The 83926-nt window shown below is 58.8% G+C and carries 76 protein-coding genes, 4 tRNA genes and 1 pseudogene (1 of these 81 running past the window's edge); 46 read left to right on the top strand and 35 right to left on the bottom strand.

Annotated features, from left to right (window positions below; all coding sequences use genetic code 11):
- The first annotated feature begins 411 nt into the window (after window positions 1-411).
- Window positions 412-1347, top strand: a complete 936-nt coding sequence (locus tag KGB18_RS26400; RefSeq protein WP_123721363.1) for a DMT family transporter — start codon at window positions 412-414, stop codon at window positions 1345-1347.
- On the opposite strand, the gene KGB18_RS26395 is transcribed toward KGB18_RS26400, so the two are convergent.
- The gene (locus tag KGB18_RS26395; RefSeq protein ID WP_411736927.1) at window positions 1337-2674 is read right to left on the bottom strand and encodes an MFS transporter; all 1338 of its coding nucleotides are present in this window, start codon (window positions 2672-2674) and stop codon (window positions 1337-1339) included. The genes KGB18_RS26400 and KGB18_RS26395 overlap by 11 nt on opposite strands.
- A 489-nt stretch (window positions 2675-3163) precedes the next feature.
- Between KGB18_RS26395 and quiC the strand changes: the two genes are divergently transcribed.
- A complete protein-coding gene (gene quiC / locus KGB18_RS26390; RefSeq protein WP_223570730.1) occupies window positions 3164-5065 on the top strand; it encodes a 3-dehydroshikimate dehydratase QuiC in 1902 nt (633 codons plus the stop codon).
- Between the two features lie 103 nt (window positions 5066-5168).
- Window positions 5169-5846: a TetR family transcriptional regulator gene (locus KGB18_RS26385; protein ID WP_123721366.1), complete on the top strand. Its 678-nt coding sequence runs from the start codon at window positions 5169-5171 to the stop codon at window positions 5844-5846.
- Window positions 5847-5949: 103 nt separating this feature from the next.
- Here the strand turns inward: KGB18_RS26385 and KGB18_RS26380 are convergent, their stop codons facing one another.
- From KGB18_RS26380 to KGB18_RS26360, 5 genes are all read right to left on the bottom strand, one after another.
- Window positions 5950-6804 (bottom strand): shikimate dehydrogenase, encoded by an 855-nt coding sequence (locus tag KGB18_RS26380; RefSeq protein ID WP_123721367.1) that lies wholly within the window; start codon window positions 6802-6804, stop codon window positions 5950-5952.
- Window positions 6805-6809: 5 nt separating this feature from the next.
- A complete protein-coding gene (aroQ, locus tag KGB18_RS26375; protein ID WP_030129491.1) occupies window positions 6810-7250 on the bottom strand; it encodes a type II 3-dehydroquinate dehydratase in 441 nt (146 codons plus the stop codon).
- 176 nt (window positions 7251-7426) lie between these two features.
- Window positions 7427-8338, bottom strand: coding sequence for a LysR family transcriptional regulator (locus tag KGB18_RS26370; protein WP_123721368.1), 912 nt, complete (start codon window positions 8336-8338; stop codon window positions 7427-7429).
- Between the two features lie 134 nt (window positions 8339-8472).
- On the bottom strand, window positions 8473-9552 hold the full coding sequence (gene trmA, locus KGB18_RS26365; protein ID WP_201062094.1) for a tRNA (uridine(54)-C5)-methyltransferase TrmA: 1080 nt from the start codon (window positions 9550-9552) through the stop codon (window positions 8473-8475).
- On the bottom strand, window positions 9549-10844 hold the full coding sequence (locus KGB18_RS26360; protein WP_223570729.1) for an NCS2 family permease: 1296 nt from the start codon (window positions 10842-10844) through the stop codon (window positions 9549-9551). Before KGB18_RS26360 ends, trmA begins: the two co-directional genes overlap by 4 nt.
- A gap of 226 nt (window positions 10845-11070) precedes the next feature.
- Here KGB18_RS26360 and KGB18_RS26355 point away from each other — a divergent pair, with 226 nt between their 5' ends.
- Window positions 11071-11526: a DUF4879 domain-containing protein gene (locus KGB18_RS26355; protein WP_123721370.1), complete on the top strand. Its 456-nt coding sequence runs from the start codon at window positions 11071-11073 to the stop codon at window positions 11524-11526.
- A gap of 67 nt (window positions 11527-11593) precedes the next feature.
- The gene (locus KGB18_RS26350) at window positions 11594-12145 is read left to right on the top strand and encodes a DJ-1 family glyoxalase III (protein ID WP_123721371.1); all 552 of its coding nucleotides are present in this window, start codon (window positions 11594-11596) and stop codon (window positions 12143-12145) included.
- Between the two features lie 20 nt (window positions 12146-12165).
- Here KGB18_RS26350 and KGB18_RS26345 read toward each other — a convergent pair whose 3' ends face one another.
- Window positions 12166-13404 (bottom strand): MFS transporter, encoded by a 1239-nt coding sequence (locus KGB18_RS26345; protein ID WP_201062095.1) that lies wholly within the window; start codon window positions 13402-13404, stop codon window positions 12166-12168.
- Window positions 13405-13930: 526 nt separating this feature from the next.
- Here KGB18_RS26345 and KGB18_RS26340 point away from each other — a divergent pair.
- From KGB18_RS26340 to KGB18_RS26330, 3 genes are read left to right on the top strand one after another with little or no spacing between them, the layout of a single operon-like run.
- Window positions 13931-15373, top strand: coding sequence for a cytochrome ubiquinol oxidase subunit I (locus KGB18_RS26340; protein WP_123721373.1), 1443 nt, complete (start codon window positions 13931-13933; stop codon window positions 15371-15373).
- Window positions 15374-15376: 3 nt separating this feature from the next.
- A complete protein-coding gene (cydB, locus tag KGB18_RS26335) occupies window positions 15377-16384 on the top strand; it encodes a cytochrome d ubiquinol oxidase subunit II (RefSeq protein ID WP_123359142.1) in 1008 nt (335 codons plus the stop codon).
- 57 nt (window positions 16385-16441) lie between these two features.
- Entirely contained in the window at window positions 16442-16609 is a 168-nt protein-coding gene (locus KGB18_RS26330) for a DUF2474 domain-containing protein (protein ID WP_082239562.1), read from the top strand.
- A 66-nt stretch (window positions 16610-16675) separates the two neighbouring features.
- On the opposite strand, the gene KGB18_RS26325 is transcribed toward KGB18_RS26330, so the two are convergent.
- Window positions 16676-17800: a methyltransferase gene (locus tag KGB18_RS26325; RefSeq protein ID WP_223570728.1), complete on the bottom strand. Its 1125-nt coding sequence runs from the start codon at window positions 17798-17800 to the stop codon at window positions 16676-16678.
- Window positions 17801-17990: 190 nt separating this feature from the next.
- The gene (locus KGB18_RS26320; RefSeq protein WP_123721375.1) at window positions 17991-18698 is read right to left on the bottom strand and encodes an autoinducer binding domain-containing protein; all 708 of its coding nucleotides are present in this window, start codon (window positions 18696-18698) and stop codon (window positions 17991-17993) included.
- Between the two features lie 272 nt (window positions 18699-18970).
- Between KGB18_RS26320 and KGB18_RS26315 the strand changes: the two genes are divergently transcribed.
- Complete coding sequence (locus tag KGB18_RS26315; RefSeq protein ID WP_123721376.1) at window positions 18971-19747, top strand: ferredoxin--NADP reductase; 777 nt, start codon at window positions 18971-18973, stop codon at window positions 19745-19747.
- Window positions 19748-19789: 42 nt separating this feature from the next.
- Here the strand turns inward: KGB18_RS26315 and mscL are convergent, their stop codons facing one another.
- Complete coding sequence (gene mscL, locus KGB18_RS26310; RefSeq protein WP_123721377.1) at window positions 19790-20203, bottom strand: large-conductance mechanosensitive channel protein MscL; 414 nt, start codon at window positions 20201-20203, stop codon at window positions 19790-19792.
- A 285-nt stretch (window positions 20204-20488) separates the two neighbouring features.
- Here mscL and katB point away from each other — a divergent pair, with 285 nt between their 5' ends.
- Genes katB through radA form a run of 3 tightly spaced genes read left to right on the top strand, consistent with a single transcriptional unit; the run spans window position 20489 to window position 24055 of the window.
- Window positions 20489-22030: a catalase KatB gene (gene katB / locus KGB18_RS26305; protein WP_123721378.1), complete on the top strand. Its 1542-nt coding sequence runs from the start codon at window positions 20489-20491 to the stop codon at window positions 22028-22030.
- A 57-nt stretch (window positions 22031-22087) separates the two neighbouring features.
- Window positions 22088-22642 (top strand): ankyrin repeat domain-containing protein, encoded by a 555-nt coding sequence (locus tag KGB18_RS26300; RefSeq protein ID WP_123721379.1) that lies wholly within the window; start codon window positions 22088-22090, stop codon window positions 22640-22642.
- 45 nt (window positions 22643-22687) lie between these two features.
- Complete coding sequence (radA, locus tag KGB18_RS26295) at window positions 22688-24055, top strand: DNA repair protein RadA (protein ID WP_007937264.1); 1368 nt, start codon at window positions 22688-22690, stop codon at window positions 24053-24055.
- A gap of 129 nt (window positions 24056-24184) precedes the next feature.
- On the opposite strand, the gene KGB18_RS26290 is transcribed toward radA, so the two are convergent.
- Complete coding sequence (locus KGB18_RS26290) at window positions 24185-24553, bottom strand: PilZ domain-containing protein (RefSeq protein WP_123721380.1); 369 nt, start codon at window positions 24551-24553, stop codon at window positions 24185-24187.
- A 158-nt stretch (window positions 24554-24711) separates the two neighbouring features.
- On the opposite strand from KGB18_RS26290, the gene KGB18_RS26285 reads away from it, so the two are divergent.
- The 3 genes from KGB18_RS26285 (at window position 24712) to yjiA (ending at window position 28123) form a co-directional block, all read left to right on the top strand.
- Window positions 24712-26778: a carbon starvation CstA family protein gene (locus tag KGB18_RS26285; RefSeq protein ID WP_201062101.1), complete on the top strand. Its 2067-nt coding sequence runs from the start codon at window positions 24712-24714 to the stop codon at window positions 26776-26778.
- A gap of 14 nt (window positions 26779-26792) precedes the next feature.
- A complete protein-coding gene (locus tag KGB18_RS26280; RefSeq protein WP_007895266.1) occupies window positions 26793-26990 on the top strand; it encodes a YbdD/YjiX family protein in 198 nt (65 codons plus the stop codon).
- 161 nt (window positions 26991-27151) lie between these two features.
- Window positions 27152-28123: a GTPase gene (gene yjiA, locus KGB18_RS26275; RefSeq protein WP_123721381.1), complete on the top strand. Its 972-nt coding sequence runs from the start codon at window positions 27152-27154 to the stop codon at window positions 28121-28123.
- 97 nt (window positions 28124-28220) lie between these two features.
- On the opposite strand, the gene KGB18_RS26270 is transcribed toward yjiA, so the two are convergent.
- The 5 genes from KGB18_RS26270 to KGB18_RS26250 all read right to left on the bottom strand — a co-directional run bounded on the left by KGB18_RS26270 (window position 28221) and on the right by KGB18_RS26250 (window position 36666).
- On the bottom strand, window positions 28221-28931 hold the full coding sequence (locus KGB18_RS26270; protein ID WP_123721382.1) for a GntR family transcriptional regulator: 711 nt from the start codon (window positions 28929-28931) through the stop codon (window positions 28221-28223).
- Window positions 28932-28957: 26 nt separating this feature from the next.
- Complete coding sequence (locus tag KGB18_RS26265; RefSeq protein WP_048396477.1) at window positions 28958-29662, bottom strand: FadR/GntR family transcriptional regulator; 705 nt, start codon at window positions 29660-29662, stop codon at window positions 28958-28960.
- Window positions 29663-29729: 67 nt separating this feature from the next.
- Entirely contained in the window at window positions 29730-31043 is a 1314-nt protein-coding gene (locus KGB18_RS26260; protein WP_123721383.1) for a C4-dicarboxylate transporter DctA, read from the bottom strand.
- A gap of 272 nt (window positions 31044-31315) precedes the next feature.
- Window positions 31316-32569 carry a serine hydroxymethyltransferase gene (gene glyA / locus KGB18_RS26255; RefSeq protein WP_123721384.1) on the bottom strand — a complete coding sequence of 418 codons (1254 nt, stop codon included), beginning with the start codon at window positions 32567-32569 and terminating at the stop codon, window positions 31316-31318.
- A gap of 248 nt (window positions 32570-32817) precedes the next feature.
- Window positions 32818-36666 (bottom strand): bifunctional diguanylate cyclase/phosphodiesterase, encoded by a 3849-nt coding sequence (locus KGB18_RS26250; protein WP_123721385.1) that lies wholly within the window; start codon window positions 36664-36666, stop codon window positions 32818-32820.
- Between the two features lie 286 nt (window positions 36667-36952).
- Here KGB18_RS26250 and ettA point away from each other — a divergent pair, with 286 nt between their 5' ends.
- The gene (gene ettA, locus KGB18_RS26245) at window positions 36953-38617 is read left to right on the top strand and encodes an energy-dependent translational throttle protein EttA (protein ID WP_123721386.1); all 1665 of its coding nucleotides are present in this window, start codon (window positions 36953-36955) and stop codon (window positions 38615-38617) included.
- 186 nt (window positions 38618-38803) lie between these two features.
- On the opposite strand, the gene KGB18_RS26240 is transcribed toward ettA, so the two are convergent.
- From KGB18_RS26240 to KGB18_RS26225, 4 genes are all read right to left on the bottom strand, one after another.
- Complete coding sequence (locus KGB18_RS26240) at window positions 38804-39298, bottom strand: GreA/GreB family elongation factor (protein WP_123721387.1); 495 nt, start codon at window positions 39296-39298, stop codon at window positions 38804-38806.
- Window positions 39299-39368: 70 nt separating this feature from the next.
- Window positions 39369-39725 carry a hypothetical protein gene (locus KGB18_RS26235; protein ID WP_008008678.1) on the bottom strand — a complete coding sequence of 119 codons (357 nt, stop codon included), beginning with the start codon at window positions 39723-39725 and terminating at the stop codon, window positions 39369-39371.
- Between the two features lie 175 nt (window positions 39726-39900).
- The gene (locus tag KGB18_RS26230) at window positions 39901-41754 is read right to left on the bottom strand and encodes a DUF4105 domain-containing protein (RefSeq protein ID WP_223570727.1); all 1854 of its coding nucleotides are present in this window, start codon (window positions 41752-41754) and stop codon (window positions 39901-39903) included.
- Window positions 41755-41859: 105 nt separating this feature from the next.
- Window positions 41860-42348: a DUF3015 domain-containing protein gene (locus tag KGB18_RS26225; protein WP_052963614.1), complete on the bottom strand. Its 489-nt coding sequence runs from the start codon at window positions 42346-42348 to the stop codon at window positions 41860-41862.
- A gap of 265 nt (window positions 42349-42613) precedes the next feature.
- Here KGB18_RS26225 and KGB18_RS26220 point away from each other — a divergent pair, with 265 nt between their 5' ends.
- Window positions 42614-45052 (top strand): Lon protease family protein, encoded by a 2439-nt coding sequence (locus tag KGB18_RS26220; protein ID WP_201062107.1) that lies wholly within the window; start codon window positions 42614-42616, stop codon window positions 45050-45052.
- A 304-nt stretch (window positions 45053-45356) separates the two neighbouring features.
- Complete coding sequence (locus tag KGB18_RS26215) at window positions 45357-45698, top strand: hypothetical protein (RefSeq protein WP_007901845.1); 342 nt, start codon at window positions 45357-45359, stop codon at window positions 45696-45698.
- A gap of 5 nt (window positions 45699-45703) precedes the next feature.
- Here KGB18_RS26215 and KGB18_RS26210 read toward each other — a convergent pair whose 3' ends face one another.
- Window positions 45704-47533, bottom strand: coding sequence for a hypothetical protein (locus KGB18_RS26210; protein ID WP_223570726.1), 1830 nt, complete (start codon window positions 47531-47533; stop codon window positions 45704-45706).
- Between the two features lie 160 nt (window positions 47534-47693).
- On the opposite strand from KGB18_RS26210, the gene KGB18_RS26205 reads away from it, so the two are divergent.
- From KGB18_RS26205 to KGB18_RS26195, 3 genes are all read left to right on the top strand, one after another.
- Window positions 47694-48182, top strand: a complete 489-nt coding sequence (locus KGB18_RS26205; RefSeq protein WP_007901849.1) for a TIGR00645 family protein — start codon at window positions 47694-47696, stop codon at window positions 48180-48182.
- A gap of 209 nt (window positions 48183-48391) precedes the next feature.
- Window positions 48392-48688: a DUF6482 family protein gene (locus KGB18_RS26200; RefSeq protein ID WP_052967582.1), complete on the top strand. Its 297-nt coding sequence runs from the start codon at window positions 48392-48394 to the stop codon at window positions 48686-48688.
- Between the two features lie 130 nt (window positions 48689-48818).
- Complete coding sequence (locus tag KGB18_RS26195) at window positions 48819-49436, top strand: FKBP-type peptidyl-prolyl cis-trans isomerase (RefSeq protein WP_007901858.1); 618 nt, start codon at window positions 48819-48821, stop codon at window positions 49434-49436.
- 130 nt (window positions 49437-49566) lie between these two features.
- Here the strand turns inward: KGB18_RS26195 and KGB18_RS26190 are convergent, their stop codons facing one another.
- From KGB18_RS26190 to KGB18_RS26180, 3 genes are all read right to left on the bottom strand, one after another.
- Window positions 49567-49824 carry a hypothetical protein gene (locus KGB18_RS26190; protein ID WP_123721392.1) on the bottom strand — a complete coding sequence of 86 codons (258 nt, stop codon included), beginning with the start codon at window positions 49822-49824 and terminating at the stop codon, window positions 49567-49569.
- Window positions 49825-50030: 206 nt separating this feature from the next.
- Entirely contained in the window at window positions 50031-50372 is a 342-nt protein-coding gene (locus tag KGB18_RS26185; RefSeq protein WP_007901863.1) for a zinc ribbon domain-containing protein YjdM, read from the bottom strand.
- A gap of 216 nt (window positions 50373-50588) precedes the next feature.
- Window positions 50589-51557 carry a polyprenyl synthetase family protein gene (locus KGB18_RS26180; RefSeq protein ID WP_038981482.1) on the bottom strand — a complete coding sequence of 323 codons (969 nt, stop codon included), beginning with the start codon at window positions 51555-51557 and terminating at the stop codon, window positions 50589-50591.
- A gap of 240 nt (window positions 51558-51797) precedes the next feature.
- Here KGB18_RS26180 and rplU point away from each other — a divergent pair, with 240 nt between their 5' ends.
- The 5 genes from rplU to KGB18_RS26155 all read left to right on the top strand — a co-directional run bounded on the left by rplU (window position 51798) and on the right by KGB18_RS26155 (window position 55559).
- The gene (gene rplU, locus KGB18_RS26175) at window positions 51798-52112 is read left to right on the top strand and encodes a 50S ribosomal protein L21 (protein WP_007901869.1); all 315 of its coding nucleotides are present in this window, start codon (window positions 51798-51800) and stop codon (window positions 52110-52112) included.
- Between the two features lie 35 nt (window positions 52113-52147).
- Complete coding sequence (gene rpmA, locus KGB18_RS26170; protein WP_007901871.1) at window positions 52148-52423, top strand: 50S ribosomal protein L27; 276 nt, start codon at window positions 52148-52150, stop codon at window positions 52421-52423.
- Between the two features lie 193 nt (window positions 52424-52616).
- Window positions 52617-53840: an Obg family GTPase CgtA gene (gene cgtA, locus KGB18_RS26165; RefSeq protein ID WP_123357345.1), complete on the top strand. Its 1224-nt coding sequence runs from the start codon at window positions 52617-52619 to the stop codon at window positions 53838-53840.
- A 123-nt stretch (window positions 53841-53963) separates the two neighbouring features.
- A complete protein-coding gene (gene proB, locus KGB18_RS26160) occupies window positions 53964-55082 on the top strand; it encodes a glutamate 5-kinase (RefSeq protein ID WP_038981484.1) in 1119 nt (372 codons plus the stop codon).
- Window positions 55083-55094: 12 nt separating this feature from the next.
- Complete coding sequence (locus tag KGB18_RS26155; protein ID WP_223570725.1) at window positions 55095-55559, top strand: CreA family protein; 465 nt, start codon at window positions 55095-55097, stop codon at window positions 55557-55559.
- A 186-nt stretch (window positions 55560-55745) separates the two neighbouring features.
- On the opposite strand, the gene rpsT is transcribed toward KGB18_RS26155, so the two are convergent.
- A complete protein-coding gene (gene rpsT, locus KGB18_RS26150; protein ID WP_003185593.1) occupies window positions 55746-56024 on the bottom strand; it encodes a 30S ribosomal protein S20 in 279 nt (92 codons plus the stop codon).
- A 252-nt stretch (window positions 56025-56276) separates the two neighbouring features.
- Here rpsT and murJ point away from each other — a divergent pair, with 252 nt between their 5' ends.
- From murJ to ispH, 6 genes are all read left to right on the top strand, one after another.
- Window positions 56277-57815 carry a murein biosynthesis integral membrane protein MurJ gene (gene murJ, locus KGB18_RS26145; RefSeq protein WP_123721393.1) on the top strand — a complete coding sequence of 513 codons (1539 nt, stop codon included), beginning with the start codon at window positions 56277-56279 and terminating at the stop codon, window positions 57813-57815.
- Window positions 57816-57944: 129 nt separating this feature from the next.
- Window positions 57945-58895 (top strand): bifunctional riboflavin kinase/FAD synthetase, encoded by a 951-nt coding sequence (gene ribF / locus KGB18_RS26140; RefSeq protein WP_223570724.1) that lies wholly within the window; start codon window positions 57945-57947, stop codon window positions 58893-58895.
- Window positions 58896-61727 (top strand): isoleucine--tRNA ligase, encoded by a 2832-nt coding sequence (ileS, locus tag KGB18_RS26135; RefSeq protein WP_123721395.1) that lies wholly within the window; start codon window positions 58896-58898, stop codon window positions 61725-61727.
- Complete coding sequence (gene lspA, locus KGB18_RS26130) at window positions 61720-62232, top strand: signal peptidase II (protein WP_038981489.1); 513 nt, start codon at window positions 61720-61722, stop codon at window positions 62230-62232. Before ileS ends, lspA begins: the two co-directional genes overlap by 8 nt.
- 7 nt (window positions 62233-62239) lie before the next feature.
- Window positions 62240-62677 (top strand): FKBP-type peptidyl-prolyl cis-trans isomerase, encoded by a 438-nt coding sequence (fkpB, locus tag KGB18_RS26125; RefSeq protein WP_187326444.1) that lies wholly within the window; start codon window positions 62240-62242, stop codon window positions 62675-62677.
- A 145-nt stretch (window positions 62678-62822) separates the two neighbouring features.
- Entirely contained in the window at window positions 62823-63770 is a 948-nt protein-coding gene (gene ispH / locus KGB18_RS26120) for a 4-hydroxy-3-methylbut-2-enyl diphosphate reductase (protein ID WP_033054296.1), read from the top strand.
- On the opposite strand, the pseudogene KGB18_RS26115 reads toward ispH, so the two are convergent.
- Window positions 63739-64294: pseudogene (locus KGB18_RS26115) on the bottom strand (GspH/FimT family pseudopilin). The gene ispH and the pseudogene KGB18_RS26115 sit on opposite strands and share 32 nt — an antisense overlap.
- Window positions 64295-64425: 131 nt before the next feature.
- Between KGB18_RS26115 and KGB18_RS26110 the strand changes: the two are divergent.
- From KGB18_RS26110 to thiO, 7 genes are read left to right on the top strand one after another with little or no spacing between them, the layout of a single operon-like run.
- A complete protein-coding gene (locus KGB18_RS26110; protein WP_008008702.1) occupies window positions 64426-64899 on the top strand; it encodes a GspH/FimT family pseudopilin in 474 nt (157 codons plus the stop codon).
- Entirely contained in the window at window positions 64896-65345 is a 450-nt protein-coding gene (pilV, locus tag KGB18_RS26105; protein WP_123721398.1) for a type IV pilus modification protein PilV, read from the top strand. Before KGB18_RS26110 ends, pilV begins: the two co-directional genes overlap by 4 nt.
- Window positions 65342-66055, top strand: coding sequence for a PilW family protein (locus KGB18_RS26100; protein WP_123721399.1), 714 nt, complete (start codon window positions 65342-65344; stop codon window positions 66053-66055). Before pilV ends, KGB18_RS26100 begins: the two co-directional genes overlap by 4 nt.
- Window positions 66056-66066: 11 nt before the next feature.
- Complete coding sequence (locus KGB18_RS26095) at window positions 66067-66546, top strand: PilX N-terminal domain-containing pilus assembly protein (RefSeq protein WP_123721400.1); 480 nt, start codon at window positions 66067-66069, stop codon at window positions 66544-66546.
- Window positions 66533-69652 (top strand): pilus assembly protein, encoded by a 3120-nt coding sequence (locus KGB18_RS26090; protein WP_123721401.1) that lies wholly within the window; start codon window positions 66533-66535, stop codon window positions 69650-69652. The genes KGB18_RS26095 and KGB18_RS26090 overlap by 14 nt, the downstream gene beginning before the upstream one ends.
- A 14-nt stretch (window positions 69653-69666) precedes the next feature.
- Window positions 69667-70068, top strand: coding sequence for a type IV pilin protein (locus KGB18_RS26085; RefSeq protein WP_048396484.1), 402 nt, complete (start codon window positions 69667-69669; stop codon window positions 70066-70068).
- Window positions 70069-70124: 56 nt separating this feature from the next.
- On the top strand, window positions 70125-71225 hold the full coding sequence (gene thiO / locus KGB18_RS26080) for a glycine oxidase ThiO (RefSeq protein ID WP_123721402.1): 1101 nt from the start codon (window positions 70125-70127) through the stop codon (window positions 71223-71225).
- Between the two features lie 19 nt (window positions 71226-71244).
- On the opposite strand, the gene KGB18_RS26075 is transcribed toward thiO, so the two are convergent.
- The 4 genes from KGB18_RS26075 to KGB18_RS26060 all read right to left on the bottom strand — a co-directional run bounded on the left by KGB18_RS26075 (window position 71245) and on the right by KGB18_RS26060 (window position 75560).
- A complete protein-coding gene (locus KGB18_RS26075; RefSeq protein WP_123721403.1) occupies window positions 71245-72585 on the bottom strand; it encodes a sigma-54-dependent transcriptional regulator in 1341 nt (446 codons plus the stop codon).
- 2 nt (window positions 72586-72587) lie between these two features.
- Entirely contained in the window at window positions 72588-74177 is a 1590-nt protein-coding gene (locus KGB18_RS26070; protein ID WP_123721404.1) for a sensor histidine kinase, read from the bottom strand.
- Window positions 74167-74400, bottom strand: coding sequence for a PP0621 family protein (locus tag KGB18_RS26065; RefSeq protein WP_123721405.1), 234 nt, complete (start codon window positions 74398-74400; stop codon window positions 74167-74169). The genes KGB18_RS26070 and KGB18_RS26065 overlap by 11 nt, the downstream gene beginning before the upstream one ends.
- Before the next feature lie 137 nt (window positions 74401-74537).
- Complete coding sequence (locus KGB18_RS26060) at window positions 74538-75560, bottom strand: outer membrane protein assembly factor BamD (protein ID WP_123721406.1); 1023 nt, start codon at window positions 75558-75560, stop codon at window positions 74538-74540.
- Window positions 75561-75711: 151 nt separating this feature from the next.
- On the opposite strand from KGB18_RS26060, the gene rluD reads away from it, so the two are divergent.
- The 7 genes from rluD (at window position 75712) to KGB18_RS26025 (ending at window position 80804) form a co-directional block, all read left to right on the top strand.
- Window positions 75712-76674: a 23S rRNA pseudouridine(1911/1915/1917) synthase RluD gene (gene rluD / locus KGB18_RS26055; protein WP_007901932.1), complete on the top strand. Its 963-nt coding sequence runs from the start codon at window positions 75712-75714 to the stop codon at window positions 76672-76674.
- Entirely contained in the window at window positions 76671-77396 is a 726-nt protein-coding gene (pgeF, locus tag KGB18_RS26050) for a peptidoglycan editing factor PgeF (RefSeq protein ID WP_223570723.1), read from the top strand. The genes rluD and pgeF overlap by 4 nt, the downstream gene beginning before the upstream one ends.
- A 129-nt stretch (window positions 77397-77525) precedes the next feature.
- Complete coding sequence (clpB, locus tag KGB18_RS26045; protein ID WP_123721408.1) at window positions 77526-80090, top strand: ATP-dependent chaperone ClpB; 2565 nt, start codon at window positions 77526-77528, stop codon at window positions 80088-80090.
- Window positions 80091-80389: 299 nt separating this feature from the next.
- Window positions 80390-80465 (top strand) — tRNA-Asn (locus KGB18_RS26040).
- A gap of 9 nt (window positions 80466-80474) precedes the next feature.
- Window positions 80475-80551: transfer RNA gene (locus KGB18_RS26035), tRNA-Pro, on the top strand.
- 5 nt (window positions 80552-80556) lie between these two features.
- Window positions 80557-80632 (top strand) — tRNA-Lys (locus tag KGB18_RS26030).
- A 95-nt stretch (window positions 80633-80727) separates the two neighbouring features.
- A tRNA-Pro gene (locus tag KGB18_RS26025) sits at window positions 80728-80804 on the top strand.
- Window positions 80805-80909: 105 nt separating this feature from the next.
- Here the strand turns inward: KGB18_RS26025 and KGB18_RS26020 are convergent.
- The 5 genes from KGB18_RS26020 to KGB18_RS26000 form a co-directional block, all read right to left on the bottom strand.
- Window positions 80910-81305 carry a hypothetical protein gene (locus tag KGB18_RS26020; RefSeq protein ID WP_052967618.1) on the bottom strand — a complete coding sequence of 132 codons (396 nt, stop codon included), beginning with the start codon at window positions 81303-81305 and terminating at the stop codon, window positions 80910-80912.
- 339 nt (window positions 81306-81644) lie between these two features.
- Window positions 81645-82943: an NAD(P)/FAD-dependent oxidoreductase gene (locus KGB18_RS26015; protein WP_123721409.1), complete on the bottom strand. Its 1299-nt coding sequence runs from the start codon at window positions 82941-82943 to the stop codon at window positions 81645-81647.
- Window positions 82944-83003: 60 nt separating this feature from the next.
- On the bottom strand, window positions 83004-83177 hold the full coding sequence (locus KGB18_RS26010) for a DUF3094 domain-containing protein (protein ID WP_050681443.1): 174 nt from the start codon (window positions 83175-83177) through the stop codon (window positions 83004-83006).
- Window positions 83178-83228: 51 nt separating this feature from the next.
- A complete protein-coding gene (locus KGB18_RS26005; RefSeq protein ID WP_223570722.1) occupies window positions 83229-83756 on the bottom strand; it encodes an MOSC domain-containing protein in 528 nt (175 codons plus the stop codon).
- Window positions 83753-83926, bottom strand: partial view of a DUF1780 domain-containing protein gene (locus KGB18_RS26000; protein WP_052967624.1) — the end only. 453 nt of this gene lie beyond the right edge of the window; the window shows 174 of its 627 coding nt (coding positions 454-627); its start codon lies off the right edge, out of view — the gene reads right to left on this strand; its stop codon occupies window positions 83753-83755. The genes KGB18_RS26005 and KGB18_RS26000 overlap by 4 nt, the downstream gene beginning before the upstream one ends.

Here is an 83926-nt window from a genome sequence, read left to right as displayed (position 1 = left end):
AACCAGAGCGGAGAGGTGAATGGCAGCATGGGCTCCCACACGTGCTTTAAGCACTCCGGGCATTCAGCTTGCCACTCACCGCTCTCACCCTCAGTCTAATTCCTGCCCAAGACACAAGCGGGCTTGCTCGCGAAAGCGGTGCGTCCGGTACGTTGATGTCGACTGACACACCGTCTTCGCGAGCAAGCCCGCTCCCACATTTGATTTGTGTTTGGCGATACGAATCTGTGCGCTGTTCGAACACTATTTGCGTTTACTAATGTGAGAATCTGGAACCAGGTTCTAAATTGTTGGAATCTATCCAGCCAACAACCGCGCCTTGGGCCGACAGCATTACCAGCATCTGCAATCCATGGCTGACGGTGCTGGAGTTATCGCCGCTTTTGATCTCAAGACTCCAAGGGATACCCCATGACCCTCAGCACTCCGCTTTCCGGTGTCAATCAGCCCTTCAAAGGGATTCTGCTGATCGTCGTTGCCACCTTTCTGTTTTCTAGTCACGACGCTTTGTCGAAATACCTCTCGGGGTTCTATCCGGTGATCATGGTGGTCTGGGCCCGCTATGTGGTTCACACGTTACTGATGGCGGGGATTTTTCTGCCGCAGTCCGGGTTGCGTGTCCTACGGACCAAACGGCCATTGCTGCAACTGTTGCGGGCGTTGTGCCTGCTGGGGACCAGTTTGCTGTTCACGACCGGTTTGCTGTTCATCCCGTTGGCCGAAGCCACGGCGGTCAATTTTCTCGCACCGGTATTGGTGACGGCGCTGTCGGTGCCACTGCTCGGTGAACAGGTGACGCGCGGCCAATGGCTGGCGGTGATTTGCGGGTTCATCGGGGTGTTGATCATCGTCCATCCCGGCGGCGAGCTGTTCACGCCTGCGGTGTTGCTGCCGTTCTGCTCGGCCTTGTTTTTCTGCTTCTATCAGCTGCTCACCCGTAAGCTCAGCGAAATCGACAGCCCGACCACCAGCAATTTTTTCGCCGGGCTCTGCAACACGTTAGTGATGAGCGCGCTGGTGCCGTTCTTCTGGCAAGTCCCAAGCTTGGGTCATGGGTTTTTGATGGTGGCGCTGGGGGCGTGCGGAATGACGGCGCATCTGTTTCTGACCCAGGCCTTCCGTCACGCCGCGCCCGCGTTGTTGGCGCCGTTCGGCTATTGCCAGATTGTCTTTGCCGGTTTGCTGGGCTGGTTGCTGTTTTCACACACACCGACCCTGACCACGGTGGTCGGGATCGCGGTGATTTGTTGCAGCGGGTTGGCGGCGGCGTGGCAACAACGGCGTCGACAAGAGGAGGGAGGCAGGCCTGGAATCAGGCCTGCCGGAGGAAGGGAGTTTACTCGGTGACGGTAGGAATCTTGCGCGGTGCCATGAAGTACATCCAGGTCAGCGCGATGAAGTACATCGCCGGAATCATAGTGAACAGCACGGTGTAGTTGTTGTTGGTGACCGTCAGAATGTGGCCGACCAACTGGGTCATGAACATCCCGCCGATTGCCGCGCACATCCCGCCGAAGCCGAACACCGTACTCATCATGTGCTTGGGCGTGTAGTCCATCACCAGGCTCCAGATGTTCGCGGTCCAGGCCTGGTGAGCACCGATGGCCAGGGAGATGGCAAACACCGCGAGCCACAGGCTGCTTGAGCCGGCGGCCATGAGCACGCCGATGATGCAGCAGGCGAACAGGAACATGGACATCAGTCGTGCCTTGATCGGGTTGACCCCGCGACCGATCAGGAACGAGGACAGAATCCCGCCACCGACACTGCCGAAGTCAGCGGTGAGGTAGATGATGATCAGCGGGATACCCATCTGGGTCACGTTGATCCCCAGGTTGTATTGCTGATTGAGAAATGGCGGCAGCCAGTACAGGTAGAACCAGAACACCGGCGCGGTGATTGAGTAGGCCAGGGCGAAGGCCCAGGTGCCACGCATGCGCAGGATTCGCGAGAACGGTACGCGGGATTGTTCCGGCTCGACTTCCTTCTGGATGTAGTCCAGTTCCGATTGTTTAACGCTTGGGTGATCTTCCGGGTTGAAGTACTTCAGGCCCCAGAACAACAACCAGATGCCGCCCAGTGCCGCCATGCACAGGAACGCGGCTTGCCAGCCCCAAGCGTGGAGGATCAGCGGCAACAGCATCGGCGTGAACATCGCCCCGACGTTGGTGCCGGCGTTGAAGATGCCGGTGGCCACGGCACGCTCACCGGCGGGGAACCACAACCGGGTGGTTTTCACGCAGGCCGGGTAATTCGCCGCTTCGGTCAAACCGAGAATGAACCGGCAGACCATGAAGCCCACCGCCGAAGTGGCCAGGCCGTGAGCACCGGTGGCCAGGCTCCAGAGCAGCACCGCGCAGAAGAACACGCGCTTGACGCCGACCCGGTCGATCAACCGGCCCTGCAGCACAAAGCCGATGGCGTAGCCGACCTGAAACCAGAAGTTGATGTTGGCGTAGTCCATCGCCGTCCAGCTCATTTCCTTGGCCAGGATCGGCTGCATGACGCCCAGGGCGGCACGGTCGATGTAGTTCAGAGTGGTGGCGAAAAACACCAGCGCCAGCATCCCCCAACGGGTTTTGCCGACTGCCATGGCGCCGCGGATTTTGTCGCCGATACCGCCAGTGGCGACGCCCATGGCCGGAGCCACGCGAGAGCTTTGAGAAGGAAACATGTATGTGCCATCCGTTCAATGACTGACAAGCGAGGCTTGTCGGGACTTCAAGGGCGCGTGATCAATCGACGGCGCCAGGCGCGGGTGTGATTGATCGACTGAGGTGTTTTCGTCGAACTGACGACAACGGTTATTCAGCGAGCGGCACGGTTCGGCCGAGGGGGCGCAAGGTTCGGATGGATGCCAGGTACGGCGGGAGGGCGATGGAGCAAGCAAACAAGGCGTTGAATGAGCGCATGAGCGTGTACCCGTTTTTTGAAATTTTTATGTGGTGTTCAGGGTCTTTGGTAACCGAGTCCATGGGGTTTGGCCGGACTCAATGTGGTGTCGATGTTGCGCAGTGGACGAAAAATCGTCAATTCGCCAACCGCCATTGTGTTCGATAATCGCCCGCAAAACTAACCGGGTAGTACACTTTGAATTGCTGTGTGGATTCGTCAAGCCAATAATTTGCCCAACAAGAATGTCCCCACCACCGGGAGTCGACACATGCAGCGTTCCATTGCCACCGTTTCCTTGAGCGGCACCCTGCCGGAAAAACTCGAAGCCATCGCCGCCGCCGGTTTTGACGGGGTGGAGATTTTCGAGAATGACCTTCTCTACTACGACGGCAGCCCGCGGGAAATCAGACAGATGTGCGCAGATCTCGGGATCGCGATTACGCTGTTTCAACCCTTTCGGGATTTCGAAGGTTGCCGCCGCGATCGTCTGCCCCGCAATCTGGAGCGGGCCGAGCGCAAGTTCGATTTGATGCAGGAACTGGGCACCGACCTGGTGCTGGTATGCAGTAACGCCTCGGCCGATTCGATCGGTGATGAACAGATTCTGATTGATGATTTGCTCCAGCTCGCAGAGCGGGCCCGCACTCGTGGCCTGCGGATCGGCTATGAAGCGCTGGCCTGGGGCCGGCATGTGAACACGTATCAACAGGTATGGAACATCGTTCGCCAGGCCGATCATCCAAGCCTCGGCGTATTGCTGGACAGTTTTCATTCGCTGTCGCTCAAGGGCGACCCGAGCTCCATCGCCGAGATTCCCGGCGACAAGATCTTCTTCGTGCAAATGGCCGACGCGCCGATCCTGGCCATGGATGTGCTGGAGTGGAGCCGGCACTTCCGCTGTTTCCCGGGCCAGGGCGAATTCGATCTGCCGGGGTTCCTCGCACCCATCATCAAGAGTGGCTACACCGGGCCGCTGTCGCTGGAGATCTTCAACGACGGCTTTCGCGCCGCACCGCCACGGGCCAACGCCGCCGACGGTTTGCGTTCGTTGCTGTATCTGGAAGAGAAAACCCGCCAACGTCTGGAGCAGGAAGCCACGCCCGCGACCAATCGCGACATTCTGTTCGACACCCCTAGCGCCAGCGAATACAACGGCATCGAGTTTCTTGAATTCGCAGTGGACGAAAGCCTTGGTGCCAAGCTGTCCCATTGGCTGGAGCGGCTGGGTTTCGTCAAGGCCGGTCAGCACCGTTCCAAGAGTGTCAGCCTGTTGCGTCAGGGCGATATCAACCTGATCCTCAACTCTGAGCCTTATTCCTTCGCTCACAGTTTTTTCGAGGCTCACGGCCCATCACTGTGCGCCACCGCCGTGCGGGTCAAGGACAGCGCCAGTGCGCTGGCCCGTGCCGTAGCTTATAAAGGCCAGCCGTATCGCGGACTCGTAGGCCCCAATGAGCTTGAACTGGCAGCGGTGCGTGCGCCGGATGGCAGTCTGATTTACCTGGTAGACCAGAACGCCGATGTCTACGGCACCGACTTCAATCTGCAACCGACGGCCGTTGCCAGCGGTGGCCTCAAGCGTATCGACCACATGGCGATGGCGCTGCCGGCCGACAGCCTCGACAGTTGGGTGCTGTTCTATAAAAGCCTGCTGGATTTCGAAGCCGACGATGAAGTGGTGCTGCCCGACCCGTATGGTTTGGTGAAGAGCCGCGCATTGCGCAGCCGTTGCAGTTCGATCCGCCTGCCGCTGAACATTTCCGAGAACCGCAACACCGCCATCTCACACGCACTGTCGAGTTATCGCGGTTCCGGCGTGCATCACATCGCTTTCGATTGCGACGACATTTTCGCCGAAGTCAGCCGCGCCAAGGAGGCGGGCGTACCGCTGCTGGATATCCCGCTCAACTACTACGATGACCTCGCCGCGCGGTTTGATTTCGACGATGAGTTCCTCAGCGAGCTGGCCTATTTCAACGTGCTCTATGACCGCGATGCTCAGGGCGGCGAGCTGTTTCATGTGTACACCGAGCCGTTCGAAGGGCGGTTCTTCTTTGAAATCATCCAGCGCAAAAACGGCTACGCGGGTTACGGCGCGGCCAACGTGGCGGTGCGACTGGCGGCCATGGCTAAATCGCGAAGTGGTGGCGTACGTCAGGCAAAGTTGTAGGAAAATCGTAAACACGGGTACAAAACCGCTGCCTCGCGGCTTCCTTCACCGCGCGCGGCAGCCCATAATCGCCTGCTTGTGCAGTGATGGCCGTGAGCCCGCAATGACAATAATTACAGAACTCTCCGTAGCGCCCGAAAAGCCAATTGCCGAGCCTCGCAAGAGTCGCAAGAACAATCCGGAAAAGACCCGCGAGAACATCCTTCAAGAGGCCATTGTCGAGTTCGTTCAGCAAGGGCTTTCCGGTGCACGCGTCGATGCGATCGCCGAGCGCATCCACACCTCCAAACGCATGATCTATTACTACTTCGGCAGTAAGGAACAGCTCTACGTCGAGGTGCTGGAGAAACTCTACGGGGATATCCGCAGCACCGAAAACCGTCTGCACCTGGCCGAACTGGCGCCGGTGGAAGCGATTCGGCGGTTGGTGGAATTCACTTTCGATCACCATGACCGCAACGTCGATTTCGTGCGTATCGTCAGCATCGAGAACATTCACAACGCCGAGTATGTGAAGCGCTCCGATGCGATCAAGGCGATGAACAACACCATCCTCGATTCACTGGGCGAGATTTTGCGTCGCGGCTCCGAAGAAGGTGTATTCCGCACCGACCTCGATCCATTGGATGTGCATCTGCTGATCAGTTCGTTTTGCTTCTATCGGGTGTCGAACCGTCATACCTTCGGTGAGATCTTTCAGATCGACTTGCCGGACGAAAGCATCAAGCAGCGTCATCGGGAGATGATCTGCGAGTCGGTTTTGCGATACCTGCAGGCCTGATTTGTAGGTCCCTTAAAAGATCGCAGCCTGCGGCAGCTCCTATAAGGTAATCGGCGTTTAACCAATCCTGTAGGAGCTGCCGAAGGCTGCGATCTTTTAATCATCAACCATTCATGCTCTGAAAATGCGCCAGCATCCGCTGAGCATCCGGCACCACGCCGCTGAACAGTTCAAACGCCTTCACCGCCTGAAACACTGCCATGTTGCCGCCATCCAGCGTTCGGCAACCCAACGCACGAGCGTTGCGCAGTAGTTCGGTTTCCAGCGGGAAGTAAACGATCTCCGCGACCCACAACTGCGCCCGAAGCAACTCCACCGGCACTGGCATGCCCGGCAGCTTTTTCATGCCCATCGGCGTGGTATTCACCAAGCCATCAGCCTGACCCAGCGTGCCTGGCAAATCCTGCCCGGCCACGGCGCGACCGAAACCGAAATGCTGATTGAGGTTGTTCGCCAGCGACTGAGCGCGACTTTGATCCACATCGAAAATGCTCAGCAGCTGTACGCCTTCGCTCAATAGCGCGTGGGCCACTGCCGCGCCTGCGCCACCGGCGCCCATTTGCACCACACGCTCACGGGCAACGTCCTTCAAGCCACGGCGAAAGCCTTCGGCAAAACCCAGGCAATCGGTGTTGTGGCCAATGCGTTTACCGTCCTTCAGCACCACCGTATTCACCGCGCCAATACCGCGGGCTTCCGGCGACAATTCGTCAAGCAACGGGATGATCGTCTGCTTGCACGGGAAGGTGATGTTCAGCCCGGTGAAATTCATCCGTTCGGCGGCCATCAGCAGGTCGGGCAGGGCGCTGCTGTCGAGTTTCAATTGATCCAGATCGATCAACCGATACAGGTAACGCAAACCCTGCGCATCGCCTTCATGCTCGTGCAGCGCCGGAGTGCGGGAAGCCTGAATGCCGGCACCGATCAGCCCGGCCAATACCACGGTGTTCTGTGTCATGACGCTTAACCTTCCAAACGTTGGCTGAAATGCTCCAGCGCCAAACGATAGCCGTGGCTGCCGAAACCGCACATGACCGCGGTGGCGATGGACGAAACAAAGGAGTGATGCCGGAAGGGTTCGCGGGCATGGACGTTGGACAGGTGTACTTCGATCACCGGCAGTTCGCTGGCGACCAAGGCATCGCGAATGGCAACCGAGGTGTGAGTCCACGCGGCCGGGTTGATGACGATCCCGGCGCAGCGGCCACGGGCGGCGTGAATCCAGTCAAGCAGTTCGCCTTCATGGTTGGTCTGGCGAAATTCCACTGTCAGGCCGAACTCTTCGGCAGCGCGACCGCACAGCGCTGAAATGTCCGCCAGGGTTTCGTGGCCATAAGTCGCCGGTTCACGGGTGCCCAGCAGGTTCAGGTTCGGGCCGTTGAGCACCAGAACGATAGGGGACATGGGTCTCTCCACATATTATTTTTGGCATTGGCCGAGGTTTTCAGCCTGTGGGGAGAAATTGTACTAACTGGTTAATAAGGTCAATTGAAGAGGGCGTCAGGTCTGGATTATTTGTGCGGTGATCGGACAGATACAAAAAGATCGCAGCCTTCGGCAGCTCCCGCAGATGCGATTTTTCAGCGCGGCAGATGCTCGACCAGAAAATCGATAAACGCTCTTAGCCGCAACGGCACATGGCGGCTTTGCGGATACAGCAGAGTGAAGGGGCGGGAGCGTCCGCCATAGGGCTTGAGCACTTCCACCAGCGAACCGTCCGCCAGTTCGTTTTCGACGATGAAGCGATAGGTTTGAAAGATCCCGGCGCCGCTTTTTGCCAGCGTCACGCCACCCAATACGTCATCGGAACAGCAGTAGTTGCCCTCGGCCAGAATCTCCAGCGGCACACCGTTGTCGTTGAACAGCCAGGCAATCCGTCTGCCGCTGCTGGGCAGTTCGTACTGGATGCATTCGTGCTGAGCCAAGTCATCCAGGGTCTGCGGAGTGCCGGCACGCTTCAGGTAATCAGGGCTGGCAATCATCACCAGCGCGGCGTCTTCCAAGGGCCGGGCAATCAACCCGGAGTCGGGAATGGCCCGCACACGGATTGCCATGTCATAGCCTTCGCCGACGAAATCGATGTTGCGATTGCTGATATGCGCCTCGACCTTCACGGCAGGGAAGCGAGCCCGAAACGCAGGCAGCAAGGGCAGGATTCGATGATGGGCATAGGTCGTGGGAATGCTGATGCGCAAGGTGCCGGAAGGTTCTTGCTGTTGCCCCATCACCTCGCGCTGGGCCTCGACCAATTGTGCGAGAGCCTCACGACACTCCTCGAAATAACGCCGGCCACTATCAGTCAGCTTGACGCTGCGGGTGGTACGCGCAAACAACCGCACACCCAAACGTTCTTCCATGCGCGACACCGAGCGGCTGACGGCGGCCGGGGTCACGCCCGCTACAAGTGCTGCTGCGGTAAAGCTGCCGGCCTCTGCGGCCAGGCAAAACAGTTCGATGCTGCCCAATTGAAGATCGTCGAAATGTCGCTGCATGATTGATTACACCGGGAATCAAATGAAGTGCCAGTGGCTGTATTTATCAAATCAGGACGCACAAATACAGGGCGTTTCAATCGCCCACAAAAAAGCCGTCCTGTGGACGGCTGATTTGTATATGGAGGCTGCAATCAACGACGGGTCAACAACACCCCGGATTCCATGTGATGGGTCCACGGAAACTGGTCGAACATCGCGCATTGGGTAATGCGGTGAGTGTCGTGCAGTTGGGCGATGTTGGCCGCGAGGGTTTCCGGGTTGCAGGAAATGTAGAGGATGTTGTCGAAGCGCCGGGTCAGTTCGCAAGTGTCCGGGTCCATGCCGGCGCGGGGCGGGTCGACGAACACGCTACCGAACTCGTAGCTCTTGAGGTCGATGCCGTGCAGGCGGCGGAACGGGCGAACTTCGTTCAGGGCTTCGGTCAGTTCTTCGGCAGACAAACGCACCAGCGTGACGTTATCCACCGCGTTTTCACTCAGGTTGCTGAGTGCTGCGTTGACCGAGGTCTTGCTGATTTCGGTGGCCAGCACTTTGCGCACGCGGGTCGCGAGCGGCAGGGTGAAGTTGCCGTTGCCGCAATACAGCTCCAGCAAATCATCGGAACGATCGCCGAGGGCGTCGTACGCCCAGTTGAGCATTTTCTGGTTCACCGTGCCGTTGGGTTGGGTGAACGCGCCTTCCGGCTGGCGATAGCTGAAAGTGCGGCCGCCAACTTCGAGTTTCTCGACCACGTAATCGTGACCGATCACTTCGCGTTTGCCCTTCGAGCGACCGATGATGCTGACGTTCAGGTCGGCCGCCAGTTTCGACGCCGCTGCGTGCCAGTGCTCGTCCAGCGGGCGGTGATAGCACAGGGTGATCATCGCATCGCCAGCCAGCGTGGTGAGGAACTCCACCTGAAACAGCTTGTGGCTCAGGGCCGCGCTCGCTTGCCACGCCGCCTTGAGCTGCGGCATCAATTGGTTGATGCGCAGGCTTGCGATCGGGAACTCTTCGATCAGGATTGGCGTGCGTTTGTCTTCCTGGGAAAACATCGCGTAATGGCGCTCGCCGGCTTCGCGCCACAGGCGGAATTCGGCACGCAGGCGGAAGTTTTTCAGCGGCGAATCGAACACCGCAGGTTCGGGCGCACCGAACGGGGCCAGCAGGTCACGCAGGCGCGTGACCTTTTCTTCGAGCTGAACGGCGTAAGCCTGGGAATCAAAAGTCATGCGTTGAACCAACCCAACTTGATCACGAACAGGATCGACAGAATCACCAGCGCCGAATTCAACTCACGGCCGCGACCGGACAACAACTTGATGGCAGTCCAGGAGATGAAACCGAAGGCGATGCCGTTGGCGATGGAATAAGTGAATGGCATGGCCAGGGCAGTGACCACGACCGGTGCGGCGACGGTGATGTCGTCCCAGTCTATTTCCGCCAGGCCGGATGTCATCAGTACGGCGACGAACAGCAAGGCAGGCGCGGTGGCAAAGGCCGGAACACTGGCCGCCAATGGCGAGAAGAACAGCGCCAGCAGGAACAGAATCGCGACCACGATGGCAGTCAAGCCGGTGCGGCCACCGGCACTCACGCCGGCTGCGGATTCGATGTAGCTGGTGGTGGTCGAGGTACCCAGCAAAGAACCGGCCATGGCCGCGGTGCTGTCGGCGATCAGGGCGCGGCCCATTTTCGGCATGTGGCCGTCCTTGCCCATCAGGCCGGCACGCTTGGCGACGCCGATCAGGGTGCCGGAGTTGTCGAACAGATCGACAAACAGGAAGGCGAAGAACACGCTGACCAGACCGATGTCCAGTGCGCCTTTGATGTCCAGTTGCAGGAAGGTCGGTGCCAGCGACGGCGGCATCGACATCACGCCACCGAACGGGGTGAAGCCCATCACGATCGAAGCGATGGTCACCGCGAGAATACCGATCAGCACCGCACCGCGTACTTTCAGGGCCTCTAGGGCGACGATCAGGGCAAAACCGAGGGTCGCGAGAATCGGCGCCGGTTGCTTCAGGTCGCCGAGGCCGACCATGGTCGCCGGGTTGCTGACCACGATGCCGGCGTTGTGCAGGGCGATCAGTGCCAGGAACAGGCCGATACCGGCAGCAATCGCCGAGCGTAGCGCCAGCGGGATGCTGTTGATGATCCATTCGCGGATGCGGAAGATCGACAGCAGGAAAAACATCACCGCCGAGATGAACACCGCGCCCAGCGCCACTTGCCAGGTGTGGCCCATGTGCAGGACCACGGTGTAAGTGAAGAAGGCGTTCAGGCCCATGCCCGGCGCGAGGGCGATCGGGTAGTTGGCGATCAGGCCCATGGTCGCCGAGCCGATGGCGGCTGCCAGACAGGTCGCGACAAACACCGCACCCTTGTCCATGCCGGTCTCGCCGAGGATGCTCGGGTTGACGAACAGAATGTAGGCCATGGCCAAAAAGGTCGTGACGCCCGCCAGAATCTCGGTCCGCACGTTGGTGTTGTGTGCCTTGAGTTGAAACAGCCTTTCCAGCATGTCTGCTCCCCGTGGCGCGCCCGGCGCCGTGAATGTATCGACCTCAACAGCAAAGCACAGACCACTGCAGGCGCCTGGGTATTTTCTGTGGGTCGGAAAAAGCCGCGCATCATACCAGCCGCGTGGGGCTATGGCTGCTTATGGCTGCGATCGTCGTCGATGTTTTGCACAAAAGGGAACTGCGCCATACTGCGCGCTGTTTTTTTTGGGGAGGGAGGGGGTAGATATGTATTGCATTAATAAGCGTGTGATTGCGGCATTTGGATTGCTGTTCACCTGTTTCATCGGAGCGCAAACAGCCATTGCGGCCACGGCGCAACCGTTGAGCCAGGTGAAGGTGCTCAAAGTCGAATCGCCAGGCTGTGGCTTTGAAAATATCGCGGACGGCCAGGCACAAACCCGTTGCGACCACAAAGGGCCAAACATCAAGGTGTACGTGCTGGAAGTCGGCTACGGCCGTGCAGCCCATGTCGCACTGGACGGTTTCGAGGTGAACGGCACCCGCACCCCTGTCTGTGCTTTTGATACCGGCAACCTGACCGAGTGCTCCGCCGGGAAAAAAACCGTCGGCTATCTGTACATCTTCGACTTGGCGGGCAAGCAGGACGGCACCTTCACGTTCAGCAACACCTCGATCAACGCACCCGGCAATACGATGTCGACGCAGCTTTACATCAAGTAACGGCTGGGCTCGAACAAGGGTCAGGAAAGCTGACTACGCTTTAAAGATTATCCTGTGGACCGCGCCCATGACCTTTAGAGCCCTGATTACCCTCGCCGAGGGCATCGACGATCTGCAAACCGTGACCCTGATCGATGTGCTGCGCCGCGCCAAGGTTGAAGTGGTGGTGGCCAGCATCGAGGCACGGCGCATGCTTACCTGCGCTCGCGGCACCCGTTTGACCGCCGATGCGATGTTGGTGGATTTGCTCGCCCAACCCTTCGACCTGATCGTGCTGCCTGGCGGTGCCGTAGGGGCGCAGCATTTGGCGGCCCACCAACCCCTGCAACAATTGATCAAGGACCAGTCCGCCGCCGGACGCCTGTTCGCCGGTATTGCCGAATCTCCGGCACTCGCGCTGCAAACCTTTGGCGTTTTGCGTCAGCGGCGCATGACTTGCCTGCCCACGGTCAGCAATCAACTGTCGGGCTGTAACTTCATCGATCAACCGGTGGTGGTCGATGGCAACTGCATCACTGCTCAGGGTTCAGGCGCCGCGTTGGAGTTTGCGCTGACGCTGGTGGAGCAACTCTGCGGCAAAGCCACGCGGTCGACGGTGGCGGGGGAGTTGGTGGTCTAAGAGTGCCCTGGACAACTACGTCAGACCCTGACCTCTTCCACCGGCACATGCATACGGTCGCGGTTGGCCAGGGTCGGGAACAGTTTGATCCAGGTCCCGGTCACCATCAGCGTGCCAATGCCGCCCATCACCACTGCCGGCACCGTGCCGAACCAGTGGGCCGTCAGGCCGGATTCGAACTCGCCGAGCTGGTTCGAAGCGCCGATGAACAAGCCATTCACAGCGCTGACCCGACCGCGCATTTCGTCGGGGGTTTCCAGTTGCACGAATGAGGCGCGGATCACCATGCTGATCATGTCCGCTGCGCCCAACACCACCAGTACGGCGAGAGAGAACCAGAACGAAGTCGACAGGCCGAAAGCGATGGTCGCCACGCCGAATACACCCACGGCCGTGAACATGACCCGCCCGACGTTGCGCTCCACGGCAAATCGCGCCAGAAACAGCGACATCAGCAGCGCACCGACCGCCGGGGCCGAACGTAGCAGGCCCAGACCCCACGGGCCGGTCAGCAGAATATCTTTGGCGAACACCGGCAGCAGCGCGGTCGCGCCACCCAGCAGGACAGCAAACAGATCCAGGGAAATCGCCCCGAGAATGTCCGGGCGGCTGCGAATGAAGCGGATGCCCGCCAGCAGCGAATCCAGGGTCGCCTTGCCCTTGTTCAGCGGTGTCTGCCGGGCCGGAAGGTTGAGCATCAGCGCACAAGCGATGAGGTAAAGGATCACCGTCGGGCCATACACCCAGACGCTGCCGAAGGCATAGAGCAAACCGCCCAGCGCCGGGGCGACGATGGTTGCTGATTGTTGCGCAGATTGCGCGGCGGCAACGGCACGGGGGAATAACGCGCTGGGCACGATGCTCGGCAGCAATGCCTGAGTCGTCGGCATTTCGAAGGAGCGGGCGGCGCCGAGCAGGAACGCGAGGATGAAGATCATCTCTCGGGTGACATGGTCAGTCGCACTACCGATGGCTAGCGACAGGGCGATCAGCGCTTGCAGGAGCTGACAGATCGCCGCGACCTTGCGCCGGTCATAGCGGTCTGCGACATGCCCGGTGTGCAGCATGAACAACACTCGAGGGGCAAATTCCACCAGACCCACCAGGCCCAGATCGAGCACATTGCCGGTCAGTTGATACAGATTCCAGCCAATGGCCACGGTCAACATCTGAAAACCGCTGGCGGTAAACACCCGAGCCAGCCAGAACGCGATAAACGGGCGGTGATGACGTAACAGCAGGGGCGCTTGGTTGGGCATCTGAAGGCAGGTCTGGGCGAGGGGAAGGGCGAGATTATCACCAACCTGTAACCAGAAGATGCAAGGCTAGGACATTTAGTTAGCTAGACACCGATATCCCTGTGGCGAGAGGGCTTGCCCCCGTTGGGCTGCGAAGCGGCCCCAGACCTAGGCAACTCATTTCTGCCAAGTACACCGCAGTAACCGGATTTACGACTGCTGCGCAGCCGAACGGGGGCAAGCCCCCTCGCCACAGTTAGTCCACCCATAAAAATGTATTGCAGCCCATGACCAAACCCATGAGGCAACCTGTCACGCGGCAAAAGACCACACCGTCCATCGGCAAAAATGCGACTACTCTTTCAACGTTGCTTGATCCAGATCAAGACCCTTCGTGGAGTTGATCCGGCGGCCAGATGGCCAGATTCCCTACGTTGTGATGATGGTAAAAAAAGAACGAATTCGAATTCGCCACACTCCATATCCGTGGGGGCAGTGGGTGTAGGCCGCAAGCCTTCAGCCGGTATTACCTGACAGAGGAAGACTTATGTTCGGTTTGGAGGCACTTGATCTCGCCCGGATTCAGTTCGCATTCACCATTTCGTTTCACATCCTGTTCCCGGCCATCACCATTGGCCTGGCGAGTTACCTGGCGGTGCTCGAAGGCCTGTGGCTGAAGACGCACAACGACACTTACCGCGATCTGTACCATTTCTGGTCGAAGATCTTTGCCGTCAACTTCGGCATGGGCGTGGTTTCTGGCTTGGTCATGGCCTACCAGTTCGGCACCAATTGGAGCCGTTTCTCGGACTTCGCCGGTTCGGTGACCGGGCCGTTGCTGACCTATGAAGTGCTTACTGCCTTCTTCCTCGAGGCCGGTTTCCTCGGCGTCATGCTGTTCGGCTGGAACAAGGTCGGGCGCAAGCTGCACTTCTTCGCTACCGTCATGGTGGCCATCGGCACCCTTATTTCGACCTTCTGGATTCTGGCCTCCAACAGCTGGATGCAGACCCCGCAAGGTTACGAAATCGTCAATGGCCAGGTCATCCCGGTGGACTGGCTGGCGATTATCTTCAACCCGTCGTTCCCCTACCGTCTGATGCACATGGCCACGGCGGCGTTCGTTGCGACGGCCTTCTTCGTCGGTTCGTCGGCGGCCTGGCATTTGTTGCGCGGCAAGGACAACCCGGCGATCCGCACCATGCTTTCGATGGCGATGTGGATGGCACTGATCGTTGCTCCGATTCAGGCGGTTATCGGTGACTTCCATGGCCTCAATACCCTCAAGCATCAGCCGGCGAAAATCGCTGCGATCGAAGGCCACTGGGAAAACCACGGTGATGAACCGACCCCGCTGATCCTGTTCGGCTGGCCGGACATGAAAGCCGAAAAAACCAAATTCGCCGTCGAGATTCCATACTTGGGCAGCCTGATCCTGACCCACTCCCTGGACAAACAGGTGCCGGCGCTCAAGGAGTTCCCGCCTGAAGACCGGCCGAATTCGACCATCGTGTTCTGGTCGTTCCGGATCATGGTCGGTCTGGGCATGCTGATGATCTTCACCGGTTTGTGGAGCCTGTGGCTGCGCAAGCGCGACAAGCTGTATACCTCGCGTCCATTCCTGTACCTGGCGCTGTGGATGGGCCCGTCCGGCCTGATCGCAATCCTCGCCGGCTGGTTCACCACTGAAATCGGCCGTCAGCCATGGGTGGTTTATGGGCTGATGCGCACGGCGGATGCGTCCTCCGGGCACAGCTTCGTGCAGATGAGCATCACCTTGATCATGTTCGTTGTGGTGTATTTCGCGCTGTTCGGTGCCGGTCTTGGCTACATGATGCGCCTGGTGCGCAAAGGGCCGAAGATCGACGAAGGCAAGGAAACCAACGAAGGTGGTCCTGGCCAACAACGCACACCGGCCCGTCCGCTGTCCGCAGCTGACGACGACAATGGTGAAGGCGAGCACAGTCGCAGCCTGAACAAGGAGATTTGAATCATGGGTATTGATCTTCCGCTGATCTGGGCCGTGATCATCATCTTCGGCATCATGATGTACGTGGTCATGGACGGCTTCGACCTGGGGATCGGGATTCTCTTCCCGTTCATCAAGGGCAAGAGTGATCGTGACGTCATGATGAACACCGTCGCCCCGGTCTGGGACGGCAACGAAACCTGGCTGGTATTGGGCGGCGCGGCATTGTTCGGCGCCTTCCCGCTGGCTTATTCGGTGGTGCTATCGGCGCTGTACCTGCCGCTGATTTTTATGCTGATCGGGTTGATTTTCCGCGGTGTGGCCTTCGAGTTCCGCTTCAAGGCCAAGGACGACAAGCGTCACCTCTGGGACAAGGCATTCATCGGTGGCTCGATCGCCGCTACCTTCTTCCAGGGCGTGGCATTGGGTGCGTTCATCGATGGGCTACCGGTAGTCAATCGTCAGTTTGCCGGCGGTTCACTTGACTGGCTGACACCGTTCACGATGTTCTGCGGTGCGGCGCTGGTGGTGGCTTACGCGCTGCTCGGTTGCACCTGGTTGATCATGAAGACCGAAGGCAAGCTGCAGGAACAGATGCATGATTTGGCGCGGCCATTGGCCTTCGTGGTGCTGGCGGTGATTGGCATCGTCAGCATCTGGACACCCTTGGCCCACGCCGAGATCGCCGCACGCTGGTTTACCCTGCCGAACCTGTTCTGGTTCTTGCCAGTGCCGATTCTGGTGCTGGTGACCATGTACGGTCTGATTCGCGCGGTGGCCCGCAATGCGCATTACACGCCATTCCTGCTGACCCTGGTGCTGATCTTCCTCGGCTACAGCGGTCTGGGTATCAGCTTGTGGCCGAACATCGTGCCGCCGTCGATTTCGATCTGGGACGCCGCCGCACCGCCGCAAAGCCAAGGCTTCATGCTGGTGGGCACGCTGTTCATCATCCCGTTCATCCTGGGTTACACCTTCTGGAGCTACTACGTGTTCCGCGGCAAGGTCACCCACGAAGATGGTTACCACTAGCCCACACGACTACGGCGCTGGATTGATACCGGCGCCATTCCAGAGGAGAAAGCGATGATGGCTGGCAAACCTACGTTGCAGGAAATCGAAGCTGCCGAGAAAAAGCCGCTCTGGCAGCGACTCGGCTGGCTGGCGATGATCTGGACCGGCAGCGTCGTGGCACTGTTCATCGTGGCCACGCTGATGCGCATGTTCATGAATGCCGCCGGTTTGAGCACCCACTGAAATTCCCATCCCGTTGCCTTGCGGCACGGATTTATAACCCTCCCGATGGAGGGTTTTTTTTCGCTTTTATTTACGTGCTTTGAGAATGACGAACTTGGGGGTGGCTGCTACTTGCTCTACGCCGCGGAACAACCGCGCCAGCTTGCTGTGATAACCCAAGTGACGGTTGCCGACGATGTACAGCGCGCCCCCCACCACCAACGATTCACGCGCCTGCTGGAACATCCGCCAAGCCAGGAAATCGCCGACCACTTGCTGTTGGTGAAATGGCGGATTGCACAGCACTACGTCCAGGGATTGAGGTTCCTGCTCTGCCAAGCCATCGCCGGCCCGCACGATCACGTCACGATCACCCAGCGCAGCGCGCCAGTTTTCAGCGGCCGATTGCACGGCCATGAACGATTCGTCCACCAGCGTGTAGTGGGCCTCAGGGTTTTGCAGGGCACTGGCAATCGCCAACACGCCGTTGCCACATCCGAGGTCGGCAACTCGCGCTGCGCCGAGGTTCTTCGGCAAGTGCGGCAAAAAGGCCCGCGTACCGATATCCAGCCCTTCGCGGCAGAACACGTTGGCGTGATTGAGCAGTTCGATTGCAGGGGCGTCGAGTCGATAGCGGGTCGGGTAGGGGGAGACAGCAGGGGCTTTGGCTTCGGCTGTGGCGATCAGCAGTCGAGCCTTCTTCACCGCCAGCGAGGCTTGCACCGGGCCGATGTAACGCTCCAGCAGATCGCCCGCAGCGCGTGGCAAATGCTTCACCATCGCAGCCGCAATCACTTGAGCGCCTGGAGCCAGTTGCCCTTGTAGCCGGATCAGTTGCTCTTCCAGCAGGGCCAGGGTTTTTGGTACCCGGATCAATACCCGGTCGAACGGCCCGATGAACGCTTCGCTGGCAGGCACCTTCGGCACTGCATCAAAGGCCTGGCCGTTGCGTATCAGGTTTTTTTCCAGCCCCTGAAAAGCCAGAAACGAATCGCCGCTGCTGATCACCCGAACCTTGCCCACCAGGCTGGCAGCCAAAGCACCGAAGCTGTCGTTGAGCACCAGCACTCGGGTATCGGCTGCCGGTTGTTGCCCGGCCAGATGAGTCAGCAGGTATTCGTCTGCGGCATCAAACGCTTGTAATGGTTCGTTCTGCTGTTCTGGCTGGCGGATCAGATCGAGTTGAGCGAAGGGGGTTTCGAGCAGAGGCATGAGGCGGGGGCTCTGGGTAGTCAACGGAAGATGAACAACGAGTGGCCCGGCGCTCAGGGGCGTTGTAGCGGGCGGAACCATCCGAGCGAACTGCGTCGTGGAACTTCACACGGCATCACTCAGGATGGATCGCAGATGGTACGTTTTTTTGGTCTGGATTACTCGCAGGGATTACCTGATTCGAGCAGTTTCAGATAATGCCCGCTCTCGCTGCTTTGATTACTGCGGACATTTTGTTGTTGGCGCCGAATTTGTGGATGGCGCCCCGTATATGGAACTGTACCGTGCTTTCACTCAGGCTGAGGATGATCGCGATCTCGCCTGCGGTCTTGCCGTCGGCTGAGTATTTCAATACCTCGACTTCTCGGGTTGATAAATGCACTGCGCCCGGTTTCGGGGGGGGAGGCAGATCTTTCGCGATAAGCCCGTGCAGGTGGCGGCTAATGAACAACGCGTAGCCCAGATTTTTGTACAGATCATGCGTAGTAACCGGGCAGTGGCTTCTGGCCAGGCTCAGCATACTGCAAAGCCCATTCTGATCATGAACAGATTGGGACCAGCCATAGCGCAAACCTTGCTGTTTTTGTGCTTGCCACAATATCGGTGTCTTGGAGAAGAGCTCTTCCTGCCAAAGAATCGGCAGTTCGCAATGATTGCAATGGGCTAGTATCGGGTCGACTTCACTGAAATGCTCTTGTTCATATTTCGTGTTCCATTCGATGGGATAATTATTCAGGCTGATCGTATGGCGATGTATCCCTCTTGTTTGGGATGTTATTGAAAATGCACAGAAATTAAAGCCAAGATTCTTAACGAGATTTAGAGAAATCTCGTACGCGGTCTCTATTTTCTGAGCGTAAGAAAGCTGCGTTAACTGTGATTCCTTCCACACTTTCATTGGGTAACTCCATGCGGACTTACTTGCGTTGGTGCTGATTGGATCCAAGATCCGGCACGCCACGAGTGTAGGAGAATTCCTACTTGCATGCTGGATTTTTTTGCTCTTGAAAAAGCTTACAACTGCATAACCGGTTCTTAGGTTTGTTACTAGCGAAGAAACAGTATTGTATGGGTACTGTTAATGATAATGGCAAAAGCCATTACAAATCACCGGTGTTTATGTCATCTGCTTTGCGGGACACTGGGGTTATCTGTTGAATGGAGCGACCCATGACCGCCAGTGCAGAAAAACTCACGCGCCAGACGCTGCTTGACGTCCAGACGTTGACTCCAAACCTGTTCACCCTGCGTACCACCAGGGATCCGGGCTTTCGTTTTCGCGCAGGGCAATTCGCCCGGCTGGGCGTTACCAAGGCGGACGGCAGTACGGTGTGGCGGGCTTATTCGATGGTCTCGTCACCCTATGACGAGTTTCTGGAGTTCTTCTCCATTGTCGTGCCGGGAGGGGAATTCACCAGTGAACTGAGTCGGCTGGAAGTCGGCGATACGCTGCTGGTCGACCGGCAGGCCTTTGGCTATCTGACGCTGGATCGCTTCGTCGATGGCCGTGACCTCTGGTTGTTATCCACAGGCACCGGGCTGGCGCCGTTTCTGTCGATCTTGCAGGACTTCGAGGTTTGGGAAAAATTCGAACGAATTATCCTGGTCTACAGCGTGCGTGAAGCGCGGGAGCTGGCGTATCAGGAGCTGATTGCAGGGCTGGCCCAGCGCGACTATCTGGCCGAGTACGCGCACAAGCTGCAGTTCATCGCCACCGTCACCCGCGAGCAGCATCCGGGTGCCCTGAATGGGCGGATCACGACACTCATGGAGAGTGGCGAGCTAGAGCGGACGGCCGGTGTAGCGCTGACAGCCGAGCATTCGCGGGTGATGCTCTGTGGTAATCCACAGATGATCGATGACACGCGCAAGTTGCTCAAACAACGGGACATGCACCTGAGCCTCAGTCGACGACCCGGCCAGGTGGCAGTGGAAAACTACTGGTAAACAAACGGCGCCAAAGGCGCCGTTTCTTGGGGCAATCAGTTATCAGGGCTGATTGTTCTGAGCCTTGAGCAGATCGCGAATCTCTTCCAGCAGCTCTTCTTCCTTGGTCGGAACCGGCGGCAAGGTTGGCGCAACGGCCTCTTCGCGTTTCAGACGGTTGATGGCCTTGACGCCCATGAAAATCGCGAAAGCGACGATGATGAAATCGATCAAGCTCTGGATGAACTTACCGTACGCCAGCGCCACCGCCGGGACGTCACCGTTGGCGTCCTTGAGCGTAATGGCCAGGTCACTGAAGTCCACCCCACCGATCAGTAAGCCGATTGGCGGCATCACCACGTCGCCGACAAACGACGAAACGATTTTGCCGAAGGCCGCGCCGATGATGATACCCACGGCCATGTCGACCACATTACCTTTGACCGCGAAGGCCTTGAACTCACTTATCACGCCCATAGGTTATTTCCTTGTTACAGATGAGGTTGGTGAACGCAGTGTAAATCAGCAAAACGGCTCATGCTCGAAACACCGTCTTACAATGCTTGCTCTTATCGACACATCTTCCGGCAATTAGTTTACAAAGTGCCACCAGTCGCGCGCGATTACCCGCTCTAGACCGGGCTTTCCAGAACCTTTTCGCTATCGGCTCGGTACGGGATTTCTATTTATGTTTTGGCCTTTGGGTCACTAGCCTCTGAGGGGCGCACCTGGATGCGCCTTATAAAATCAGAGGAAACTTCCATGACAACTCCCCTCGGCCTCGGGGCTTTGCCCCTCCGTCGTACGTTTGGCGTTCTGACCGCCAGCCTGCTGTCCTTCTCCGTCAGCGCGGCGACGTTGACCCGCGATAACGGCGCCGCCGTCGGCGACAACCAGAACTCGCAAACCGCTGGCGCGACCGGGCCGGTGCTGTTGCAAGACGTGCAACTGATCCAGAAACTCCAGCGTTTTGACCGTGAACGCATTCCCGAACGCGTGGTGCATGCCCGTGGCACTGGCGCCCATGGCACGTTCACCGTGACCGATGATCTCAGTGACCTGACCAAAGCCAAGGTATTTGCCAGCGGGCAGAGCACGCCGGTATTTGTGCGTTTCTCCGCTGTGGTCCATGGCAACCATTCGCCGGAAACCTTGCGTGATCCGCGGGGGTTCGCCACCAAGTTCTACACCGCAGACGGCAACTGGGACCTGGTCGGCAACAATTTTCCGACCTTCTTCATCCGTGACGCGATCAAGTTTCCAGACATGGTCCACGCCTTCAAGCCAGACCCGCGCACCAACCTTGACGACGATTCCCGTCGTTTCGACTTTTTCTCCCATGTTCCGGAAGCCACTCGTACCTTGACCGAGTTGTATTCCAACTCCGGCACGCCAGCCAGTTATCGGGAAATGGACGGTAATGGTGTACATGCCTACAAGTTAGTTAATGCCAAAGGCGATGTGCACTATGTAAAGTTTCACTGGAAAAGTTTGCAGGGAATAAAAAATCTCGACCCCAAAGAAGTGACGGGTGTTCAAGGTCAAGACTACAGTCATATGACTAACGACTTGGTTTCACATATTAACAAGGGTGACTTTCCGAAATGGGACTTGTACATCCAGGTTCTAAATCCTCAAGACTTGTCCAAGTTTGATTTCGATCCATTGGACGCGACCAAAATCTGGCCAGGTGTGCCAGAGCGGAAAGTTGGACAAATGGTGTTGAACCGTAATCCAGCGAATGTTTTCCAGGAAACCGAACAAGTGGCCATGGCTCCGGCCAATTTAGTTCCGGGTATCGAACCTTCGGAAGATCGCTTATTGCAAGGACGAGTGTTCTCGTATGCCGATACCCAACTGTATCGTCTGGGGGCCAACGCTCTGCAGTTGCCGATCAACGCACCTAAAGTCGCGGTGAATAACGGTAATCAGGATGGCGCAATGAACATCGGCGCCAGCAGCACAGGCGTGAATTACCAGCCAAGTCGCCTGCTGGCCCGTGAAGAGCCGCAAACCGCGCGTTACAGCCAGTCGACCCTGTCGGGCAGCACGCAGCAGGCGAAGATTCAGCGTGAGCAGAACTTCAAGCAGGCCGGTGATCTTTATCGCTCGTTCAACCAAAAGGAACGTCAGGACCTGATCGACAGCTTTGGTGGCTCACTGGCCACCACCGATGACGAGAGCAAGCACATCATCCTGTCCTTCCTTTACAAGGCCGATCCGGAATACGGGACCGGGGTGGCCAAAGTAGCCAAGGGTGATCTGGCTCGGGTCAAGGCGTTGGCGGCCAAACTGGTCGACTGATCCATATGCCTGAAGCGGGGCCTCATGCGAGGTCCCGTCTGATCAAGGAGTTGCGCCATGCGTTTTTATCTGTCTGTGTTTCTGGCGTGCTGGTCGTTCAGTGTGTTTGCCGGGCCCGACGTGCAAACCTCGAAGAACCCCCAGGCGCTGAAAGCCCAATTACAGGATTACTACTTTGATGCCGCTCGACGCGGTGATGTGCCCATGCTCGATACCTTCATCGAGGCCGGCTATTCCCTCGATACCCGCGACAGCAAGGGTTACACCGCACTGATTCTGGCCGCCTATCACGGCCAGAGCGCCGCTGTGCAGCGTTTACTCGCTGCCGGGGCGGACGCCTGTGCTCAGGATCAACGCGGCAATACGGCGTTGATGGGCGCGATTTTCAAAGGCGAAGTACAAATCGCCAGGACCTTACTGGCCGCCCAGTGCAGCCCCGACCAACGCAACGGCGCGGGGCAGACTGCTGCGATGTACGCCGGCTTGTTCAAGCGCGTTGAGTTGCTGGACGCACTCAAGGCCAAAGGGGCGGACATGAACGCCGAAGATCCGCTGGGCAACAGCGCCGCGCGTCTGGCCAGCGGTGAAATCCGTACGGCGCCGCCGCGCTGATCCGCGCGAGCTGAGCTATCATCGCGGTTTTTGCCGGGAGTTCAGATGGCCAAGGCCAAGCGCATGTACGGCTGCACCGAGTGTGGCTCAACCTTCCCCAAGTGGGCCGGCCAGTGCGGCGAATGCGGGGCCTGGAACACGCTGACCGAAACCATGGTCGAGAGCGGCGGCGCCGCAGCCCCCAGCGGGCGCACCGGTTGGACCGGCCAGCAGGCGCAGATCAAGACCCTGGCCGAAGTCAGCGTTGAAGAGATTCCGCGTTTCTCCACGGCGTCCAGCGAGCTGGATCGCGTTCTGGGCGGCGGCTTGGTGGATGGCTCGGTGGTGTTGATCGGTGGCGATCCCGGCATCGGCAAGTCGACCATTTTGTTGCAAACCTTGTGCAACCTCGCCAAGAGCATGCCGGCGCTGTATGTCACCGGCGAAGAATCCCAGCAACAAGTGGCCATGCGCGCCCGGCGCCTGGGCTTGCCTCAGGATCAGCTACGGGTGATGACCGAAACCTGCATCGAAACCATCATCGCCACGGCCCGGCAGGAAAAGCCCAAGGTGATGGTGATCGACTCGATCCAGACGATCTTCACCGAGCAACTGCAATCGGCACCGGGGGGCGTTTCCCAGGTTCGCGAAAGTGCGGCGTTGCTGGTGCGTTATGCCAAACAAAGCGGCACGGCGATTTTCCTCGTGGGCCATGTCACCAAAGAAGGCGCGCTGGCCGGCCCCCGAGTACTGGAACATATGGTCGACACCGTTCTGTATTTCGAAGGCGAATCCGATGGGCGCCTGCGTTTGTTGCGGGCGGTAAAAAACCGTTTCGGCGCGGTGAATGAATTGGGCGTGTTCGGCATGACCGACAAGGGCCTGAAAGAAGTCTCTAACCCATCGGCGATTTTTCTGACCCGCGCCCAGGAAGAAGTCCCGGGCAGTGTGGTCATGGCGACGTGGGAAGGCACCCGGCCGATGCTGGTGGAAGTCCAGGCGTTGGTGGACGACAGCCATCTGGCCAACCCACGCCGGGTGACGCTCGGTCTGGATCAGAATCGCTTGGCTATGTTGTTGGCGGTTTTGCACCGCCATGGCGGCATTCCGACTCACGATCAGGACGTGTTCCTCAACGTGGTCGGCGGAGTTAAGGTGCTGGAAACCGCTTCCGACCTGGCCTTGATGGCGGCGGTCATGTCCAGTTTGCGCAACCGACCGCTGCCCCATGATCTGCTGGTGTTCGGCGAAGTCGGCTTGTCGGGTGAAGTGCGCCCGGTGCCGAGTGGCCAGGAACGCTTGAAAGAGGCGGCCAAGCACGGCTTCAAGCGCGCCATCGTGCCCAAGGGCAACGCGCCGAAAGAGGCGCCGCCGGGGTTGCAGATTATTGCTGTGACGCGTCTCGAACAGGCGCTCGATGCGTTGTTCGAATAGCTGTAGGCAACACACAATCCTGTGGGAGCCGGGCTTGCCCGCGATAGCGGTAAGTCAGTCGACATTTGTGGTGGGATTAAAATCGCCATCGCGGGCAAGCCCGGTTCCCACAGGTATTGCGTCGTGTCTTCAGATTTCGATGAGTGCGCCCAGTTCACGCTCCAGCTCTTGCGGATCGCCCAGGTTGAACTCGATCAACCGCCGCAGGCGTTCAATCGATTCCAGACTGATGTGTTTGCAGACAAACCCGAGTTGACCATGGTCATCGTGGGTCAACATCACATCCATCTTGATCTCGACGTCTTCGTTAAGATGAATATCAACCAGGAAATGCCAGTCTGGATTACCCAGCCACGGCTCGGGCTTCTCGATAAGCAGCCCCTTGAGCGACAGGTCGATCAACTTCACCGGCCAGATGAATTCCCCTTGGCTCAGCTCGGTTCGGGCATCGAACGCAATACGTTTGAAGCGGCGGCGATCAGCAGGGAGGTCACTCATGGCGCAATCCTCTGAATGTCCGCTGACTATAGACCCGCATCGTTAAAGCCCGCCAGCAAAGACAGGCTCTGGATCAATGTCGGGGTATGGCCTTTGCCGTCAGTAGCGCTAAACTCCGGATGGCTGTCTTTCTTGTCCACTCTGGCTGGAATCATAAAATGAAAAATAATAATAGCCTGCTACGCCACCTACCCTGGCTGCTGCTGGCAATCCTGGGAGCGTGCGCCCTGGGCGTAGTGGCATTGCGCCGAGGCGAGGCGATCAACGCCTTGTGGATTGTGGTCGCCGCCGTGGCCATTTATCTGGTCGCGTACCGCTACTACAGCCTGTTCATCGCTAACAATGTGATGCAACTCGATCCGCGTCGGGCTACACCTGCCGTGCTCAACAATGACGGTCTGGACTACGTGCCGACCAACAAACACATCCTCTTCGGTCACCACTTCGCAGCCATCGCTGGCGCAGGGCCTCTGGTCGGTCCGGTATTGGCGGCGCAGATGGGCTACCTGCCCGGTACGCTGTGGCTGATTGCCGGGGTGGTGCTGGCCGGTGCGGTTCAGGACTTCATGGTCCTGTTCATGTCCACCCGCCGTAACGGCCGCTCTCTGGGCGACATGGTCCGTGAAGAAATGGGCCGCATCCCCGGGACCATCGCGCTGTTTGGCTGCTTCCTGATCATGATCATCATCCTCGCGGTGCTGGCGCTGATCGTGGTCAAGGCCTTGGCCGAAAGCCCGTGGGGCATTTTCACGGTGATGGCGACCATCCCGATCGCGATGTTCATGGGCATTTACATGCGCTACATCCGCCCGGGTCGCATCGGTGAAATCTCGGTGATCGGCGTGGCGTTGCTGCTGGGTTCGATCTGGCTGGGCGGGCAGATTGCCGCCGACCCAGTGTGGGCCAAGGCGTTCAGCTTTACCGGGATCCAGATCACCTGGATGCTGATTGGCTACGGTTTTGTGGCGGCAGTGTTGCCGGTGTGGCTGATTCTGGCGCCACGTGACTACCTGTCCACCTTCCTCAAAATCGGCACCATCGTTGCGCTGGCGATCGGCATTCTGATCACCATGCCCGAGCTGAAAATGCCGGCATTGACTCAGTTCATCGACGGCACCGGGCCGGTGTGGAAGGGCGGTCTGTTCCCGTTCCTGTTCATCACCATTGCCTGTGGCGCGGTGTCGGGTTTCCACGCGCTGATCTCCTCCGGCACCACGCCGAAGTTGCTGGACAACGAGGTTAACGCCCGTTACATCGGTTACGGCGGCATGCTGATGGAGTCCTTCGTGGCGATCATGGCGATGGTGGCCGCTTCGGTGATCGAGCCGGGCGTGTACTTCGCCATGAACAGCCCGGCGGCGGTCGTCGGCGGTGACGTGGTGGCTGTGGCACAAGCTGTCAGCGGCTGGGGTTTCGCAATTACCCCGGAAGCGCTGCAAGCGGTGGCCAAGGACATCGGTGAAACCACCATCCTGGCCCGTGCCGGTGGTGCGCCGACCCTGGCGGTCGGTATCGCGCAGATCCTGCACAGTGTGCTGCCGGGTGAAAACACCATGGCGTTCTGGTACCACTTCGCGATCCTGTTCGAAGCGCTGTTCATCCTGACCGCCGTCGATGCTGGCACCCGAGCCGGCCGTTTCATGCTGCAGGACTTGCTCGGTTCCTTCGTGCCTGCGCTGAAACGCACCGAGTCCTGGACTGCCAACCTGATCGCAACGGCCGGTTGCGTGGCGATGTGGGGGTACCTGCTGTACCAAGGCGTGATCGACCCGCTGGGTGGCATCAACACCTTGTGGCCGCTGTTCGGTATCTCCAACCAGATGCTGGCTGGTATCGCGCTGATGCTGGCGACCGTCGTGCTGATCAAAATGAAACGCCAACGCTACGTCTGGGTGACCATGCTGCCAGCAGTGTGGCTGTTGATTTGCACCACCACCGCAGGCTTCATCAAGCTGTTCGACGCCAACCCGGCAATCGGCTTCCTGTCGCTGGCGAAGAAATACAGCGATGCGTTGGCCAACGGGCAGATTCTGGCCCCGGCCAAGAGCATCGAGCAGATGCAGCATGTAATCTATAACGCCTACACCAACGCAACGCTGACCGCGCTGTTCCTGTTCGTGGTGTTCAGCATCCTGTTCTATGCGCTCAAGGTCGGCATTGCCGCCTGGGGTACCAAAGAACGTACGGATAAAGAATCGCCGTTCCAGGCTCAGCCGGATGCGTAATCGAGGATTGCACCATGTTCAATGACCTGAGTCGCCTCGGTAAATACCTCGGTCAGGCTGCGCGCCTGATGGTCGGCATGCCCGACTACGACAACTACGTCGAGCATATGCAAACCAAGCACCCGGACAAACCGGTGATGAGCTACGAGATGTTCTTTCGCGAACGTCAGGAAGCCCGTTACGGTGGCAAGGGTGGGCCGAAGTGCTGTTGATGCAACAGCCTGGCTGATGCAATCCCTGTGGGAGCGGGCTTGCTCGCGAAAGCGGTGTGTCATTCAACATTAATGTCGACTGACACGACCTCTTCGCGAGAAAGCCCGCTCCCACATTTGTTTTGTGTTGTTTCTTAACTTTGTGAAACAGGAGAACCCGTTTGTCCTCTCCCATTCCAGTAACAATCCTCAGTGGCTTTCTCGGCGCGGGAAAAACCACGCTGCTGCGCTATCTGCTCAAAGCCGAGCACGGCCTGAAAATCGCCGTGATCGAAAACGAATTCAGTGACGCCGGTATCGACACCCAACTGTTGGGCGATGAGCCGGTACAAGTGATGACGCTGTCCAACGGCTGCGTCTGCTGCACCATCCACACCGATTTGACCAAGGCGCTGTACCTGCTGCTCGAACGCCTGGACAGCGGCGAAATAGCCTTCGATCGCTTGGTGATCGAATGCACCGGTCTGGCCGATCCTGCCCCTGTAGCGCAAACCTTCTTCATCGACGAAGAGCTGCGCGAGCGCTACATCCTCGACGGCATCATCACCCTGGTCGACGCCAAGCATGCCGAACATCACCTGACCCAGACCATCGCCCAGGCGCAGATCGGCTTTGCCGACCGTTTGCTGGTGAGCAAACGGGATCTGGTGGACGAGCCTGCCTTCACCGCTCTCAGCGAGCGTCTGACCCGCATCAACCGCCGCGCGCCGATTCGCTTGGTCGAGCACGGCAAGATCGACCTGGCAGAACTGCTCGACGTGCGCGGTTTCAACCTCAATGCCGATCTCGGCGGTGGAGTGAGTCTGCGTCCAGTGAGCAAGGCGCCGTCCATCGACCGTATCTCCAGCCTGGTGTTGCGCACCGACAAGCCGCTGGATATCGATAAGCTCAGTGAGTTCATGAACGAACTGCTGGAAGACCATGGCAAGCAATTGCTGCGATACAAAGGTGTTTTGAACATCCTTGGCGAACCGCGGCGCATGGTGTTTCAGGGGGTCTTGAAGCTGTACGGATTCGACTGGGATACGGAATGGGCTGATGATGAAACACGCGAAAGCGTGATCGTGTTCATTGCCGATGATTTACCGGAAGAGAAGATTCGTGAGGGGTTTGCGCGGGTGGCGGCAGGCTGAAACGTTTGTAGGGTCAGTGTTGACACCATCGCGGGCAAGCCTGCTCCCACAAGGTCAGCGGCGAACCTGTGGGAGCGGGCTTGCCCGCGATGGCGATTTAACCGGCAACATAACAATCCGGGCTGGGGATATCACCGGAGTTCAGCAATATTCGTTCAAGATGATCCGAATGCCGGCTCATTAACATGATCGCCTTCGCAGCATCACTACGCTCTACCGCATCGACAATTGTCAGATGCTCCTGCCACGCGCAACAACTGCGCGTCTTCTCGCCAGATCGCGCAATCACCAATGAGGTCAGCGGCACCAGAGTGCCAAGAAAATGCGCCAACGGTGCGTTCCCCGCCATTTCGGCCAGTTGCAGATGAAATTCCCCTGACAATCGAATGGCCGGACCACGCGCCGTGCATTGGCGTTCGCTGTCGATCAAGGCGCGCAGGCGTTTCAGGTCCTGTGGGCGAGGTTGCTGGCAGGCCAACCGAACCAGCGTGATTTCGGTCAGTCGTCGGGCATGCAGCGTCTGCCGGGTCTGCTCGACATCGGGTGCGGCGACTCGGGGACGATGATTGGTCCGAAGGACAATGATCTGCTGATGAGACAACTGCGTCAGCACGCCACGAATGTCACTGCGTCGAGCGCTGAACATCTGCGCCAGGCTGTCTTCGGTAAAACGACTGGCTGCATGGATGCGCTGTTCGAGAATGGCATCGAAGATCCGTGAATAGAGATCATCCGCTGGCGGTTTCCCGGTGTCGGTTCGGGAGAAGGGCAGGGCAGTGAATATCTGTGGCGAGGCGAAGCTGTTCATGGCCTGTCTCCAGTTCGAAGAGGGGTTCAACTGCCGAGGTGGTCGTCCGGGATGTTCAATTCGATACCCATCCGCTGACCTTCCCGAAGGATGTGCCGACGCATCTCGGCGCTGGCTTGGGCGCTGTTCTTGCTGCGAATAGCTCGTACGACGGCTTCGTTTTCTTCAAGTCGTTCAGCCAGATGCTCCGGCGAATTGCGCAGCACGTCGGCGCTTTGCTTGAGGGCGTTGCTGGTCTGCTGCACCACGCTCTGGAAAATCGGGTTCGAGGTCAGGGCGAACAGCTCCTCGTGAAACGCGATGTAGGCGTTCACGCCGGCCTCGCTGTCATTGGCCTCAAGGGCTTCGCGCATGTCCATCAGGGTCAGACGCAGCTGCCCGACTTCCTTGCTGCTGATGGATTGCGCCACCAGACCAACGATGAACGGTTCGAGGGTGTAGCGCAGTTGCAGCACGTCTTCCAGGCTGGCCCCGGCAACCGCGCTGTCGTGGCTTTGGCTGTCGCTGAGATTGGCCTCCAGCACCACCACGCCTTTACCCGGCATGGAACGCACCAGCCCGAGGGTTTCCAGCACGATGACCGCTTCGCGCAGGCTCGGGCGGCTGATGCCCAGTTGTTCAGCCAGTTCACGCTGGCCCGGCAACATTTCGCCGGAGCGCCACTGACCGCGGGCCAGCGCGGCCCGAAGTTTTTCTACGACTGAATTGACGACGGTTGACGAGGTAATCACTGTTCGCTCCATGAGCATCCATAACGATTGATGACCGTGCCTGCCCTCGGGCAGGCACGGCGATTATTCAAAACTCCTGCTGGTGCGCCGGGGCAACCGGTTTTCTCGGCTGGAAGGTATAACCCTGCTGGCCGGACAGCACCTTGTTTGCCCGTTGGATATCGATGTCTTTTTCCCAGCGGGCGATGGCCACGGTGGCGACGCAGTTGCCGATCAGGTTGGTCAGCGCACGGCCGATGCCCATGAACCAGTCCACTGCCAATACAAGCACCAGGCCGACTACCGGAATCGCCGGGATCGCCGTCAGTGTCGCCGCGAGAATCACCAGCGCCGAACCGGGAATCCCGTGGGCACCTTTGGAGGTGATCAGCGACACCAGCAGAATCGTCAGCAGGTCAGTCATGGCCAGCGGCGTGCCGGTGGCATTGGCGATGAACACGATGGCCAGGGTCAGGTAGATCGAAAAACCATCAAGGTTGAACGAGTACCCGGTCGGAATCACCAGCCCGACCGTGGAGCTGCCGATGCCCAGATGCTCAAGCTTGCGCATGATTTGTGGCAGCACGGCGTCGGAAGAGGCGGTGCCCATGACGATCAGCAGTTCTTCGCGCAGGTACTTGAGCAACGGCCACATCTTCAGGCCCGAAAAGCGCATCACCAGGCCGAGAATCAATGTCACGAAGGCCACACAGGTCAGATAAAACAGGCCGACCAGGCTGCCCAAGTGCTGCAGCGAATCGAGGCCATATTTGCTGGTGGTGAAAGCGATGGCGCCGAACACGCCGATCGGCGCCAGGCGCACGATCATGCCCATGATGCGGAAGATCACGTGGCTCAGTTCATTGATCAACCGGGAAATACCCGACGCCGCTTCGCCCACCAGATTCAGCGCGCTGCCGAACAGCACCGAAAACAGCAGGACTTGCAGAATGTTGTTTTCCGCGAAGGCGCCGATCACCGAAGTCGGGATCAGGTTCATCAGGAACTGGGTGGTGGTTTGCATGTGCTGACCGCGCTGGGCGATGTCGCCAATGTCGGCGGCGGAGAGCTGGTCCAGATGAATGTTCGCGCCGCTGCCGATGCCGGTCGTGAAGGCAAACACCAGGCCGATCACCAAGGCGATGGTGGTCAGGATTTCGAAGTAGATCACCGATTTCAGGCCGATGCGTCCGACCTTCTTCAAGTCGCCGGCACCGCTGATGCCGCTGACCACTACGCAGAACACGATCAAGCCAATGAGCATCTTGATCAGTTTGATGAAACCGTCGCCGAGGGGTTTGAGTTGCGCGGAGTATTCAGGAAGGGCCAGCCCACAGACGATGCCGAGCACCAGTCCGAGAACCACTTGAAGGAAGATTGAACGCGAGCACCATCTGAGCATGGGAGGAATCCTGGTCGGTGTCCTGGCTGCCGTGCGCGATGCGCATCAGATTCAGGACTTAATTATTGTGGTCTTACCGGTATGTCCAGTGCAGGCGCAGTCTACGCTGGGTTTTTTTAGGATTACAAGTGGAAATAGAAAAATTGGCATGACCGGTCTGACCAGTTGAGCTGATCCCGTTGAAAATCAAAAGATCGCAGCCTTTATGGCGGACGAAAAAAAAACCGGCCATCACTGGCCGGTTTTTTCATTGCTGCGGTTTAGCGGGACAATTAAGCGCCGTATACCGGCAGCTTCTTGCAGATGGCCTTGACCTTCTCACGAACGGCGTCGATCACCGCTTCGTTGTTCAGGTCCGCCAGGATGTCGCAGATCCAGCCGGCCAGCTCTTTGCACTCAGCTTCCTTGAAGCCGCGAGTGGTCACAGCCGGAGTACCGAAACGCAGACCGGAGGTGACGAACGGGGAGCGTGGATCGTTCGGTACAGAGTTCTTGTTCACGGTGATGAACGCTTTGCCCAGTGCGGCGTCGGCGTCTTTACCGGAGATCTCCTGCTTGATCAGCGACAGCAGGAACAGGTGGTTCTGAGTACCGCCCGACACCACGTCGAAACCGCGCTCGATGAACACGCCGGCCATGGCCTGGGCGTTTTTCACCACTTGTTGTTGGTAGATCTTGAACTCAGGCTGCAGCGCTTCCTTGAAGCAGATCGCCTTGGCAGCGATCACGTGCTCCAGCGGGCCACCCTGGGCGCCCGGGAATACCGCGGAGTTCAGCTTCTTCTCGATGTCGGCGTTGGCGCGAGCCAGGATCAGGCCGCCACGTGGACCGCGCAGGGTCTTGTGCGTGGTGGTGGTCACGACGTCAGCGAATGGAACCGGGTTCGGGTAGACGCCAGCGGCGACCAGACCGGCCACGTGAGCCATGTCGACAAACAGGTAGGCACCGACTTTGTCAGCGATTTCGCGGAAACGCGGGAAGTCGAGGATCTGCGAGTAGGCAGAGAAACCGGCCACGATCATTTTTGGCTTGTGCTCAACCGCCAGACGCTCGACTTCGTCGTAGTCGATCAGGCCGTTGGCATCGATGCCGTACTGAACAGCGTTGTACAGCTTGCCGGAGGACGAAACGCTGGCACCGTGGGTCAAGTGACCGCCGTGGGCCAGGCTCATGCCCAGGATGGTGTCGCCCGCTTGCAGCAGGGCCAGGTAAACGGCGCTGTTGGCTTGGGAACCGGCGTGTGGCTGAACGTTGGCGTAATCGGCGCCGAACAGTTCTTTTGCTCGATCAATTGCAAGCTGCTCAACAATGTCGACGAACTCGCAACCACCGTAGTAGCGCTTGCCTGGGTAACCTTCGGCGTACTTGTTGGTCAGTACCGAGCCTTGAGCTTCCATCACCGCAGGGCTGGTGTAGTTTTCCGAAGCGATCAGCTCAATGTGTTCTTCCTGGCGCTGAGCTTCTTGCTCCATGGCGGCAAAAAGGTCGGCGTCGTACTTGGCAATAGTCAAATCACGGCTGAACATGGCGGTCCTCAAGGATCGGGGCAGAAAAGGGAGGCATTCTAACCCAATGGGTTTTAGATGGCATATGAAAGGACATCATGTCGCAGACAAGTGGGCTTCATGACCAGATATGCGGTGCCTGTACGGGCCTCATCGCAGGCAAGCCAGCTCCCACAAGAGTCGGTGTCAGCCAAAGATATCTGATTATCCGCAAATCCCTGTGGGAGCGGGCTTGCCCGCGATGAGGCCTGCAGCCTCACCACATAGCTTCAGTCAAACATGAACAACGCATCATTGCTGAACTGCGCCTCAAACCGACTCGCCGGCATTGGCCGGCCAAACAGATACCCCTGAACCTCATCGCAACCGTGCTCACGCAGGAAGTCGAGTTGCTCGTGGGTTTCCACGCCTTCGGCGATCACCGCCAGATTCAGGCTGTGGGCCATGGCGATGATCGCCCGGGCAATTTGCGCATCCTGTTCACCCGAGGGCAGGCCATCGACGAAGGTGCGGTCGATTTTCAGCACGTCGATCGGGAATTGCTTGAGGTAGTTGAGCGATGAATAACCGGTGCCGAAGTCATCGACCGCAATGCTCAGACCGAGGTTTTTCAACCCGGCGAGGATCTGCATCGCCTCGCTGACTTCGCGCATCAGGATACTTTCAGTCAACTCCAGCTCCAGGCACGCCGGCGGCAGGCCGGTTTCCTTGAGGATGGTGGCGATCCGCGTGCCGAGCTGCCCGTCGGAGAACTGCCGGGCCGAGATATTCACCGAGACCTTCGGCACCCGCACCTTGGCCTGGTGCCAGGCCTTGAGCTGACGGCAGGCTTCGCTGATCACCCAGTCACCGACATCCACCACCAGCCCGAGCTCTTCGAGCACCGGAATGAAATCTCCCGGCGGCACCAGGCCGCGTCGCGGGTGGCGCCAGCGCAGCAGGGCTTCGGCACCGGTCAGGCGTTTGCCGTCGCCGCTGAATTGCGGCTGGTAGTACAGCACGAATTCGTTTTGCTCCAGGGCATGACGCAAGTCGCTTTCCAGCTCCAGACGCTCCAGGGCGCTGGCGTTCATGTCGGCCTGATAGAACTGGAAGTTGTTCTTGCCGCGCTCCTTGGCGTGGTACATCGCGGTGTCGGCGTTCTTCATCAGCTGACTGAGTTCGCTGCCGTCCTGAGGGCTCAGGGCGATGCCGATACTGGCAGTGACAAAGAACTCGCGGCCTTCCAGCACGAACGGTTTCACCAGACTGGCGAGGATCTGTTCGGCCACATGAATCGCCCGGTTCAGCGCGATCTCCCGGTTGACCCTCGGTTGCAGCAGCAACGTGAACTCATCGCCGCCCATGCGCGCCACGGTGTCGTCATCGTCGACGCAACCGAGCAGGCGCGTGGCCATTTCCTTGAGCATGCGGTCGCCGGCGGCGTGGCCCAGGGAGTCGTTGATCGGTTTGAAACGGTCGAGGTCGAGGAACATCAACACCACCCAGGACTTCTGCCGCTCAGCCGATTGCAGCGCGGTGTGCAGACGATCCTGGAACAGCGTGCGGTTGGGAAGGTGGGTCAGGGCGTCGTAATAGGCGAGGCGGTGAATCCGTTGCTCACTGGCCTTGCGCTCGCTGATGTCGCTGAAGAAACACACGTAGCTGGCCAGATCGCCTTCATCGTCAAGCACCGCGGTAATCCCGACCCAGGCCGGGTAATGCTCGCCATTGCGTCGCTTGAGCCAGACTTCGCCTTCCCAAGTGCTGTGTTGATGCAATTGCTTGAGCACATAGCGCAGATGGGCTTCCTGCTGCTCGTCGACGGTGAGCATGTTCGGCAACTGGTCGAGGACCTGGGCCACCGCATAGCCGCTGACGCGACTGAAAGCCTCGTTGGCCTGGACGATGTAGCCCGCCGGGTCAGTGATCAGAATCGCCGAGGTCGAGTGCTCGAATACCGTAGCCGCCATGCGCAGGTCTTTCTCGGCTCGACGTTGCTGGCTGATGTCGCGGCCGACCCCGAGCACACCTTCGAAGGCGCCGTGTTCGTCCCAGACCAGCACCAGACGCAACTCGATAGGGATCTTGCGTCCGTCGGCCCGCAGGCAGTCGAACAGAAACAGCTGGGTCTGCACCTGACTGCGCAGCAGCGCCAGTTGTTCGGGTTTATCCAGCGCTTTGCTGACCCGGTCCATCAGGCTGTAGATGCCGGTCAGTTGTTGCGGGTTGGCGATGGTCGATTGCCAGCCGTTCTGGAATATCCAGTCGGCGTCGAAGCCCAGCACGGCTTGCACCGAGGGGCTGACGTAGTTGAGCGCCATCTTGCTGTCGGTGGAGAAAATCACGTCGCTGATGCTTTCGGCGAGCATCCGGTAGCGCTGCTCACTGTCGCGCAGGGACTCGCTGGCTTCGATCTGCTCGGTGATGTCCTTGGCCACGCCGATGATGCGCGTGACCTGATCGTGTTTGTCCCGTGCCAGGGCCTGTTCGCGAATGTCGAAGCGCCGCCATTTACCATCGCGATGGCGGAAACGCAGCTGGCATTGCATCAGTTGGGTGTAACCCGCGTGACGTTGGGACTGGCGTGATCGGTGGTAGTAGTCGGCATCCTCGGGGTTCAAGAGGATTTCCCAGAAATACTCGCCCATCTGGTGCAGTTCGGTGCGGTTGTAACCCAGTGTTTGCCCCAGGTGATGGTTGCTGAAGATCATCCGCTGGCTGACCACATCCTGCACATACAGATGATCCGGTACGGTGCGCACCACGTCGGACCAGAACCCTTCACGCTCCAGCAGCGACAATTCGACGAGCTTGCGACTGGTGATGTCGCTGATGCTCAAGATCACGGCCTTGTAGTCGGCCTGATCTTCCGGCAGACGCAGCACCAGCCACAAATGTTGGTCGCGGCCATTGGCGTCCTGGAGTTTGATTTCCAGCTCAAGCTGTTTCTGTTGATGGAGCACTGCTTCGAGCACTTGATTGCCGACGGCCGTGCAGTCCAATGGGCAGCCGTCGATCAGCAGTTTCCAGGCTTGATCGCAGGAATTGACGTTGAGCAATTGCAGGGCGACCTGGTTGACCTCGGTGATGCGCAGTTCCTGCAGCAGTTGCTGGCGTTGCTCCGGTGTCTCGAGCCAGGCCTTCAACTGCTCGCTGCTGCTGAGTTGAGCCTTGTCGAAAAAACTTTTGAGCCCGGACAGGTCGAGCACGCACAGCGCAACGCCGGTGCCTTCGAAAATGTCCTGATAGCGTCGACGGCCCTCATGCAATTGGCGTTGACGGCGACGAATGTTCAGCAGAGCGATGAACGGCAACAAGGAGAGGGCCAGACCCAGCAAGCATTTGCCGATGAACGCCGGCAACAATTGTTCGATCACCCGTTGCCGGTCGAACAGCCCGCGCAGTTGCCAATCGCTGCTGCTCAGGGGGACTGTCAGCACGCTGTTGGCCAGTTCGTCTGCTGTCAGCACGGCTGGTTTGGCCGAGGGCTGGGCGTCATCGCGGCTGATGATTTGATGATTGATGCGGTTCTCCACCAGCCACTGGGGGCGGATGCCGACCTCGCCCTGTTTGGTCAGTGAGGAGAAAAACGTTGGCGTCAGGCGCAGGACCCAATAGCCGCGGCTGCTGCCGCTGGCCTGATGCAGGAGCAGGTGCACCACCGAACCGTCATCGGCATTGCTGAAATAGTGGGCCTGGGCACGGCTGCGCTGCACCAGTTCGCTCAGGTAATGGGCGTCCGGGCTGTCGGCGGCACTGTCGCTGAGGATTTTTCCGGAGGGACTGAGCAGCGCCAGGCTGCGCAGATCGGGCAGCGATTGCCGCAGTTTGCGCAGCAACGCCTGCTGTTCGTCGGGGCTTTGTGGTTGTTCGATGATCGGTAGCAGATTAAGGGCGATCTGGGCATTGAGTGCCATGTTGAGGCTGACTTGCGAAGCCAGATCGGCGGAGTAGTCGATGGTGTATTGGCGCTGGTTTTTCTGGGTTTCGCGAAGCTGATCCAGCAGCTGCCAGAACAGCAGTGCGAGCAGCAACAGTACAAGGGTCGCCAGCGCGCCCTTCAAGGTCCCGCGCAGGGGCGAGCCGGTCGCAGGATTGAGTGCGCTCACGGACGATGGCGGAGAGACATTAGACAAACTGTAATCCTGCGGTTTGGCTGGACTGGCGCGACGTGCACTATAAGCCGGACGCCCGAAGCGCGGCTAGCATGCCTTGAGTTGTGGCTAAGTGCCAGTCCCGCTCGGCTGGACTGCCTCCTGTCAATAAGGTAGCTTTGCCGGTTACGCGGGAGCGTTCCAGCTCCTAGAATCAGGTTTTTTTCAGCGCGCACGCTTTGATACCCATCAAACGAACGACGCGCATGGCCTGGCCGGGCATCGCCTGCGCTCCAATCATTCATCAGTCACTGACCCAAGGTTCTCCATGGCTCAATACGTCTTCACCATGCATCGGCTGGGCAAAGTTGTTCCGCCGAAGCGGGAAATCCTGAAAAACATTTCGCTGTCGTTCTTCCCTGGCGCCAAAATCGGCGTACTCGGTCTCAACGGTTCGGGTAAGTCCACGCTGCTGAAAATCATGGCTGGCGTCGATACCGAGTTCGACGGTGAAGCCCGTCCGATGCCGGACCTGAACATTGGCTACCTGCCGCAAGAACCGATCCTGGATCCGACCAAAACCGTTCGTGAAGTGGTCGAGGAAGCGGTCAGCGTGATCAAGGACGCTCAGGCGCGCCTGGACGAGGTTTACGCGGCCTACGCTGAACCGGATGCAGACTTCGACAAGCTGGCCGCCGAACAGGCCAAGCTTGAATCCATCCTGCAAGCCAGCGACGGTCACAATCTGGATCGCCAACTGGAAGTCGCCGCCGATGCGCTGCGTCTGCCAGCGTGGGATGCCAAGGTCGAATTCCTGTCCGGTGGTGAAAAGCGTCGTGTGGCCCTGTGCCGCCTGCTGCTGTCTGCACCAGACATGCTGCTGCTCGACGAACCAACCAACCACCTGGACGCCGATTCTGTCGCCTGGCTGGAGCACTTCCTGCACGATTTCCCGGGCACCGTGGTTGCGATCACGCACGACCGTTACTTCCTGGACAACGTCGCCGGCTGGATCCTCGAGCTCGACCGCGGCGCCGGTATCCCGTACGAGGGCAACTATTCGGGTTGGCTCGAAGCCAAGTCCGATCGTCTGGCGGCCGAATCCAAGCAGCAATCGGCTCACGAAAAGGCCATGAAGGAAGAGCTGGAGTGGGTGCGCAAAGGCGCCAAGGCCCGCCAGTCCAAATCCAAGGCTCGTCTGCAACGCTTCGAAGAAATGCAATCGCAGGAATTCCAGAAGCGCAGCGAAACCAACGAGATCTACATCCCGGCCGGTCCGCGCCTGGGTGATAAGGTCATCGAGTTCAAGAACGTCAGCAAGGGCTACGGCGATCGCGTGTTGATCGACAACCTGTCGTTCTCCATGCCTAAAGGCGCCATTGTTGGCGTGATCGGCGGTAACGGTGCCGGTAAATCGACCCTGTTCCGCATGCTGATGGGCAAGGAAACACCGGATTCGGGTTCCATCGAAGTCGGCGAAACCGTGCAACTGGCGTGCGTCGATCAGAGCCGTGAAGACCTGGATGGCAGCAAGACTGTGTTCCAGCAGATCTCCGACGGTTCCGATCAGATTCGCATCGGCAACTACGAGATCCCGTCGCGCACCTACGTTGGTCGCTTCAACTTCAAGGGCGGCGATCAGCAGAAGTTCGTCAAGGACCTGTCTGGTGGTGAGCGTGGTCGCTTGCACCTGGCCCTGACCCTGAAAGAGGGCGGCAACGTCCTGCTGCTCGACGAACCTTCCAACGACCTCGACGTTGAAACCCTGCGTTCCCTGGAAGAAGCCTTGCTGGACTTCCCGGGCGCCGCCATTGTGATCTCTCACGATCGGTGGTTCCTTGACCGCGTCGCGACTCACATCCTGGCGTACGAAGACGACTCGCAAGCGGTGTTCTTCGAAGGCAACTACACCGAGTACGAAGCCGATCGCAAGAAACGCCTCGGCGAAGCGGCTTCCCAGCCGCACCGCGTACGGCACAAGAAACTGGCCTGATTTCAGGTTGGCAGGATAAAAAAACGGAGCCTTCGGGGCTCCGTTTTTTGTTTTTCTGTAGGAGCTGTCGAGTGAAACGAGGCTGCGATCTTTTGATCTTCCGCTTGGGATTGGAGCGGGCCTGAAAAGATCGCAGCCTCGTTTCACTCGACAGCTCCTACAGGCGAGATCGCGACGTCATCGAACTTACCCGGCCTCTATTGCCAACACCTCAATCACCAAATCCCCCGCCGGTCGCTTCCACAACACTTCATCGCCCACCTGCGCCCCGAGCAACGCCCGCCCCAGCGGCGAGCTCCAATTGATCAAGCCATGGGCGGCATCCGCCTGGTCTTCTCCGACCAATTGCACGCGTTGCTCATGATCGTGTTCGTCGGCAAAGGTCACCCAGTTGCCGATCTGCACTTTATCGGCCGAGGAGGCCTGTGCGACCACTTGGGCGCTTTGCAAGCGCTGCTTGAAGTAGCGCCAGTCGCGATCGAGGTCAGCCTGGCGCTGCTTGTCGGCCAGCTCGCCTTTGGCGCTTTCCTCATCAAGCAGTTTTTGCAGTTCGGCGACTTTCGCCTGAAGCTGCGCCAGGCCCACTGGCGTGACGTAATTGGGCTGCGCGCTGACCTGCCGTTCGACTGGCTGATCGGCTTGCGCGGCGGCGTTATCTTCATTGACGAAGGCGCGACTCATGCTGTTCTCCCGTTATAGGGTTTGGGCCATGGTCGCAGGCTTTAAGTTTCGACGAATGTCTGTAAACGACTTATTGCGAGCGATAGGCTCGCGCGGCGTCCCTGTCTTTCTCTTGTTGCCAGGCCCGTTCGCGCTCGTCCCAATGGCGGTCCTTGTACTCGTTACGATCCTCGTTTTCACGCATGGCCTGGCACTGACGGAAGCCATCAGTCCAGCCTTCGGCGTATTGCTTGTCCTTGAGGTAACGCGGGACATTTTTGCGAAACTCGCCGGTGATCGCCCCGGCGGCTTGCCGGCCACTGATGCAACCGTCATCGAAGCCATCAGCGAACGCCGGCGGATAGCCCTTGGCGATCAGATCCTCGTGGGTCGACTGGCACCCCGTGATCACTACCAACAACCCCAACACACCCACGCAACGCCACATCTCGGACTCCTGGACCGTTCAACGGCCTATAAGGGAAGTCTAGAAGCGGATTTGTCAGCTGGGAGTGAAAGAAAGATCAAAAGATCGCAGCCTTCGGCAGCTCCTACAAAAGCGCGGTTATATGCGGTCCTGTAGGAGCTGCCGAAGGCTGCGATCTTTTGCGGTTAAGCAACGATCAATAGTGATACCACTTCACCTCAAGCATCACTTCGTTTTCGGGCGAAGCCAGGTGGCTGAATTCACGCTGGGCACTCAGGCGCACCCCCAGATTGCGCGACAATTCCCATTGCTGATTCAGGCTCACACTCCGGCGCACCTCGCCATTGGTGAAGTAATCGCCCTTGGCTTCCAGGCTGAAGTTACCCAGCGGGTTTTTCCACAGCAGGCCGCTGTTGAAGCCCGCCGCCGGAGCGATGAAGCCCGCGAAGTCATTGTTATGCTCCACACGCACGGTGCCCAAGGCGAAACCGAGCATGTCGTCACCCAGTTGCCAGGTTCCACCGCCACCGCCGTTGACATGGCTGACCAGGGTTTCGTCATCATGCTTGCCCGGTACGCGCTCCAGGCCGCCGGTGACTTGCCATGACAGCGGCTGCAACAATTCATTGCGAGGCGTCAGCGAGCGGATAGTCGCCAGATCCAGTTGCTGCAACTGCCAGTCATTGCCTTCGTATTGGCGCAGCTTCATCTGCAGAATTTCGATCTGCGCACCGAGGGGGAAGCTTTCCATGTTGTCATTCAGATCGTGATAGGCCATCCGCAGGCCATATTCGCCGAATGCGCGATCGCCCCGGGTGCCGATGCCGGCTTGCCAGGTGCGGGATTCGTGACCGTCCTCGGGCAAGCCAGGTTGCGGAATTTCCAGCTCCGGGGGCGGGTTTTGATTGATTGCGCGTAGCAATTCGAAACTGCGTTGAGCCCGTTGCGGGTCACGCTCCTGACCATTGGCACGATAACGCTCCAGACGATAAGCCGCATCGATGATCAACGCCTGACGGTCGCGAGGTAGAGCCTTGAACGCCGGGGTCTGTAATTGCTTCTGATCGGCGCTGACTTTCAGCACCCACTCCTGCTCTTCGGAGGTTAATGGCTCGGCACGGCTTAGCAGTTCACGCTCACGGGACGGGCGATACTCGATCGATTCCACCAGCCCGGCTTCTTTCACCGCTTTGACCGTGTCGGTAGGGATTGCGGTCAACGGGAATTGCTCGGTCAAATGCAGGCTCGGCCGCGCTACTTGCAGCAGTTCAAGCAGGCGGTAGGAGCAGTTTTCGTCGAAGAAGAAGTAGTCGAACTGGATCTGCTTGAGTTCCCAGACGTGCTCGACCATGCGCTCGGTTTCCTGCTGGGTCAGGTTCAGGCGGTATTCCCACAGGTCGCGGTTCTCGAGGCTGCGGTATTCCGAGAGTTTTTCCTGATACGGCACCAGCGCAAACAGCCCTGGATAGCCGCCCATCAAACCTTTCCAGGCGTACAGAATGCTGTTGTCCGAACCTTCGATGTAGGCGCCGAAGTTGATCGCGTAACTGAGCAGCGACGTCTTGTCGCTCTGCACATTGGCCTGATCGATACGCAGCAAGGTGTGGCCAAACATCGACGATGGGCTGTTCAGGTAGGCCGCCGGGAAAATCATCACCGCGCTGTGGGGCGAAACATCCTTGAACCATTGCTTGAACTCAGCACAGTCAGGTGTTGGCAGACCGTTCAGCTCAAGTTGCGCCTTGAGCCAGCGGGTGCGGGCCGGATAGACGCATTGTGCATGCTGCTCGCCGGCACTGGCCGGGGCATACAGTGCCTGCACGGTCGCCGCCAGTTCGCGGTCGGGGTGTTCGTTGCCATCGGGGGCGAGAAAGAATTTCTTGTCGCTGACATAGCTACGCCAGCCACCGAGCTTGGCGGTTTCGTAATGCCCCAGGGAAATCCAGAAGGGGTCGTTGGCCAGTTGCTGCAAACGTTGATTGTCGATATGTGGCGCGGCGGACAGCGGGGCGCAGACACAGAGCGCCAGCCAGGCAAGGCGTTTGAACATAGTGAGCAACTTAAGCCGAAAGAAACAAAGACCCGAAGGGGCAGGCCAAAAGGGCCAGGTTCAAAAAATAAAACCCGCTCCCCAAAGAGAGCGGGCCGGTCGAGCTTAAGCTTGAGTAGCGTACTTGGCCAGACGAGGGTCGCTTTTCAGCACGGCCAGGGTGTTGGTATGCACGTCATCAGCGGTCACGTCAGCTTTGCTGAAGATCTGCTGGAAGTGCTGATGAGTCACAGCGGCGAAGTGCGCACGGTCTTCCGGCGCCACGCCCAGTACCACGGCGTAAGTGGTCAGCGCTTCGCCCTGACCTTTAGCCATGTCTTCGGACAGCTCGTTCATCATGCCATTCATGGCGATCCAGGATTTGCCGCCATAGGTCAGCGACGCGTTGGTCGAGCAACCGTTGGTGCCGGAGGTCATACCGAACGTTGCGTTACCGGAAGTGCCGTTGGTGGTGGATGCCAGGAAGTGTGCCGGGGTGCCACGCTGACCTTCGAACAGCATGTTGCCCCAACCGCAGTCCGGACCGCCTGGCGCCTGTGCCATGGCGTTGAGGGATACAGCGGTGAAGAGAGTACCGAGAAGAATCCGTTTCATAGCTATGTTCTCTTTGTGTGCATACCAATGGACAGGGTGCTGGCCCCTAATGGTGCCAGTGGGCCGGTTATTCGTTCCAGCCGCGCAGTTTGGAGTTTAGGCACGTTCCGGGGGTTCCGTTACTTTTTGCGAAACATTCGTTGAAAACATTGATTTTGAGCTGCTCGGCCCGGGGTTGGCGCTTTGTCTAAGCGCGCGCCTTGCCAGTGAGGTACAGGCAGCGCCAGAATGCCGCTATCTGCCCCGCCTGATGTAAGGAAGCCCGATGCCTGATCCTGTTGCTGCCAGCTTGCGTCTAGCGCCTGAAGCGCTGACCCGTCCGTTTTCCGCTGAACAGTTCAGCTTCTCTACCACCAATGATCTGGAGCCCTTCCGCGGTGTGCTTGGCCAGGAACGCGCGGTCGAAGCCTTGCAGTTCGGTGTGGCCATGCCACGCCCCGGTTACAACGTATTTGTCATGGGTGAGCCCGGCACCGGCCGGTTTTCGTTCGTCAAACGCTACCTCAAGGCCGAAGGCAAACGCCTGCAGACCCCGGCGGACTGGGTCTACGTCAATAATTTCGATGAACCGCGCGAGCCTCGTGCGTTGGAGTTGCCGTCGGGCACCGCCGGTGCTTTCATCGGTGATATCAACGGCTTGATCGACAACCTGCTGGCGACCTTTCCGGCCGTGTTCGAGCACCCGTCCTATCAGCAGAAGAAAAGCGCCATCGACCGCGCTTTCAACCAGCGATATGACCGTGCACTGGATGTGATCGAGCGTCTGGCGCTGGAGAAAGAGGTCGCGCTCTACCGCGACAGCAGCAACATCGCTTTCACGCCGATGAGTGAAGGCAAGGCCCTGGATGAGGCTGAGTTCGCCCAGTTGCCGGAAGCCGAGCGCGAACGCTTTCATGACGACATTTCCGGGCTGGAAGAGCGGCTGAACGAAGAACTCGCCAGCCTGCCGCAATGGAAGCGCGAGTCGAGCAATCAACTGCGTCAGCTCAACGAAGAAACCATCACCCTGGCCTTGCAGCCATTGCTCGCGCCGCTGTCGGAAAAGTACGCGGAAAACGCAGGCGTTTGCGGTTACCTGCAAGCGATGCAGGTTTACCTGCTCAAGACGGTGGTCGAGCAACTGGTGGACGACGGCAAGACCGACGCCATCGCCCGTAAAATGCTCGAAGAGCAATACGCCCCGAGTCTGGTGGTCGGTCATCCGGCCAACGGCGGCGCGCCCGTGGTGTTCGAGCCGCACCCGACCTACGACAACCTGTTCGGCCGCATCGAATACAGCACCGATCAGGGCGCGCTCTACACCACCTATCGACAGCTGCGACCGGGTGCGTTGCACCGGGCCAACGGCGGTTTCCTGATCCTCGAGGCGGAAAAAATGCTCAGTGAGCCGTTCGTGTGGGATGCGCTCAAGCGCGCCTTGCAATCGCGCAAGCTGAAAATGGAATCGCCGCTGGGTGAGTTGGGCCGTCTGGCCACCGTGACGCTGTCACCGCAACACATTCCGTTGCAGGTCAAAGTCGTCATCATCGGTGCCCGGCAGCTCTACTACACGTTGCAAGACCTCGATCCGGACTTCCAGGAGATGTTCCGTGTCCTGGTGGATTTCGACGAAGACATCCCGATGGTCGACGAGAGTCTGGAGCAGTTCGCCCAGTTGCTCAAAACCCGTACGTCCGAGGAAGGCATGGCGCCGCTGACCGCCGATGCGGTGGCGCGTCTGGCGACTTACAGCGCGCGTCTGGCAGAACATCAGGGGCGTCTGTCGGCGCGGATCGGCGATTTGTTCCAACTGGTCAGCGAGGCGGATTTCATTCGCGATCTGGCGGGTGACGACATGACCGACGCCGGGCACATCGAGCGTGCACTCAAGGCCAAGGCGACCCGCACCGGGCGCGTTTCGGCACGGATTCTCGATGACATGCTGGCCGGGATCATTCTGATCGACACCGATGGCGCAGCTGTCGGCAAGTGCAACGGGCTGACGGTATTGGAAGTCGGTGATTCGGCCTTCGGGATACCGGCGCGGATTTCCGCCACGGTTTATCCAGGTGGTAGCGGCATCGTCGACATCGAGCGCGAGGTCAACCTCGGCCAGCCGATCCACTCCAAAGGCGTGATGATCCTCACCGGGTATCTGGGCAGCCGTTATGCCCAGGAATTCCCGCTGGCGATTTCCGCGAGCATCGCCCTGGAGCAGTCCTACGGTTATGTCGACGGCGACAGCGCGTCTCTGGGTGAGGCGTGCACGCTGATCTCGGCCTTGTCGAAAACCCCGCTCAAGCAGTGCTTTGCGATTACCGGTTCGATCAATCAGTTCGGTGAAGTGCAGGCGGTGGGTGGGGTCAACGAGAAGATCGAAGGTTTCTTCCGACTCTGCGAAGCCCGTGGTCTGACGGGGGAGCAAGGGGCGATCATTCCTCAGGCCAACGTCGCCACGCTAATGCTCGACGAGAAGGTACTGGCGGCGGTGCGGGCAGGGCAGTTCCATGTCTACGCAGTGCGCCAGGCCGACGAGGCCCTGAGCCTGTTGGTCGGCGAGCCGGCCGGTGCGCCGAATGAGAATGGCGAATTCCCTGAAGGCAGCATCAATGCGCGGGTAGTGGAACGCTTGCGGGTGATCGCGGAAATGATCAGCGAGGAAGATCTCAAGGAAGCCGAAAAGGAGTTGGCGCAGGAAGCAATGCTGGAAATCAAGCCGGCCTGACGCCCCCCATGTGGGAGCGGGCTTGCTCGCGAAGACTGACTAACATTCAACATTCATGTCGACTGTTATGCCGCCTTCGCGAGCAAGCCCGCTTCCACAGGGTTTGTGTTCAATGCAAAATAAAAAAAGCGCCGTCAAAATGGCGTCAATATTCACACAGTGACCACTCGGCACCTTCTGGTCTTGGTTCGCGTGCGAACCAGACTTTTCTTCTATTATCTGCTCAAGGATATCGACAGTAATCACTGGATCGAGACAGCCTTCCCGTGGAGGCTGAAGACCGGATCTACCGAGGGTCGCCGCCATGTCGCGCAACCTCTGCCTCACCCGTCAATGCCTGGGTCTTGTGACCCGTATCGAATGTGCTATCCGCCCGCTGGCGGGAGATACGGGCATGTGGACCTTACTCTTCGCCGCCGGAATGGCCGGCGAGCAGCCTTCTGCCATCAAAGCCCAAGGCCCGTTTCGTGGGCCTGTCGTGGCTGAATCGATCCTCGACACTATTGTTGAAAGTCTGACCTTGCATGGCTACGAGCTGGCCGACGACCCGCAAATCTGGTGCCTGCATCTGCAAGCCCAGTTGCGAGAGATCAATGGCGGTCGTTACCGCAACCTTAGCGGTCCCGAGTTTCGACCCGAGCACTGAACAGACTATTGATCAAGGTTGTCTGGCTCAGCCTTGTCGAGTTTGACCTCGAACCCATATTGCACAGTGGTGAGGTTGGTTCGCTGATAAGTTTCCAGACGTGTGGGCTGGCCATAGAAGTAATGCACTGCAAATAACGCCGGGCCTTGCGCGCTGGCGTCGTGACTGACCGAAAGAATCTCCTTCAAATAGTTGCCACTGTCGTCCTTGGCGAAAAAACGCCAGTCCTGGGCTGGAAACAGCTTCAAATCCACCACCAGCGCATTCCCTTTGAGCTCAAGGCCTTTGGGCAATTGGCGAGCGTCGTACATTTGCTGGTCGACAGTCGCCAGGAACTGCGGCATGGAGCCCACGGCGTAGGCCGGTGTTTCCGGAAACAGGTTCAGATCATAGGTGATGGCGCCGCGTATCGGATCGACCTGATACGCCTCCGGCGGCAGCTCTATCGGCCCATCGCGCTGGCCGTTGCGGTCTTGGGTAAAGAACGTCACCGGGCTTTCGCCGGGATTGAAAGAGGTGCCGAGAAGCTCGTCATTGAAGCTTCTGGGGTGATCGAATTCGATGCGCGCGGCACTCGGGTCATCCACCGACTGACTGATACTGATGCTTTTTTTCAGTTGTTCCTCGCCCAGCGTTGCGCCTTTGAGCCAGGTCACGGCCTGGTCGTCATACACCACCACCGGCAAGGTCAGTGGCTGGATGGTTTTTTCCGTGGTGTGCGGATCGAAGCGGCGTATCGGCAGGTTCAGGTCCTTGTGGGTCACCGTAACCGCCGAGAAGTCCAGCAGGCTGACTTCGACGGTGTCGATCGGTCCGTTGAAGTAGACCTTGGTGTAATGCCGGGTTTGTTGCTTTTCAAACGCACGCTGCTCGTCATCGAGCTGTTTTTCGAACGCTTCGCTCCAGGCCTTCTGCTGTTGCATCTGTGTCAGTTGTTTTTGATAAAACGCAATTTGCGCGGCGGTTTCGTTGATCGCCCCTGAGCGAGAGATGAATTGCCCGGTGGCGTCCCTGGCCTGAACGATCAATGGGTTGAGTGATATGTCGCGTACCTCGGGGGCCAGCGGCGCGCTGTTATTGAATTCGATTTCGGCGTAGTTATTGCCCAGTTTCAATAAGGTGACGTTGAGATTGTCGATAGTGCGAGTCTGGCCGACGTCCTTTTTCGTCAGGTCGAAGTTGTAGAGCCGGCGCGGGGCGATGACTTCCACCTTGCCTTGCAGGCTCACCGGTTGTGGTTGGCTCGTCTTATCCACATCCAGGCCTTCGATGAAGGGGTAGGTCACCGTCAAATCATCGGGGTTGGTCAGGTTGGAGCTCGACGGGCTCAGCTGAATGCCGGGATCGGTTTCCGACCATTCCGGCTGGAACGGGATGACGCGCTTGTTGCTCAGGGTCACCGATTGCCATTCCAGGCCATGAGGAAAAAGGAACGCGCCCGGAATGTTGAAGTTGAAGGGGAATACCGGCTGCAGGTCGGTCAGGTAATCCGAGCTGGACTCCTTGTGCAGCACAAACAGACCGTTGATGTAGGTGTCGACCAGCACCTGGGGCGTGGGGTAGTGCTTGAGCACGGCGAGGGCGTCTTCGCCGTATTCGGTGACTACTGGTTTGGTGTCGAGCTTCAGTTGCGCGCGCTCGAGTAATAACAGCGAACCGCCTAGCTCGGCCACGGCATCCTTGAGTTTGGGGTCCTCGATCGTCTCCAGGGACTGTTCGAACTGTGCGATCTTTTCTTCGAGGCTGACCTGACGTTTCTCATCGCTGGGTGAACAACCACCCAGCAGTAACGTGAGGCAAAGTCCGGCACTCGTTAAAGGCAATCGCACATCCATTTCCAGTTTTCCTGTCCGACGTCGCTGACCGTTCAATGATCTGGACACTAGCAGAAAAACTTTGTCACACACACGCAGGTTGCGGATTTTCCGGCGGTTTCTGGGTGTAACAGGTGGCTGTTATACTCGCTGCCATTTCCAGCCCCTTGTGTGAGATTCAATGGAACGCTTTATCGAAAATGCAATGTACGCCTCCCGCTGGTTACTGGCGCCGATCTATTTCGGTTTGTCTCTGGGCTTGCTGGCGTTGGCACTGAAATTCTTCCAGGAAGTCTTCCACGTCATTCCTAACGTGTTCTCGATGGCCGAGTCGGATCTGATTCTGGTCCTGCTGTCGCTGATCGACATGGCGCTGGTGGGCGGCTTGCTGGTGATGGTGATGATCTCCGGTTACGAGAACTTCGTTTCTCAGCTGGATATCGACGACAGCAAGGAAAAGCTCAACTGGCTGGGTACCATGGATTCGTCTTCGTTGAAGATGAAGGTCGCGGCTTCCATCGTGGCGATTTCGTCGATCCACCTACTACGGATCTTCATGGACGCCAAGAACGTCGATCCCGAGCATTTGAAGTGGTACGTGGTCATTCACATGACCTTCGTGGTGTCGGCGTTTGCCATGGGCTATCTGGACAAGCTGACCAAGCACTGATCTGCATAGCACTTGTAGGAGCGAGGCTTGCCCGCGAAGGCGGCATAACAGACAAACACTTATGTCGACTGACACGACCTCTTCGCGGGCAAGCCACGCTCCCACAGAGTTGCCAAAACAGACGGGCGGTGTCGCTTGTAGCTTGTACTTTGGCCCGTCGAGGCATATCCATGTAGAGATCCTGGCTCGCCACTGCGTGAGGTGCGTTCATGAACCTGCAAGAGTTGAATGCGTATGCCATCGCCGGAAAGGTCGATGAGCTGAACCTGATCTCGGTAGATGGCGTGATCTACGTGCTGGAGGCTCGTATGCATGGTTCGGCGTATCCATTGCGCGATACCCACGGCGAAATAATGCATCTGCGCTCGGTCGAGCATGCGCGTGACATGCTTCATGCCTTTCCCAAGTTGTCGTTCAACGTTATGCATGCGTCGGTCCATGACGAAATGTGCGGTGCCAGCACCGAGGAAAGCCTGAAAGTACCGATCACCTTCCGTTCTGTGTGACAGCGCTGGCGCCGCTCATCAACGACGGCATCTGTGCTAGTCTGCTCGCCCTTTTGATTCCGGGCGCGTTCCGGGACGCGCTGTGCACGCACGGCAAGTTCCAGGGCCGTCCGCACAGCGGAGCAGTGTCATGTCCGAAGTAAATCTGTCCACCGACGAAACCCGCGTCAGCTACGGCATTGGCCGTCAGTTGGGCGACCAGCTGCGTGACAACCCGCCACCGGGCGTTAGCCTGGACGCAATCCTGGCTGGCCTGACCGACGCGTTCGCCGGCAAGCCAAGCCGTGTGGGTCAGGAAGAAATGTCTGCCAGCTTCAAGGTGATCCGCGAAATCATGCAAGCCGAAGCTGCAGCCAAGGCTGAAGCCGCTGCTGGCGAAGGCCTGGCTTTCCTGGCTGAAAACGCCAAGCGCGAAGGCATCACCACTCTGGCTTCCGGCCTGCAATTCGAAGTGCTGACTCAAGGTGAAGGCGCCAAGCCAACCCGTGAAGATCAAGTGCGTACTCACTACCACGGCACCCTGATTGACGGCACTGTGTTCGACAGCTCCTACGATCGCGGTCAGCCTGCAGAATTCCCGGTTGGCGGCGTCATCGCTGGCTGGACCGAAGCCCTGCAACTGATGAACGCCGGCAGCAAATGGCGTCTGTACGTGCCGAGCGAACTGGCTTACGGCGCTCAAGGCGTTGGCAGCATTCCGCCGCACAGCGTACTGGTATTCGACGTCGAACTGCTCGACGTTCTGTAATGCCCGGCCTGTCGTTATGACGGGCTAATGTGGGAGCGAGCCTGCTCGCGATGCAGTCAACTCGGTTTTTCTGTGAAACCGAGGTGATGCCATCGCGAGCAGGCTCGCTCCCACAGTTTTTTGCGTTGTCTCATAGTTCGATCTTATGGTTCAGATCGTTGGTCGGGCGCAATGCCCGGGCATAGCAGAACAGAAACAGATTGCGTACCAGTTCCTTGAGCACCACCGGCTCGCTGGAACTTAAGCCGTTGACGTCCAGATCACCCTGATCCTGTAGCTCGTTCAAGGCTTCTTCTTCAAGCACCGCACAGACTTCCCCGGTTTCCCGATGCAGGATCCTGAGGTAGGGGTGTGGGCGGTCCAGCCAGGCATCGATCAAATAAGTCATGGGTCTCATCTCCATTGATGGGTTTCAATGAGAATAATTCTTATTCATCAAATAGCAAGGGTCTATTGGCGGTTTGTGTTTTTTTCTGCAGGGAAATTGCTGAGCATCAAAACGACTGGCGTTTGGCTACTGCGCGCGAATGCTGGGTGATGCGGGGAAGGGCAAAGCACCATCCCACGCCGGGCGCGGGATGGAATACAGCAGGTTCAGACTTTTCTGACGAACTCGGATTTGAGTTTCATCGGACCAATGCCATCGATCTTGCAGTCGATGTCGTGGTCGCCGTCGCACAGGCGGATGTTCTTGACCTTGGTACCGACCTTGACCACCAGCGACGTGCCTTTGACCTTGAGGTCCTTGATCACGGTGATGGTATCGCCGTCCTGCAGGACATTGCCGACCGAATCCTTTTTCACGGTGTCATCGGAGGCCACTTCGGCTTCGCCACTGGCGGACCACTCGTGGGCGCACTCCGGGCAGATCAGCTGTGCGCCGTCTTCGTAGGTGTATTCGGAATTGCATTTCGGGCAGGGTGGCAACGTGCTCACTAAAGCTCCTTGGATTCAGGATGGCTAAAAAGCGCACATTATATAGGGTTTTAGGCGGGAGCGGGCAGGACGCTGATAGACCTGTGGGGGCGACCCGTGGCGAGGGGGCTTGCCCCCGTTGGGTTGCGAAGCGGCCCTGTATTTCAAAGATAAACCGCATGCAATGGGTTTACGACTGCTTCGCAGCCGAACGGGGGCAAGCCCCCTCGCCACAAGTTAGTGCGTGCGGGCGACCGCAAACTCGCTCAATTCCACCAATGCATCGCGGTATTCGCTGGCGGGCAGGGCGTCGAGGCACTTGATCGCACGGGCCACGTAGTCGCGGGCCAGTTGCGCGGTGTAGTCCAGCGAGCCGGAAGCTTCAACGGCCTCGCGAATGCGTTCCAGATCTTCGATGCCACCTTTCTGGATCGCCTGACGAACCAGTGCGGCCTGCTCCGGAGTGCCTTCGCGCATGGTGTAGATCAGCGGCAGAGTCGGTTTGCCTTCGGCCAGATCGTCGCCGACGTTCTTGCCCAGGGTTTCGGCGTCGCCGCGGTAATCCAGCAGGTCGTCCACCAATTGGAAGGCTACCCCCAGGTGATCGCCAAAGGTGCGCAGCGCTTCGCTCTGTTCCGGCGAGGCACCGGCCAGGGCCGCGGCACTGTGAGTCGAGGCTTCGAAGAGCATCGCGGTTTTGCCGCGGATGACTTCCATGTAGGTTTCTTCGGTGGTGCTGGCGTCGCGGACCTTCGACAGCTGCAACACTTCGCCTTCAGCGATGATGCGCGTGGCTTGCGAAAGGATTTTCATCACCGGCATGGAGCCCAGTTCGACCATCATTTCGAAAGAACGCGAATACAGGAAGTCGCCCACCAGCACGCTCGGTGCGTTGCCCCACATGGCGTTGGCGGTCGAGCGGCCTCGGCGCATGCCGGACATGTCGACGACGTCGTCGTGCAGCAGGGTGGCGGTGTGCAGGAACTCGATGGTCGCAGCCAACAGGCGCAGGTCATCGCCTTCGCGGCCCAGTGCCTTGCCGCACAGCAGCACGAGCAACGGGCGCAGGCGTTTACCGCCAGCCGAGGTAATGTAGTCGCCGATTTTCGATACCAGCGGCACTCGGGAAGTCAGCTGTTTCTTGATGATGCCGTCGACGGCGCTAAAATCGTCCGCCACCGCGCGGTAGAAAGCTTGGGGTTGCATCAGCGACAGTTGCTCCAGAAGGGTTGCGCGGCATGCTAGGACCCACGTCCGGGCCTGTCAAGGCACGATGGACAGCCTCTTGCATCGCCTCGGCAGCTTGCGTACAATCGCGCACCCTGAACTTCCTGGGCAGCACCTGCCTTACGCAATTGCAAACAGGCCTTCCAGCCTTATGCAGCCATGCCAGCCAATACCTCTTCTTATAAAGAGCTGGGTGAGCAGGATTATCGGAGAAATACCATGTCTTATGCAGTAATCGTTACTGGTGGCAAGCAGTACAAAGTTGCTCCAGGTGAATACCTGAAGATCGAAAAACTGGAAATCGCTACCGGCGAATCCGTTACTTTTGATCGCGTTCTGTTGGTTGCCAATGGCGACGACGTGAATATCGGCGCTCCAGTTGTTCCTGGCGCTACCGTTGTGGCTGAAGTGATCTCCCAAGGTCGTCACGATAAAGTCCGCATCATCAAGTTCCGTCGCCGTAAGCACCACATGAAGCGTATGGGCCACCGCCAGTGGTACACCGAGATCAAAATCACCGGTATTCAGGCTTAATTTCAGCCTAATTCCTCACTAGGAGAATTGAACTCATGGCACACAAAAAAGCTGGTGGTAGTACCCGTAACGGTCGCGACTCAGAAGCCAAACGCCTTGGCGTGAAGATGTATGGCGGCCAGGTTATCATTCCGGGCAACATCATCGTGCGTCAGCGCGGCACCCAATTCCACGCTGGCTACGGCGTTGGCATGGGCAAAGATCACACTCTGTTCGCTAAAATCGACGGCGTGATCAAGTTCGAAGTAAAAGGCGCCTTCGGTCGTCGTTACGTAAGCATTGTCCCGAAGACTGACGTCGTCGCGGCATAATTACGTAGTTGCTGGAAAAGCCCTGTCTTGCGACGGGGCTTTTTCGTTTGTGGGGTGAGTCTCTTGCAAAGCTGTTTGTGATGGGCTCCAGCGCTGTATTGGCGGTCGTTGATTGAGGTCGCTGCGCTCATTTTTGCAAGAGTCTTATGTCTAGGTTTTTTCGGCTCGTCCGTATGGCGAGAGGCGTTTTGTTATGAAGTTTGTTGATGAAGTATCGATTCGAGTAAAGGCCGGGGACGGCGGCAACGGTTGCATGAGCTTCCGTCGCGAAAAATTCATTGAAAACGGTGGCCCGAACGGCGGTGACGGTGGTGATGGCGGCTCGGTCTACATGGTCGCCGACGAAAACCTCAACACCCTGGTGGACTACCGTTACACCCGGCACTTCGATGCCGAGCGTGGTTCCAACGGCGGCAGCACTGACTGCACCGGCAAGAAAGGTGAGGAGCTGGTGCTGCGCGTTCCGGTCGGCACTACTGTCATCGATTCCGCGACTCAGGAAGTGATCGGCGACCTGACCAAGGCCGGCCAGCGTCTGCTGGTGGCTCACGGCGGCTGGCACGGTCTGGGTAACACTCGTTTCAAATCCAGCACCAACCGGGCACCGCGCCAGACCACGCCGGGCAAGCCGGGTGAGCAGCGCGACCTGAAGCTGGAGATGAAGGTGTTGGCGGACGTCGGTCTGCTTGGTTTGCCGAACGCTGGCAAAAGTACCTTCATTCGCTCGGTATCGGCCGCCAAGCCGAAAGTCGCCGACTACCCGTTCACCACTCTGGTGCCGAACCTGGGTGTGGTCAGCGTCGATCGCTGGAAGAGCTTCGTGGTGGCGGACATTCCGGGTCTGATCGAAGGTGCTTCCGACGGCGCGGGCCTGGGGATTCGTTTCCTCAAGCACTTGTCGCGTACCCGTCTGCTGCTGCACCTCGTCGACATGGCGCCGCTGGATGACACCAGTGCTCCGGATGCCGCCGAAGTAATCGTCAGCGAGCTGACCAAGTTCAGCCCGTCCCTGGCTGAGCGTGATCGCTGGCTGGTGCTGAACAAGTGCGACCAGATCCTTGAAGAAGAGCACGATGCTCGCGTCAAGGAAATCGTTGATCGTCTGGAGTGGACCGGTCCGGTCTACGTGATCTCCGCAATCGCCAAGCAAGGCACTGAGCGTCTTTGCCACGACATCATGCGTTACCTGGAAGATCGTGCCGATCGTCTGGCTAACGACCCGGCCTACAAGGAAGAGTTGGCCGAGCTCGATCAGCGCATCGAAGATGAGGCGCGCGCCCAGTTGCAGGCGCTGGACGATCAGCGTGCCCTGCGTCGCAGTGGCGTGAAGTCGGTCCATGACATCGGTGAAGACGATTGGGACGAAGAAGATGTGGATGACGAAGACGGTCCGGAAATCATTTACGTGCGTGACTGATTCGTTGCGATAAACTTAAGCGCCGCTCACTAGAGCGGCGTTTTAGTATCTGGAAATCGGTAGTCACGAATAACGTTACGGGCAGCGCTGGGTCGTGCTGTCCTCAAGCTAAGGTTGAAGATGATGCGGAGCAAGGTGACAGGTGCGCAGCGTTGGGTCGTGAAGATCGGCAGCGCTTTGCTGACGGCGGACGGCAAAGGCCTGGATCGCGCGGCAATGGGTGTCTGGGTCGAGCAGATGGTTGCCCTGCACGAGGCGGGTGTTGAGCTGGTACTGGTGTCCTCCGGGGCAGTGGCGGCGGGTATGAGCCGTCTGGGCTGGACTGTACGACCCAGTGCAATGCACGAGTTGCAGGCCGCTGCCGCCATCGGTCAGATGGGGTTGGTGCAAGCCTGGGAGTCGAGCTTTGCCGAGCATGGCCGGCATACCGCGCAGATTCTCCTGACTCACGACGATTTGTCCGACCGCAAGCGCTACCTGAACGCTCGCAGTACGCTGCGCGCGCTGGTCGAGCTCAAGGTGATCCCGGTGATCAACGAGAACGACACCGTGGTCACTGACGAAATCCGTTTCGGCGACAACGACACGTTGGCGGCGCTGGTGGCGAACCTGGTCGAAGCCGATTTGCTGGTGATCCTCACCGATCGCGATGGCATGTTCGATGCCGATCCGCGCAACAATCCCGATGCCAAGCTGATTTACGAGGCGCGTGCCGATGATCCGGCACTGGATGCGGTGGCTGGCAGCACTGGCGGTGCACTGGGTCGTGGCGGTATGCAGACCAAGTTGCGCGCTGCGCGTCTGGCGGCGCGTTCCGGTGCGCACACTATCATTGTCGGTGGGCGCATTGAGCGAGTGCTGGATCGTCTCAAGGCGGGCGAGCGCATCGGCACCTTGCTGTCACCTGAGCGCGGCATGCTGGCGGCACGCAAGCAATGGCTGGCCGGGCATCTGCAAACCCGCGGAACGCTGGTGCTGGATGCGGGGGCGGTGACGGCGTTGTCTCAAGGCAACAAAAGTTTGCTGCCGGTGGGCGTCAAGCTGGTCCAGGGCAGTTTCCGTCGTGGCGAAATGGTGGTCTGCGTGGCGCCGGACGGTCGTGAAATCGCCCGTGGCCTGGCTAACTACAGCGCTCTGGAAGCACAAAAAATCATCGGTCAGTCGTCTGAGGCGATTGTCGGTCTGCTGGGTTACATGGCGGAGCCGGAACTGGTTCACCGCGATAACCTGATTCTGGTCTGAAGGAATACCTGAATGCGTTTGGCAAAAGGATTGTTGGGCTTGTTGTTGGCGATGCCGCTGTTGGCCTCGGCCGATGAAATTGGCCAGGTGTCGACGGTGTTCAAATTTGTTGGTCCGAACGACCGTATCGTTGTCGAAGCGTTTGATGATCCGAAGGTGGATGGCGTGACTTGCTACCTGTCGCGCGCCAAGACTGGCGGCGTAAAGGGTGGGTTGGGTCTGGCTGAGGATCGCGCCGAGGCATCTATAGCGTGTCGTCAGGTCGGGCCGATCAACTTCAAGGGTGAGCTCAAGGATGGCGAGGAGGTGTTCAAGGAGCGCACGTCCTTGGTGTTCAAGACCATGCAGGTGGTGCGATTCCTCGACAAGAAGCGTAATACGCTGGTGTATCTGGTTTATAGCGATCGTTTGATCGAGGGCAGCCCGCAGAATGCGGTGACGGCGATTCCGATTCTACCGTGGACGCACGCTCAATAATCTGACGCAGGTCGAAGTGTGGGGGCGAGCCTGCTCGCGATAGCGGACTGACATTCAGCATCTATGCTGGCTGGGCGTCCGCAATCGCGAGCAGGCTCGCTTCCACATTTTTTTTTGCGGTGTGTCTGATAAATCGCAGGCAATAAAAAACCGACCCTGAGGTCGGTTTTTTAATGAGCGTGTCGCTTAGGCAGCAGCGGCAACGTTCAGGGCCTTTACGTGGCCATTCAGGCGGCTCTTATGACGAGCAGCTTTGTTCTTGTGGATGATGCCTTTATCGGCCATACGGTCGATAACTGGCACAGCCAGAACGTAAGCAGCTTGAGCTTTTTCAGCGTCTTTTGCGTCGATGGCTTTAACTACATTCTTGATGTAGGTACGAACCATGGAACGCAGGCTGGCGTTGTGGCTGCGACGCTTCTCAGCCTGTTTTGCACGTTTTTTGGCGGAAGGTGTGTTGGCCACCGTCGAGCTCCTCGAAAGACTTTTTAGGAAATAGCAAACAAAATAGGCCGCGAATCATGCCGATGAGTTGATGTCTTGTCAAGGGCGGTTGAAACGATCCGCTAAGTGGCAGGTATAGAACGTCGGGATATTTCTTTCCGGCGTGCGACCTGTAAACTCGCGAGCTTTGGCTCTGTGCTGTTGCGGCGCGGAGTATCGCATAAGTGGGCGCGTTGTTCGCCTGCTGTTTATCGACAGGCAAAAACTCTTTCAATGAATCTGCTCAAATCGTTGGCCGCTGTCAGCTCTATCACGATGCTCTCCCGGGTTTTGGGGTTTGTTCGCGACACCCTTATCGCTCGCGCATTTGGTGCGGGAATGGCGACCGACGCCTTCTTTATCGCCTTCAAACTGCCCAATCTGCTGCGGCGGATCTTCGCCGAGGGAGCATTTTCCCAGGCCTTCGTGCCGATTCTCGCCGAATACAAAAGTCAGCAGGGCGAGGAGGCGACGCGAACCTTCATTGCTTATGTCTCGGGCCTGCTGACGCTGGTGCTGGCGCTGGTCACTGCGCTGGGCATGCTCGCCGCGCCTTGGGTCATCTGGGCCACGGCACCGGGTTTCGTCACGACCCCGGAAAAATTCGAGCTGACCACCGATCTGCTACGGGTCACTTTTCCTTATATATTGCTGATCTCCCTGTCTTCATTGGCCGGAGCGATCCTCAATACCTGGAATCGCTTCTCGGTGCCAGCCTTCGTGCCGACCCTGCTCAATGTCAGCATGATCATTTTTGCGGTGTTCCTGACGCCGTATTTCGATCCGCCGGTAATGGCGCTGGGCTGGGCCGTTCTGGTGGGCGGTCTGGCGCAATTGCTGTTTCAGCTGCCGCACCTGAAGAAAATCGGCATGCTGGTGCTGCCGCGCCTGAATCTGCGCGATAGCGGCGTCTGGCGGGTCATGAAGCAGATGCTGCCAGCGATCATCGGCGTTTCGGTGAGCCAGATTTCGCTGATCATCAACACTATATTTGCTTCGTTTTTGGTGGCCGGTTCCGTTTCCTGGATGTATTACGCCGATCGCCTGATGGAATTGCCATCCGGCGTGCTGGGTGTGGCTCTGGGCACGATTCTGCTGCCGACGCTGGCCAGGACCTATGCCAGCCAGGATCGCCACGAATACTCGCGGATCCTCGATTGGGGGCTGCGCCTGTGCTTCATGCTGGTGTTGCCGTGCGCCCTGGCGCTGGGGATTCTGGCTGAGCCGCTAACGGTTTCGCTGTTCCAGTACGGTCAGTTCAGCGCTTTCGATGCGGCCATGACCCAGCGCGCGCTGATTGCCTATTCCGTCGGTTTGTTGGGGATTATCGTGATCAAAGTGTTGGCGCCGGGCTTTTATGCGCAACAAAACATCCGGACCCCGGTAAAAATCGCGATTTTCACCCTGATCGTTACTCAGCTGTTCAACCTGGTACTGATCGGTCCGCTGGCTCATGCCGGTCTGGCCCTGGCCATCAGCGCGGGCGCCTGCATCAATGCCGGGCTGTTGTTCTATCAGCTGCGCAAGCAGCAGATGTATCAGCCGCAACCGGGCTGGGCAAAGTTCGGGCTCAAACTGCTGGTGGCGGTGGCGGTGATGTCCGCGGTATTGCTGGGTGCAATGCACTTTATGCCGGCTTGGGCGGAAGGGCATATGCTGGAGCGTTTACTTCGACTGGGTGCATTGGTAATCGCCGGCGTGGTGGTCTATTTCGGCATGTTGCTGTTGATGGGCTTCCGTTTGCGCGACTTCAATCGCAAAGCGCTGAGCTGAGGCTTTTGTCTCGATAAACACGGGCGAGCCGGCGGTTTTGTCGGCTCGATCACTTTGGGTTACGGTGTTGCCTGTCGTCGGCCGCCGGGTGTGGTTATAATCGACCACTTTATGAGCAAGAAGCGCGTTATGCAGCTGGTTCGAGGCCTCCACAACCTGCGCCCCCAGCATCGGGGCTGTGTCGCCACTATTGGCAACTTTGACGGTGTTCACCGTGGTCACCAGGCTATCCTGGCCCGGCTGCGTGAGCGTGCGCTCGAGTTGGGCGTGCCCAGCTGCGTGGTGATTTTTGAGCCGCAGCCGCGAGAATTCTTCGCCCCGGACACCGCCCCGGCCCGTCTGGCCCGCCTGCGGGACAAACTGCAGCTGCTGGCCATGGAAGGTGTCGACCGGGTGCTGTGCCTGGCTTTCAATCAGCGCCTGAGCAAACTCAGCGCCAGCGAATTCGTCGATACTATTCTGGTGGACGGCCTCGGCGTACAGCATCTGGAAGTCGGCGACGATTTCCGTTTCGGCTGCGACCGGCTAGGGGATTTCAATTTCCTGCAGCAGGCTGGCGTCCTTCAGGGGTTTACCGTCGAAGCGGCGCAGACCGTCGAGCTGGACGGCATTCGTGTCAGCAGCACTCAGGTGCGTAACGCCCTGGCCGCTGCAGATTTTGCCTTGGCCGAGCGGCTACTCGGTCGTCCGTACCGGATTGCCGGGCGAGTGCTGCACGGCCAGAAGCTGGCGCGCCAGCTCGGTACGCCGACCGCCAACATACAACTCAAGCGTCGTCGTGTGCCGCTGTCCGGGGTTTATCTGGTCAACGTCGACATCGACGGCAAGACCTGGCCAGGCGTCGCCAATATCGGCGTGCGGCCAACGGTCCAAGGTGATGGCAAAGCCCACCTCGAAGTACACCTTTTAGATTTTGCCGGCGATCTGTATGACCGGCGTTTGACGGTGGTTTTCCACCACAAGCTGCGTGAAGAGCAGCGTTTCGCCTCTCTGGAGGCGCTTAAGACGGCGATCAATGCGGATGTCGCCGCCGCCCGTGCCCTGTCGCACCTAGCGCCAATCGCTAATGAAGAGCCTTAAATGACCGACTATAAAGCCACGCTAAACCTTCCGGACACCGCCTTCCCAATGAAGGCCGGCCTGCCTCAGCGCGAACCGCAGATTCTGCAGCGCTGGGACAGCATTGGCCTGTACGGTAAGTTGCGCGAGATTGGCAAGGATCGTCCGAAGTTCGTACTTCACGACGGTCCTCCGTACGCCAACGGCACGATTCACATCGGTCATGCGCTGAACAAGATTCTAAAGGACATGATTATCCGCTCGAAAACCCTGTCGGGTTTCGACGCGCCTTATGTTCCGGGCTGGGACTGCCACGGTCTGCCGATCGAGCACAAAGTCGAAGTGACCCACGGCAAGAACCTGGGCGCGGACAAGACCCGCGAACTGTGCCGTGCCTACGCCACCGAGCAAATCGAAGGTCAGAAGTCCGAATTCATTCGTCTGGGCGTGTTGGGCGACTTCGCCAACCCGTACAAGACCATGGACTTCAAAAACGAGGCCGGTGAAATCCGCGCCCTGGCGGAAATCGTCAAGGGTGGCTTCGTGTTCAAGGGCCTGAAGCCTGTGAACTGGTGCTTTGACTGCGGTTCGGCCCTGGCTGAAGCGGAAGTCGAGTACGAGAACAAAAAATCCGCGACCATCGACGTGGCCTTCCCGATCTCTGATGAAGCCAAACTGGCTGCCGCGTTCGGTCTGCCGTCTCTGGGCAAACCCGCCTCGATCGTGATCTGGACCACCACCCCGTGGACCATCCCGGCCAACCAGGCGTTGAACGTTCACCCGGAATTCAACTACGCCCTGGTCGACGTCGGCGACAAACTGCTGGTGCTGGCTGAAGAGCTGGTCGAGTCGTGCCTTGCCCGCTACAGCCTGGAAGGTTCGGTCATTGCGACCACCACCGGTAAAGAACTGGAACTGATTAACTTCCGTCACCCGTTCTACGATCGTCTGTCGCCGGTTTACCTGGCCGAATACGTCGAACTGGGCGCGGGCACCGGCGTGGTTCACTCCTCGCCAGCCTACGGCGTAGACGACTTCGTGACCTGCAAAGCCTATGGCATGGTAAACGACGACATCCTCAATCCGGTGCAAAGCAACGGCGTGTACGCGACATCGCTGGAGTTCTTCGGCGGCCAGTTCATCTGGAAGGCCAACCCGGCCATCGTCGACAAACTGTCGGAAGTTGGCGCGCTGCTGCACACCGAAACCATTGAACACAGCTACATGCATTGCTGGCGTCACAAGACTCCGCTGATCTACCGCGCCACTGCGCAGTGGTTCATCGGCATGGACAAAGAGCCTGCGACTGGCGAAACCCTGCGCAAGCGGGCGATCAAAGCCATTGAAGAGACCAAGTTCGTTCCGGCCTGGGGCCAGGCGCGGCTGCACTCGATGATCGCCAACCGTCCTGACTGGTGCATCTCCCGTCAGCGCAACTGGGGCGTGCCGATCCCGTTCTTCCTGAACAAGGAAAGCGGTGAGCTGCACCCACGCACCGTCGAGCTGATGGAAATCGTCGCCCAGCGCGTCGAAGTTGAAGGCATCGAAGCCTGGTTCAAGATGGACGCCGCCGAGTTGCTCGGTGAAGAAGCGCCGCTGTACGACAAGATCAGCGATACCCTGGACGTCTGGTTCGACTCGGGCACCACGCACTGGCACGTCCTGCGCGGCTCGCACTCGATGGGCCACGAGACCGGTCCACGTGCCGACCTGTACCTGGAAGGTTCGGACCAACACCGCGGCTGGTTCCACTCGTCGTTGCTGACCGGTTGCGCCATCGACGACCACGCCCCGTACCGAGAGCTGCTGACCCACGGTTTCACCGTTGACGAGTCCGGTCGCAAAATGTCCAAGTCTTTGGGCAACGTCATCGCGCCGCAGAAGGTCAACGACACCCTGGGTGCCGATATCATGCGTCTGTGGGTCGCTTCTACCGACTATTCGGGTGAAATGGCGGTTTCCGAGCAGATCCTGCAACGCAGTGCGGACGCCTACCGGCGCATCCGTAACACCGCGCGCTTCCTGCTTTCCAACCTGACCGGTTTCAACCCGGCCACCGACATCCTGCCGGCCGAAGAAATGCTGGCGCTGGACCGTTGGGCGGTGGATCGCACCCTGCTGCTGCAACGCGAGCTGCAAGAGCACTACGGCGAATACCGCTTCTGGAACGTCTACTCCAAGATCCACAACTTCTGCGTGCAGGAGCTGGGCGGTTTCTACCTCGATATCATCAAGGACCGTCAGTACACCACTGGCGCCAACAGCAAGGCCCGTCGTTCGGCGCAAACCGCGCTGTACCACATCAGCGAAGCGCTGGTGCGCTGGATCGCGCCGATCCTGGCGTTCACCGCCGACGAGCTGTGGCAGTACCTGCCGGGCGAGCGTAACGAGTCTGTGATGCTCAACACCTGGTACGAAGGCCTGACCGAATTGCCGGAAGGCTTCGAACTGGACCGCGCCTACTGGGAGCGGATCATGGCGGTGAAGGTGGCGGTCAACAAGGAAATGGAAATCCAGCGCGCGGCGAAGGCCGTCGGTGGCAACCTGCAAGCCGAAGTGACGCTGTTCGCCGAAGACGCGCTGAGCGCCGATCTGGCCAAACTGAGCAACGAACTGCGCTTCGTGTTGATTACCTCGACTGCTACCGTTGCGCCGTTCGTTCAGGCGCCGGGCGATGCCGTGGTCACCGAAGTCGGCGGTTTGAAACTGCAAGTGGTCAAGTCGAGCCATGCCAAGTGCGCCCGTTGCTGGCACTGCCGTGAAGACGTCGGCGTGAACCCGGAGCATCCGGAAATCTGCGGTCGTTGCGTAGACAACATCAGCGGCGCTGGCGAGGTTCGTCACTATGCCTAACGCCGTTGGCCGTTTCGGACGGCTGAGCTGGCTCTGGTTGAGTTTGCTGGTCCTGGTCATCGACCAGGCCAGCAAGTTCTACTTCGAAGGCTCGCTGAGCATGTACCAGCAAATCGTGGTAATCCCCGATTACTTCAGCTGGACCCTGGCTTACAACACCGGCGCGGCGTTCAGTTTCCTGGCTGACAGCTCGGGCTGGCAGCGCTGGCTGTTCGCCCTGATCGCGGTGGTGGTCAGTGCGGTGCTGGTGATCTGGCTCAAGCGCCTGGGGCGCAACGAAACCTGGCTGGCAGTCGCCTTGGCGCTGGTGCTGGGTGGCGCGTTGGGTAACCTGTACGACCGCATTGCCCTGGGCCATGTGATCGATTTCATTCTGGTGCATTGGCAGAACCGCTGGTACTTCCCGGCGTTCAACTTTGCCGACAGCGCAATTTCTGTCGGTGCCGTGATGCTTGCACTGGATATGTTCAAAAGTAAAAAGACCGGAGAAACCGTTCATGACTGAACAGGTATTGGCTGAGCAACGCATCGGCCAGAACACGGAAGTCACCTTGCACTTTGCATTGCGTCTGGAGAACGGCGACACCGTCGACAGTACCTTCGACAAAGCCCCGGCGACCTTCAAGGTTGGCGACGGCAACCTGTTGCCAGGTTTCGAAGCAGCGCTGTTCGGCTTTAAGGCCGGCGACAAACGCACCCTGACCATCGAGCCGGAAAACGCTTTTGGTCAACCGAACCCGCAAAATGTGCAGATCATCCCGCGCTCGCAGTTCAAGGATATGGAACTGTCGCCTGGCTTGCTGGTGATCTTCAACGATGCGGCCAATACTGAGCTGCCCGGTGTGGTGAAAGAATTCGATGACGCTCAGGTGACCATCGACTTCAACCACCCGCTGGCCGGTAAAACCTTGACCTTTGACGTCGAGATCTTCAACGTCAAAGCGCTGTAACTTGTGGGAGCGAGCCTGCTCGCGATGGCGTCATCACATTCAACATCAATGTTGACTGACGCACCGCTTTCGCGAGCAGGCTCGCTCCCACAGTAGTTTTTTCACTGTTTTCGCTATTTCTTGCGCGCAAGACACGAGGCACAGCATGCAAATCAAACTCGCCAACCCCCGTGGCTTCTGCGCCGGTGTGGACCGGGCGATCGAAATCGTCAACCGCGCCCTGGAAGTCTTCGGGCCGCCGATCTACGTGCGCCACGAAGTGGTCCACAACAAATTCGTCGTCGAAGACCTGCGCGCCCGTGGGGCGATCTTCGTCGAAGAGCTGGATCAGGTGCCGGATGACGTGATCGTGATCTTCAGCGCCCATGGCGTTTCCCAGGCCGTGCGCACCGAAGCCGCTGGCCGTGGCCTGAAGGTGTTCGACGCTACCTGCCCGCTGGTGACCAAGGTACACATCGAAGTCGCGCGCTACAGCCGCGACGGCCGTGAATGCATCCTCATCGGCCACGCCGGTCACCCGGAAGTCGAAGGCACCATGGGCCAGTACGATGGCAGCAATGGTGGCGCGATCTATCTGGTCGAGGACGAGAAAGACGTCGCCGCGTTGCAAGTAAACAACCCTGAAAAACTGGCCTTCGTCACCCAGACCACCCTGTCCATGGACGATACCAGTCGCGTGATCGACGCCCTGCGTACTCGGTTCCCGGCCATCGGAGGTCCGCGCAAGGACGATATCTGCTACGCCACGCAAAACCGTCAGGACGCCGTCAAGCAGTTGGCAGACGAATGCGACGTGGTGCTGGTGGTCGGCAGCCCGAACAGTTCCAACTCCAATCGCCTGCGTGAACTGGCTGAACGCATGGCCACCCCGGCCTATCTGATCGACGGCGCCGAAGACCTGCAAAAGAGCTGGTTCGACGGTGTCGAGCGTATTGGCATCACGGCCGGAGCCTCCGCTCCGGAAGTACTGGTGCGTGGTGTGATCCAGCAATTGCAGGCCTGGGGCGCCACCGGGGCCGATGAACTGGCCGGCCGCGAGGAGAACATCACGTTCTCCATGCCTAAAGAATTGCGCGTGCGTTCGTTGCTTTAACGTTTTCCCCCCGGACACAACGCCTGCTCAGCCTTATGGCTGCGCAGGCTGACGCGGCCGGTCCGGGCCAGCACCACCTGGAGCTGACTCACCGGTTCGTGGCTTGCGCATAGATGCAATGTCCCCGCTTGAAAGGCCCGTCCGGGCATCAGCGGTTCGCCCAGACTGCTGAAACGCACGAAACGCCTGACCGCCCAATTGCCGACAATCGGCACCCGGGTGCTACTCGCGTGCTCAACCAGTAGTGGATTGCTGCTGTCCTCCGGGCCTTTGCCACTGACATCCAGAATGATCCGCCAGCCCTGACCCCAGTCGCCGTTGATGCCGTGTATCACAACACTCTGATTGCGTGTGATAGCAGCTGTTCTGGCATTACGCATACCACTGACAATCGACTGCGCCGCCTGCTCCCGATGGTTCGATTCTGTCAGTGCGGCGAACGCCGGGCTGACCAGTTGCAGAACAATCCCGACAATTGTCAGTCCCATGAGCAGTTCGATCAGGCTGAAACCTTGCTGATGCATGTCATTTCCTTCCCTGGAGTGCTGCGGCCCGCACGATCCCTGCGCGAGTAATGGCAAAACAACCGTACATCTGCCGGTCGGATGTTCTAGCGTGTAGAAGCAGGTATAGCCGACGGCAACGGAGGGCACTGATGGATCATCGTACAAAAGGTTTCACGCTGATCGAGCTGCTGATCACGCTCGCCGTGTTTCTGATCCTGATCAGCCTTGCTGTTCCGGCGTTTACCCGCTCGGTGCAAAGCACCAAGGCCGACACCGAGATCGGCGACCTGCAACGCGCGCTCAATTACGCCCGGCTTGAGGCGATCGACCGGGGCATTACCACCCGGGTTCGTCCGACAGCAGGCGGGAGTGTCTGGACCGGCGATCTGACCGTTTATGACGGTACCGGCAATCCGGCCAATGTATTGCGGGTTGTTCCAGCGATGAGCAGTGGTGCAACTCTGACGCTAACCTCAGGAGTGACCGCTATTGATTTCAACAATCTGGGCGGTTTGTCGGCACCGTCCACGGCAGTCGTGATCAGCTATGTACTGGGGGCGCAGAGCCGGACGTTGAATGTGTGTTTGAACGGACGAATTCTATTGGGTGGAAGTTGCGGATGAGGGGTTGGAGCAAGCGTGCACAGGAGGGCATGACGCTGATCGAGGTACTGGTCGCGTTGTTGGTTCTGGCCGTGGGGTTGTTGGGCGCGGCGGCGATTCAGCTCAATGCGCTGAAATACACCGATAGCTCGCGGATGACCAGTCAGGCGAGTTTTATCGCCTACGACATGATGGACCGCATTCGCGCCAACTCCGGCGCCGATTACACCGTTACGCCACCGACCTCGGGCAACCTGAGCGTGGCCCGGGATCAGGATCTTTACGATTTCACCACCAACATCGTCAATTTCGGCGGCGCCACAGCGACCGGTAGCATCACCCGCAACCAGCGGGTGTACACCATTACCATTACCTGGGACGACTCGCGGGCCGCCAATACCGCCGACTCGCGCCGCAGCTTCGTCGTTGTCAGCCGCGCCACCGTTGATCCGGCGACGACACCATGATCAGAGCCAGCAAAGGTTTCGGCCTGATCGAGTTACTGATCGCCCTGGCGTTGAGTCTGGTCGTGGTTCTTGGCGTGGCGCAGATCTTCATCGCAGCTAAAAATACCTACGTCAGTCAGAACACTGCCGCCGGCATGCAGGAAGATGCACGGTTCGTCCTGAGCAAAATGATTCAGGAAATCCGCATGGTTGGCATGTTCGGTTGCCTGGGCACGATTATCGACTCCAGCTCGGCAGGGAATTTCAATGCCAGTCAAATCACGCCGATCAGTTGGGACAATGCCAACCTCAAATTAACGCTCGTCACCGCGGATGTCGGTGGCAGTGGCGGGGTGCCGACCTGGACGGTGATTTCCGATTGCCGCAATATCGCGACGGCCTACACCGGTGCACGCATCCCGGCATCGGGGCAGTTGGCATTTCCGATCCGGCGATTGGTCTACAGCTTCAGCAACAACCAGCTGCTGATGGGCTCTGGTGCCGGCACGCCGACGCAGCAGGTGCTGGTGAACAACGTCAGTGCCTTCAATGTGAGCTTCGGCCTCGCCAGTTCGGCCACGGATACGGCCGCCTCCACCTATAGCAGCAACCCATCCGATCCTGCACGAATCCGCAGTGTGCGACTGACGCTGACGCTAACCGACCCGAACGGCCGGGTACACGAACAAACCTTCAACGTGGTTGCCGCCTTGCGCAACCGGTTGCCATGAGGGGAGGGTCGATGAGTATTGCTCCCATGACCCCTCACGCCCAGCGCGGCATGGCGCTGTTGGTCAGCCTGGTGTTTCTCCTGGTGCTGACGTTGATCGGGCTTTCGTCGATGCAGAGCGCTACGTTGCAGGAAAAAATGGCCGGCAGCGTGATCCTGCGTAATCAGTCGTTCCAGGGCGCAGAAGCGGCATTGCGTGTCGGCGAAAGCGCGGTGCAACTGGACACCTATTCATTGCCGGTTTGCAGCGGTACCAGCCAATGCGCCCCGCCAGTCGAGGTGTCGGTCATTACCACCGCCGGGTTCAACTCCACCTCGGGGGTGACCTGGATCGCCTCCGGCAGCGGCTTTTACGGGGTGCAGAACATCGGCACCACCCTGACGGCCGTGAACGTGCCGAGCAACACGTCGGCAACGCTGTACCGGGTGACCGCCGTGGGCATCGCGGGCAATTCGCGCAGTGTGGTGGAGAGTATCTATGCGAAGTACTGAGACCCGTACAGGCTGGCGCCGTTGGTTGTTGCAGTTGTTCTGCGGCGCGGCGTTGAGTCTTTATCTGGCAGCGCCGACTTACGCCTTCACGCCCTCGGATTCGCCGCTGTTGAACGCCGCCGCCGTGGCGCCCAATGTAATGCTGTTACTCGACGACTCGAAGAGTATGAACAGCATTATCTGGGCGGCAGGCTTCGACCCGACGGTCGCGCGCACCCCGGTGACTATTTGCCTCTCCAATGGTTCGTGCAAGAAAGGCCGCGAGCTTGACATGACCGATACCAATATTGCTTTGTCGAGCTTGACTCGAGGAACATGTTCGAAGGATTGGTACGGTTTTTATAACAACAGCTCTACCGGTCTGGAGTCGCTTTGCCTCAAGCTTCCCGATCCGGTGGGGAGCGAGGACACGCTATATACGGCGAATTACCTGTCCTATTTGATAAGCTTGGCGAACAACGCCGACCGGGATTTCACCGATGGCTCGATCCCCAATGATTACCGGATGAATGTGGCTCGCAACGTTTCCAAGACGTTGGTGGCCAGCAACCGCTCGCTGCGCATCGGCCTCGCGACGTTCAACCTGGCGGTCGGCAACCATAAGAATGACGGCGGTTACATCGTCCGTTCGGTCAGTGATTTGTCGGCAGTCAGCGGCACCGTGACCCAGGCTCAGGCCGATACCAACTACAACGCATTGATCGCCGGAATCGACGAACTGAGCGCGGAGGCCAATACGCCCCTGGCGGAAGCCTATTACGAGATCACCCGCTATTTCCGTGGCATGGCGCCGTACAACAACTCGACACCCACCACCTACACCAGTCCGATTCAGTATCGCTGCCAGAGAAATTACGGCGTTGTAATCACCGGTGGTCTGCCGACCTACGACCGAACCTTTCCGACCGACGATCCGCTGGGTGGTAGCCAGTTACCGAACTGGGACGGTATCAGCAATAACGATGGCGCCAACCTCTTCGGCGATGATCAGGGCGACACCCTGTTCCTGGATGACATCGCCAAGTTCGCCTTCGACATCGACATGCGCTCCACGGGAACCGATGCTACGGGCAAAAGCTGGGATGCCCTGGATTTTTCCCGGCAGAACATGAATACCTATACCGTGGGTTTCACCGCGGCAAACCAGATGCTGGCGGATGCCGCGACCTACGGACAGGGAAGGTACTACCAGGCGACTGATGGCACGGGACTGAACAGCGCACTTTCTTCGGCTTTGAGCGACATCACCTCCAAGGCCGGATCAGGTGGCAGCGGCGTTGCCAGCGGTACGACCCTGACCAGCAACTCAGCCTACTTCCAGACCACCTACGACCCCAAGGACTGGCGGGGCACTATCAAGTCCTTTAGCTTCACATCGGCGGGCGCGGTGAACACGGCGGCGGTGCTGTGGACGACCGATACCACCATCGTGCCCGGTGCTACCGCGCCGACCTACCAGTCCTGGAATACCCTGACCAAAGCTGCTGTCACTCTGGCCTACAGCAACTTCTCCCCGGTCCAGCAGGATTCTCTCAACCAGGGGCTGCCCGTCGGCATCACCGGTAGTGATCTGGTGGAGTGGAGCAAGGGCACCAATAAAACCGGCTTGAAAACGCGCAGTGTATTGCTCGGCGATATCATCAATTCGCCTCTCGTGCTGGCCGCGCCCACGGACAAAACCGCGTCCGATCTGGTGGGTGACACCACCTACAGCACCTACCTCGCCACCAAAGCCGCCAACATGAACTCCAGCCTGGTGGTGAACGCCAACGACGGTTTTGTAAACGTCATCAACTCGACCAACGGTGTCAGACGCTACGGCTATATGCCCTCCAGTGTGCTGCCATCATTGCGCTACATCGCTGACCTCACTTACATCAACGGTGTAAGCCACAAGTTTTTGGTCGACGGTCAGGTCGGTGTGTTCGATGCTCAACTCGATAGCGCCTGGAAAACCCTGGCGATTGGTGGAACAGGGGCGGGCGGCAAAACCTTCTATGCGCTGCAGCTGTTCGACGCATCGGCCGGTAACGTGACCAGGGCGTTGTGGGAAATCAGTGCACCAGCCACGGCTGATGCGGCGAACGTTTTCAATGATCTGGGTTATGCCTATGCGCGCCCCGAAGTGGCACGCTTGGCCGATGGTCGCTGGGCCGCGTTTATCTCCAACGGTTATGGCAGCAACTCCGGAGTGGCAGCGCTGTATGTGGTGGATATCCGCGACGGCTCACTGATCAAGAAGATCGTGGTCGACAGTACAGACACCACCAACGGCTTGTCGTCGGTGAAGCTCAGGGTCAACTCGCAGAACGTGGTGCAGGCCGCCTATGGGGGCGACTTGAAGGGGCGGTTGTGGAAGTTCGATTTGAGTGGCACCACCACAGACACCTGGGGCGTGGCGTTTTCCGGCAAGCCGTTGTTCACCACGGCGGGAGGGGCGACCCAACCGATCACCGTACAACCATTGCTCGCCGATCACGCATCGGGCGGTAAGCAAGTGTTGTTCGGTACCGGCAAATTAAATGAGGCCGCCGACAAGACCAACAAGGATCTCCAGGCGTTCTACGCGGTATGGGATGCGGAGGGTGGCGCGGGGCAAATCACCACTTCCAGCTTGCAGGCGCAGGCGGTGACCGGCGTTTTTTCGGGCAGCTCCGGGCAATTCATCACCACCAGCCAGAACGAAGTGACCTACCCGGCAAAGAAAGGCTGGTACTTGCCGTTGGTGTACAACAACGTGCTGACGGGAGAGCGAGTGATCAATCAGGCCACTCTGGTATCGGGGCGAATCGTGTTTACCACGGCCAGTATGGATACCACGGACCCCTGTGCCGGCTTCGGCAGCGGCAAACTGATCGAACTCGATGCGTTCAGCGGTAAGATGCTCAATTACGCGGTGCTCGACACCAATGCCGACGGGACGGTCGACAGCACTGACACAATTTCCAGTGGGGTGATCTTCACTGGCGGCATCCCGACCCTGAACGCGGTCGTCAACGACGCCTCCCGCAAGATTGTGAACGACTCCGGTGGCGGCATCAGCACACTGGTGGAAAAATCCGGTGGCGGCAGCGGCCGTCGCATCATGTGGCGACAAATACAGTAAGTGAGAGTTGAGGCATGCGCAGATCCAACCGAGGTTTTACCCTGATCGAAATCATGATCGTGATTGCGATCATCGGGATCGTCATCACTATTGGCTATCCAAGCCTCACCGAGTATGTAAAAAAGGGCCGCCGTACTGAAGTGGCCGGGCTGCTTTCCGAACAGGCACAGATCCTCGAGCGCTTCTATTCGAAGAATAATGTCTACACCAATGCCATCGGTCTGAGCGCCGGCAATGATTTCTATACCATCACCCCGACCCTGACCGATCAGACCTTCCTGCTGACGGCAACACGCAAGGCCGGATCGAGCATGGCGAGCGACAAGTGTGGTGACTTCACGCTCACCAACACGGGCGTCAGAAGCATGGTCAATGCGACGGCCGGCCAGACCACCAAGAGTTGCTGGGGTCGCTGAGTTTATTTTTCGGGCGCCCTTTACGCCCTCTGTCTATTGAACGGTTGGATCAGAACATGAGCAGGCAACAGCAAGTGGTGATTGTCGGCGGCGGGGTGATTGGCCTGCTGACGGCGTTCAATCTCGCGTCCGAAGTACAGAGCGTCGTGCTGCTGGACCGCTCGAATGTCGGTCAGGAGTCGTCCTGGGCCGGTGGCGGGATCGTCTCGCCCCTCTATCCGTGGCGTTACAGCCCGGCGGTCACTGCGTTGGCTCATTGGTCCCAGGATTTTTATCCACAGCTGGCAGAACGTTTGTTCGCCGCCACGGGTGTCGATCCTGAAGTGCACACCACCGGGTTGTACTGGCTGGACCTGAATGACGAAGCCGAAGCGCTCGCCTGGGCCAAACGGGAAAATCGTCCGCTGCGGGCTGTGGATATCTCTGCGGCACACGATGCGGTGCCGGTATTGGGCGCCGGTTTTTCGCGGGCGATCTACATGGCCGATGTGGCCAATGTACGTAATCCACGGCTGGTGAAGTCCCTCAAGGCAGCGTTGCTGGCGCTGCCGAATGTGACGATTCATGAGCAGTGCGAGGTCAGCGGGTTTATCCGTGAAGGCGCTGCGGTGGTCGGGGTTCAGACTTCGATGGGGGCCATTGCGGGTGATCAGGTGATTTTGACGGCCGGGGCCTGGAGCGGTGACTTGCTGAAAAGCCTGGGCCTGGAGTTGCCGGTCGAGCCGGTCAAAGGCCAGATGATTCTTTACAAGTGCGCGGCGGACTTCCTTCCGAGCATGGTCCTGGCCAAGGGGCGTTATGCCATTCCTCGGCGCGATGGACACATTCTGATCGGCAGTACGCTGGAGCATGAAGGCTTCGACAAGACGCCGACCGACACCGCGCTGGAAAGCCTCAAGGCCTCGGCGGTGGAGTTGATTCCGGCGCTGGCGGATGCCGAAGTGGTGGGGCATTGGGCCGGGTTGCGGCCGGGGTCGCCGGAGGGGATTCCCTATATCGGTCGGGTGCCGGGGTTTGACGGGCTTTGGCTCAACTGCGGGCATTACCGCAATGGGTTGGTGTTGGCGCCTGCGTCGTGTCAGTTGTTTGCGGATGTAATGCTGGGGCGGGCACCGATTATCGACCCTGCGCCGTATGCACCGGTCGGGCGGATCTGACTGAAGATCTTTTAACGGTTCAATCCAGCCCCAATTTCTTGAGCCTGTAACGCATCGACCGAAACGACAGATTCAACCGCTGAGCCGCCGCCGTGCGGTTCCAGCGGGTTTCTTCCAGGGCCTGGAGGATGAGTTTGCGTTCGACGTTTTCCAGATAGGCTTCCAGGTTGTCGATTTGCGTCAGGTCCGGCACGTCGCCGTCCGAGTTGCAGTTACCTTCGGCCAGGCGCAGGTCGCTGGCTTCGATCTGTTTGTTCTCGCACAAGGTGTGGGCTCGTTCAAGCATGTTCTCCAATTCCCGCACGTTCCCTGGAAACCGATAACTTTTCAGTGCATCGAGGGCTTGCGGGTGGAGTTTTGCGGCGGGTTGGCCAGTGCCGGTCGCTAGTCGCTTGAGCATATTGTTGGCTAGAAGCTCAATGTCGTCGCGGCGTTCGCGCAAGGGCGGCACCCGCAACTCGATCACGTTCAGACGATAGTACAAGTCCTGGCGAAAGCGTTCGGCGGCGACTTCGGTATCGAGGTCTTTGTGGGTGGCGCAGAGTATGCGCACATCGACCACGGTTTCCTGCTGCCCACCGATGCTGCGCACGGCTTTCTCTTGAATGGCCCGCAATAGTTTGACCTGCATCGCCAGCGGCAGGTCTGCCACCTCATCGAGGAACAAAGTGCCGCCCTGTGCGGCCTGGAACAGCCCGGGTTTGTCTTCGATGGCGCCGCTGAAACTGCCTTTGCGATGGCCGAAAAATTCGCTTTCCATCAATTCCGAGGGGATAGCCCCGCAGTTCACCGGTACGAATGGTCGGCTGGCGCGTGGGCCTTGGTCATGGATCAATCGGGCGACCAGCTCCTTGCCGCTGCCGGACTCGCCGCTGATGTACACCGGAGCTTGGCTGCGGGCCAGTTTGTCGATTTGTTTGCGCAGGCTGCGCATCGGCAGTGAGTCGCCCAACAGGCGACGGTCGATGGTACTGCTGGCGCCGCCTGGCGCAGGCAAACTCAGCGCGCTGGTGACCAGTTCGCGCAGGCGGGTGAGGTCGACCGGTTTGGTCAGAAAGTCGAAGGCGCCAGCCTTGAGCGCGTTGATTGCCGTCTCCAGGCTGCCGTAGGCGGTGATCATCGCCACTGGCACTTGCGCATAGCGCTGCTGGATATGCTGCACCAGCGCCAGACCGGTGCCGTCGGGCAGACGCATATCGGTCAGGCACAGGTCGAATGTCTCCCGTGCCAGCAGTGCTTGCGCTTCTGCGAGATTGCGGGCGCTGAAGGTGTCGAGTTTCATCCGTCCCAGGGTTATTTCCAGGAGTTCGCGAATATCCGGCTCGTCGTCGACGATCAGGATTTTTTGCCGTGGGCTCATGTTCAACTTTGTTTCCGTCCGTGAGCAAAAGTGATGCGAAAGCAGCCGCCGCCTTGGCGTGGTTTGAAGTCTAGGCGGGCCTGATTGCTTTCGCACAGCTCACGGGACAGATAAAGCCCCAGGCCAGTACCCTGGCTGCTGGTGGTGAAGAACGGTTCGAACAAGTGCGAGCGCTGCTCCGGCGCCACGCCGGGGCCATCGTCCAGGACTTCAAGGGTCGGCAACTGGCTCTCCGGGTCGAGATACAACTCAAGCCAGGCTTGAGCCTGAGCGTGTTTCAGCGCGCTATGGCGCCAGGCGTTGCGCAGCAGATTGTCGAGAATCTGGGTCAGCTGATTCGGGTCCATCAGGGTTTTGAAGTTTCCCGAGCCGATGCGCAGGTGAATTTGCTGACGTTCGGTCGCCCCTTCGCGGGTTTCAGCGACAAAATGCTCCAGCCACGGCCGTAGATCCAGCCGTTGCGGCACGGTTTGCTGGCGACGAGACAGTTGCAGGACGTTTTCGATTACCCGATTCATTCGCTGAGAGTGGTCTTGAATAATCTGTGTCAGACGCCGATCCGCGCCGTTCAGTTCCTCGGATTCCTGCAGTAACTGGGCGGCATGACTAATGGCACCCAGTGGATTGCGGATCTCATGGGCAATACCGGCGGTCAGGCGACCGAGGGCGGCGAGTTTCAGTTGCTGGGCCTGTTGGGCGATTTGGGCGAGGTCTTCGAGAAAAACCAGCGTCTGGTGGTGCGGGCTATGGTTCAGGGCAATGAAACTCGGTTGCAGCTCAAGGCCATTGCTGGCGATTTTCAGGCTTTGTGGGCGCAAAGTCGGATTGTTGAACCACAGTTGGAGCCGCTCGACCAACGGCATCGAATAGTCGTCGATCAACTGGCCATCGAGTTTTTCCTGCCCCAGCAAGGTCAAGGCGCTGTGATTGGCCAGTTGCACATGCCGTTGGTCGTCCAGCACCAGAATGCCCGTGCGCATGCGTTGCAGGATCAGTGCGTTGAGGGCTTCGAGGCTGAGCACTTCGCTGGCCCGCTGCTCGGCCAGGGTTTCGCTGACTTCCAGTCTTCGGATCAAGCCTTGCACCAACAATGCTGCGGCAAAACACAGGGCGCCGAGAGTGCCGACTTGCAGGTAATCGTTGGGAGTGGTGGGGTGGCTGAAGCTCAGAAGGAAGCTCAGACCCACGATGCCGAGGGCGCCAACTGCCGCAATCAGCAGGCCGATGCGCCCGCGCAGCAGGGTGTTGCTGATGACTACCGACACGATCAACAGGTTGCCGATGGCGCTGGGCATGCCGCCAGCGGCATAGAACAGGCCGCATAGCAGCAGGACATCGACCAGCGCCAGGCTGAACAACTGCGCCGGGCGCCGGGTGTTCCCCTGAAAGACCACCAGCAGGATATTCAGCACCAGGTACAACCAGCTGCCGTTACGCAGCAAGTCATCATTGGCGAACGTCAGCAACTGGTTGTCCATGTTGCTGGAGATCAACAGCACCAAGGTGATGCCGATGCTTAAACGGTAGAGGTGATAGAGGCGCAGCAATCGCTGGGCCTGTTTGTTGCCGGGACTGGACGTCTCAGCGATCACTGGAACCCGGGCCTTGCTCAAGGTGAGCCTGGCTGCAATACCACTGTTGTTGAAGGCTCAGCGCGCGGTCGCGGGGCAGGTGTACACCGCAATGAGCACAGCGGACCATGGGTGGAGCATCTTGCTCGCGCGGCGTGTTGGTGCCCGAAGCCGGGCTCTTGAACTTGCGCCAGAACCATACCGCAGCGGCAATCAGGGCGATCCAGAACAATAAACGAAGCATGGTGAGCTGCTTTTTGAGTAGTGAATTGGCAGTTTAGCCAAGGACGGGTCAGGCGCACAGCGCAATACGCTCACCCCTGAAATCCGGTAATAAAAAAGGCGCCTCGAAAGGCGCCTTCTCGGCACAACACCCCAGCGTCAGTCGAACACGCCGAAGGTCATGTAGCTGAACCACGAGCGGTCGGTGTTGTTGGCTTCGGACTCGTGCTGCTCTTCTTCGATCACATCGCCGTTTTCATCTTTAGGCTTGAGCTCGTTCGGAATCGAGTCCTTGGCATCCTGGAACTGCCTCTGTACGTCCTGGTTGGCGCGGGTTTCACCCGGCGGCAGCGGCGGACGGGATTCGATCAGGCCCAAGGTGGCCTTGCTCAGCCACGAACGGTTGTCGGCTTCGTCCTTCGAAGGCACGAACTGACCGTCCACCAGGCTTGGGTGGTTCGGGTAGTTGAGCTTCAGGGTTTCGAGGGTGGTCGCGGCCAGTTCGTCCAGGTGCAGACGTTGGTAGGCTTCAGTCATCACCGCCAGGCCGTCACCGACCGAAGGGGTTTCCTGGAAGTTTTCCACCACGTAACGACCACGGTTCGCGGCGGCGACATAGGCCTGACGAGTCAGGTAATAGTCGGCAACGTGAATCTCGTAGGAAGCCAGCAGGTTGCGCAGATAGATCATGCGCTGCTTGGCGTCCGGCGAGTAGCGGCTGTTCGGGAAGCGGCTGGTCAACTGGGCGAACTCGTTGTAGGAGTCGCGAGCGGCGCCCGGGTCACGCTTGGTCATGTCCAGCGGCAGGAAGCGCGCCAGCAGGCCGACGTCCTGGTCGAAAGAGGTCAGGCCCTTGAGGTAGTAGGCGTAATCCACGTTCGGGTGCTGCGGGTGCAGACGAATGAAACGCTCGGCGGCGGACTTCGCAGCCTCAGGCTCGGCATTCTTGTAGTTGGCGTAGATGAGCTCGAGTTGAGCCTGATCGGCGTAGCGACCGAACGGATAACGCGACTCCAGCGCCTTCAGCTTGGCTGTGGCGGCGGTGTAGCTATTGTTGTCCAGATCGTGCTGAGCCTGCTGGTACAGCTCGACTTCGCTCAGGTTTTCGTCTACGACTTCCTTCGATGAGCAAGCAGCGGTCAATGCGAGGATGGCGATCAGCAGCAGGTGTTTCACTTGCATGGCGGCTTGCGTCCCTATGACGGCCGCTGTCTTGGGCGGGGCCGTCCTGTTATGATGAGTGCCCCGTTGAAAAGCCTCGGGGCAAAAGACGCCGTATTTAACCACAAGCGCGCAGCCGAAACCAAAGGCTGTGCCGACGCCTAGTCTGAGCATGTCCGATAAAATTGAACTTCGCGCAGAGGTGCCGTCCGAATTGGGCGGCCAACGCCTCGATCAAGTCGCCGCACAATTATTCGCTGAGCACTCGCGCTCGCGCCTTTCCGCCTGGATCAAAGACGGCCGCCTGACTGTGGATGGGGCGGTTATCCGCCCGCGAGACATCGTTCACGGTGGCGCCATTCTTGAGCTGACTGCCGAGCAGGAAGCTCAGGGCGAATGGATCGCTCAAGACATCGAGCTGGACATCGTCTATGAAGACGACGACATCCTGGTCATCAACAAGCCTGCGGGCCTGGTGGTGCATCCGGCTGCCGGTCACGCTGACGGCACCTTGCTCAACGCCTTGCTGCACCACGTGCCGGACATTATCAATGTGCCCCGCGCCGGTATCGTGCATCGCCTGGACAAGGACACCACCGGTCTGATGGTGGTGGCCAAGACCATTCAAGCGCAGACACAGCTTGTCACGCAATTGCAGAGCCGCAGCGTAAGCCGGATCTACGAGTGCATCGTGATCGGTGTGGTGACAGCCGGCGGCAAAATCAACGCGCCGATCGGTCGTCATGGCCAGCAACGCCAGCGCATGGCTGTGATGGAAGGTGGCAAGCAAGCCGTCAGCCATTACCGCGTGCTCGAGCGTTTCCGCTCCCACACTCACGTGCGGGTGAAGCTGGAAACCGGTCGTACGCACCAGATTCGCGTGCATATGGCGCACATCAACTACCCGTTGGTCGGAGATCCTGCCTACGGCGGTCGTTTCCGTATTCCGCCGGCCGCCAGTGTGACGATGGTCGAATCCTTGAAGAATTTCCCGCGTCAGGCGCTGCATGCGCGGTTCCTGGAGCTGGACCATCCGACCACCGGTAAACGCATGAGCTGGGAATCGCCACTGCCGGACGACTTCGTCTGGTTGCTGTCGCTGCTCAAGCAGGACCGCGAGGCGTTCATCGGATGAGTGACTGGCTGACTCCCGACTGGCCTGCGCCTGCCGGGGTGAAAGCCTGCGTTACCACCCGTACGGGCGGCGTCAGTCTGGCGCCGTTCGACAGCCTCAACCTGGGCGATCATGTCGACGACAGCCCCGAAGCTGTCGCCGAAAACCGCCGTCGCCTCACCGATCATTTCTCTATTCATCCGGCGTGGTTAAAGCAGGTTCACGGCATTGTCGTGGCTCAAGCGGATCCAAGCTTGGTAGCCACTGCCGACGCCAGCTGGACGGCAACACCCGGTATCGCTTGCACCGCGATGACCGCCGACTGCCTTCCGGCGCTGTTTTGCGACCGCGCCGGCACCCGCGTCGCTGCCGCCCATGCCGGTTGGCGCGGGTTGGCGGCGGGTGTGCTGGAAGCGACCCTCGACAGTCTGGGTGTACCGCCCGAAGACGTGTTGGTCTGGCTCGGCCCGGCCATTGGCCCTCAAGCCTTTGAAGTCGGCCCGGAAGTGCGTGAAACCTTCGTCGAGCAATTGCCTGAAGCCACCAAAGCCTTCGTGCCGAGCCAGAATGCCGGCAAGTTCATGGCCGACATCTATGAGCTGGCGCGTTTACGTCTGGCCGCTCGCGGCGTTACCGCTGTTTATGGTGGCGGTTTCTGCACCGTGACCGACCCTCGCTTCTTTTCTTACCGCCTTAGCCCACGCACCGGTCGGTTTGCGTCCCTGATCTGGCTCGAACGCTAGACTTGTCTGATCTGCATCAACGTCACGGCGCTTGAATCTCCCAGAATCGACCACATCTAGTGAGGTATCTGGCAGGTTTCTTCATTCAGGATGTTTATAGGTCCGGCCTGCTCAAAAGGAAGGTGACCCATGCGTATAGACCGTTTAACCAGCAAGTTGCAGTTAGCCTTGTCCGACGCCCAATCCCTGGCCGTCGGCCTCGATCATCCGGCGATTGAGCCGGCGCATTTGATGCAGGCCATGCTTGAACAGCAGGGTGGTTCGATCAAACCCCTGCTGATGCAGGTGGGTTTCGACGTCAATAGCCTGCGTAAAGAGCTGACCAAAGTCCTCGATCAGCTGCCGAAAATCCAGAATCCGACCGGCGATGTGAACATGTCGCAGGATCTGGCGCGCCTGCTCAACCAAGCCGATCGTCTGGCCCAGCAGAAGGGCGACCAGTTCATCTCCAGCGAACTGGTGTTGCTCGCTGCCATGGACGAGAACAGCAAGCTCGGCAAATTGTTGCTGGGCCAGGGCGTGAGCAAGAAAGCCCTGGAAAACGCGATCAATAACCTGCGCGGCGGTGAGGCAGTCAATGATGCCAACCACGAAGAATCCCGTCAGGCGCTCGATAAATACACCATCGACCTGACCAAGCGCGCCGAAGAAGGCAAGCTCGATCCGGTAATCGGCCGTGACGACGAAATTCGTCGCACCATTCAGGTCCTGCAACGCCGCACCAAGAACAACCCGGTGCTGATCGGTGAGCCTGGCGTGGGTAAAACCGCCATCGCCGAAGGCCTGGCACAGCGTATCATCAACGGTGAAGTGCCGGATGGCCTGAGAGGCAAGCGTCTGTTGTCTCTGGACATGGGGGCTTTGATTGCCGGTGCCAAATACCGCGGCGAGTTCGAAGAACGCCTTAAATCCCTGCTCAACGAACTATCGAAGCAGGAAGGGCAGATCATACTGTTCATCGACGAACTGCATACCATGGTTGGCGCCGGTAAAGGCGAGGGCTCGATGGATGCGGGCAACATGCTCAAGCCTGCGTTGGCTCGTGGTGAACTGCACTGCGTCGGCGCGACCACGCTCAACGAGTACCGCCAATATATAGAGAAGGATGCGGCCCTTGAGCGGCGCTTCCAGAAAGTCTTGGTGGACGAGCCGAGCGAAGAAGACACCATCGCCATCCTGCGTGGCCTGAAAGAGCGTTACGAGGTTCACCACAAGGTGGCGATCACCGACGGTGCGATCATCGCCGCGGCCAAGCTCAGTCATCGCTACATCACCGATCGTCAGCTGCCGGACAAAGCCATCGACCTGATCGACGAAGCCGCCAGCCGCATCCGTATGGAGATCGACTCCAAGCCGGAAGTGCTGGACCGTCTGGAACGTCGTCTGATTCAGCTGAAGGTGGAATCCCAGGCACTGAAGAAAGAAAGCGACGACGCGGCGAAGAAACGTCTGGAAAAACTGCAGGAAGAAATCGTTCGTCACGAGCGTGAGTACTCGGACCTCGAAGAAATCTGGAACTCGGAAAAAGCCGAGGTCCAGGGTTCGGCGCAGATCCAGCAGAAGATCGAACAGTCCCGTCAGGAACTGGAAGCCGCGCGCCGTAAGGGCGACTTGAACCGCATGGCCGAGTTGCAATACGGGGTGATCCCGGACCTGGAGCGCAGCCTGCAAATGGTCGATCAGCACGGTAAAAGCGAAAACCAGTTGCTGCGCAGCAAGGTGACTGAGGAAGAGATCGCCGAAGTCGTGTCGAAGTGGACCGGCATCCCAGTGTCGAAAATGCTCGAGGGCGAGCGCGAAAAACTGATGAAGATGGAAAGCCTGTTGCACCAACGTGTGATCGGTCAGGACGAAGCAGTGATCGCCGTTTCCAACGCCGTGCGGCGTTCCCGCGCCGGGTTGTCCGACCCGAATCGCCCGAGCGGTTCGTTCATGTTCCTCGGCCCGACCGGTGTCGGTAAAACCGAGTTGTGCAAGGCGCTGGCCGAGTTCCTGTTCGATACCGAAGAGGCGATGGTGCGGATCGACATGTCCGAGTTCATGGAGAAACATTCCGTGGCTCGACTGATCGGCGCGCCACCGGGTTACGTGGGCTATGAAGAGGGCGGTTACCTGACCGAGGCGGTGCGTCGCAAGCCTTATTCGGTGATCCTCCTGGACGAGGTCGAGAAGGCCCACCCGGACGTGTTCAACATTTTGCTGCAAGTGCTCGAAGATGGCCGTTTGACCGACAGCCATGGCCGCACGGTGGATTTCAAAAACACCGTGATCGTCATGACCTCCAACCTCGGATCGGTGCAGATTCAGGAACTGGTGGGTGATCGCGAAGCGCAGCGCGCGGCTGTGATGGATGCGATTTCCACGCACTTCCGGCCGGAGTTCATCAACCGGGTCGACGAAGTGGTGATTTTCGAACCGCTGGCTCGGGATCAGATCGCCGGTATTACCGAGATCCAGTTGGGTCGCCTGCGTAGTCGCCTGACCGAACGCGAGCTGAAGCTTGAGCTGAGTCCGGAAGCGATGGATAAGCTGATCGCTGTCGGTTACGACCCGGTGTACGGCGCACGACCGCTCAAACGGGCGATCCAGCGCTGGATCGAGAACCCGTTGGCACAGTTGATTCTGTCGGGTCGATTCATGCCTGGCGATACCGCCAAAGGTGTCGTGGAAAACGACGAAATCGTTTTCGTCTGACGCTCGGCGGCAGTGCAATAAAAGAAGGCCTCGCATTGCGAGGCCTTTTTTTCGCCAGGCTGTTGAACTCAAAGGAAAAGGCTTGTAAAGTGCGCCCCGCAGTAAGTCGCCCTGAAGGGTTTCTGCTCCCCAAGCAGGAATCTGAAATAAGTTGCAAATCATTAACTTGAAAGCAATTTAGGGGGTTGACAGAGGTGCTTAAGATTGTAGAATAGCGCGCCTCAGACACACGAACGCAGCGATGCGAACGGGTCGAAGAGGTGAAGCAAGCTTCACAGTTGTAAATTGAAATATGTAGTTCCGTGATAGCTCAGTCGGTAGAGCAAATGACTGTTAATCATTGGGTCCCAGGTTCGAGTCCTGGTCACGGAGCCAATTTCAAACCGGGGTATAGCGCAGTCCGGTAGCGCGCCTGCTTTGGGAGCAGGATGTCAGGAGTTCGAATCCCCTTACCCCGACCATTTTTGGGTCGTTAGCTCAGTTGGTAGAGCAGTTGGCTTTTAACCAATTGGTCGTAGGTTCGAATCCCACACGACCCACCATTTTTGAAACCAGTTAGCGCTGGAATCGAATCTTAAGATCAGAGGCCAAAAGCGCTGATCGAAGAAGGCGCCTTTCAAAGGTGCCTTTTTTTTACCGGGGTATAGCGCAGTCCGGTAGCGCGCCTGCTTTGGGAGCAGGATGTCAGGAGTTCGAATCCCCTTACCCCGACCATATTAAAAATCCTCGTATCGAAAGATACGGGGATTTTTTTTGTCTGCTGCAAATGCAAAAAAGCCCTGCTTCTCGTTGGAAAAGCAGGGCTTGGTCTTCAGAGACTTAGCTATTGTCTTTCAGGTGCTCGAACAAGCCCTTCGGCATTTTTTTGCCATTGGTTTCGTAGTTGGCTTTTACGTTATCAAAAGCCTCTTGTTCGTCGATCTGGCCGTCATGGTTGGTGTCGATCTTGTCGAAGTCAGCCTTGGGCGCCACTTTCAAAAATTCCGCGCGGGATACCTTGCCGTCATCATCGGTGTCAGTCTTGGCCATCGAGGCGTCACCGCACTTGCCTTCGCCACATTTACCTTCAGGCGTCTTCACGACCTGTTCCGCCGAGGCCAGCAGGTAGCCCTGAGTCAGCGGCTGCGAAGCGAAGACAGAACCGGACAACATCATGCCTCCGGCCAGGACAGCGCCGAGCAGGCCAACGGTGTTTTTGCTGAGAGTACGGGACATTACAAATCTCCTGGGTTGCACAACACAACCGCTCGATAAAGGACGCCACGTGAATGCGGCGATGACCGAAGCAGGCAGTGCCTTGCTCGGGTGTGGCCATTTAGCGGGCGTGGTGTATCGCTACTGTGTCGCGCAAGGGGGGGCTTTGTAAGCGAAGGGATGGAATCAGTGGGGGAGATACAGTGAGACACACAAGTGTTCGCAGGTTGGACCGAGGCGCCTGCATCGCGGGCAAGCCACGCTCCCACAGGTTATGTGCCGACCATGGAATCTGAATCCGACACATAACCTGTGGGAGCGTGGCTTGCCCGCGATGAGGCCCTGACAGACGCCGAGTATTTAGTGCAGCTTCAGCCGAGGCTCAGTCCCGCGCCCAATCTTGCTGCCCAGCATCAACATCGCCGTGCGGAACGCGCCATACAACGCCATCTGGTGCATGCGATACAGCGACACGTAAAACATCCGCGCCAGCCAGCCCTCAAGCATCACGCTGCCGGTGAGGTTGCCCATCAAGTTACCCACAGCCGAAAAACGCGACAGCGAAATCAGCGAGCCGTAGTCGGTGTACTTGTACTCCGGCAGGGCTTTGCCTTCGATCCGCAGTTTCAGCGATTTGGCCAGCAACGAAGCTTGCTGGTGCGCAGCCTGGGCGCGCGGCGGCACATTGCGATCAGTGCCTGGTTGTGGGCAGGCCGCACAGTCACCGAAGGCGAAGATGTTCTCGTCGCGGGTGGTTTGCAGAGTCGGCAACACTTGCAGCTGATTGATGCGGTTGGTTTCCAGGCCATCGATGTCCTTGAGGAAACCCGGCGCACGAATTCCGGCGGCCCATACTTTGAGGCTGGCGTTGATCACTTTGCCATCGGCGGTAATCAGGCTGTCTGTCGTCACTTCGCTGACTGCAGCATTGGTCATGACGTTGACCCCGAGTTTCTCCAGGGTCTTATGCACAGGCCCGCCGATTCGTTCCGGCAGGGCTGGCAGTACCCGTGGCCCGGCTTCGATCAAGGTGATGTGCATGTTTTCCGGTTTGATCCGGTCCAGGCCGTAGGCCGCGAGTTCATGGGCGGCGTTGTGCAGTTCCGCTGCCAGTTCGACCCCGGTGGCACCGGCGCCGACGATCGCTACGCTAATTTGCTCGACTTTATCGCTCTGCCCGGCATGGGCGCGCAGGTAGTGATTGAGCAGTTGTTGATGGAAGCGCTCGGCCTGTTTGCGGGTGTCGAGGAACAGGCAGTGTTGCGCCGCGCCCTGCGTGCCGAAATCGTTGGTGGTGCTGCCGACGGCAATCACCAGCGAGTCGTAAGGCACTTCGCGCGCCGGCACCAGTTCCAGACCGGCCTCGTCGTAGGTGGCGGCCAGCTGGATTTTCTTCTGTGCGCGATCGAGTCCGCTCATGCGCCCCAGCTGGAACTCGAAGTGGTTCCATTTTGCCTGGGCAACATAGTTGAGTTCGTCTTCGGAAGAGTTCAGGGAACCTGCCGCCACTTCGTGCAACAGCGGTTTCCAGATGTGGGTCAGGTTCGCGTCGACCAGCATCACACTGGCCGTGCCGCGCTTGCCCAGAGTCTTACCCAGACGGGTAGCCAACTCCAGACCGCCGGCGCCGCCGCCAACGATGACAATACGATGAGTCATGGGGATATCTCGCAAGGCTAAAAGAAATCGGTGCAGTTACCCGAGCGAGCGCGATGCAGCTCATAGCGTCAGGTAACTGATAAGTCGGCTCAACAGGCCTAGACCAATGGTCACTGCCAACACCAGCACCAGGAGCATCCACGGCCGGAAAGGCCGGCGCTCGACTTGGTGCTGGGACAGGCGCAGGTACTCTTCGACATGCTTTTGGTCGTCCGGGTTCAGGCGGCTGGTCATATTGGGCCTCGTCAGATAGACGTTGCTGAATGTTTAGAAGCTACAGGGCTTTTATCCTGGGTTGAACGGAGCATAGCCGCTGTCCGGAATCGGCTCGACATTCACCCTGTCGTCCAGGCGAATGATGCCACTTTGTAACACTCGGGCAGTGATTCCACCATGTCCGCGAACGGCCTGAAAGGTCCCGGGGCCGAGGTTGTTTTCGAGACGTGCGCAGGGCTGGCACCAGCCGCTGGTTTCAAAAATCGCCTGGCCGATCCTGAAACGCCGACCTTTGAGGCTGAACAGGTTGATGCCGCTGACGACGATATTGCGCCGCAGATCCTGAGGTCGCACCGGTTGATCGTCCGGGCGGCCCATCAGCGAATTGATTACGGCCAGGTGTTCCCACTGAATCAACGTCACCTGCCGCGCATTGCGCACGCCGGGCCGGGCATGATCACCGGTCAACCCGGCCTCGAGCCGCGCTTCTACGGCATCGAGTTCGATCATCGGCGAGCGGGATTTCGGCCGCACACCGATCCAGCGGACACGGCCCTGTTGCGGTACTTCGGCGATCAGCTCCTGCAATGGGCTCACAGGCTGATTCCGACATCGAAAACAATGCTGCGACCCAGATTGCTGCGCAAGAAATCCGGGGCATCCGGATGGGCGAATAACACTCGGGCGAAAGTCGGGCCAACCAGCGACAACGAGCGCCAGCCCTGACGCAAGTATTCGGTAGGCGGCGGAAAGTGGCTGTTGAGGTC

Origin of the sequence: Pseudomonas sp. BF-R-26, from assembly GCF_019947395.1 — a bacterium.
Lineage (GTDB): Bacteria > Pseudomonadota > Gammaproteobacteria > Pseudomonadales > Pseudomonadaceae > Aquipseudomonas > Aquipseudomonas farris.
This window is presented reverse-complemented; position numbering and strand designations above follow the sequence as displayed.

Coding starts and splice junctions, on each gene's coding strand:
- aroQ (WP_030129491.1), bottom strand. CDS start 7,250: ATGTCCCCTATCGTTCTGGTGCTCAACGGCCCGAACCTGAACCTGCTG.
- katB (WP_123721378.1), top strand. CDS start 20,489: ATGACAACTCCCCTCGGCCTCGGGGCTTTGCCCCTCCGTCGTACGTTT.
- KGB18_RS26220 (WP_201062107.1), top strand. CDS start 42,614: ATGCCTGATCCTGTTGCTGCCAGCTTGCGTCTAGCGCCTGAAGCGCTG.
- KGB18_RS26330 (WP_082239562.1), top strand. CDS start 16,442: ATGGCTGGCAAACCTACGTTGCAGGAAATCGAAGCTGCCGAGAAAAAG.
- KGB18_RS26225 (WP_052963614.1), bottom strand. CDS start 42,348: ATGAAACGGATTCTTCTCGGTACTCTCTTCACCGCTGTATCCCTCAAC.
- KGB18_RS26100 (WP_123721399.1), top strand. CDS start 65,342: ATGATCAGAGCCAGCAAAGGTTTCGGCCTGATCGAGTTACTGATCGCC.
- pgeF (WP_223570723.1), top strand. CDS start 76,671: ATGAGTGACTGGCTGACTCCCGACTGGCCTGCGCCTGCCGGGGTGAAA.
- KGB18_RS26300 (WP_123721379.1), top strand. CDS start 22,088: ATGCGTTTTTATCTGTCTGTGTTTCTGGCGTGCTGGTCGTTCAGTGTG.
- KGB18_RS26320 (WP_123721375.1), bottom strand. CDS start 18,698: ATGAAAGTGTGGAAGGAATCACAGTTAACGCAGCTTTCTTACGCTCAG.
- KGB18_RS26360 (WP_223570729.1), bottom strand. CDS start 10,844: ATGCTGGAAAGGCTGTTTCAACTCAAGGCACACAACACCAACGTGCGG.
- KGB18_RS26060 (WP_123721406.1), bottom strand. CDS start 75,560: ATGCAAGTGAAACACCTGCTGCTGATCGCCATCCTCGCATTGACCGCT.
- KGB18_RS26180 (WP_038981482.1), bottom strand. CDS start 51,557: ATGCAACCCCAAGCTTTCTACCGCGCGGTGGCGGACGATTTTAGCGCC.
- KGB18_RS26215 (WP_007901845.1), top strand. CDS start 45,357: ATGTCGCGCAACCTCTGCCTCACCCGTCAATGCCTGGGTCTTGTGACC.
- KGB18_RS26090 (WP_123721401.1), top strand. CDS start 66,533: ATGCGAAGTACTGAGACCCGTACAGGCTGGCGCCGTTGGTTGTTGCAG.
- KGB18_RS26075 (WP_123721403.1), bottom strand. CDS start 72,585: ATGAGCCCACGGCAAAAAATCCTGATCGTCGACGACGAGCCGGATATT.
- KGB18_RS26020 (WP_052967618.1), bottom strand. CDS start 81,305: ATGTCCCGTACTCTCAGCAAAAACACCGTTGGCCTGCTCGGCGCTGTC.
- lspA (WP_038981489.1), top strand. CDS start 61,720: ATGCCTAACGCCGTTGGCCGTTTCGGACGGCTGAGCTGGCTCTGGTTG.
- cgtA (WP_123357345.1), top strand. CDS start 52,617: ATGAAGTTTGTTGATGAAGTATCGATTCGAGTAAAGGCCGGGGACGGC.
- ispH (WP_033054296.1), top strand. CDS start 62,823: ATGCAAATCAAACTCGCCAACCCCCGTGGCTTCTGCGCCGGTGTGGAC.
- ribF (WP_223570724.1), top strand. CDS start 57,945: ATGCAGCTGGTTCGAGGCCTCCACAACCTGCGCCCCCAGCATCGGGGC.
- glyA (WP_123721384.1), bottom strand. CDS start 32,569: ATGTTCAGCCGTGATTTGACTATTGCCAAGTACGACGCCGACCTTTTT.
- murJ (WP_123721393.1), top strand. CDS start 56,277: ATGAATCTGCTCAAATCGTTGGCCGCTGTCAGCTCTATCACGATGCTC.
- clpB (WP_123721408.1), top strand. CDS start 77,526: ATGCGTATAGACCGTTTAACCAGCAAGTTGCAGTTAGCCTTGTCCGAC.
- KGB18_RS26285 (WP_201062101.1), top strand. CDS start 24,712: ATGAAAAATAATAATAGCCTGCTACGCCACCTACCCTGGCTGCTGCTG.
- KGB18_RS26015 (WP_123721409.1), bottom strand. CDS start 82,943: ATGACTCATCGTATTGTCATCGTTGGCGGCGGCGCCGGCGGTCTGGAG.
- KGB18_RS26395 (WP_411736927.1), bottom strand. CDS start 2,674: ATGTTTCCTTCTCAAAGCTCTCGCGTGGCTCCGGCCATGGGCGTCGCC.
- KGB18_RS26095 (WP_123721400.1), top strand. CDS start 66,067: ATGAGTATTGCTCCCATGACCCCTCACGCCCAGCGCGGCATGGCGCTG.
- KGB18_RS26345 (WP_201062095.1), bottom strand. CDS start 13,404: ATGCCCAACCAAGCGCCCCTGCTGTTACGTCATCACCGCCCGTTTATC.
- ileS (WP_123721395.1), top strand. CDS start 58,896: ATGACCGACTATAAAGCCACGCTAAACCTTCCGGACACCGCCTTCCCA.
- KGB18_RS26270 (WP_123721382.1), bottom strand. CDS start 28,931: ATGAACAGCTTCGCCTCGCCACAGATATTCACTGCCCTGCCCTTCTCC.
- KGB18_RS26155 (WP_223570725.1), top strand. CDS start 55,095: ATGCGTTTGGCAAAAGGATTGTTGGGCTTGTTGTTGGCGATGCCGCTG.
- KGB18_RS26290 (WP_123721380.1), bottom strand. CDS start 24,553: ATGAGTGACCTCCCTGCTGATCGCCGCCGCTTCAAACGTATTGCGTTC.
- ettA (WP_123721386.1), top strand. CDS start 36,953: ATGGCTCAATACGTCTTCACCATGCATCGGCTGGGCAAAGTTGTTCCG.
- KGB18_RS26380 (WP_123721367.1), bottom strand. CDS start 6,804: ATGACACAGAACACCGTGGTATTGGCCGGGCTGATCGGTGCCGGCATT.
- mscL (WP_123721377.1), bottom strand. CDS start 20,203: ATGGGCGTGATAAGTGAGTTCAAGGCCTTCGCGGTCAAAGGTAATGTG.
- KGB18_RS26240 (WP_123721387.1), bottom strand. CDS start 39,298: ATGAGTCGCGCCTTCGTCAATGAAGATAACGCCGCCGCGCAAGCCGAT.
- cydB (WP_123359142.1), top strand. CDS start 15,377: ATGGGTATTGATCTTCCGCTGATCTGGGCCGTGATCATCATCTTCGGC.
- rluD (WP_007901932.1), top strand. CDS start 75,712: ATGTCCGATAAAATTGAACTTCGCGCAGAGGTGCCGTCCGAATTGGGC.
- KGB18_RS26065 (WP_123721405.1), bottom strand. CDS start 74,400: ATGCTTCGTTTATTGTTCTGGATCGCCCTGATTGCCGCTGCGGTATGG.
- KGB18_RS26085 (WP_048396484.1), top strand. CDS start 69,667: ATGCGCAGATCCAACCGAGGTTTTACCCTGATCGAAATCATGATCGTG.
- KGB18_RS26010 (WP_050681443.1), bottom strand. CDS start 83,177: ATGACCAGCCGCCTGAACCCGGACGACCAAAAGCATGTCGAAGAGTAC.
- KGB18_RS26210 (WP_223570726.1), bottom strand. CDS start 47,533: ATGGATGTGCGATTGCCTTTAACGAGTGCCGGACTTTGCCTCACGTTA.
- thiO (WP_123721402.1), top strand. CDS start 70,125: ATGAGCAGGCAACAGCAAGTGGTGATTGTCGGCGGCGGGGTGATTGGC.
- KGB18_RS26230 (WP_223570727.1), bottom strand. CDS start 41,754: ATGTTCAAACGCCTTGCCTGGCTGGCGCTCTGTGTCTGCGCCCCGCTG.
- KGB18_RS26315 (WP_123721376.1), top strand. CDS start 18,971: ATGACCGCCAGTGCAGAAAAACTCACGCGCCAGACGCTGCTTGACGTC.
- quiC (WP_223570730.1), top strand. CDS start 3,164: ATGCAGCGTTCCATTGCCACCGTTTCCTTGAGCGGCACCCTGCCGGAA.
- KGB18_RS26260 (WP_123721383.1), bottom strand. CDS start 31,043: ATGCTCAGATGGTGCTCGCGTTCAATCTTCCTTCAAGTGGTTCTCGGA.
- rpmA (WP_007901871.1), top strand. CDS start 52,148: ATGGCACACAAAAAAGCTGGTGGTAGTACCCGTAACGGTCGCGACTCA.
- rplU (WP_007901869.1), top strand. CDS start 51,798: ATGTCTTATGCAGTAATCGTTACTGGTGGCAAGCAGTACAAAGTTGCT.
- KGB18_RS26235 (WP_008008678.1), bottom strand. CDS start 39,725: ATGTGGCGTTGCGTGGGTGTGTTGGGGTTGTTGGTAGTGATCACGGGG.
- radA (WP_007937264.1), top strand. CDS start 22,688: ATGGCCAAGGCCAAGCGCATGTACGGCTGCACCGAGTGTGGCTCAACC.
- KGB18_RS26110 (WP_008008702.1), top strand. CDS start 64,426: ATGGATCATCGTACAAAAGGTTTCACGCTGATCGAGCTGCTGATCACG.
- KGB18_RS26385 (WP_123721366.1), top strand. CDS start 5,169: ATGACAATAATTACAGAACTCTCCGTAGCGCCCGAAAAGCCAATTGCC.
- trmA (WP_201062094.1), bottom strand. CDS start 9,552: ATGACTTTTGATTCCCAGGCTTACGCCGTTCAGCTCGAAGAAAAGGTC.
- KGB18_RS26195 (WP_007901858.1), top strand. CDS start 48,819: ATGTCCGAAGTAAATCTGTCCACCGACGAAACCCGCGTCAGCTACGGC.
- KGB18_RS26280 (WP_007895266.1), top strand. CDS start 26,793: ATGTTCAATGACCTGAGTCGCCTCGGTAAATACCTCGGTCAGGCTGCG.
- KGB18_RS26340 (WP_123721373.1), top strand. CDS start 13,931: ATGTTCGGTTTGGAGGCACTTGATCTCGCCCGGATTCAGTTCGCATTC.
- KGB18_RS26350 (WP_123721371.1), top strand. CDS start 11,594: ATGACCTTTAGAGCCCTGATTACCCTCGCCGAGGGCATCGACGATCTG.
- KGB18_RS26190 (WP_123721392.1), bottom strand. CDS start 49,824: ATGACTTATTTGATCGATGCCTGGCTGGACCGCCCACACCCCTACCTC.
- KGB18_RS26325 (WP_223570728.1), bottom strand. CDS start 17,800: ATGCCTCTGCTCGAAACCCCCTTCGCTCAACTCGATCTGATCCGCCAG.
- KGB18_RS26400 (WP_123721363.1), top strand. CDS start 412: ATGACCCTCAGCACTCCGCTTTCCGGTGTCAATCAGCCCTTCAAAGGG.
- KGB18_RS26205 (WP_007901849.1), top strand. CDS start 47,694: ATGGAACGCTTTATCGAAAATGCAATGTACGCCTCCCGCTGGTTACTG.
- KGB18_RS26200 (WP_052967582.1), top strand. CDS start 48,392: ATGAACCTGCAAGAGTTGAATGCGTATGCCATCGCCGGAAAGGTCGAT.
- KGB18_RS26370 (WP_123721368.1), bottom strand. CDS start 8,338: ATGCAGCGACATTTCGACGATCTTCAATTGGGCAGCATCGAACTGTTT.
- pilV (WP_123721398.1), top strand. CDS start 64,896: ATGAGGGGTTGGAGCAAGCGTGCACAGGAGGGCATGACGCTGATCGAG.
- KGB18_RS26355 (WP_123721370.1), top strand. CDS start 11,071: ATGTATTGCATTAATAAGCGTGTGATTGCGGCATTTGGATTGCTGTTC.
- proB (WP_038981484.1), top strand. CDS start 53,964: ATGCGGAGCAAGGTGACAGGTGCGCAGCGTTGGGTCGTGAAGATCGGC.